General features: G+C 67.0%; 103 protein-coding genes, 2 tRNA genes and 1 pseudogene (2 of these 106 running past the window's edge). 36 read left to right on the forward strand and 70 right to left on the reverse strand.

Going from position 1 to position 113,081, the window contains the following annotated elements:
- Positions 1-247, reverse strand: partial view of a M48 family metallopeptidase gene (locus AC3DE2_RS13620; protein WP_488426648.1) — the beginning only. Its footprint begins 668 nt before the window's first position; 247 of the gene's 915 nt are visible here — the first part of the coding sequence; it begins with the start codon at positions 245-247; its stop codon lies beyond the left edge, outside the window.
- 20 nt (positions 248-267) lie between these two features.
- Complete coding sequence (locus tag AC3DE2_RS13625) at positions 268-2,103, reverse strand: formylglycine-generating enzyme family protein (protein WP_488426649.1); 1,836 nt, start codon at positions 2,101-2,103, stop codon at positions 268-270.
- 87 nt (positions 2,104-2,190) lie between these two features.
- Here AC3DE2_RS13625 and rnd point away from each other — a divergent pair, with 87 nt between their 5' ends.
- Positions 2,191-3,276, forward strand: a complete 1,086-nt coding sequence (gene rnd, locus AC3DE2_RS13630) for a ribonuclease D (protein WP_488426650.1) — start codon at positions 2,191-2,193, stop codon at positions 3,274-3,276.
- A gap of 130 nt (positions 3,277-3,406) precedes the next feature.
- Positions 3,407-3,482: transfer RNA gene (locus AC3DE2_RS13635), tRNA-Ala, on the forward strand.
- Positions 3,483-3,805: 323 nt separating this feature from the next.
- Here AC3DE2_RS13635 and AC3DE2_RS13640 read toward each other — a convergent pair.
- On the reverse strand, positions 3,806-6,559 hold the full coding sequence (locus AC3DE2_RS13640; RefSeq protein WP_488426651.1) for a TonB-dependent receptor: 2,754 nt from the start codon (positions 6,557-6,559) through the stop codon (positions 3,806-3,808).
- A gap of 264 nt (positions 6,560-6,823) precedes the next feature.
- Complete coding sequence (locus AC3DE2_RS13645) at positions 6,824-8,440, reverse strand: alpha-glucosidase (RefSeq protein ID WP_488426652.1); 1,617 nt, start codon at positions 8,438-8,440, stop codon at positions 6,824-6,826.
- 375 nt (positions 8,441-8,815) lie between these two features.
- Here AC3DE2_RS13645 and AC3DE2_RS13650 point away from each other — a divergent pair, with 375 nt between their 5' ends.
- Positions 8,816-10,207, forward strand: coding sequence for an MFS transporter (locus AC3DE2_RS13650; RefSeq protein WP_488426653.1), 1,392 nt, complete (start codon positions 8,816-8,818; stop codon positions 10,205-10,207).
- Positions 10,207-11,880: an alpha-amylase family glycosyl hydrolase gene (locus tag AC3DE2_RS13655; RefSeq protein ID WP_488426654.1), complete on the forward strand. Its 1,674-nt coding sequence runs from the start codon at positions 10,207-10,209 to the stop codon at positions 11,878-11,880. The genes AC3DE2_RS13650 and AC3DE2_RS13655 overlap by 1 nt, the downstream gene beginning before the upstream one ends.
- A gap of 39 nt (positions 11,881-11,919) precedes the next feature.
- On the opposite strand, the gene AC3DE2_RS13660 is transcribed toward AC3DE2_RS13655, so the two are convergent.
- The 8 genes from AC3DE2_RS13660 to AC3DE2_RS13695 all read right to left on the reverse strand — a co-directional run bounded on the left by AC3DE2_RS13660 (position 11,920) and on the right by AC3DE2_RS13695 (position 22,730).
- On the reverse strand, positions 11,920-12,987 hold the full coding sequence (locus AC3DE2_RS13660) for a LacI family DNA-binding transcriptional regulator (RefSeq protein WP_488426655.1): 1,068 nt from the start codon (positions 12,985-12,987) through the stop codon (positions 11,920-11,922).
- A gap of 79 nt (positions 12,988-13,066) precedes the next feature.
- On the reverse strand, positions 13,067-13,546 hold the full coding sequence (locus AC3DE2_RS13665) for an OsmC family protein (protein ID WP_488426656.1): 480 nt from the start codon (positions 13,544-13,546) through the stop codon (positions 13,067-13,069).
- A 20-nt stretch (positions 13,547-13,566) separates the two neighbouring features.
- The gene (locus AC3DE2_RS13670; RefSeq protein ID WP_488426658.1) at positions 13,567-14,280 is read right to left on the reverse strand and encodes a murein L,D-transpeptidase catalytic domain family protein; all 714 of its coding nucleotides are present in this window, start codon (positions 14,278-14,280) and stop codon (positions 13,567-13,569) included.
- 55 nt (positions 14,281-14,335) lie between these two features.
- A complete protein-coding gene (locus tag AC3DE2_RS13675) occupies positions 14,336-15,358 on the reverse strand; it encodes a L,D-transpeptidase (protein ID WP_488426659.1) in 1,023 nt (340 codons plus the stop codon).
- A 5-nt stretch (positions 15,359-15,363) separates the two neighbouring features.
- Positions 15,364-16,659 (reverse strand): threonine synthase, encoded by a 1,296-nt coding sequence (thrC, locus tag AC3DE2_RS13680; RefSeq protein WP_488426660.1) that lies wholly within the window; start codon positions 16,657-16,659, stop codon positions 15,364-15,366.
- A 123-nt stretch (positions 16,660-16,782) separates the two neighbouring features.
- Positions 16,783-17,703 (reverse strand): homoserine kinase, encoded by a 921-nt coding sequence (locus AC3DE2_RS13685; RefSeq protein WP_488426840.1) that lies wholly within the window; start codon positions 17,701-17,703, stop codon positions 16,783-16,785.
- Between the two features lie 26 nt (positions 17,704-17,729).
- Positions 17,730-20,237, reverse strand: a complete 2,508-nt coding sequence (gene thrA, locus AC3DE2_RS13690) for a bifunctional aspartate kinase/homoserine dehydrogenase I (RefSeq protein WP_488426661.1) — start codon at positions 20,235-20,237, stop codon at positions 17,730-17,732.
- A gap of 366 nt (positions 20,238-20,603) precedes the next feature.
- Entirely contained in the window at positions 20,604-22,730 is a 2,127-nt protein-coding gene (locus AC3DE2_RS13695) for a TonB-dependent receptor (RefSeq protein ID WP_488426663.1), read from the reverse strand.
- A gap of 538 nt (positions 22,731-23,268) precedes the next feature.
- On the opposite strand from AC3DE2_RS13695, the gene AC3DE2_RS13700 reads away from it, so the two are divergent.
- The 7 genes from AC3DE2_RS13700 (at position 23,269) to AC3DE2_RS13730 (ending at position 29,513) form a co-directional block, all read left to right on the forward strand.
- Positions 23,269-23,345 (forward strand) — tRNA-Arg (locus AC3DE2_RS13700).
- Positions 23,346-23,701: 356 nt separating this feature from the next.
- Positions 23,702-25,234, forward strand: a complete 1,533-nt coding sequence (amaB, locus tag AC3DE2_RS13705; RefSeq protein ID WP_295379518.1) for an L-piperidine-6-carboxylate dehydrogenase — start codon at positions 23,702-23,704, stop codon at positions 25,232-25,234.
- Positions 25,235-25,259: 25 nt separating this feature from the next.
- The gene (locus AC3DE2_RS13710; RefSeq protein ID WP_295379516.1) at positions 25,260-25,544 is read left to right on the forward strand and encodes a DUF4190 domain-containing protein; all 285 of its coding nucleotides are present in this window, start codon (positions 25,260-25,262) and stop codon (positions 25,542-25,544) included.
- A gap of 10 nt (positions 25,545-25,554) precedes the next feature.
- Positions 25,555-26,325: a class I SAM-dependent methyltransferase gene (locus AC3DE2_RS13715; RefSeq protein WP_488426664.1), complete on the forward strand. Its 771-nt coding sequence runs from the start codon at positions 25,555-25,557 to the stop codon at positions 26,323-26,325.
- The gene (locus AC3DE2_RS13720; protein WP_488426665.1) at positions 26,325-27,380 is read left to right on the forward strand and encodes a quinone-dependent dihydroorotate dehydrogenase; all 1,056 of its coding nucleotides are present in this window, start codon (positions 26,325-26,327) and stop codon (positions 27,378-27,380) included. The genes AC3DE2_RS13715 and AC3DE2_RS13720 overlap by 1 nt, the downstream gene beginning before the upstream one ends.
- Positions 27,377-28,417 (forward strand): UDP-N-acetylmuramate dehydrogenase, encoded by a 1,041-nt coding sequence (gene murB / locus AC3DE2_RS13725; RefSeq protein ID WP_488426666.1) that lies wholly within the window; start codon positions 27,377-27,379, stop codon positions 28,415-28,417. The genes AC3DE2_RS13720 and murB overlap by 4 nt, the downstream gene beginning before the upstream one ends.
- A 187-nt stretch (positions 28,418-28,604) precedes the next feature.
- On the forward strand, positions 28,605-29,513 hold the full coding sequence (locus tag AC3DE2_RS13730; RefSeq protein WP_295374436.1) for a DMT family transporter: 909 nt from the start codon (positions 28,605-28,607) through the stop codon (positions 29,511-29,513).
- A gap of 72 nt (positions 29,514-29,585) precedes the next feature.
- Here AC3DE2_RS13730 and AC3DE2_RS13735 read toward each other — a convergent pair whose 3' ends face one another.
- Complete coding sequence (locus AC3DE2_RS13735; RefSeq protein ID WP_488426667.1) at positions 29,586-32,297, reverse strand: serine/threonine-protein kinase; 2,712 nt, start codon at positions 32,295-32,297, stop codon at positions 29,586-29,588.
- A 98-nt stretch (positions 32,298-32,395) separates the two neighbouring features.
- Between AC3DE2_RS13735 and AC3DE2_RS13740 the strand changes: the two genes are divergently transcribed.
- Positions 32,396-33,283, forward strand: coding sequence for a diguanylate cyclase (locus tag AC3DE2_RS13740; protein ID WP_488426668.1), 888 nt, complete (start codon positions 32,396-32,398; stop codon positions 33,281-33,283).
- Between the two features lie 32 nt (positions 33,284-33,315).
- Here AC3DE2_RS13740 and AC3DE2_RS13745 read toward each other — a convergent pair whose 3' ends face one another.
- On the reverse strand, positions 33,316-34,296 hold the full coding sequence (locus AC3DE2_RS13745) for a DedA family protein/thiosulfate sulfurtransferase GlpE (protein WP_295382805.1): 981 nt from the start codon (positions 34,294-34,296) through the stop codon (positions 33,316-33,318).
- 173 nt (positions 34,297-34,469) lie between these two features.
- On the opposite strand from AC3DE2_RS13745, the gene AC3DE2_RS13750 reads away from it, so the two are divergent.
- Entirely contained in the window at positions 34,470-34,820 is a 351-nt protein-coding gene (locus AC3DE2_RS13750) for a VOC family protein (RefSeq protein ID WP_295382806.1), read from the forward strand.
- Here the strand turns inward: AC3DE2_RS13750 and AC3DE2_RS13755 are convergent.
- Together AC3DE2_RS13755 and ispG are read right to left on the reverse strand one after the other, a co-directional pair.
- Positions 34,805-35,488 (reverse strand): phosphatase PAP2 family protein, encoded by a 684-nt coding sequence (locus tag AC3DE2_RS13755; protein ID WP_488426841.1) that lies wholly within the window; start codon positions 35,486-35,488, stop codon positions 34,805-34,807. The genes AC3DE2_RS13750 and AC3DE2_RS13755 overlap by 16 nt on opposite strands.
- 4 nt (positions 35,489-35,492) lie before the next feature.
- Complete coding sequence (ispG, locus tag AC3DE2_RS13760; protein WP_488426670.1) at positions 35,493-36,758, reverse strand: flavodoxin-dependent (E)-4-hydroxy-3-methylbut-2-enyl-diphosphate synthase; 1,266 nt, start codon at positions 36,756-36,758, stop codon at positions 35,493-35,495.
- A 117-nt stretch (positions 36,759-36,875) separates the two neighbouring features.
- Here ispG and AC3DE2_RS13765 point away from each other — a divergent pair, with 117 nt between their 5' ends.
- From AC3DE2_RS13765 to AC3DE2_RS13780, 4 genes are all read left to right on the forward strand, one after another.
- Complete coding sequence (locus AC3DE2_RS13765; protein ID WP_488426671.1) at positions 36,876-38,099, forward strand: ATP-binding protein; 1,224 nt, start codon at positions 36,876-36,878, stop codon at positions 38,097-38,099.
- Positions 38,096-38,638, forward strand: coding sequence for a response regulator transcription factor (locus AC3DE2_RS13770; RefSeq protein ID WP_488426672.1), 543 nt, complete (start codon positions 38,096-38,098; stop codon positions 38,636-38,638). Before AC3DE2_RS13765 ends, AC3DE2_RS13770 begins: the two co-directional genes overlap by 4 nt.
- Before the next feature lie 711 nt (positions 38,639-39,349).
- Complete coding sequence (gene xseA / locus AC3DE2_RS13775; protein ID WP_488426673.1) at positions 39,350-40,678, forward strand: exodeoxyribonuclease VII large subunit; 1,329 nt, start codon at positions 39,350-39,352, stop codon at positions 40,676-40,678.
- Between the two features lie 78 nt (positions 40,679-40,756).
- Complete coding sequence (locus AC3DE2_RS13780; RefSeq protein WP_488426674.1) at positions 40,757-42,526, forward strand: vWA domain-containing protein; 1,770 nt, start codon at positions 40,757-40,759, stop codon at positions 42,524-42,526.
- Positions 42,527-42,563: 37 nt separating this feature from the next.
- On the opposite strand, the gene AC3DE2_RS13785 is transcribed toward AC3DE2_RS13780, so the two are convergent.
- Positions 42,564-45,473: a bifunctional diguanylate cyclase/phosphodiesterase gene (locus AC3DE2_RS13785; protein ID WP_488426675.1), complete on the reverse strand. Its 2,910-nt coding sequence runs from the start codon at positions 45,471-45,473 to the stop codon at positions 42,564-42,566.
- A gap of 289 nt (positions 45,474-45,762) precedes the next feature.
- Here AC3DE2_RS13785 and AC3DE2_RS13790 point away from each other — a divergent pair, with 289 nt between their 5' ends.
- The 6 genes from AC3DE2_RS13790 to AC3DE2_RS13815 all read left to right on the forward strand — a co-directional run bounded on the left by AC3DE2_RS13790 (position 45,763) and on the right by AC3DE2_RS13815 (position 50,830).
- The gene (locus AC3DE2_RS13790) at positions 45,763-46,281 is read left to right on the forward strand and encodes an RNA polymerase sigma factor (protein WP_447105275.1); all 519 of its coding nucleotides are present in this window, start codon (positions 45,763-45,765) and stop codon (positions 46,279-46,281) included.
- The gene (locus tag AC3DE2_RS13795) at positions 46,278-47,378 is read left to right on the forward strand and encodes a hypothetical protein (protein WP_488426676.1); all 1,101 of its coding nucleotides are present in this window, start codon (positions 46,278-46,280) and stop codon (positions 47,376-47,378) included. Before AC3DE2_RS13790 ends, AC3DE2_RS13795 begins: the two co-directional genes overlap by 4 nt.
- A complete protein-coding gene (locus tag AC3DE2_RS13800; protein ID WP_295374830.1) occupies positions 47,375-47,971 on the forward strand; it encodes an IMPACT family protein in 597 nt (198 codons plus the stop codon). The genes AC3DE2_RS13795 and AC3DE2_RS13800 overlap by 4 nt, the downstream gene beginning before the upstream one ends.
- A 113-nt stretch (positions 47,972-48,084) precedes the next feature.
- Positions 48,085-49,881: an ABC transporter transmembrane domain-containing protein gene (locus AC3DE2_RS13805; RefSeq protein ID WP_488426677.1), complete on the forward strand. Its 1,797-nt coding sequence runs from the start codon at positions 48,085-48,087 to the stop codon at positions 49,879-49,881.
- 67 nt (positions 49,882-49,948) lie between these two features.
- Positions 49,949-50,182 (forward strand): hypothetical protein, encoded by a 234-nt coding sequence (locus AC3DE2_RS13810; RefSeq protein ID WP_295374835.1) that lies wholly within the window; start codon positions 49,949-49,951, stop codon positions 50,180-50,182.
- Positions 50,183-50,233: 51 nt separating this feature from the next.
- The gene (locus AC3DE2_RS13815; RefSeq protein ID WP_488426678.1) at positions 50,234-50,830 is read left to right on the forward strand and encodes an HAD-IB family hydrolase; all 597 of its coding nucleotides are present in this window, start codon (positions 50,234-50,236) and stop codon (positions 50,828-50,830) included.
- 34 nt (positions 50,831-50,864) lie between these two features.
- Here the strand turns inward: AC3DE2_RS13815 and AC3DE2_RS13820 are convergent, their stop codons facing one another.
- Positions 50,865-52,031 (reverse strand): fatty acid desaturase family protein, encoded by a 1,167-nt coding sequence (locus tag AC3DE2_RS13820; RefSeq protein WP_488426680.1) that lies wholly within the window; start codon positions 52,029-52,031, stop codon positions 50,865-50,867.
- Positions 52,031-53,137 (reverse strand): ferredoxin reductase, encoded by a 1,107-nt coding sequence (locus tag AC3DE2_RS13825; RefSeq protein ID WP_488426681.1) that lies wholly within the window; start codon positions 53,135-53,137, stop codon positions 52,031-52,033. The genes AC3DE2_RS13820 and AC3DE2_RS13825 overlap by 1 nt, the downstream gene beginning before the upstream one ends.
- A 107-nt stretch (positions 53,138-53,244) precedes the next feature.
- Here AC3DE2_RS13825 and fabR point away from each other — a divergent pair, with 107 nt between their 5' ends.
- Entirely contained in the window at positions 53,245-53,892 is a 648-nt protein-coding gene (fabR, locus tag AC3DE2_RS13830; RefSeq protein WP_488426682.1) for an HTH-type transcriptional repressor FabR, read from the forward strand.
- A gap of 9 nt (positions 53,893-53,901) precedes the next feature.
- Here the strand turns inward: fabR and AC3DE2_RS13835 are convergent, their stop codons facing one another.
- The 11 genes from AC3DE2_RS13835 to AC3DE2_RS13885 all read right to left on the reverse strand — a co-directional run bounded on the left by AC3DE2_RS13835 (position 53,902) and on the right by AC3DE2_RS13885 (position 65,136).
- Positions 53,902-54,408, reverse strand: a complete 507-nt coding sequence (locus AC3DE2_RS13835) for a L,D-transpeptidase family protein (protein WP_488426683.1) — start codon at positions 54,406-54,408, stop codon at positions 53,902-53,904.
- Positions 54,409-54,598: 190 nt separating this feature from the next.
- Positions 54,599-56,230 carry an acyl-CoA dehydrogenase family protein gene (locus tag AC3DE2_RS13840; protein ID WP_488426684.1) on the reverse strand — a complete coding sequence of 544 codons (1,632 nt, stop codon included), beginning with the start codon at positions 56,228-56,230 and terminating at the stop codon, positions 54,599-54,601.
- Between the two features lie 69 nt (positions 56,231-56,299).
- The gene (locus AC3DE2_RS13845; protein ID WP_295374855.1) at positions 56,300-57,526 is read right to left on the reverse strand and encodes an FAD-dependent oxidoreductase; all 1,227 of its coding nucleotides are present in this window, start codon (positions 57,524-57,526) and stop codon (positions 56,300-56,302) included.
- A 71-nt stretch (positions 57,527-57,597) separates the two neighbouring features.
- Positions 57,598-57,804 carry a cold-shock protein gene (locus AC3DE2_RS13850; RefSeq protein ID WP_141456387.1) on the reverse strand — a complete coding sequence of 69 codons (207 nt, stop codon included), beginning with the start codon at positions 57,802-57,804 and terminating at the stop codon, positions 57,598-57,600.
- A gap of 91 nt (positions 57,805-57,895) precedes the next feature.
- A complete protein-coding gene (locus AC3DE2_RS13855) occupies positions 57,896-58,642 on the reverse strand; it encodes an S-methyl-5'-thioinosine phosphorylase (RefSeq protein ID WP_295374859.1) in 747 nt (248 codons plus the stop codon).
- Positions 58,639-59,214, reverse strand: a complete 576-nt coding sequence (locus AC3DE2_RS13860; RefSeq protein WP_488426686.1) for a hypoxanthine-guanine phosphoribosyltransferase — start codon at positions 59,212-59,214, stop codon at positions 58,639-58,641. The genes AC3DE2_RS13855 and AC3DE2_RS13860 overlap by 4 nt, the downstream gene beginning before the upstream one ends.
- Positions 59,214-60,218 carry a beta-N-acetylhexosaminidase gene (gene nagZ, locus AC3DE2_RS13865; RefSeq protein WP_488426687.1) on the reverse strand — a complete coding sequence of 335 codons (1,005 nt, stop codon included), beginning with the start codon at positions 60,216-60,218 and terminating at the stop codon, positions 59,214-59,216. The genes AC3DE2_RS13860 and nagZ overlap by 1 nt, the downstream gene beginning before the upstream one ends.
- Before the next feature lie 11 nt (positions 60,219-60,229).
- Complete coding sequence (locus AC3DE2_RS13870) at positions 60,230-60,748, reverse strand: CYTH domain-containing protein (RefSeq protein WP_488426688.1); 519 nt, start codon at positions 60,746-60,748, stop codon at positions 60,230-60,232.
- A gap of 119 nt (positions 60,749-60,867) precedes the next feature.
- Complete coding sequence (gene rlmD / locus AC3DE2_RS13875) at positions 60,868-62,232, reverse strand: 23S rRNA (uracil(1939)-C(5))-methyltransferase RlmD (RefSeq protein ID WP_488426689.1); 1,365 nt, start codon at positions 62,230-62,232, stop codon at positions 60,868-60,870.
- A gap of 243 nt (positions 62,233-62,475) precedes the next feature.
- On the reverse strand, positions 62,476-63,108 hold the full coding sequence (locus AC3DE2_RS13880) for a YdbL family probable chaperone protein (protein ID WP_488426691.1): 633 nt from the start codon (positions 63,106-63,108) through the stop codon (positions 62,476-62,478).
- A gap of 18 nt (positions 63,109-63,126) precedes the next feature.
- On the reverse strand, positions 63,127-65,136 hold the full coding sequence (locus tag AC3DE2_RS13885) for a translocation/assembly module TamB domain-containing protein (RefSeq protein WP_488426692.1): 2,010 nt from the start codon (positions 65,134-65,136) through the stop codon (positions 63,127-63,129).
- A gap of 45 nt (positions 65,137-65,181) precedes the next feature.
- On the opposite strand from AC3DE2_RS13885, the gene AC3DE2_RS13890 reads away from it, so the two are divergent.
- Entirely contained in the window at positions 65,182-65,844 is a 663-nt protein-coding gene (locus AC3DE2_RS13890) for a response regulator (protein WP_488426693.1), read from the forward strand.
- 17 nt (positions 65,845-65,861) lie between these two features.
- Here the strand turns inward: AC3DE2_RS13890 and recO are convergent, their stop codons facing one another.
- The 9 genes from recO to rpoE form a co-directional block, all read right to left on the reverse strand.
- Positions 65,862-66,593, reverse strand: coding sequence for a DNA repair protein RecO (recO, locus tag AC3DE2_RS13895; protein WP_488426694.1), 732 nt, complete (start codon positions 66,591-66,593; stop codon positions 65,862-65,864).
- A gap of 88 nt (positions 66,594-66,681) precedes the next feature.
- The gene (gene era / locus AC3DE2_RS13900; protein ID WP_295374883.1) at positions 66,682-67,605 is read right to left on the reverse strand and encodes a GTPase Era; all 924 of its coding nucleotides are present in this window, start codon (positions 67,603-67,605) and stop codon (positions 66,682-66,684) included.
- The gene (gene rnc / locus AC3DE2_RS13905) at positions 67,602-68,279 is read right to left on the reverse strand and encodes a ribonuclease III (RefSeq protein WP_295374886.1); all 678 of its coding nucleotides are present in this window, start codon (positions 68,277-68,279) and stop codon (positions 67,602-67,604) included. The genes era and rnc overlap by 4 nt, the downstream gene beginning before the upstream one ends.
- A gap of 3 nt (positions 68,280-68,282) precedes the next feature.
- The gene (locus AC3DE2_RS13910) at positions 68,283-68,669 is read right to left on the reverse strand and encodes a DUF4845 domain-containing protein (protein ID WP_295374889.1); all 387 of its coding nucleotides are present in this window, start codon (positions 68,667-68,669) and stop codon (positions 68,283-68,285) included.
- 38 nt (positions 68,670-68,707) lie between these two features.
- The gene (gene lepB, locus AC3DE2_RS13915) at positions 68,708-69,502 is read right to left on the reverse strand and encodes a signal peptidase I (RefSeq protein ID WP_295374892.1); all 795 of its coding nucleotides are present in this window, start codon (positions 69,500-69,502) and stop codon (positions 68,708-68,710) included.
- A 103-nt stretch (positions 69,503-69,605) separates the two neighbouring features.
- Positions 69,606-71,414 (reverse strand): translation elongation factor 4, encoded by a 1,809-nt coding sequence (lepA, locus tag AC3DE2_RS13920; protein WP_295374896.1) that lies wholly within the window; start codon positions 71,412-71,414, stop codon positions 69,606-69,608.
- 138 nt (positions 71,415-71,552) lie between these two features.
- A complete protein-coding gene (locus tag AC3DE2_RS13925) occupies positions 71,553-73,073 on the reverse strand; it encodes a DegQ family serine endoprotease (protein ID WP_295374899.1) in 1,521 nt (506 codons plus the stop codon).
- An 89-nt stretch (positions 73,074-73,162) separates the two neighbouring features.
- Positions 73,163-74,083 (reverse strand): sigma-E factor negative regulatory protein, encoded by a 921-nt coding sequence (locus AC3DE2_RS13930; protein WP_488426696.1) that lies wholly within the window; start codon positions 74,081-74,083, stop codon positions 73,163-73,165.
- Entirely contained in the window at positions 74,080-74,700 is a 621-nt protein-coding gene (gene rpoE, locus AC3DE2_RS13935) for an RNA polymerase sigma factor RpoE (RefSeq protein ID WP_295374903.1), read from the reverse strand. Before rpoE ends, AC3DE2_RS13930 begins: the two co-directional genes overlap by 4 nt.
- 329 nt (positions 74,701-75,029) lie before the next feature.
- Between rpoE and AC3DE2_RS13940 the strand changes: the two genes are divergently transcribed.
- Both AC3DE2_RS13940 and AC3DE2_RS13945 read left to right on the forward strand, forming a co-directional pair.
- The gene (locus AC3DE2_RS13940) at positions 75,030-77,093 is read left to right on the forward strand and encodes a 3-hydroxyacyl-CoA dehydrogenase NAD-binding domain-containing protein (protein ID WP_295374906.1); all 2,064 of its coding nucleotides are present in this window, start codon (positions 75,030-75,032) and stop codon (positions 77,091-77,093) included.
- A gap of 202 nt (positions 77,094-77,295) precedes the next feature.
- On the forward strand, positions 77,296-78,114 hold the full coding sequence (locus tag AC3DE2_RS13945) for an aminoglycoside phosphotransferase family protein (RefSeq protein ID WP_488426698.1): 819 nt from the start codon (positions 77,296-77,298) through the stop codon (positions 78,112-78,114).
- Positions 78,115-78,766: 652 nt separating this feature from the next.
- Here the strand turns inward: AC3DE2_RS13945 and AC3DE2_RS13950 are convergent.
- Positions 78,767-79,159: a type II toxin-antitoxin system PemK/MazF family toxin gene (locus AC3DE2_RS13950; protein ID WP_488426699.1), complete on the reverse strand. Its 393-nt coding sequence runs from the start codon at positions 79,157-79,159 to the stop codon at positions 78,767-78,769.
- Between the two features lie 87 nt (positions 79,160-79,246).
- Here AC3DE2_RS13950 and AC3DE2_RS13955 point away from each other — a divergent pair, with 87 nt between their 5' ends.
- Positions 79,247-79,921, forward strand: a complete 675-nt coding sequence (locus tag AC3DE2_RS13955; RefSeq protein ID WP_488426700.1) for a hypothetical protein — start codon at positions 79,247-79,249, stop codon at positions 79,919-79,921.
- A 114-nt stretch (positions 79,922-80,035) separates the two neighbouring features.
- Here AC3DE2_RS13955 and AC3DE2_RS13960 read toward each other — a convergent pair whose 3' ends face one another.
- The 4 genes from AC3DE2_RS13960 to AC3DE2_RS13975 all read right to left on the reverse strand — a co-directional run bounded on the left by AC3DE2_RS13960 (position 80,036) and on the right by AC3DE2_RS13975 (position 83,925).
- Positions 80,036-80,821: a hypothetical protein gene (locus tag AC3DE2_RS13960; protein WP_488426701.1), complete on the reverse strand. Its 786-nt coding sequence runs from the start codon at positions 80,819-80,821 to the stop codon at positions 80,036-80,038.
- Positions 80,822-81,970: 1,149 nt separating this feature from the next.
- Positions 81,971-82,387: a hypothetical protein gene (locus AC3DE2_RS13965; RefSeq protein ID WP_488426702.1), complete on the reverse strand. Its 417-nt coding sequence runs from the start codon at positions 82,385-82,387 to the stop codon at positions 81,971-81,973.
- A 546-nt stretch (positions 82,388-82,933) separates the two neighbouring features.
- Complete coding sequence (locus AC3DE2_RS13970; protein ID WP_488426703.1) at positions 82,934-83,239, reverse strand: DUF6959 family protein; 306 nt, start codon at positions 83,237-83,239, stop codon at positions 82,934-82,936.
- 56 nt (positions 83,240-83,295) lie between these two features.
- The gene (locus tag AC3DE2_RS13975) at positions 83,296-83,925 is read right to left on the reverse strand and encodes a hypothetical protein (RefSeq protein WP_488426704.1); all 630 of its coding nucleotides are present in this window, start codon (positions 83,923-83,925) and stop codon (positions 83,296-83,298) included.
- A 280-nt stretch (positions 83,926-84,205) separates the two neighbouring features.
- Here AC3DE2_RS13975 and AC3DE2_RS13980 point away from each other — a divergent pair, with 280 nt between their 5' ends.
- The 3 genes and pseudogenes from AC3DE2_RS13980 to AC3DE2_RS13990 all read left to right on the forward strand — a co-directional run.
- Positions 84,206-85,384: a two-component system sensor histidine kinase NtrB gene (locus AC3DE2_RS13980; RefSeq protein ID WP_488426705.1), complete on the forward strand. Its 1,179-nt coding sequence runs from the start codon at positions 84,206-84,208 to the stop codon at positions 85,382-85,384.
- Positions 85,385-85,409: 25 nt separating this feature from the next.
- Positions 85,410-85,703 (forward strand): response regulator, encoded by a 294-nt coding sequence (locus AC3DE2_RS13985; protein WP_488426706.1) that lies wholly within the window; start codon positions 85,410-85,412, stop codon positions 85,701-85,703.
- 100 nt (positions 85,704-85,803) lie between these two features.
- Positions 85,804-86,004: pseudogene (locus AC3DE2_RS13990) on the forward strand (Rid family hydrolase); the annotation flags it as partial.
- Between the two features lie 66 nt (positions 86,005-86,070).
- Here AC3DE2_RS13990 and AC3DE2_RS13995 read toward each other — a convergent pair.
- The 7 genes from AC3DE2_RS13995 to AC3DE2_RS14025 form a co-directional block, all read right to left on the reverse strand.
- Entirely contained in the window at positions 86,071-86,568 is a 498-nt protein-coding gene (locus AC3DE2_RS13995; protein ID WP_488426843.1) for an HIT family protein, read from the reverse strand.
- Positions 86,569-86,626: 58 nt separating this feature from the next.
- On the reverse strand, positions 86,627-87,532 hold the full coding sequence (locus AC3DE2_RS14000) for a pepsin/retropepsin-like aspartic protease family protein (protein WP_295379148.1): 906 nt from the start codon (positions 87,530-87,532) through the stop codon (positions 86,627-86,629).
- Between the two features lie 149 nt (positions 87,533-87,681).
- Complete coding sequence (locus AC3DE2_RS14005) at positions 87,682-88,506, reverse strand: S1 family peptidase (RefSeq protein ID WP_488426707.1); 825 nt, start codon at positions 88,504-88,506, stop codon at positions 87,682-87,684.
- Positions 88,507-89,026: 520 nt separating this feature from the next.
- Positions 89,027-89,458 carry an arsenic resistance N-acetyltransferase ArsN2 gene (arsN2, locus tag AC3DE2_RS14010; RefSeq protein ID WP_488426708.1) on the reverse strand — a complete coding sequence of 144 codons (432 nt, stop codon included), beginning with the start codon at positions 89,456-89,458 and terminating at the stop codon, positions 89,027-89,029.
- A gap of 1 nt (position 89,459) precedes the next feature.
- Positions 89,460-90,527, reverse strand: a complete 1,068-nt coding sequence (gene arsB / locus AC3DE2_RS14015) for an ACR3 family arsenite efflux transporter (RefSeq protein WP_488426709.1) — start codon at positions 90,525-90,527, stop codon at positions 89,460-89,462.
- A complete protein-coding gene (locus AC3DE2_RS14020; RefSeq protein WP_295379210.1) occupies positions 90,520-91,038 on the reverse strand; it encodes an arsenate reductase ArsC in 519 nt (172 codons plus the stop codon). Before AC3DE2_RS14020 ends, arsB begins: the two co-directional genes overlap by 8 nt.
- Positions 91,039-91,051: 13 nt before the next feature.
- A complete protein-coding gene (locus AC3DE2_RS14025; RefSeq protein WP_295379157.1) occupies positions 91,052-91,378 on the reverse strand; it encodes an ArsR/SmtB family transcription factor in 327 nt (108 codons plus the stop codon).
- 38 nt (positions 91,379-91,416) lie between these two features.
- Here AC3DE2_RS14025 and arsH point away from each other — a divergent pair, with 38 nt between their 5' ends.
- A complete protein-coding gene (arsH, locus tag AC3DE2_RS14030; protein WP_488426711.1) occupies positions 91,417-92,118 on the forward strand; it encodes an arsenical resistance protein ArsH in 702 nt (233 codons plus the stop codon).
- Positions 92,119-92,294: 176 nt separating this feature from the next.
- On the opposite strand, the gene AC3DE2_RS14035 is transcribed toward arsH, so the two are convergent.
- Entirely contained in the window at positions 92,295-92,984 is a 690-nt protein-coding gene (locus tag AC3DE2_RS14035) for a hypothetical protein (protein WP_488426844.1), read from the reverse strand.
- Positions 92,985-93,146: 162 nt separating this feature from the next.
- Positions 93,147-93,416 (reverse strand): hypothetical protein, encoded by a 270-nt coding sequence (locus tag AC3DE2_RS14040; protein WP_295379163.1) that lies wholly within the window; start codon positions 93,414-93,416, stop codon positions 93,147-93,149.
- Between the two features lie 229 nt (positions 93,417-93,645).
- Here AC3DE2_RS14040 and AC3DE2_RS14045 point away from each other — a divergent pair, with 229 nt between their 5' ends.
- The gene (locus AC3DE2_RS14045; protein ID WP_488426713.1) at positions 93,646-94,524 is read left to right on the forward strand and encodes an alpha/beta fold hydrolase; all 879 of its coding nucleotides are present in this window, start codon (positions 93,646-93,648) and stop codon (positions 94,522-94,524) included.
- Between the two features lie 71 nt (positions 94,525-94,595).
- Here the strand turns inward: AC3DE2_RS14045 and AC3DE2_RS14050 are convergent, their stop codons facing one another.
- Positions 94,596-95,477 (reverse strand): LysR family transcriptional regulator, encoded by an 882-nt coding sequence (locus tag AC3DE2_RS14050; RefSeq protein ID WP_488426715.1) that lies wholly within the window; start codon positions 95,475-95,477, stop codon positions 94,596-94,598.
- Positions 95,478-95,715: 238 nt separating this feature from the next.
- Between AC3DE2_RS14050 and AC3DE2_RS14055 the strand changes: the two genes are divergently transcribed.
- From AC3DE2_RS14055 to AC3DE2_RS14065, 3 genes are all read left to right on the forward strand, one after another.
- Positions 95,716-96,162 carry a RidA family protein gene (locus tag AC3DE2_RS14055; protein WP_488426717.1) on the forward strand — a complete coding sequence of 149 codons (447 nt, stop codon included), beginning with the start codon at positions 95,716-95,718 and terminating at the stop codon, positions 96,160-96,162.
- A 116-nt stretch (positions 96,163-96,278) separates the two neighbouring features.
- The gene (locus tag AC3DE2_RS14060; protein ID WP_488426719.1) at positions 96,279-96,710 is read left to right on the forward strand and encodes a cupin domain-containing protein; all 432 of its coding nucleotides are present in this window, start codon (positions 96,279-96,281) and stop codon (positions 96,708-96,710) included.
- Between the two features lie 156 nt (positions 96,711-96,866).
- Positions 96,867-97,985, forward strand: coding sequence for a serine hydrolase domain-containing protein (locus AC3DE2_RS14065; protein ID WP_488426721.1), 1,119 nt, complete (start codon positions 96,867-96,869; stop codon positions 97,983-97,985).
- A gap of 35 nt (positions 97,986-98,020) precedes the next feature.
- Here the strand turns inward: AC3DE2_RS14065 and AC3DE2_RS14070 are convergent, their stop codons facing one another.
- From AC3DE2_RS14070 to AC3DE2_RS14145, 16 genes are all read right to left on the reverse strand, one after another.
- Complete coding sequence (locus tag AC3DE2_RS14070; protein WP_488426723.1) at positions 98,021-98,737, reverse strand: hypothetical protein; 717 nt, start codon at positions 98,735-98,737, stop codon at positions 98,021-98,023.
- 129 nt (positions 98,738-98,866) lie between these two features.
- Positions 98,867-99,574 carry a hypothetical protein gene (locus tag AC3DE2_RS14075; RefSeq protein WP_488426724.1) on the reverse strand — a complete coding sequence of 236 codons (708 nt, stop codon included), beginning with the start codon at positions 99,572-99,574 and terminating at the stop codon, positions 98,867-98,869.
- Between the two features lie 109 nt (positions 99,575-99,683).
- Positions 99,684-99,944, reverse strand: coding sequence for a hypothetical protein (locus tag AC3DE2_RS14080; RefSeq protein ID WP_488426726.1), 261 nt, complete (start codon positions 99,942-99,944; stop codon positions 99,684-99,686).
- Positions 99,945-100,213: 269 nt separating this feature from the next.
- Positions 100,214-101,800, reverse strand: coding sequence for a reverse transcriptase domain-containing protein (locus tag AC3DE2_RS14085; protein ID WP_488426727.1), 1,587 nt, complete (start codon positions 101,798-101,800; stop codon positions 100,214-100,216).
- Between the two features lie 354 nt (positions 101,801-102,154).
- On the reverse strand, positions 102,155-102,514 hold the full coding sequence (locus AC3DE2_RS14090) for a PilZ domain-containing protein (protein ID WP_488426729.1): 360 nt from the start codon (positions 102,512-102,514) through the stop codon (positions 102,155-102,157).
- A 25-nt stretch (positions 102,515-102,539) separates the two neighbouring features.
- Positions 102,540-103,502 (reverse strand): DNA polymerase III subunit delta', encoded by a 963-nt coding sequence (locus AC3DE2_RS14095; RefSeq protein WP_488426730.1) that lies wholly within the window; start codon positions 103,500-103,502, stop codon positions 102,540-102,542.
- Positions 103,503-103,520: 18 nt separating this feature from the next.
- Positions 103,521-104,177, reverse strand: coding sequence for a dTMP kinase (gene tmk / locus AC3DE2_RS14100; protein WP_488426731.1), 657 nt, complete (start codon positions 104,175-104,177; stop codon positions 103,521-103,523).
- Positions 104,174-105,241: an endolytic transglycosylase MltG gene (gene mltG / locus AC3DE2_RS14105; protein WP_488426732.1), complete on the reverse strand. Its 1,068-nt coding sequence runs from the start codon at positions 105,239-105,241 to the stop codon at positions 104,174-104,176. The genes tmk and mltG overlap by 4 nt, the downstream gene beginning before the upstream one ends.
- Positions 105,242-105,699: 458 nt before the next feature.
- Positions 105,700-107,067 carry an aminodeoxychorismate synthase component I gene (locus AC3DE2_RS14110; protein WP_488426846.1) on the reverse strand — a complete coding sequence of 456 codons (1,368 nt, stop codon included), beginning with the start codon at positions 107,065-107,067 and terminating at the stop codon, positions 105,700-105,702.
- Between the two features lie 465 nt (positions 107,068-107,532).
- Positions 107,533-108,771 (reverse strand): beta-ketoacyl-ACP synthase II, encoded by a 1,239-nt coding sequence (gene fabF, locus AC3DE2_RS14115; protein WP_295379198.1) that lies wholly within the window; start codon positions 108,769-108,771, stop codon positions 107,533-107,535.
- A 119-nt stretch (positions 108,772-108,890) separates the two neighbouring features.
- Entirely contained in the window at positions 108,891-109,130 is a 240-nt protein-coding gene (gene acpP, locus AC3DE2_RS14120) for an acyl carrier protein (protein ID WP_093297108.1), read from the reverse strand.
- Between the two features lie 147 nt (positions 109,131-109,277).
- On the reverse strand, positions 109,278-110,021 hold the full coding sequence (gene fabG, locus AC3DE2_RS14125) for a 3-oxoacyl-ACP reductase FabG (protein WP_183637634.1): 744 nt from the start codon (positions 110,019-110,021) through the stop codon (positions 109,278-109,280).
- A 66-nt stretch (positions 110,022-110,087) separates the two neighbouring features.
- Positions 110,088-111,032 (reverse strand): ACP S-malonyltransferase, encoded by a 945-nt coding sequence (gene fabD / locus AC3DE2_RS14130; protein ID WP_488426733.1) that lies wholly within the window; start codon positions 111,030-111,032, stop codon positions 110,088-110,090.
- A gap of 369 nt (positions 111,033-111,401) precedes the next feature.
- Entirely contained in the window at positions 111,402-112,394 is a 993-nt protein-coding gene (locus tag AC3DE2_RS14135; RefSeq protein ID WP_488426734.1) for a beta-ketoacyl-ACP synthase III, read from the reverse strand.
- A 93-nt stretch (positions 112,395-112,487) separates the two neighbouring features.
- Positions 112,488-112,682 carry a 50S ribosomal protein L32 gene (gene rpmF / locus AC3DE2_RS14140; RefSeq protein WP_488426735.1) on the reverse strand — a complete coding sequence of 65 codons (195 nt, stop codon included), beginning with the start codon at positions 112,680-112,682 and terminating at the stop codon, positions 112,488-112,490.
- 64 nt (positions 112,683-112,746) lie between these two features.
- On the reverse strand, positions 112,747-113,081 hold the 3' portion of the coding sequence (locus AC3DE2_RS14145) for a YceD family protein (RefSeq protein WP_295376571.1). The gene runs 172 nt beyond the window's last position; only the last 335 of its 507 coding nucleotides appear in the window; its start codon lies beyond the right edge, outside the window — the gene reads right to left on this strand; its stop codon occupies positions 112,747-112,749.

Here is a 113,081-nt window from a genome sequence, read left to right on the forward strand (position 1 = left end):
GTTCCTGCGACAGGATTTCCTGGTAGGCCTGCAATCCCAGCGCCTTTTCCTCCTCGACGCTGATCGAACTGTCGATCAGCACTTTCTCGCCGGTATACGGATCGGTCACCCGGTTGGAGAACCAGTAAATCCCTGCATAAATGGCGAATCCCAGCAGGATCAGCCAGCGCACGTTGCCGAACAGGCCGCGCCGGCGCGGCGCGCCGCCCTGCTCGTATCTTCCTTGCCCGAACGGATCGTTCCTCATCGCCTTCTCCCAGTCGCCGGCTAGATGCCACGCACCACGCGGAAGCCCACCCGCGCATTAGTCATATCCGAATCCGAGGACGAACGCCATGCCGCCCGCGCCTGCACCGGCGCGCTGGCCCAGGAGCCGCCCCGCACCACCCGCGAGCGGCAACCGGGGTTGAACCAGGCCGCTCCGTCGGCGGGCGCGCGCCGGTAGCTGGCATGCCAGCAGTCGGCCACCCATTCGCTGGTGTTGCCTCCCAGGTCGTGCAGTCCCCAGGCGTTGGGCGGGAAGCTGGCCACCGGCGCCGGTCCCCAATACCCGTCGCCATAGCCGACGAAGGCATTGTTCCAGTGGCGGCCGCTGGGCGAGGTATCGTTGCCGCCGGTCAGGTTCTCGACCCGGGGCGGCGGCACCCCGTTGCCCCACGGATAGCGTCCCTGCACGCCGGCCCGCAGGGCGTATTCGAACTCCGCCTCGCTGGGCAGGCGATAGCCGTGCCCGGTCTGCTTGGCCAGCCAGTCCGCATAGGCTTCGGCGTCGTACACGCTGACGTGCAGCACCGGCATGTCCGCGCGCGCCGGCATGCCGCTGTAGTCCGATTGCCAATCCACCCCGCTGCGGCGCACGAAGTTGCCGCTGCGCTCGTCGTAGACGATCGAATGCCCGCGCCGGGTCGCGCGCGGGCGGTACTGGGTGGCCTGCACGAAGCGGCGAAACTCGCCGACCGTGACCGCGTTGCGCGCCATCGCGAAGCCGCGATCGAAGCGCACGTAATGGGCAGGCTTCTCGGCGTCGGCGGCGCCAAGTTCGTTCTCGTCCGCGCCCATGAGGAAGCCACCATGCGGCACGATGACCATTTCCGGCCCGCGCCCGCCGTTGCCCAGCGCGTCGGTGAAAGCCTGGCCCGGGCGGAACAGGCCATAGTGGGTCGCCAGTTCGATGCGCTGGCGGAAATCGGCCGCCACCGGATCGCCGGGGGGCGCGATGCGCAGCACTTCCGCCAGTTTTTCACGCGCGGCCTTCAATCCCAGCGGCGACTGCAGGTCCTGCACCCCGGATTCGCGCAGGCCGGCGATGCGTACGGTGCGGATGGCCTCGACCCGCTGGCGCGCGTCGGCCACGGTGGGCGCATTGCTGCGGACCTTGCCGGCGTGATCCAGCCAGACTTTCGCGGACTCGAAATCCCCGGCCTGCGCCACGTCCTCGGCCCGCCGGATGAGTGCACTTTCGACGGCCGCGATGCCCTGCAATGCACGCGCCTGGCCCGGCTTCCACTTCAGGACCTCGCGGAAACCGGCCAGCGCGCCACCGCCCTGCTCGCCCAGCCGTCCCAGGTTGAGCGCCCGCTCGCTGGCCAGGTTGAGCCGGGTCAGCTGTTCAATTTCGTCAACCCGTGACAGGTAGGCCAGCACGGCTTCGTCGTCGGGATCGATGGCGCGCGCCACGGCGGCGATTTCCGCGGCCTCGCGCGCATCCTCGTCACGGTCCTCGGCGGTCTTCACGACCTGTTCGCCGCGCTCCAGCAGGCGGTCCAGGGCCTGGTCCAGGCCGCGGCGCGTGGCCGCGTCGTCCGGTTCCAGCCGCCGGATCGCCAGATACAGCGGAATCGCATCGTCGGCCCCGGCATAAAGGCGTCCGGCAGCCAGGGCTTCCGAGGCCCGCCTGCGTGCTTCCGGGATGTCCTCCCGGGTCAGCACGACCGCCGGCGGCTGCCAGTTGAGTGCGGCATTGACGCTGTCGTCGCCGGTGACGGTGATTCGCGGCATGCGCACTTCACCGGCGTCACGCCCCGAACCGCGCGGCGCCGCGGCCTCGCGCGAGCAACCGCACAGCACCAGACCGGTCAGCACCAGCAGGCCAAATGCGCGCAAAACCGCCCTCCACCCTCACGAAATCCGTCCCGCGACGGTAGGCTATTGTCTCCCGACTCGGCAACCGATGCATTCAGCGGAGATTTCGTGCCCCATTGGATTCAAACCCCCGACGCCCTCGCCGCGTTCTTCACCACGCCGCCCGCCCGCATCGGGCTGGATACGGAGTTCGTCCGCGAACGCACCTTCTGGCCACAGCTGGCGCTGGTCCAGATGGCGATCGGCGAGGAGATCCTGCTCATCGATCCGCTGCAGCCGGGCATGCCGCAGGCGCTCGCGACGATTCTCGCTGACACCCGGATCCTCAAGGTCATGCACAGCGCAAGCGAGGACCTGGTGGCGCTGGGCTACACCTGCGGTGTCGCGCCGCAACCACTGTTCGATACCCAGATCGCCGCCGCCCTGGCCGGCGTCGCCGCCGGCATCGGCTACCAGAAGCTGGTGGAACAGGTCACCGGCGTCGTGCTGGCCAAGGGCGAAACCCGCTCGGACTGGCTGCGTCGGCCGCTCAGCGATTCCCAGCTCAGGTACGCCGCCGAGGACGTGCACTACCTGTTCGCGCTGCATAACGCCCTGGCCTCGCGATTGCAGGAACAGGGACGCACCGGATGGCTGGCGGAGGACTGCCAGCGCCTGCTGGAGAACGCCACCCAGGAAGAAGGCGAGCGCTGGCCGCACCTGGCCATGCGCAGCGCGCAGTTCCTGGACGCGCCCGCCCAGCACCGCCTGCTGCGGTTGCTGCGTTGGCGCGACACCACCGCGCGCCGCAGCGACAAGCCGCGCAGTTGGATCCTGGACAACGAAATGGCGGTCGCGCTGGCGCGCACGCCCCCTGCCGATCGTATCGCGCTCGGACGCTGGCTGGACGCCCAGCCCAAGGCGCCGCGCAAGCTGGCCGACGCCCTGTGGGACAGCCTGTCCACGCCACTGGCGGACGAAGCAGAGGCACCGCTGGCGCACGCGGCCACCGATCGCGACAAGGCTGCCCTGCGCAAATTGCAGGACGCGGTGGCCCGCCGCAGCGCCGAACTGGGCCTGCCCGACGGCGTGCTCGCCTCACGCCGCTATCTCGAGGTCCTGCTGGAATCGGGCCAGTGGCCCACGGCCCTGTCCGGCTGGCGCAAGGCCGAACTCGAGCCACTGCTGGGAAGCGAGGCAACCGCCGCCGTCTGACCACGCGATCTTCGCGAGAACCCCTGCGCCCGGACCGGAAAACGATGCGCTGGCATGCCGGCGGCAACCAGCGCTGAACCCTCCCGGTTGGCAACCGGAGCGCGAGGCGCTAGACTTGTCTCACCCTCGTGGGGGGGTAGCTCAGCTGGGAGAGCGCGTCGTTCGCAATGACGAGGTCGTGGGTTCGATCCCCATCCTCTCCACCAAAAATACCGGAAGGGCCAGACGCGAGTCTGGCCCTTTCTTTTTGCGTGTGTCGCGGCGGGCCACGACAGGATTGTCCCGAGCGACTGTCCATGCCGCGCTTGTCCACAGCCCGTGTGGATGAAATCTGCACAAAGATGTGGATAACCTTCGTTCGCCCAGGCACCGCAAGGCTGTCAAGGTGGTTGGCGAAAATTTCACCAGCCGTCCGGGAACTTCGCCACCCGTCGGATCCCCGCGACGCATCCGCAGCCAAAACAGGACTGCCGGCTTTCGCCGGCAGTCCATGTGTTGCATCACGGCGCGGCAGATGCGCCATGCCGGCTCAGAACCGGTAGTTCACCCCGAACAGGTAGGTGCGACCCCATTCGATGTACTCCAGCGGGCGATCCTTGCTGCCGGCGTAGGTCTGGTACGGCGAGTTGGTCAGGTTGCTGACCTGGAAGAGGATGCTCAGGCCCGACAGGGCGCTGCCGTCGCCGAAGTTGTAGGCGACCTGGGCGTCGGTGATGTCCTCGCCGACCACGTAGCGCAGCGAGCGATCGCCATCGAAGTTGCCGATTTCACCGATGAAGTCGGAACGGCGGCGCTGGCTGACGCGGGCCTCGAAGCCGTTGCGCTCGTAGTACGCGGTCAGGTTGTACACCCGCTTGGACAGGCCCGGCAGCATGATGCTCTGGCTGCCCACGCTGCTCACCGCATTGGGCGGCGGCGGGATGGTGATGTCGCTGTCGTTGAAGCCGGCGCTGGCGATGATGCCGAAGCCCTGCAGCGCATCGCTGAACAGATCCAGCGGCAGCGAGGCGGTCAGCTCCAGGCCCTTCAAGCTGCCACCGGTGCCGTTGTAGGGCGCGGTGAACGGACCGGTGGTCTGGGTCGGCGGTTCGTTCGGACCCGGCACGTAGTCCACCAGGAAGTCGGTGAAGTCGTAGCCGTAGCGCTTCTCGGTGAAGATGTAGGTGCGCAGGTCCTTGTAGAAGAACGCGGCCGAGACATACGCCTTGGTGCCGAAGTACTTCTCGTAGGACAGATCGAACGCATAGGCGCGCCACGGATCCAGGTTCGGATTGCCGCCGCTGGCGCCGGGCTCGCCGGTCGCGGTGTTGACGCCGAATTCCAGCGAGGAGCGCAGCTCGTCCACGCGCGGACGCGCGACCTGCTTGGCCAGGCCCACGCGCAGGGTCTGCTCGTGCGGGAAGGAGAAGGCCAGGTTCAGGCTGGGCAGCACGTCGGTGTAGGTCTTGCCGCCATCCAGCGGCTGGATGTTGCTGCCGGCCGGCTGGGTGCTGTCCCAGTAGCGCGCCTTCGACTGCTGATCGACGTGCTGTACCTGCACGCCGATGTTGCCGCGCACCGGCACGCCGCCCCATTCAGTATCGATGTTGGCGCGGATGAAGCCGGTGGAGATTTCCTCGTCCACGTCCCAGGCCTTCGGGATCAGGTAGGACAGGTTGTCGACCGGATTGAACACCATGTAGCGCGCGACCGCCGCTGGCACGTTCCAGGACGGGATGTAGCCGACGCCGGCGAAGTTCAGGTCCACCAGCCCGTACTGCAGGTCCGAACCGATCGCGGTGATGCCCTGCGCGCCGAGGTTGATGTTGCCTTCCGGCTGGCGCTTGAACTTGTGGCGGTCCGCGTAGTTCAGGCCCACGTCCAGATCGGAGAACCAGCCCCAGGATTCGGGCAGCGGCAGCGACGCCGCCAGCTTGATGGCCTTCAGTTCGTCCTCGACCTTCGGGGTCTTGCCGTAGCCGGAACCGTAGATGGTGTTGGTCAGGAACAGTGCTTCCGGGTTCGAGTAGTCAAGCCCGGGATTGAGCTGGGAAAAGTTGTTCTTGCGGTAGGCCAGCGCAATCGAATCCAGCTGCGGCGCCGGCAACAGCTGGGTGTTGTTCTCCAGGTTGACCTCGTCACGCTTGGTCTTGGAATAGCTGACGTCGGCGACCAGCCGGACCTGGCCGAGGTTGAACTCGTTGTTCCAGCCGAACGCGTTGATTTCGTCTTCGCGGTGGTTGTACATGCCGCGGACCAGCGGGTACACGTTGTTGGCGGTGCCGCCGGTGAAGGTGTTGTTGCCGTTGATGATGGGATTGGTGACGTTCAGGCGCCCGTAGCCGCCGTTGTAGTCGCCGATATGCACTTCGAACTGGTTGGCGGTGTTGACCTGTTCGGCCTCGGAATGAAACAGATCCAGCGTGCTGGTCCAGGCGTTGGAGGGACGGAACTGCAGGGTCGCCATCACGCCATCGCGCTTGGTCTCGCCGGTGCGGCGCAGCGCCTTGATGCCATCCGAGTAAAAGGTGCCGGCCGGTACGCCGGGACGCCAGTTGTCACCCACCGCCTGCCAGGGTTCGTACAGGCCCACCTGGTTTTCCTGGATGGGCGTCTTGGAATGCGAATAACCGACGGCGAAACCAAAGCGGCGGTCCTTGGACTGGGTGATGTAACTGGCGTTGATGCGCTCGCCATATGCGGAGGCATCGGCCGCCTTGCCCAGCGAGTTGCGCTGGCCGCGGAAACCGATCGCGCCGACGGGTTCATCGAAGCTCAGCGGACGCACCGTCTGCATGTCCAGCGTGCCCGACAGGCCCTGCCCGACCAGGCCCGCGTCCGGCGTCTTGTAGACGGTCACGCCGCTCATCAGCTCGGAGGGATACTGATCGAACTCGACGCTACGGTTGTCGCCGGTGCTGACCATCTCGCGACCATTGAGCAAGGTGGTGGAGAAATCGGGCGACAGGCCGCGCACGCTGATCACCTGCGCGCGGCCGGCCACGCGCTGGGCCGCCAGGCCTGGCAGGCGCGCCAGCGATTCGGCGATGCTGATGTCCGGCAGCTTGCCGATGTCCTCGGCGGAGATGGCCTCGACGATCGAGGTGGAATCACGCTTGACCGAAATCGCTTCCTCGATGCCGCGACGGATACCGGTGACGGTGACCGTGTCGAGCTCGGTGGCGTCGGCCTGCGGCTTCTGTTCGGTGGTGGTGCCGGCGGTCTGTGCCTGCACGCCGGTCGCGGCCAGTGCGATGGCCGAGGCCAGCGCCGCGCTCAGCAGATTGCGCTTGTGTTGCAACATGTTCCCCTCTCCAAGGACGTTGTGTGCGATGAACCGGATGCGTCGCGGGCGATCGTCCGGGTCTGGCGCGCCAGGACGATGGACCGCCGCTGGAACGTGAAGCCATGGTAGTGGCCGAAACCACCGCACAAATCGCGCTGCATACGTATTCATCCGCATTTTCCGACGCATGTAACCCGTGTTCCGCGCGCGCCGAGCAGGCACGCGGCAAGCACCGCGCGCGGAGGCGTGGTTATCTGAATCCGCCAGCGAAGAACGCCGGGATCAATCGATGCGCGCGTAGTACACGCTGCGTGCGGGCAACTGCAACTGGCCCGCATCAAGTTCTCCGGAGGCCAGTCCCGGCCCCCCGATGGGCTGTATCGAAAGTCCTTCGGGTATCGGCCAGCGCACCGGGTGGGCGGACAGGTTGAACACCACCAGCCGCGACTCACCCGCGTGATCGCGACGGAACGCCAGGATCGGCTCCGGTGCGTCGAAGAAGGCGATGGCGCCGACCTGCAACGCCGGCTGGGTGCGACGCCAGGCGAGGAAACGGCGCACCTGGGACAGGACGGAGCTGGAATCCTGTTCCTGCATGGCCACGCTCATCGCGCGATGCTCCCCCGGAATCGGCAACCAGGGCCGACCCGCGCTGAAGCCGGCGCGGTCCTGCGTGGTCCACGGCATCGGCGTGCGGCAGCCGTCACGGCCCTTGAAGTTCGGCCAGAAGGTCTTGCCATAGGGATCCTGCAGATCCGCGTAGGGCACGTCGGCCTCGGGCAGTCCGAGTTCCTCGCCCTGATACAGGCAGACCGAGCCGCGCAGCGAACACACCAGCGCCACCAGCTGGGCGGCCAACGCCGCCGAGGGCTCGTTGCGTCCCCATCGGGTGACCGCACGCTGCACGTCGTGGTTGGACACCGCCCAGCACGGCCAGCCTTCGGTCATCGCCGCTTCCAGCCGCTCGACGGTTCCGCGGATGTAGGCCGCGCTGTGATCGTCGGTCAGCAGCTCGAAGCTGTAGCCCATGTGCAGGCGCCGGTCGGTGACGTACTCGGCGGTGGTCGCCAGCGAATCCTCGGAAGAGATCTCGCCCAGCGCGGCCACGTCCGGATAGCGATCCATCAACGTCCGCAGTTCCTCCAGGAACGCCACGTTCTCCGGCTGGGTGTTGTTGTGGTAGTGGTACTGGTAGGCATAGGGATTGTCCGCGCTGAAACCGCGCCCCACCCGCTTCTCCTTCGACTTGGGCGGGTTGTCGCGCAATTGCCGGTCATGGAAGCAGAAATTGATCGCATCCAGGCGCAAGCCGTCCACGCCCCGGTCCAGCCAGAACTTCACGTTGTCCAGGGTCGCCGCGCGGACCTCGGGATTGTGGAAATTGAGATCGGGCTGCGCGGCCAGGAAATTGTGCAGGTAGTACTGCTCGCGCCGCGGCTCCCAGCGCCAGGCCACGCCGCCGAACAGCGACATCCAGTTGTTGGGCGCGGTGCCGTCCTCCTTCGGATCGGCCCACACATACCAATCGGCCTTGGGGTTGTCGCGGCTCTCGCGGCTTTCCTTGAACCAGGGATGTTCGACCGAACAGTGGCTCAGCACCTGGTCGATCATCACCTTGATGCCCAGCGCATGCGCCTTGTCCAGCAGGCGATCGAAATCCGACAGGGTGCCGAACAACGGATCCACGTCGCGGTAGTCGGCGATGTCATAGCCGAAGTCGGCCATCGGCGACTTGAAGAACGGCGAGATCCAGATCGCGTCCACGCCCAGGCTGGCGATGTAGTCCAGCTTGTCGACGATGCCGGGCAGATCGCCCACGCCATCGCCGTCGGTGTCCAGGAAGCTGCGCGGGTAGATCTGGTAGATCACCGCGCCACGCCACCAGTGCTTGTTGTCCATCGCTTCCCCGGATCTCGATTGGGTTCGGCGTGCCGGCAGGTCACGCAATGGGCGCCACTATTCCATGTCCGCGCACCGGCGGAGAGGCGACGAAGCCCCGGGCCGGCATGAATACGTATGCAGGAAATCGATGGGAAGCCGCCCGCGGCTCCCATCGCCTCCTGCGCACTCGAAACCGCGCGAGCTCACTAAACAGCCAAAAACAAGGCGTTTTTCTGTTCATCGCTCGTTGAATCCGGAATTTTTCATGGACGGCGGCCGCAAGAATCCTGTTTGCGGTGCAGCATGGAATCGCCACGCGATCCTGCAAGATTCGACCACACCTAATCGCGCACCTTCCGGCGACGCCCGCATCAACTTCACCCAGGTACCCGCATGACCCCGAAGCCGCGCCTGTCCTTCTGGCAGATCTGGAACATGTCGTTCGGCTTTCTCGGCATCCAGTTCGGATTCGCCCTGCAGGGCGGCTTCATGTCGCGCATCTTCCAGACCCTGGGCGCGGAGAAGGACGCGCTGCCGCTGTTGTGGATCGCCGCGCCGCTGACCGGCCTGCTGGTGCAGCCGGTGATCGGCTATTTCAGCGATCGCACCTGGCACCCGCGGCTGGGCCGGCGTCGCCCGTACTTCCTGGCCGGCGCCATCCTCAGTTCGATCGCGCTGGTGTTCATGCCGCACTCGCCCACCCTGTGGATGGCCGCGGGCCTGCTGTGGGTGCTGGATGCCTCCATCAACATCAGCATGGAGCCGTTCCGCGCCCTGGTCGCGGACAAGCTGCCGGAGAGCCAGCGTTCCTATGGCTTCGTGCTGCAGACCCTGATCATCGGCATCGGTACCTGGCTGGCCAGCAACCTGCCCTGGCTGGTCACCCGCCTCGGCGTTCCCAACGAAGCCGGCCCGGGCGTGGTTCCGCCTTCGGTGAAGATCGCCTTCGCGATCGGCGCGTTCGTGTTCCTGGCCAGCATCCTGGTCACGGTGCTGAGTACGCGCGAGTATCCGCCCGAGGACACCGAACGGTTCCGCGCCGCGCGACGCGCCCAGGGTGGCCTGGTTTCCGAGGTCCTGCATCACGTGATCCACATGCCCGCGCAGATGCGCCGGCTCGGCGTGGTCCAGTTCTTCAGCTGGTTGGCGTTCTTCGCGATGTGGAGCATGGCCACGCCCGGCCTGACCGAGCACGTATTCAAGGCCCCGGCGCCGGATCCCGCCGGCTTCGACATGGCCGTGCCCGCGCAGGCCGCCGCGTTCCAGCGCGCCAACGCGGCCTTCCAGGATGCCGCCGACCTGGTGGGCTCCTACATGGGCTACTACGGACTCTCGTCGATGCTGGTGGCCTTGCTGCTGTCGATCTACGCCGCGCGCCTGCCGTTGAACCGCAAGGCGGTGCACGCGGGCTCGCTGGTACTGGGCGGGCTTGGTTTCCTGTCGATGTGGTTCGTGCCGCAGCCGGGCTGGCTGATCCTGTCCTTCGCCCTGGTCGGGGTGGCCTGGGCCAGCATCCTGTCGATGCCCTACGCATTGCTGTCCAGCCATGTGCCGGCCGATCGCATGGGCATCTACATGGGCATCTTCAACATGTTCATCGTGATCCCGCAGATCGTCGCGGCCACCCTGCTGGGTCCGGTCCTGCGCACGTTCTTCGGCAACCAGCCGATCTTCGCGCTGGTGATCAGCGGCGCCAGCCTGCTGCTGGCCGCCCTGTCGCTGGCGCGGGTGCGCGAGCACGCCGCGCCGTCGGCCACGGCCCCCTTCTCTCCCCAGGTGCATTGATGCAAGCCCCCGTGCGCACGCTGCTGGTCGCCCTGCTGCCCGGCCTCCTGTTCTCCGCGGCGGTCCGGGCCGATGATTTCTACGGCACCACCGAACCGTTCGCCCGCGAGGCGGTGTACTTCGTCCTCACCGATCGCTTCGTCAACGGCGATCCCGGCAACGACCAGCGCCAGCAAGGCGGCGCGCACCGCAGCTTCGATCTGCCCACGCCCGGCGCGCCGGCCGGCGAATCCGACAACGTCGGCTACCTGGGCGGCGACTTCAAGGGCATCGTCGACAATGCCGGCTACCTCCGCGACCTGGGCTTCACCTCGGTCTGGGTGACGCCCATCGTCGACAATCCGGACGAGGCGTTCACCGGCGGCGATCCGGTGACCTGGAATGGCGCCTTCACCGATCGCGGCAAGACCGGCTACCACGGCTACTGGGGCATCAACTTCTACCGCCTCGACGAACACCTGCCCAGTCCCGGACTGGATTTCGCGGGTTTCACCCGTGCGATGAAGGCGCAACAGCTCGACGTGGTGCTGGACATCGTCGCCAACCACGGCTCGCCCGCCTACACCATGCCCGCGCCGCAGGCGCAGTACGGCAAGCTGTGGGACCGCGATGGCCGGCTGGTCGCCGATCACCAGAACCTGCGGCCGGAGCGGCTAGACCCCAAGGGAAATCCGCTGCACGCCTTCTACAACACCGGCGGCGGCCTGGCCCAGTTGTCCGACTTCAACCAGGACAATCCGGCGGTGCTCGACTATCTCGTCGGCGCCTATGAGCAGTGGATGGACCAGGGCGCGGCCGCGTTCCGGATCGATACCATCGCCTGGATGCCGCACGATTTCTGGAAGCGTTTCGCCGATCGCATCCGCGCCAAGCGCCCGGGTTTCTTCATGTTCGGCGAGAATTTCAACTACGACGCTGCCAGCATCGCCGGGCATACCTGGCGCCGCAATGGCGGCTACAGCGTGCTGGACTTCCCGCTCAAGGCGAAGCTGGTGGAGGTGTTCGAGAAGCCCGGCGGCGATTTCGCCGAACTGGGCAAGGCGCTGTACCTGGAGGATGGCCCCTACGCCAATCCGTACGATCTGATGACGTTCTACGACAACCACGACATGGCCCGCATGAACGCCGACGACGACGGCTTCATCGATGCCCACAACTGGCTGTTCACCGCGCGTGGCATCCCGGTGATCTACTACGGTTCGGAAGTCGGCTTCATGCGCGGAAGGGCCGAGCACGCCGGCAACCGCAACTACTTCGGGCAGGAACGCATCGACGCCGCGCCGGCGCATCGCATCCACGTCGCGCTGAAACGCATCGCCCGCCTGCGTCGCGATTCCATCGCCCTGCAGCGCGGCCTGCAGCTGAACGTCAGGCTGCAGGGCGACCAGGCCGCGTTTTACCGGATCTACGACCACGCCGGGCAGCGCCAGGCCGCGCTGGTGCTGCTGAACAAGGCGGACCGGCCGGCGACGATGCGGGTCACCGACCATCTGCAGGCCGGCCCATGGCGCGATGCCTTCGATGACAAACCGGTGCCGGTCACGGACGAATTGCAGGCGGAAGTGCCCGCGCACGGCGTGCGGGTGTTCTTCTTCGATGGCGAGATCACCCGCGCCGATACCCTGGCCCGCTTGCGGGAACTGATGCTGCGCAAGATGCCGAAAGCCGACTGACGCCGGATTCCGAGGCGCCGGCCCGGCGCCTGCGTGCGCTCAGGCGCCGGTGGACCCGCGCAGGATCACCCGGGCCGGAATCGACTGGCTTTCCACGCTTTCGCCGTTGATCAGCCGGAGCAGGCTGTCCACCAGGATCTGCCCCGCCCGCTTGGTGTCCTGCTGCACCGTCGACAATCCGGGGGTGACGAACGCGGCCAGTGGAATATCGTCGAAGCCGGCCACCGCCACGTCGTCGGGAATTTTCCGGCCATGTTCGTGCAGCGCCTTCATCGCCCCGATCGCAATCAGGTCGCTGGCGGCGAAGATGGCGTCGAAGCGGACCTTGCGCTTCAGCAGTTCCTGCACCGCCTCGTAGCCGGACTGTTCACTGGTCACCGCGTCCACCTGCAACGAGGGCTGCGCCGGGCTGCCGGCGTCCTGCAACGCCTGCGCGTAGCCGCGATAGCGCTCGAAGAACTCGGGATAGTGGTTGGAGGCGTGGCCGAGGAAGGCGATGTCGCGGCGACCCTGGCCGATCAGGTGCACGCTGATGTCATGGCCGCCCTGGAAGTTGTCGCAGCCGATCGAGATGCCCGGTTGTCCCGGCAACACCGCGCCCCAGCGCACGAAGTGGGTGCCCTGCTGGACCAGTTGCTCCAGCCGCGACTGCGCTTCCAGGTAATCGCCATAACCCAGCAGGATCAGGCCGTCGGCCTTGTTGCTGTCCTCGTAGTCGGCCTGCCAGTTGGTCGACAGTTGCTGGAACGAAATCAGCAGGTCATAGGACTGCAACGCGCAGGCGCGCGTGATCGAGCCCAGCATCGACAGGAAGAATGGATTGATCTGGGAATCATCCGGGGTCGGATCCTCGAAGAACAGCAGCGCGATCGTGCCCGAATGCTGGCGGCGCAGGTTGGAGGCGTTCTTGTCGACCTTGTAGTTCAGTTCCGCGGCGATCGCCTGGATGCGCCGGCGGGTTTCCTCGTTCACCATCGGGCTGCCGCGCAGCGCGCGCGACACCGTGGGCTGGGACACGCCGGCCAGGTGGGCGATGTCCAGCGACGTGGCCTTGCCTTTGATGGGAGCGATCACGAGGGACGGGGCATGGTCGGCATACCCCCGCATCATGCCATGCGGCCGCGCCGGCGGCATCGTACGCGGATAGCGGGCCGCTCCTCCGGCTGCAACCGCGCCTGGCCGATACTCAGGGGTTGGCGGGAACCTCGATGCTGCCATGCAGTTGCACGCCGTCGGCGTCGCGGACACTGACCGACACGTCCACGCCGTGGCGAACGCTCTCGGTCACCGTGCAGAAGTTCTCGAACTGGGACAGCAACCGTTCCAGCGACTGGTGCGCGGTGGCGGCTTCGGCCAGCTGGATGTCGACCTGGACATGGCCAATCCGCAGCCGGCCCTGCTCGTTGCGCACCAGTTCGGTGGTGGCGGTGGTCACCAACGGACCGGGCTGGTTGCGGAACTTGCGCATCGCGAACAACAGGCTGGCCGACAGGCAATTGGCGATCGCGGTGGTGAGCATCAGCGCCGGACTCGGGCCGGCGCCCTGCCCCAGCGGCTCGGACTCGTCGGTCAGCAGTTCGGGAATGGCGGTGCCGTCGAAGCGGACCCGGAACTGGAAATCCTGCTCCTGGTGCAGGGTGACGGTCAGGCGCGGGTTCTCGCTCATGGATCAGCTCCGGATGGAAATCAGGGTTGGGCGCGCGCGGTGGTCGTACCGGAGGTACCGCCATCGCAGGCTGCGCCAAGCAGTTGAGAATGACGCAGCCAGTCCTGATCCGGATAGTAGGCAAACACGAACGAACCGTTGCGAATCGTGTCGATCAGCGGTCGTGCGACCGCGGTGCGCACCGCCGGGCAGCCCAGGCTGCGTCCGAGCCGGCCCTGCTGGCGGATCAGGATTTCGCTGACATAGGGTGCGCCGTGGATGACGATGGCGCGCTCGCGCGCGCGGTCGTTGATGCCAGGCTCCAGCCCTTCCAGGCGTAGCGAGTAGCCATTGCCGCCGACGTACGCTTCCTGGGTACGGAACGCGCCCAGGCTGGACATGTAGCTGCCGTTCTCGTTGGAGAAGCGGCTGGCCAGGTTCTCGCCGGTGTTGCGGCCGTGCGCCACCCATTCCTCGAACAGCAGCCGTTGCCGTGCCAGATCGAATACCCACAGGCGGGGTTGCGTGGATGGCCGTGAATAGTCGATCACGCTCAGGGTGGGCGGCAGCGTCGAACCGCGCAGCGCGCAGGACATCGCCTGGGTGGCGAGCGACAACACCTTGCGATCCAGTTTCGGCGCGCTGCGCGCGAGCTGGTCGACCAGGCCGGCCGTGTGCGCGTTCTGCGCATGGCCTGGCAGGGCGACGCTGGCGAGCAGGCTGGCGAGGGAGAGCAGGCGGAAACGGGACGGCATACGGAACCACGGGCAACGGAGGAAGAAAGCGAGTGCCGTTCCGCTGGCGGTCGCGTCAGTGCTGGATGGGGCCGCCGGGATCGGATTCCAAGACGGGCTCGGCCGGCTGTTCGGCCGGCGTTGCGCGCACGCCCGGCAGATCCGAGACCAGCACGGTGGTGCCGGGTTGCAGGATGTCATACAGGCGGCGCGAAAACGCTTCCGGCACCCAGAAGGACTTGCCCAGCAACTCCAGCGTGGGCATCGCCGCGCCATCCTCGCCCAGCACCCGGTGGGCAACCCAGCGATGCTGGTGCCGCTGCGGATCCAGCAAACTGGGAATATCCTCCATCTCCGTCGTCATCACGAACAGCACGGTGCCATTCAGTTCCAGATCGCCCACCCGCTGCAACGGGGCCGAACCAATCAGCACGCCATCGCGCAGCACCGACACGCGGCGGTCGTACAGGCTGACCAGGATGCTGACCGGTCCCTGCGGCGCGGCCGCCTCGTCCCAATAGACTTCGAACTCGCCCATCGGCGCGGCCACCGCCTGGCCGCCGCGGGTCACCGGCGCCAGCACGGCCGGATGCACCACGCTGGCCGGGGACGCCTTGGCGTTGGCCACCACCACCGTGTCGCCGCGTTGGGTGATGCCGAACAATTGCTCCGCGAAGTCCTGCGGCAGCCGCACGCAGCCGTGCGAGGCGGGATAACCGGGCAGATGGCCGCCATGCAGGGCGATGCCATCCCAGGTCAGCCGCTGCATGTAGGGCATCGGCGCGTTGTTGTAGAGGTTGGAGCGGTGGTCCTTGTTCTTCTGCAGGATGGTGAACACGCCGGTCGGGGTGTCCTTGCCCGGCTTGCCGGAGCTGATGGTGGACACGCCGATCGCGATGCCGTTGCGATACACGTAGGCGCGCTGCTCGTCCAGGCTGACCACCAGCACCACCGGGCCTTCCGGCGCGACCTGCGGCGCCCAGATGTACTCGCCCGGCTTGAGCCGGCTGGCGTCCTGCGCGGTCTGGGCGGTGGCAACCAGGGCGGACAGGCCCAGGGCGCAGCCCAGGGCCAGGGCGATGGCAAGGGGTTTTCTCATGCCGATCAGGATAGGGCCGCCAGCCGATCGCGCAAGGCGGCGTAGTCCGGCGCCATTGGTTCGGCATGGGCCGGCCGCGCCAGCAGGTCCGTCAGCGCGGGCGGCACCCCGACCGGCCGGCCGATCAGCGGTTCGACCACGCTTTCAAACTTGGCCGGATGCGCGGTCGCGGCCACCGCCCAATGGCCCCCCCCGCCTTCCGCACGCAGTTGTTCCAGCACGTTGACCGCGGTGGCGGTGTGCGGGCAAAACACTTCGCCGAAGTCCGCATGCCGGCGCGCGATGGTCTCGCGGATGGTGGCGTCGTCCACGCTGCGCGCGGTGAACGCGGCACGCAAGGCGGCATCGTCGTTCCGGTACAGCCAGCGCAGCCGTTCGAAATTGCTCGGCGCGCCGACGTCCATCGCGTTGGCGATGGTCGCCACGCTCGCCTGCGCGGCATACGCCTGGCCATCGAAATAGTCCGGCAGGACCCGGTTGGCGTTGGTCGCCAGCACGATCCGTCCCAGCGGAATGCCCAGCGCGCGCGCCAGGATCGCGGCCAGTGCGTTGCCCAGGTTGCCGGTCGGCACCACCAGGTTGAGCGCCTGCCCGGTGGCGGCGTGATGGCGCAGGGCGGCGTCGGCGTAATAGCTCATCTGCGGCAGCAGCCGCCCCAGGCTGATGCTGTTGGCCGAACTGAGCGGCACCCGCGATTGCAGCTCGCCGTCGTTGAGCGCGCGCTTCACCAGCGCCTGGCAGTCGTCGAAGGAACCGGCGACGCGCAGGGCGGTGATGTTGTCGCCGAAACAGCCCAACTGGTGCGCTTGTCGCGGCGAAACCCGTCCATCCGGATACAGCACCACCACCCGCAGTCCCGGCTGGCGATGGAAGGCGGCGGCGACCGCTGCACCGGTGTCGCCCGAGGTCGCCACCAGGATGGTCAAGGGTTGCCCGTCGCCGGCACGCAACCGGGCCAGGCAAGCGGCGAGGAAGCGCGCGCCGAAATCCTTGAAGGCGGCGGTCGGCCCATGGAACAGTTCCAGCACGTGATCATGCGGGGTCGCCAGCGCGCGCAGCGGCGCTGGAAAATCAAAGGCTTCCCGGCAGATCGCTGGCAATGACGGCTCCAGGCCATCGCCGGCGAAGAAAGGCGCCAGCAATCCGGCGGCGGTGTCGGCCAGCGAAGCACCGGCCTGCAGGACGCGCGGCGGCGGGATCTGCGCGGGAACGTACAACCCGCCGTCGGGCGCGAGCCCGGCCGCGATCGCCGCGCTCAGGCCGACGGGAAGTGAAGGATTGCGGGTGGAGATGAAGTTCATCGGTCATCCATCATGGGAGTGCCGGACGTGGGCGGTCCGGCAGGATTTCGGAACAGGAAGGAAGCGAACGACCGCGAGCAAGCACCTGCCGGACCGCGGCGGTGCCATCGCAGGGCAGCGCGCCTACAACAAGCGCGCCGCGGGGGCTGCGATCGGCGATACCCAGGCCTGGCTGTCGAATCCGGCGGACACGAAGGCCGCCTGGATGCCAGGCACCGCGGTTTCCGCCTGCGCGCGCGTCTCGAACCAGGCGAACACGCTGGGTCCGGCGCCGGAAATGCTCGCGCCCATCGCGCCCGCCGCCAACGCCGCCGCCTTGGCCGCGCCGAAACCGCCAATCAGCGGCGCTCGGCGCGGTTCGACCAGCACGTCATTCAACCCTTCACGCACCAACGCGGCGTCGCCGCGCTGGCAACCAGCCAGCAGCAACGCCAGATGCGCACTCTGGGCGACGAATTCCTTCAGCTCGTAGGCGCCGGCCAGCGCCGCGCGGGCGCGCCGGGTTTCCAGCACCGCGTCCGGATGCACCAGCACGCAATGCCAGGCTTCGGGCACCGGAATCGGCACCAGCCGATCAGCCGTCGACAGCACCAGGCCGCCCAGCAGCATCGGGCCGAGGTTGTCGCCGTGACGTCCACCACTGGCCACCGCCTCGCCCACCAGCGCATGCGGATACAGCGCCTCGCGCGACAGCGGCCGCGGCAGCAGCGCGTTGGCCGCCACCAGCGCGGCCACGCACGAGGCGGCCGAACCGCCCATGCCGGATCCCAGCGGAATGCCTTTCTCGATCTCGATTTCGAAACCGAAGCCGGGACGCTCCGCCTCCAGCAGCGAAATCAGCGCCGCGCCAGCGGTATTCCCGGGGGCATCGCGCGGCAAATCCACGGTGGCGCCGCGGATATCGGCGATGCGCACTTCCGGCGCGGCGATGCGCCGCACGTGCACGGTATCGCCCGCGCCTTCGATCACATGGCCCAGGATGTCGAATCCCACGCCCACATTGCCCACCGAGGCCGGCGAGAACGCGCTCGCCGTGTCGACCATTGCCGCTGATTCCACCTTTTCCTCCTTCACAACCTGGCTCCCTGGCCCGCCGCGACCCTCAGCAGATCGGCGAACACGCCGGCCGCGGTGACTTCGGGGCCGGCGCCCGGGCCCTGCACGATCAGCGGATTGTCGCAGTAACGGCGGGTGCTGAACTGCACGATATTGTCGGTCAGGCGCAGATTGGCGAACGCATGTGCGGCCGGCAGCGCGACCAGGCCCACCTTGGCGCGGCCCTCGCCGTCCAGCCGCGCCACGTAGCGCAGCACCTGTCCGGCGGCTTTCGCCTGCGCCAGCCTGTCGGCGAAGTCCGCGTCCACTTCCGGTAGCCGCGCCATGAAGTCCTCGACGCTGGCGTTGCGCAGCGACGCCGGGACCAGGCTCTCCACCTCCACGTCCTCCAGCGCCAGCGCCCGGCCGGCCTCGCGGGCCAGGATCACCAGCTTGCGACCGACATCGGTGCCGGACAGATCGTCGCGGGGGTCCGGCTCGGTGTAGCCCATCGCGCGCGCCTCGGTGACCAGTTGCGAGAACGGCACGCTGCCGTCGTACTTGTTGAACAGCCAGGCCAACGTGCCGGAGAAAATGCCCTCGACCGACACCACGGCGTCGCCGGTATCGAGCAGATCGCGCAGGGTCGAGATCACCGGCAGTCCCGCGCCGACCGTGGCCTCATAGCGGAATCGCGCACCGCTGGTGGCCGCGGCGTCGCGGATGGCCTGGTAGCGCGACAGCGATCCGGCGCCGGCCTGTTTGTTCGGGGTGACCACGTGGATGCCGGCGGCCAGCCAGTCGGCGTAGCGTTCGGCCACGTCCGGACTGGCGCTGCAATCGACGATGACCGCGTGCGGCAGATGCGCCGACAGCAGGTGCGCGGTGAAGCGATCCAGATCCGCCGCTTGCGTGCTGGCCTCGAAGCGCTCGCGCCAGTCCGCGCCGATGCCGCGTTCGTCGAGCAGCATCCGGCGACTGGAGGCAATCGCGCGCAGTCGCAGATCCACATTCGCCTTGCCCAGCAATTGCGGCTGGGCCGCGCGCAGTTGTTCGATCAGGGTGGCGCCGACATTGCCCGGGCCGATCACGCCGACCGAGAAGGTCTGCGGCGACAGCCAGAATCCCGCGTGCGCGGCGCGCAGCGCCTTGGTCGCGTCGGCGCTGTCGATGGCCACCGAGATGTTGCGCTCCGACGAACCCTGCGCGATCGCCAGGATGTTCACCCGCGCCCGCCCCAGCGCTTCGAACAGCCGCGCCGCCACGCCCGGCGTGCCCGCCATGCCGTCGCCGACCGCGGCCAGCACACTGACCCCGTCGGTGCGCTGCACGCGCTGGACCTGGCCGATGGTCAGTTCGTGGGCGAACGCGTTGAGCAGCGCGTTCTGCGCGCGCTGCGCCTCGGCGCTCCTGACCACGCAGCAGATCGAATGTTCGGAGGAGCCCTGCGAGATCATCACCACCGACACCCGCGCGTCGCGCAGCGCGGCGAACACGCGTTCGGCGGTGCCCGGCACGCCGATCAGGCCGGTGCCCTCCAGGTTGAGCACCGCCAGATCCGGACTCAGGGTCAGGCCCTTGACCGGCCCGTGCGCATCGCTGGCCGCGGTGATGCGGGTACCGGGGTGCTCGGGATGGAAGGTGTTGCGGATGACGATCGGCAGGCCGCGCTCGATGGCCGGCGACATGGTCTGCGGGTGCACCACCTTGGCGCCGAAGTAGGCCAGTTCGCAGGCCTCGTCATAGCTGAGCGCGCTGAGTTGCACGGCTTCGGGCACCACCCTCGGGTCCGCCGACAGCACCCCGTCCACGTCGGTCCAGATGTGCAGTTCGTCGGCGTTGAACAGCGCCGCGAAAATCGCGCCGCTGTAGTCGCTGCCATTGCGGCCCAGGGTGGTGATGCGGCCGGAACGATCGCGGGCGACGAATCCGGTGACCACCAGCCGGCGCTGCGGATGGCCGGCGCGCCAGTCCGACAGGCGTTGCGCGCTCTGCAGCCAGTCCACGTCCACGCCCAGGTCGCCGCGGTCCACCACCAGCACGTCGCGCGCGTCCAGCACCGCGCAGTCCTCGCCGCGTGCCATCAGGTACTCGCCCAGCAGGTGCGCGGAAAACACCTCGCCCAGGCCCTGCACCCGATCCAGCACCTCGCGCGGCAGCTCGCCGATCACCGCCAGCGCGGCCAGGATCTCGGCCAGTTCGTCGAAGCGCGCATCCATCCATTCCAGGGTCGGGCCGGCATCCTCGGCCAGCAGCGCCACCGCCGCACCGCGGTGCCGGGCGCGCAGTTCATGCCAGCGATCGCGCCATTCGGCCAGGTTGCCGGACGCCATTTCGGCCAGCGTGATCAGCGCATCGGTGACGCCCTTCATCGCCGAGACCACGGTGATCTGCTGGACCTCCCCGCGCGCCAGCAGCAACTGGGCCACATGACGGTAACGATCGGCATCGGCCACGGACGTGCCGCCGAACTTGTGGACGACCGTAGGGGACTGCAACGTACGGGACGGAAGCTGGGGCGGAGCGGCGACGCTGGACGACATGGGCGGAACCTCGGTAGGAGGCCCGGTACACGGATCAGGCTTTGGGCTCCCCCGCATCCTGATTCGGGTGCGGGGCCGTGGTTTGCGAATTACGCGAACACAACCAGCCGCACCCTGCTAATCGGGGTGGTAATGGTGGTGGTAGTGGTGGCGACCGACGCGGCCCTGGCCCCGGCGAAAGCCGTCGCCGGCAACGGGGCCGGGCGTGCGGAATCGACGGTGGACGGGACGTTCGGGCGCATTCCCGTAGGGGACACGAAGTGCGGGCGGGCTGTCAAGTGCTGCGTTGCATCAATGACGGTGACCCTCCCCCGCCCGTCCCTCCCGGCCTGACCGGGAGGGACGGTTTGCTCAATAACGGTTTGCTCAATAGTTGTAGCGGAACTCGACACCGAAGGTGCGCGGCCTCAGGCGGGTTGCCGCGCCGGTCATGCTGCGGGCATCGGTCGCGCCGTCCTCGTTGGTGAGGTTCTCGCCGAACAGATAGGCCGCCCAGCCGCTGGGCGATTCCAGGCCCACGCGCGCGGCCACCCGGGTAATGGGATCGCCGCCTTCGGTGCCCGCGGTGGCCGACGTCTCGCGCCGCGAGTGGTACATCACGTCGCTGCGGGCGATGCCCTTGAGTGAATCGCCGACCGGCCAGTTGTAGGCCACTCCGCCGCTGAGCGTCGTCTTGGGCACGTTGAACACCGGTGTGCCCTTGTGGAACTGGGTGCCTTCCAGATCCTCCTTGTAGACCGCGTCGATCACGCTGCCGCCGAAGTTGAACGCCCAGGCCTTGTTCGGCATCCAGGTGATCCCCAGTTCCACGCCCCGCTGGGTGGATCCCGCGGAATTGAGGATGCCGCTGTACAGGCCGTCGGCCAGCGACATGTAGACCGGCACGTCCTTCCAGTCGCTGTAGAACACCGCGGTTTCCAACAGCAGGCGACCTTCGTCGAACACCGCCTTGTAGCCCAGCTCGTAGCTCCAGATCGAATCCGGCTTGGTGCCGACCGGCAGGTCGATCCCGTACTGCTCCGCCAGTTCGATCGAGGTGATCGGCTGCAACTGGCCGGAACGATAGCCGCTGGCCGCGCTCGCGTAGAGAGTCGAATCCTCGTTCAAGGCGTAGGACAGGCTGAGCCGCGGGCTGGTGTTGGTGAAGGTCTTCTGCAGCGTGTTGCGCGTGGTTTCGCTGACATCCATCGAGTCGACCTTGTCCTCGAAGTAACGCACGCCGGCGGTCGCCGCCCACTTCTCGTTGATGTGCCAGGTCGCCTCGCCGAACAGCGAGAACGAATCGTTGGTCTGCGAGGAACGGGTTGGCGACAGGCCGGTCATCGCGGACGAATCCCGGCGTATCGCCTTGCGCAGGTAGTAGCCCATCGTCCAGTCCAGCGCGCGTTCGCCGGTGGAGGACCAGCGCAGTTCATGGGTGCGCACGCCGATATCGACCGTACCGGCGTAGGCGGTGGTCGCGTTGATCATGCCGCTCAGGCCGCGCCACAGGCTGCCGTCCGAGAACACGTACAGCAACTGCGAATCCTCGAAGGCATAGCTCGCGGTCAGGCTGCCGGAGTCCCATTCGTTGCGCACGTCGTAGTAGGAATCCACGGTCATGTCGTTATAGGCCGCCTCGAAGCCGCCCGGCGAATGCGCCTTGAATTTCCAGTAGGACAGATCCAGGTTGAAGCGCTCGTTCGGTGCGAACCGCAGTTTGGCGCGTCCGGTCCTGATGCGCTGCTCGTTGATGTTCTCCTCGCCGGTCTGGCGGTTCTTCAGCCAGCCGGACAGCGACTCGTCGGTGACGCCGAAGCGCAAGGCCAGCGTGTCGTCCACCAGTGGCACGTTCACCATCGCCTTGACGCCCCAGCCATCCGTGCCGCCCTGGGTGTCGCTGAAGGAGGTTTCCACCCCCGCGCGGAATTCGTTGAACTCCGGCTTGCGGGTGATCACCCGCACCGTGCCGCCCATGGAGCCCTCGCCGAACAGAGTCCCCTGGGGTCCCTTGAGTATTTCGATGCGCTCGATGTCGAAGGACCGGGTTTCCGGATACCACGGCACCGTCACGCCATTGAACGGCACTTCGTCTAGGTAGTAGCCGTTCTCGTTACTGCCCTGGCGCGCGGACGCACCGCGGATCTGGATGTAGGTGAACGCGCCGCCGGCATCGTAGGCGGCCGCGCCGGGCGAAAACGAAATCGCATCGCCGACGTTGTCGATGCCCATCGCGTCAATCTGTTCGCCGGTGATCGCGGTGACCGCGATCGGCACGTCCAGGCTGCGTTCGTCGCGCTTGCGCGCGGTGACGGTGACCGAGCCCAGGTCCACCGCCTTGTCGTCCACGACCTGGCCGGCCTGATCCGGCGTTTGCGCCGGCCCGGAACCGGCATCCGCGGCCTGGGCCGATGCCGACAAGGGCGCGACCGCGATCGCCAGCGCGACGGCGAGGCAGGTGAGCGCCGGTCCATGGCGAAGCGTTCCTGATGACAGATGGCAAGCTGATACCACGGCGACTCTCTCCTGGAATATCGAATGGAATGAAGCAATGCCGACGCCTGCCAACCGGCGAGGAGGGGGACGGATTGGAAGCGCGTGGCGGGCCTTGCGAGGCGCACTCGTGTGCTTCGCCTCGAGGTCCATCTTGTTTTTCCCGCAGGTCCGCCATCTAGTCGCCGATGACGGTTTTGTGTACGGAATTCGGCACAATTGTTTCGCATCATCCCGCATCCCTCGGGAGGCCGGACACGACGAATCAATCCACGTTTTTCAACGGGATTTCTCTGGATTTACTTCCCGACCCTGGCAAGCTGAACGCCGCGCGCAGGATCGGTGACCAGCGCGGAATTCCGCATGCTTCGGATAGCCAGCGAGCCAGTCCGACCTGGTCACCGGACCGACCCGGCGCCTGCGTTTTCCAGGCGCGTCGACACCAAGACGAACCAGGGCCCCGATCCGGAAATGCCGATGGGGTCGATGGCCAGCCCAAGGCCATGCCCGGCCGGCTGCGGTCGCCCGTCCGTGCCGTTCATGCGAGAATGCGGGCGATGGCCCCGTAGCTCAGCTGGATAGAGCGTCCCCCTCCTAAGGGGAAGGTCGTGCGTTCGAATCGCGCCGGGGCCGCCATTTCCGGACGGGCTCATCGCCCGTTCCGCGATCGGTCGCAACTCGATCCACTGCGAAACATCGCCCCCCGCCCGTGTCCGGGCCGTGCCTCCCGCATCCGCGAGGGCGACGCCGTCGGATGCCGTCCTGGCCTCGACCCCGGCCCTTCCCTTCCGGCCATCCGCCAATGCAACCCTCGGCGGATCGACGAAACGCCGTGCGCATCGTGGCCGCGTTCTCGGCGAATCGAACAGGCGGCTCAGCACATCCACGGAAGCCCCCGATCCGGCCGGGCCGGCGGGATCGCTCTGCTAAAATCGGCGTTCCGCCGGCGCACGTCGCGCCGCGCCTTCATCTGATCTTTCCTGGAGCACCGCATGTCCGCAGACATCCTCAAGGCACTCGGCCTTGGCCAGACCAATTCCGGCACCTACCTGGGCCGTGGCGAATGGTCCAAGACCACCGACGCCGGCCTGTTGCAGTCGATCAATCCGACCACCAACGAGGCGATTGCCGAGGTCCATGCCAGCAGCCAGGCCGACTACGAAACCGTGGTCGCGCGCGCGCAGGAAGCCTTCAAGGTCTGGCGCACCACCCCGGCCCCGCGCCGCGGCGAAGCCGTGCGCCTGTGCGGCGAGGCGCTGCGCAAGCACAAGGATGCGCTGGGTTCGCTGGTCGCGCTGGAAATGGGCAAGAGCAAGCCCGAAGGCGACGGCGAAGTGCAGGAAATGATCGACATCGCCGACTTCGCGGTCGGCCAGAGCCGCATGCTGTACGGCTACACCATGCACTCCGAGCGCCCGGGCCACCGGATGTACGAGCAGTACCAGCCGCTGGGCCTGGTCGGCATCATCAGCGCGTTCAACTTCCCGGTCGCGGTGTGGGCGTGGAACTCGTTCCTGGCCGCCATCTGCGGCGACGTGTGCATCTGGAAGCCATCCAACAAGACCCCGCTGACCGCGATCGCGTCGATGAAGATCTGCAACGAGGCCCTGAAGGCCGGCGGCTTCCCGGACATCTTCTTCCTGATCAACGACGCCGGCGTCGAGCTGGCCCAGCAGTTCGTCGACGACAAGCGCATCCCGCTGATCAGCTTCACCGGTTCGACCCAGGTCGGCCGCACCGTCGGCGAGCGCGTCGCCCGCCGCATGGGCCGCAGCCTGCTGGAACTCGGCGGCAACAACGCGATCATCCTGGACGAAACCGCCGACCTGAAGCTGGCGATCCCGGGCATCGTGTTCGGCGCGGTCGGCACCGCCGGCCAGCGCTGCACCACCACCCGCCGCCTGATCGTGCACGAATCCATCTACGACACCGTGCTGTCCACCCTGGTCAAGGCGTACAAGCAGGTCGAGGGCAAGATCGGCGATCCCACCGATCCGGCCAACCTGATGGGCCCGCTCAACAGCCAGGGCGCGGTGCAGCAGTTCCTCGCCTCCATCGAGAAGGCCAAGGCCAGCGGCGGCACCATCGAGACCGGCGGCACCGCGATCGATCGCCCCGGCAACTTCGTCCTGCCGGCCATCGTCACCGGCCTGAAGAACACCGATGAAGTGGTCCAGCACGAGACCTTCGCGCCGATCCTGTACGTGATGAAGTACAAGACCCTGGACGAGGCCATCGACATGCAGAACGGCGTGCCGCAGGGCCTGTCCTCGTCGATCTTCACCCAGAACCTGAAGGCGGCCGAGCAGTTCCTGTCGGCGGCCGGCTCGGACTGCGGCATCGCCAACGTCAACATCGGCACCAGCGGCGCGGAGATCGGCGGCGCGTTCGGCGGCGAGAAGGAAACCGGCGGCGGCCGCGAATCCGGTTCGGATGCGTGGAAGGTCTACATGCGCCGGCAGACCAACACCATCAACTATTCCGACTCGCTGCCGTTGGCGCAGGGTATAAAGTTCGACCTCTGAGCCCCGAGAAAGGAAAAGGACGCCAATGAACGTACCCGCACGCCAGACCAGCACCCTGGCCATCATCAGCCTGATTGCCGGCATCCTCGGCTGGACCCTGCTGCCCTTCCTGGGCAGCATCGGCGCGATCATCACCGGCCACATGGCCCGCGCCGAAATCCGCCGCGAGCCGCAGCGCCTGGATGGCGACGGCTTCGCCGTGGCCGGGCTGATCCTGGGCTGGGTGTCGGCCGCACTGTGGATCATCGGCATCCTGGTGTTCGTGCTGTTCTTCGGCGGGCTGGTCTGGCTGGGCGCGATGAGCCAGTGAGCCGGACGCGGTGACGGACGCCAGCGACAGCGCGGGGCGCTTCAGCAACCGGGTTGCCGACTACGTCCGCTATCGACCCGGCTACCCCGACGCCCTGTTCGACTGGCTGCACGATGGGCAGGGCGTGCCGCAGGGCGCGCTCGTCGCCGACATCGGGGCTGGAACCGGCATCGCCACGCAGGCGTGGCTGCGCCGCGGCCATCCGGTGATCGCGGTGGAGCCCAACGCGGCCATGCGCGAAGCGCTGGTGGCCGGGCTGGCCGGCGAGCCCGGCCTGCAGGTGGCCGATGGCAGTGCCGAGGCCACCGGCCTGGCGGCCGCCAGTGTCGATCTGGTCGCCAGCGCGCAGGCCTTCCACTGGTTCGACCCGGTCGCGACGCGGCGGGAATGGGCGCGCATCCTGCGTCCCGGCGGCCCGGTCATCGTGTTCTGGAACAGCCGCATGGCCGCCGCCTCGCCGTTCCTGCACGACTACGAAGCCCTGTTGCACGCCTACGGCGAGGACTATGCGCGGGTCGCCGAGCGCCACCCGGACGATGACGCCATGCGGGCCTGGTTCGGCCCGGGTTTCCGCGCCATGGCGCGGTTCGCGCATGCCCAGCCGCTGGACTTCGACGCGCTGTACGGCCGCCTGCGCTCCTCCTCCTCCACGCCGCCGCCGGACGATCCCCGGCATGCGCCGATGCGCGCCGAACTGCGCCGGGTATTCGATAAGCACGCCGAACAGGGCATGATCCGCTTCGACTACCTGACCCGCGTGTTCGTCGGCACCCTGCACTGATGTACAAACTCGCTCGCCCCTTCCTGTTCGGTTTCGATGCCGAGCGCGCCCATGGCCTGGGACTCAAGGCCATCGAGACCGCCTACCGGACCGGCACGATCCCGCTGCTGGCGCGGCCGCCACAGCCATTGCCGACCAAGCTGCTGGGCCTGACCTTCCCCAACCCGGTCGGCCTGGCCGCGGGCCTGGACAAGAACGGCGCCCACGTCGAGGCGCTGTTCGGACTGGGTTTCGGCTTCGTCGAAGTGGGCACGGTCACTCCCCGCCCGCAGCCCGGCAACCCCAAACCGCGGATGTTCCGGCTGCCGGCCCACCAGGCGGTGATCAACCGGCTGGGCTTCAACAACGAAGGCGTCGACGTGCTGGTGCGGAACATCGAGCGGCTCCGCCGCCGTACCGGCGTGCTCGGCATCAACATCGGCAAGAACAAGGACACCTCCAACGAGCGGGCCGCCTCGGACTACCTGTTCTGCCTGGAGCGGGTCTATCCGCTGGCCGACTACATCACCGTCAACATTTCCTCGCCCAACACCGCCGGCCTGCGCGAACTGCAGGAGGAACAGGCGCTGCGCCAGCTCATCGGCACCCTGCGCGAGGCGCAGGAGGATCTGGCGGCGCAGCACGGCAGGCGGGTGCCGATGCTGGTCAAGCTGGCGCCGGATCTGTCCGACGACGACATCGACGCGGTCGCCCGCGTGCTGGGGGACCTGGGCGTGGACGGGGTCATCGCCACCAACACCACGGTCTCGCGCATCAGCGTGCAGGACGATCCGCTCGCGCACGAAACCGGCGGCCTGTCCGGCGCGCCGCTGATGGGCCAGTCGACCCTGGTGCTGCGCCGCCTGCGCACGCGCCTGCCCGACCGGATTCCGCTGATTGGCGTGGGCGGCATCCTCTCCGGCGCCGACGCGGTGGCCAAGATGGCCGCCGGCGCCTCGCTGGTGCAGGTCTATTCCGGACTGGTCTATCGCGGGCCCGAACTGATTGGCGAATGCGTCGACGCCATCCGCCGCCGCCGCGAGGCGCCCAGCCGCGGCGCGGTGGCCCCGGAATGAGTCTTCCCTATCGTTTGACCCGCGACGCCTCGCTGCGCAACCGCAACACCTTCGGGGTGGAGGCGCGCGCGCCCTGGCTGCTGGAACTGGACGATGCCGCCGCGCTGCCGGAATTGCTGGCGCGGCCGGAACTGGCCGGGGCACCGCTGTTCGTGCTGGGCGGAGGCAGCAACCTGCTGTTCGCCGGCGACGCCGAGGGCCCGGTGTTGGCGCTGGCCAATGCGGCCACCCGGGTGCTGGCGCAGGACGCCACCCATGCCCGCGTACGCGCAGAGGCCGGCATGCCCTGGCATGCGCTGGTGATGTGGTCGCTGCAGCAGGGCCTGTGCGGACTGGAGAACCTGGCGCTGATTCCCGGCACCGCCGGCGCCGCGCCGATCCAGAACATCGGCGCCTACGGGGTGGAAGTGGGCGAGTTCGTGCACGCGGTGGAAGCCTGGGATCGCGATGAGGGCGTCCTGCGCCGGCTGGACCGCGCCGCCTGCGCGTTCGGCTACCGCGACAGCGTGTTCAAGCACGCGCCGGATCGCTACATCGTCACCGCGGTGGAACTGGATCTGCTGCGCACGCCCGCGCCGCGCCTGGACTACGCCGGCATCGGCGAGGAACTGGCGGCGATGGGCATCGCCCAACCGGACGCGAGCGATGTCGCCGAGGCGGTGATCGCCATCCGTCGCCGCAAGCTTCCGGATCCGGCGGTGATCGGCAACGCCGGCAGTTTCTTCAAGAATCCGATCGTGCCGGCGACGCTGGCCGAATCCCTGCAGGCCACGCACCCGGGCCTGCCGGTGTTCCGCGGCGACGCGGCGGACACCCGCAAGATCTCCGCCGCCTGGATGATCGAGGCCTGTGGCTGGAAAGGCCATCGCGATGGCGACGCCGGCGTGGCCGCCTCGCACGCGCTGGTGCTGGTGAACCATGGCAACGCCACCGGCCTGCAGTTGCTGGCGCTGGCCCGGCGCATCGCCGAATCGGTGGAACACCGCTTCGGCGTCGCCATCGAACCCGAACCACGCATCGTCGGCGGCCGCTGGTAGCCATGTTCCCATGCGCTTCCGCCCCGCGCCGTTCCCGCCCGCCCCTCCGGTGCGCGCGGGCCGGAGGGTGGGACGGAAGCCGGTCCGGGCATCGTCGCGCCCGGCGGTCCGCGCGGATGCGCCACCTTCATTCTCTTCCCGGCATGCTGGCGCCCGCGCTGGCGCGCCTGCCTGTCGTGGAATCCTGATGCCCACCATTCCCGTCCACTTCCGCGCCGCCGCGCTGATGCTGGCCAGCACCATGTTCTTCGCCCTGATGGTGGTCGCCATCCGACTGGCCTCGGCCAGCCTGCACACCTTCGAGATCGCGTTCTTCCGCAACTTCTTCGGCCTGCTGGCGGCCCTGCCGCTGCTGATCAAGCACGGTCCCGGACTGCTGAGGACCCAGCACTTCCCGCGCTACCTGTTCCGCTGCGTGATCGGCATCTGCTCGATGCTGGCCGGCTTCTGGGCCATCGGCCACCTGCCGCTGGCGCAGGCGGTGTCGCTGTCCTACTCCACCCCTTTGTTCGTCACCCTGGCCGCGGCCGCGATGCTCAATGAAAAAGTGCGCGCGCGCCGCTGGACCGCGGTGGTACTGGGCTTCCTGGGCGTGCTGATCATCGTTCGCCCCGGCACCGCGGAATTCAGCATGGACGCCATGATCGCGGTGCTGGCGGCGGTGATGAGCGCGCTGGTGGCGATCCAGATCAAGCAGCTGTCGCAGACCGAACCGGCCGATCGGATCGTCCTCTACACCACCCTGCTGTGGGTGCCGATGTCGCTGGTGCCGGCGCTGAGCGTGTGGGAATGGCCGCAGGGCATCACCTGGCTGTGGGTGATCGCCGCCGGCGTGATGGGCACCGGCGGACACATGCTGTGGACCCGCGCGTTGAAACTGGGCGAGGTCTCGGCGCTGACGCCGATCAGCTTCATGCAGTTGCCGGTGGTGGCGGTGTTCGGCTGGGTGCTGTTCGATGAAAGCCTGGATCGCTGGACCCTGCTGGGGGCGGCGATCATTTTCGGCGCCAACGCCTACATCGCCCATCGCGAGGCGGTGCTTTCACGCAGGGCCGCCTCCGAGGCGGCCAGCTCGGCGGCTAAGCCGGGCGAATAGATGGCCATCGCGGATCCCGCGCGATGATCCGCGATCCGGAAAGACGCCCGATGGCGGGCCGCTTGATACGACCTACTTGAATCCCGTCGGCGGGCGCCCTTCGCGGATGGCGTCAGCCAGCGCGGCCAGCGGCTCGCTCAGCGTATCGGGCCTGGCCGCCAGCAATGGCTCCAGGTATTGCCGGCGCAACGCCTGCGCCTGCGCCGCGTGGCCAAAACCCGCCTCCGCAGTGGCCAGCGTCCAGATCGCGTGCAGGGTTTCCGGGTGCTGTTCGCCCAGCAGGCGGCTGCGCGCCTCGACCACCTCGCGATAGGACGCCAGCGCCAAAGTCGCATCCCCCAGGGTACGCGCGGCGTCGCCCCGGATCAGCAGCGCCCGCTGGGTCTGCGGATGCTTCAGGCCCAGCACGTCGCGCGCCAGCGGCAGGCCGTCGCGCAGCAGCGCCAGGCTCTGCTGCGGATGTCCGTCGCGCAGCAGTGTGCCGGCGTGGTTGATCAGGATCGAGAGCGTGTCCGGATGATTGGCGCCCAGCAGCCGGGTCCGCTGCTCCAGCACCTGCTGCTCCAGCGGCAACGCCGCGGCGTAGTCGTCCAGCCGCGCGTAGGTGGTCGCCAGGTTCAGTCGCGCGCGGATGGTCTGCGGATGCAGCGGACCAAGCACGCGTTCACGCCCGGCCAGCACCGCCTTCATCATCGGCAGGGCTTCCCCGGCGGCATTGGAATCGGCCAGCATGCTCGCCAGCGTGCCGCGTGCGTGCAGGGTCAGCGGATGGTCGTTGCCGAGCCGGCGGATCTGGGTCGCCACCAGTTCCCGCTGCAGCTTGACCGCGCCCTCCTTTTCCCCGGTGAGCATGCGCATCACCGCCAGGTTGCTGGTCGCGGCCAGGGTGTCCTTGTGCTCCGCGCCCTGCACCGCCACCCGCAGTGGCAGCAGTTTCTCCATGTTGGCGCGCGCCTCGGCCATCTCGCCGACGGCGCGCTGCATGTCCGCCAGCGCGTTCAGGGCATCCATCGATGCGGAATCCCGATCGCCCGCCTGCTTCGCCAGCCACTCATGCAGCGATTGCAGCAGGGTCTTGGCGCGTTCGCGCTCGCCACGCGCGGACAACACGCTCGCCTGCGCAATCTCCAGTCCCGCGCGGGTGGGATCATTCAGCGGCAACGGCTGCGCCAGCGGCCGCGCGCGCTCAATGATGGCGGCGGCGGCGTCCACTTCGGCGGCTCCCAGCAGGGCGTCGGCCTGGGCCAGGCGCGCGGCCAGCGTCGTCGGCGCCGCCTCGCCCGCCTGGCCGGCGCGGTAGTCGGCGACCTCGCCGAACTCCCGCGCCGCCTGCGGGCTCATGCCCAGCGCCGCGTACACGCGCGCGACCGATTCGCGCAGATTGGCCGCCAGCGCCGGCTGGCCGGCGAAGTCGCGATCGATGGCGGCTTCGGCGTTGGCGAGCAGATCGCGATCAATCATGCCGCGCGCCAGATCCGCGGTGTTCACCTGGGCCAGCAGCGGTTCCAGCGAGGCGCGGCTGGCCGGATCGCCTTCGGCGATCTGCCCACGCAGGCCCGTGGCCAGGCCGCTGCCCATGGCCTCGATGTCGATGTCCTCCAGCATCGATTGCTGGAAGCCCGCCATCTTTTCCAGCTCCACGCTGCGCAGTTCGGCGATGGCGCGCTGCTGCCGCGCCTGCATCAATCCATAGACGGATACCGCCAGTCCCCCCAGCAGTGCCAGGCCGACCAACGCCGCGGCGACCAGCGCGGTGCGATGGCGGGCGAAGAACCGCGACCAGCGATAGCGCCGGGTCGGCGGCACCGCCGCCAGTGGCGCGCCATCCAGGAATCGCTGCAGGTCCGCGGCCAGTTCCGCGACCGATGCGTAGCGTCCATCGCGGTCGTGGCACATCGCCTTGGCCACCACCCAGTCCAGTTCCTCGCGCAGGGCGCGCCGCAGGTGTCGTCCATCGTGCGCGATTCCGGCCGGCGCGGCCGCGGTCCGCCGGGTGGCGAGTTGCTCGGAGGGCAGTTGCAACACGCTGTCCCCGGCGGTTCCGCCCTCGCGCACGCCGGGGCGCGCGCCGGTCAGCAGTTCGTGCAGCAGCACGCCCAGCGAGTACACGTCGCTGCGGGTGTCCAGGGTGGCGAGATCGCCTTCGGCCTGCTCCGGGCTCATGTAGTCCGGCGTGCCGGCACGCTCCTGCACCCCGGCCAGCGCACGCGAGGTGGCGGTGGCGATGCCGAAGTCGATGATCTTGGGTGATGCGCGCCCGTCGATGCGATCGACCAGGATGTTGCCCGGCTTCAGATCACGATGGATCACGCCCTTGTGGTGGGCGTGCTGGACGCCTTCGCAGATGCGGATGAACAGCGCCAGGCGCTCGCGCAGGTCCAGGCCTTCCTCCGCGCAGAAGCGCGTGACCGGCCTGCCCTCGCTGTACTCCATGGCGAAGAACGGCACGCCGTCTTCGGTGGCGCCCGCGTCATAGATCTGGGCGATGGCCGGATGCCGCATCTGCGCCAGCAACTGCCGTTCGATCTCGAAGTAGGCCAGGTGGCGCGCTTCCACGCGGTGCCCGCGCAACAGTTTGAGGGCGACGGTGCGGCGCACCGGTTCCAACTGTTCGGCGCGATAGACCTCGCCCATGCCGCCGCGTCCGAGCAGTACTTCCAGCCGGTAGCGGCCCAGCCGTGCGCCGGGCGGGAACGCCTCGCCGTCGGCAGGCATCTGTCCGGACAACCGCGTCACCAGAAGCTCGGTGGCTTCCGGGTCCGCCGATGGCGGTACTGGATTCATGGCACGTCCCCCTGGAGTACCGCCATGTTAGCGGAAGCACCGGCAGGCGCGGCACGGAACCGCTACACTCGGCAGCCTCCCTCCCCGCGGCCGGATGCATGGCCCCCGAACACGAGACCACCCAGCGCACGATTCTCAGCGATGGACCGCGTCCTTCCCGCTCGCGCTCTGCCTGCGTGGTGGTGATCCAGGGCGAAGGCTTGGGCCGACGCGCGGACATCGATGCGCAGCCGGTGGTGGTCGGGCGCTCGCGCGAGGCCGATCTGCACATCCCGCACCGGAGCGTGTCGCGCCTGCACTGCCAGGTCTGGCGCGACGGCGATCAGTACCGCGTGCGCGACCTCGATGCGACCAATCCCACCCGCCTCAATGATCGCCCGATCCAGGAAGCGGTGCTGGCCGACGGCGATCACCTGACCCTGGGCGAGTGCATCCTCAAATTCATCAGCCACGCCAGCGTGGAAGCGCACTACCACGAGGAGATCTACCAGCTCGCCACCCACGACGCGCTGACCGATCTCTACAATCGCCGCCATTTCATCGAGGCGGTCGATCGCGAAATCGCCCGCGCCATGCGCCATCAGCGGCCGCTGGCGATGTGCATCATCGACGTCGATCTGTTCAAGCCGATCAACGACCGCTACGGCCACATCTCCGGCGACAACGTGCTGCGCCAGATCGCCGGCATCCTGCGCCGGCACATCCGCAACGATGACTCCGCCGCCCGCATCGGCGGCGAGGAATTCGCGGTGCTGTTGCCCGAATGCGACGACGACGCCGCGTTCGGTTTCGCCGAGCGCCTGCGCCAGGCGGTGGCGGACGCGGTGTTCAAGCCCGGCGGCGACGCGCAGTCGATCACCGTCAGCATCGGCATCGCCGCGCTGATGCCCCACCGCGACACCTGCAGCCGGATGATGGCGGCGGCCGACGCCGCGCTGTACCGCGCCAAGAGCGAAGGCCGCAACCGGGTCTGCATCGAATACTGAGACGGGCACGACACGGCCACGCCCGGTGTCCCTCAGCGTCCGGCCGCAAGCGCTCCGTCCGCGACCTCCGCGGTTCCACCGATGGCCTCGACCGGCAGGCCCGCCGCCCGCCACGCATCGATGCCGCCGCGCAGCGGCAGCACATCGCCGTATCCGCGCAGGCGCAGCTGGCGCGCCAGCCAGGCCGCGGAAACCTCGTCCGGGCATGCGCAGTAGATGACAATCTTGCGCTCGCGCGGAAATCTCGAAGTGATCTCCTCCAGCCGGCGCTCGTCGGCAAACACCGCGCCGGGGATGACGAAGGGATCGATGTCGCGGAAGCCGGGCGCGCGGATGTCCAGCACGGCGGGCGCCACCTCCGTCCGCATCAGCGCGTCCAGGGTGGGCGGATCGATGCGCGCGGACTCCAGCATCCGGAACAGCGCGCGCCGCCGCCACCAGCGGTAACCGACATACAGCGCCAGTCCCGCCAGCACCAGCAGCCCTGCGCCAACCCCCAACTGCGACAGCGCCACCAGCAATCCTTCCACCTGGCGGGCGAAGATCACGCCCAGCGCCAGCCCCACCGTCGCCCACAGCGCCGCGCCAAGGCCGTCATAGCGCAGGAAGCGCGGCAGGCCCGCCTGCATCGCACCGGACAGCGGCACCGCCACCATCGACAGGCCCGGCACGAACTTGGCCACCGCCAGCACCCGGATGCCGAAGCGGCCATAGACGCGCTCGGTCTGTTTCATGCAACTGTCGCGCGACAGCGACAACCGGCACAGGGATTGCAGGGTGCGGCCGCCATAGCGGCGGCCGGCGTAGAACCATGCGGTATCGCCGAGAAGGCTGGCCGACACCGACACGGCCAGCACGCCGAACAGCGCCGGCCAGGCGGGATCCGCGTGCAGGGCGATGCCCGCGCCGACCAGGATCAGGGTCGGCATCGCCGGCACCGGCAGGCCAAGCGACAACGCCAGCACGTTGACGAACACCAGCGCCACGCCGTACCGCTCAATCAGATCCTGCATGTCCTCGCCCATGCGCAGCCGGTGCGCCGCATCTTCACAGGAAGCGATCCTCCCGCCGCCGGCCGGCAATCACAAGCGGGCCGGTTCGCAACAATCCGTTACGTTTGCACGCGGCGCCCTTGCGACGCCTGCCGCGCTTCTCCTACGCTGGGAGCGCAGCAGGAGGAACGCCGATGTCCAGCCGATTCGCCAGCGTGACGCCGATGGTGCCCGCCGGCCCCTCCTTGGCCGAAGCGCTGGATTTGTATGTCGGCCGGATGGGCTTCCGGGCGCTCTGGCAGGAAGGCGACATGGCCGGCATCGAGCGCGACGGTGTCGGCTTCCACCTGGTCCGCAACAGCGAACCGCTGTGGGCGCGGAACGCCAGCTTCAGCATCGGCGTGGCGGGACTGGACACGCTCTACGCGGAGTACCGCAACCTGCCCGCCCAGGTCGGGCCACTGGAAATGAAGTCCTGGGGCCGGCGCGAGTTCCACCTGATCGTGCCGCCGGGCGTGTGCTTCCAGTTCTACGAGTTCGCCTGAAGGCGCGCCTTCCAGGGGCGACCGCTGCGATACAGCGCCGCGTACACGCCCACAACCCAGGCCATGCCGGCCGCCCAGCCGCCGAGGATGTCCGACGGGTAATGCACGCCCAGGTACACCCGCGACAGGCCAACCAACAGGACGAAGGCCAGCGCCGCCAGCGCCGCCGGCCAACGCCAGCGGGTCCGCCAGGCCAGCAGGAACACCACCATCGCCAGGGTCATCGAGCCCATCGCGTGGCCGCTGGGAAAGCTGAAGGTGTGTTCGGGCGCGACCGAATCCCAGAGCGAGGGACGATCGCGCTGGAAGAACTGCTTGGTGGCCAGGTTCAGCAGCGCCGAGCCGATGAACGAGGACGCCGCGAACAGCGCTTCGCGCCAGCGCCGCCAGGCCAGCAGCGCCAGCACGAGGGCGATGTCCACCGGGATAACCCCGTACTGGTAGCCGGCCGCCGACACCCCGACGAAGAACCGATCCAGCGCCGGCGACGCCAGCGCATGCATCCGCCACAGCAATGGATCGTCGAAGAAGAAGTCCTCCAGTTCGTGGACCTCGTCGGCCAGCGTCACGAACAGCCACAGCGGTGCCAGCAATCCGGCGAACAGCAGCAGCATCCGCCAGCCGCGCTCGCGCAACAGTTTGAGCAGGGCGTTCAGCCCCTGGGCCAGGACCTCAGACGGCGCCACGCGTGTACTTGCGTTCGACGTAGCCGTCGATCAGGGCGATGAATTCCTGGGCGATGTTCTCGCCGCGCAGGGTCACCGCCTTCTCGCCGTCGATGAACACGGGCGCCGCCGGCGCCTCGCCGGTACCCGGCAGGGAAATGCCGATGTTGGCGTGGCGCGACTCGCCCGGACCGTTCACCACGCAGCCCATCACCGCCAGGGTCATGTTCTCCGCGCCCGGATGGCTGATCTTCCATTCCGGCATCCGCCCGCGGACATGGTTCTGCACGACCTTGGCGAGCTCCTGGAAGAACTCGGAGGTGGTGCGGCCGCAGCCCGGGCAGGCGGTGACCATCGGCGTGAACGCGCGCTGGCCGGTGGTCTGCAGCAGTTCCTGCGCCACGATCACTTCCTGGGTGCGCGGTTGCCCCGGTTCGGGCGTGAGCGAAATACGGATGGTGTCGCCGATGCCTTCCTGCAACAGCACCGACAGTGCCGCGGCCGAGGCGACGATGCCCTTGCTGCCGATGCCCGCCTCGGTCAGGCCCAGGTGCAGGGCGAACTCGGAGCGCAGCGCCATGTCGCGATAGACCGCGATCAGTTCCTGCACGCCGCTGACCTTGGCCGACAGCACGATGCGATCCCGCGCCAGGCCCAGTTCCACCGCGCGTTCGGCCGAGTCGACCGCCGAACGGATCAGCGCCTCGCGCAACACCCGTCCGGCATCCCAAGGCTGCTCGCGCTGGTGGTTCTCGTCCATCAGCTGCGCCGCCAGCGACTGGTCCAGCGAGCCCCAGTTGGCGCCGATGCGCACCGGCTTGCCGTAGCGGATGGCGAATTCAATCAACTGGGCGAACTGGGTGTCCTTCTTCTTGCCGAAGCCCACGTTGCCCGGATTGATGCGGTACTTGGCCAGCGCCTCGGCGCAGGCCGGCTCGCCGGCCAGCAGTTGATGGCCGTTGTAGTGGAAATCGCCGATCAGCGGCACCGCGACGCCCATCATGTCCAGCTTTTCGCGGATGCGCGGGATGGCGGCGGCGGACTCGGGATTGTTGACCGTCAGCCGGACCATCTCGGAACCGGCCCGCCAGAGTTCCGCCACTTGGCGGACGCTGCCGGCGATGTCGGCGGTGTCGGTGTTGGTCATCGACTGCACCACCACCGGCTGCCCGCCACCGACCTTCACGCCGCCGATGTCGACGGTGTGGGTGATGCGGCGGGGCCAGGCGGCGGCGTTGGCGGGGGGCGTGGGGCGGCTGACGGCGTCGTGCATGGCGCCTATTTTAGACCGGGAAACCGGCCAGGCCGTGGGGGCCGGCGCCGCGTCCATTCACCCGCCGGTGCGATCCCCCTCCACGGCCGGGCTTGCGGCATCGTCTAGCATGTACGCATGCCCATCTCTTCCCCCAGTTTCCTGCGGACCCTGTGCAACCTGCGCTGGGTCGCCATCATCGGCCAGGCGGTCGCCGTGCTGGTCGCCACCGAGCTGATGCACATCCGGCTGCCGCTGGCGCCGCTGTGGGGCGGCATCGGCCTGCTGGCCGCGTTCAACCTCTACGCCACCTGGCGCAGCCACCGGCTGGCGCCGGATTCGGCCGGCGTGGCGTTCCTGCACATGCTGGTCGACGTGGCCGTGCTGGCCTGGCTGGTGGGCTGGAGCGGCGGCATCACCAATCCGTTCAGCCCGATGTTCCTGCTGCTGATCGCGGTGGCCGCGCTGGCGCTGCCGCTGCGCTGGGTGCTGGCCACCGCCGGGGCCTCGCTGGTGGGCTACACCCTGATGGCGGTGTTCGGCCGTCCCCTGCCCGCCTTCCACGGCAACGCCTTCAACCTGCACCTGTGGGGCATGGCGGTGAACTTCCTGCTGTCGGTCGGCGTGGTGCTGTACTTCTCCACCCGGCTGGTGGCGGCCTTGCGCCAGCGCGAACGTGAACTGGCGGTGCTGCGCGAACGCTTCGCCCGCAACGAGGGCATCGTCGCCCTGGCCACCCATGCCGCCGCGGTCGCGCACGAGCTCAACACGCCGCTGGCGACGATGACCCTGCTGAGCGAGGAGATCGCCGAGCAGTGCGACGACGACGCCATCCGCGAGGACGCCGACACCCTGCGCGAACTGGTGGACATCTGCCGCGACCGGGTGCGCGAACTCGCCGCCTCGGCCGAGATGGGCCGCAATACCGGCGTCGATCTGGAACGGGTCATCCATCGCTGGCAGCTGGTGCGCCCGACCATCGAACTGCAACGCGAAGGCGAACTGCCGGCACGGCTGCGGGTGGATCCCTCGATCGGGCACCTGCTGCAGGCCCTGCTCAACAACGCCGCCGACGCCAGCCAGCAGGCCGGCTCCCCCCGGGTCGAACTGCGACTGCGTTGCGACGGCGGCGAGCTGATCGGCGAAGTCCGCGACGAGGGCGACGGTTTCCAGGACACCCTGCGCTTCCATTCCGATACCCTGTTCCGCAGCAGCAAGCCCGATGGCATGGGCGTGGGCCTGGCACTGTCGCACGCGACGGTCGAGCGCCTCGGCGGCTCGCTGACCCTGCAGACCGCGTTGCCACGCGGCGTGCGGGTCAGGTTCCGCCTGCCGCTGCGTGGCGCCAAGGATTTCCCATGAACGGCCTGTTGATCGACGACGACGAACTGTATGCCCGCACCCTCCAGCGCAGCCTGGCCCGGCGCGGCATCGAAACCCGGATCGCGCTGGACGGCGGCAGCGCCCTGCGCCTGGCGCGTGAGCAACCGCCGGATTTCGCGCTGGTCGATCTGAAACTCGGCGAGTCCTCCGGCCTGACCCTGATCGAACCCCTGCGCGCGCTGCGCCCGGACATGCGGATCCTGCTGGTGACCGGCTACGCGAGCGTGGCCACGGCGGTGGAGTCGATCAAGCGCGGCGCCGACGACTACCTGCCCAAGCCGGCGACGCTGTCCACGATCCTGCGAGCGCTGGGCATCGAGCAGAAGAGCGAGCCGCTGGAGCCGGAAGAGACCATGACGCCGCTGCATCGGCTGGAGTGGGAGCACATCCAACAGGCGTTGGCGGAGACGGATGGCAACATTTCCGCCGCCGCCCGGTTGCTGGGTATGCATCGTCGCTCCCTGCAACGCAAGCTGTTGAAGCGTCCTGGTCCCGAGCGCCGGCAAGTGGACGAGTAGTTCCCATTTGCTTTGAGTTTTTCGCTTGGTGGTTGTGGGACTGCTGGGCGCTGGCGCGCGTTGTTGTTATCGGTGGCTTCAGATGGCGCGCTCGCCGCGGGGCGTCCCTTTCTTTGCTTGTGCAAAGAAAGTAACCAAAGAAAGCACACCCCGGTCCTCGCGCCCCAACGGCTACGCCGTCGGGGTTCGTGTCGCCCGCGGGAATTTTGGGACGGCACATCCCTGTGCCGACCCAAAACGCCGCGCGTCCTGCGCGGCGCCCTGACGGGTTTGCCCACCGGCGCCACCGCTGCGGATGGGGCCCCAAAAAAAGCAGAAGCCGACCTCCGGATAGCCGCCGTTGTTGTTGCTGTTGTTCTTGATTCTGCTCTACGAGCCCCCGTTAAAGGCGTGGCAAGCGGGCCGGGTAAAACCCGCAGGGCGGCGCACAAGGATGTGCGCCGTTTCCGGCAGGGGCAGGATGCCCCTTCCGGAAATTCCCGGGCCGATTGCGAACCCTGCGCGCACAGCGCGCAGGGCACGCCGCCAGGGGTGTGTTTCTTTGCCTACTTTCTTTGCACAAGCAAAGAAAGTAGGGCCCCGCGGCGAGCGCGCCATGGTTAAGAACCGCTAGCAATAACGCGCGTCAGCGCCCTACATACATTCCGGTACAGATAGTCCAGTCCAACCCGGTTTCTTTATGAAACCGCCCCACTGCGCTACGGTACCCCCATGCAAGACCCCACCCGCGACGTCCTCACCCCCAGCCAGCTCAACACCCTGGCCCGCGACCTCCTCGAAGGCGCGTTCCCCCTGATCTGGGTGGAAGGCGAACTCGGCAACGTCACCCGCCCCGCCTCCGGCCACCTGTACTTCACCCTCAAGGACGCCCGCGCGCAGGTCCGCTGCGCCATGTTCAAGCCCAAGAGCCAATGGCTGCGCTTCGTCCCGCGCGAAGGCCTGCGCGTACTCGCGCGTGGCCGCCTGACCTTGTACGAAGCGCGTGGCGACTACCAGCTGGTCATCGATCACCTGGAGGAAGCCGGCGAAGGCGCCCTTCGGCGCGCATTCGAGGCGCTGAAAGCCAAGCTTGCCGCCGAAGGCCTGTTCGATGAAGGACGCAAGCGCGCCCTGCCCGCGCACCCGCGCCGGCTGGCGCTCATCACCTCGCCCAGCGGCGCCGCCGTGCGCGACGTGCTGAGCGTGCTGGGACGGCGTTTTCCCCTGCTGGACGTCGATATCCTGCCGGTGCAGGTCCAGGGCGAAGCCGCCCCGGCCCAGATCGTGTCGATGCTCCGCCGCGCCGCCGACAGCGGCCGGTATGACGTGGTCCTGGTGACCCGCGGTGGGGGTTCGCTGGAGGATCTGTGGGCCTTCAACGACGAACAACTGGCGCGCGCGATCGCGGCGTCCCCGGTGCCGGTGGTGTCCGCGGTCGGCCACGAGACCGACTTCACCCTCGCCGATTTCGCCGCGGACCTGCGCGCGCCCACGCCGTCGGTGGCCGCCGAGTTGCTGGTGCCGGACACGCGTGATCTAGCCACCCGCCTGCGCACGCTGGATCGGCGCGTGCATGATCTTCAGCGTCACCGGTTGCGCCAGGCCATGCAACGCGCCGATCGCGCCGCCCTGCGTCTGAATGCACTGCGTCCGCAGGCGCGCCTGGCCCTGATCCGCCGCCGCCAGGACGACGCCATGCGACGCCTGCTGGCGCTGTGGCGCGAAAAATCGGAACAGCGGCGCGCGCGCCTGCGCCATGCCGCGGCCATCCTGCGTGCGGCGCAGCCGCAGCGCCGGCTCGCGCAATTGCAGGCGCGGCTGGACGCGCTGCGCGCGCGTCCCCAGGCCGCCGTGGCCCGCCAACTCCAGCGCGAAGCCCTGAAACTGCGCGGACTGGCACGTTCGCTGGAAGCGGTCAGCCCCCTGGCGACGGTGGCCCGCGGCTACGCCATCGTCACCCGCGCCGATGGCGCGCTGGTGCGTTCGGTGGACCAGGTCGCCCCTGGCGACGCCGTACAGGCAAGGCTCGCCGACGGCGAACTGAAGCTGCGGGTCGAATAGCGAACGGCGGACGACCCGCCTTCAACCCCGTTTTCCCGGCCTGCGCGTTTGCCCTTCCGACCTCTCGGGAGAACCGCCATGCGCCACGCACGCCCCTGCCTCACCCTGCTCGCCATCGCCCTGCTCGCTGCCTGCCAGTCGCAGCCGGTGTCCGAATCATCCGCCGCGCAGGACGCCGCGGCCGTCGCCGCCACCGATGCGGCCGACGCCGCGGCGACCAGCGCCACCCTCGATTCGATCCAGGTCCGACGCGAGGCCGAAACCAGGACCCGTACCCAGTACGGCCGCGCCATGCCCACCGCGGCGCCCGCGCCGCCGCCGCCCGCAGCCATGAAGGTGACGGCCGGTTACGTGGCGATGCAGAGCCCGGGGCTCGTTTCCATACCGGCCGAACCGGCCAATACCGAACGCTATGCCGCGCGCGACGACAATCCGGTCCACCGCACCCGCGAACAATCCGTGTCGACCTTTTCCATCGACGTGGACACCGGCAGCTACAGCAACGTGCGCCGGATGCTGCGCGACGGCGTGCGACCACCGGCCGACGCGGTGCGCGCGGAGGAGTTCATCAACTACTTCGACTACCGGCATCCGGCACCGGTGAATCGCGATGTCCCGTTCCGGGTCACCACCGAACTCGCGCCCGCGCCATGGAACAGCGCGCGCCAGGTATTGATGATCGGCATCAAGGGCTATGACGTGGCGAAGGCGACGCTGCCACCGGCCAACCTGGTGTTCCTGATCGACACCTCCGGTTCGATGGATTCGCCGGACAAGCTGCCGTTGCTGAAGCAGGCCTTCGCCCAACTGGTGCCGCAGCTGCGCGCGCAGGATCGGGTCTCCATCGTGGTTTATGCCGGCTCGGCCGGATTGGTGCTGCCGCCGACGCCGGGCGACCGCCACGACGAGATCCTGGAGGCGCTGGACCGCCTGCAAGCGGGCGGCTCCACCAATGGTGGCGACGGTATCCGGCTCGCGTACTCGATGGCGAAGCAGGCCTTCGTGAAGGACGGCGTCAACCGGGTGATCCTGGCGACCGATGGTGATTTCAACGTCGGCACCATCGACCAGGGCGCGCTGGAAACGCTGGTCGGCGACCAGCGCAAGTCCGGCGTCGCCCTGACCACGCTGGGCTTCGGCCAGGGCAACTACAACGACGCCATGGCCGAACGCCTGGCCGACGTCGGCGACGGCAACCACGCCTATATCGATACGCCGCAGGAAGCGCGCAAGGTGCTGGTGGAGGAAATGCAGTCGACCCTGCTGACCATCGCCCGCGACGTGAAGATCCAGATCGAATTCAACCCGGTCTACGTCTCCGAGTACCGCCTGATCGGCTACGAGAACCGCGTGCTCAAGCGCGAGGACTTCGCCAACGACAAGGTGGACGCGGGTGACATCGGCGCCGGCCACCAGGTCACCGCGCTATACGAGATCACCCCTGCCGGTTCCGGCGTCGATCGGCTGCCGCCGCTGCGCTACGCGCAGGCCGGCGCCACCAGCGAACCCGGCGCCAGGAACGGCGAGATCGCCCACCTCGCGCTGCGCTACAAGGTACCCGGCCAGGAACGCAGCCGCCTGATCGAAAGTCCGGTCAAGGCCGACACGTTCACCCGCACGCCGGGCGAAGGTTTCCGCTTCGCGACCGCGGTGGCCGCCTATGCCGATCTGTTGCGTGGCGGCCAGCACATCGATGGCTGGGGCTGGCGCGATGTGGCGGCCGCGGCGCGCGGCGCCCGGGGCGATGATCGTTTCGGCTTGCGCCGCGAGTTCAGCGATCTGGTGGAGCAGGCTCGCCAATTGACGTCGCGGGAGCGGGAGACGCCGGCCATCGCGCGCGGCCAATGACGCCCGGGTGGACGGCGGCGACGCCGTCCACTCTTTTTCAGCGACCGCCCATCTGCGCGCCCGGCCGACCCAGCAGGTAGCCCTGGCCGAAATTGCAGCCCAGTTCGAGCAGTGCGCTGCGCTGCGCTTCGGTCTCGATGCCCTCGGCAATCGTGTCGATGCCCAGGGTGCCGGCCAGCGCCAGGATGGCGCGCACCAACCCCGGGCTTTCCGGACGGCTGTCATCGCCAATGCCGGCCACGAAGCTGCGATCGATCTTCAGCACCGAAATCGGGAAGCGGTGCAGGTACGACAACGCCGAGAAGCCCGTGCCGAAATCGTCGAGCTGGGCCAGGATGCCATGCTGCCGCAGCGTGCTCAGGATGCGCAGGGTCCGCGGCGCATCGTCCAGCAGCGCCACCTCGGTGATCTCCACCCGCAGCCGCGCCGGATCCGCGCCCAGTGACTCGAACAGCGCCAACAGGCGGTCCGCGAAGTCAGGTGAACGGAAATGCCGCGGCGAGACGTTCACCGATACATAGCCCTCGCCCCCGCGCGCGATCTGGCGCACCACCTGCTCGTAGATCAGCCAGTCGATCTGCTCGATCAACCCGCTGTCCTCGCCCAGGCCGATGAACTCCGCCGGGGCCAGCAGGCCGCGGCGTTCGTGCTGCCAGCGCAGCAGCGCCTCGTAACCGACCACCTCGCCATCATCCAGGCGCAGGATGGGCTGGTAGTACGGCACGAAGTCGCGATTGTTGATCGCCCGCCGCAGGTCGGCCTGCAGATCCAGGCTGTGCATCGCCGCCTCGCGCATGGCCTCGTCGAACGTGGCGCAGCGGTCGCGACCCTGTTCCTTGGCCCGGTACATCGCCGCGTCGGCGTCGCGCAGCAGTTCCTCGCCATTGCGATAGCGCGGATGCCAGACCGCGATGCCGAGACTGGCGGAGGGATACAGTTCGCGGCCGGCCACCCACATCGGCCGGCTCAGCACCGCGAGCAGGCGCTGCGCCAGCTCGCGGATGTTCTCTTCGCCGTCGGCGTATTCCATCAGGATGGCGAACTCGTCGCCGCCCAGTCGCGAGACCACGTCGTTGCCGCGCACCGTCATGGTGATGCGGCGCGCCACCTCGATCAGCAGTTCGTCGCCGGCGGCATGGCCGATGCTGTCGTTGACCAGTTTGAAGCGGTCCAGATCCAGGAACAGCACCGCGAACGCCTGGCCGTCGCCGTGGCGCGCGCGTTCGATGGCCGCGGACAGCCGATCCAGCAGGTGCGGCCGGTTCGGCAGGCCGGTCAGGGCATCATGGGTGGCCTGGTAGGTCAGGCGCTGCTCGGCGCGCAGGCGCTCGTTGATCTGCGCGCGCAGCTGGGTGTTGGCATCGGCCAGCTCACGGGTGCGTTCGTCCACCCGCCGCTCCAGCTCGGCATGGGCGGCACGCAGGTTTTCCTGCGCGCGCTGCCGGGCCAAGCCGTTGCCGATGTTGTGCGCCACGAAGTTCAGCAGGCTCTGATCGTGCGGGGTGAACTTCACCTCGGGAGAATAGCTCTGCACCACCACCACGCCCTGCACCTCGTCGCCCTGGAACAACGGCACGCCCAGCCAACTGTGGGCGGGCGGCCCGTGCTGGACCACCTTGCCCTCGTCGCTGAGCTGGGAGATGACGGTGCGATCGGCCAGCAGCGGCTTTCCCGTCTCTATGACGTACTCGGTCAGGCCGTTACCAATCCTGCGCGAGCGCCGCAGCGGATCGCGCTCGTCGATCGAGTACGGGAAGGTCAGGGTCTGCCGATCCTCGCTGCACAGTGCGATGTAGAAATTGCGCGCATCGATGAGTTCGTCCACCACTGCGTGGAGATCCGCGTAGAAGCGCTCCAGGCTTTCGGAAGTGATCGCCAGGTCGGCGATCCGGAACAACGCGCCCTGCAGTTTCTCGGCGCGCTTGCGCTCGATGATTTCCGCTTGCAGCTCGCGGTTCGCCCGCTGCAGTTCGTGGGTGCGTGCTTCCACCCGGTGTTCGAGATCCGCGTGCGCATGCTTGCGATCCAGGGCGGTGAGGATGTGCTGGGCCACGTAGCCGAGCAGCGCGCGGTCCTCGTCCGCGTAGCTGGCCGGCGTGTCATAGCTCTGCACCACGATCGCCCCGCACACCCGATCGTCGCGGCGCATCGGCACGCCCAGCCAGTCCAGGCTGTCCGGGCCATGGCTGGGATCGCGGATCACGCCCAGCTTCTGGCGGATGACCGTGGAGGGGCCACGCAGCGGCTGGCCGTGGCGCAGCAGCGCGAAGGTCATGCTGTTGACCATCTCCTCTTCGGTGAACTCCCGTTCCGGTTCGGCGACGTAGGGATCCTTCTGGTCGGCGAAGTACAGGAAACGGATGGTCCGGCGCTGATCGTCGTAGGAGACGATGTAGCAGTTCTCCGCGTACATCAGCGAATTCACCACCGCATGGATGCGGCGGAGCATCTCGCTCATCTCCAGTCCGGTGCCGGCCAGATCGGCGATTTCGTACAGGGCCTGTTGCAGTCGCTTGGATTTTTCCAGCGACACGATCCGGGCATGCGCGCGCGCGGTATCCAGGGTCGCCCCGATCATCGCCCTGGCGAGCCGGCACCAGGCGTCGCGGCGGGCTTCCGGGACCGCCTGCGGCAGCGTCACCGCCAGCGCCATCCGCGCGTTGCCGTCGACGTTCTCCCAGGCCAGCAGCCAGCCCTCGTCGGTATCGGCCAGCGTGGCTTCGGCCAGCGCATGTTCGGCACGGCGGCGCAGCGCGGGGGACGCATCCGGCGAGGCGATGCCGCCCGCGCCCAGGGCCCAGTCGCGCCACGCGATCGCCAGTTCCGAACCCGGTGGCAGCCCATCCAGCAGGATGCTCAGGATCCGCTCGGGCGCCGCCACCTCTCCTTCCCCGGGCAAGGTGCCGACACGTTCGCTCTGGCTGGGCACCCCGGTTCCGGACAGCATTGGCTTCTGATGAAAGTTCCCCGTGCCGAGCATAACGCCATTGCGGTCCATGAACGGCAACCCGCGCCACAAACCCGGCGCGTTCCCGCGCAAACCCCTTCCCGGTCGCCCATCCGTTTGTCCGGTCATGCATTTCGCACCGGCCACCGCCCCGGTTTCCGCAGCCGTCCCTCCGGGGCGGCGCGCATTTTCGTTCAGCAACCTGACGGCCGCCCGCTTCCCGGAAAAGCGCGAAGCCCTTACGCTGATCGCAGTGAACGATGCCGCCGAACCCGCCGATGAAACGTTGATGCTGGCCTATGCCGCCGGCGATGCATCGGCTTTCGAGCGGCTCTATGCCCGCCACCGGGGTCCCCTGTACCGCTTCCTGCTGCGCAATCTGCGCGACGGCGCGCTGGCCGACGAGTTCTTCCAGGACGTCTGGCAGCGGGTCATCACCGCGCGCCAGGGCTGGAAGCCGGAAGCGGCCTTCACCACCTGGCTGTTCCGGATCGCCCACAATCGCCTGAACGACCACTGGCGGGCCGCCCGCCATCGTCCGCCGGCGCCCGAGGATGCGGACGAACGCACCGCGAAGGTGCCGGATCCGGATACGCCGGAGCGGCAACTGTCGGAATTCGAGCAGCGCCGCCGCCTGCAGTTGGCGTTGGCCGAATTGCCGGAGGAGCAGCGGCAGGTGGTGCAGTTGCGGCTGGAACAGGAACTGAGCCTGGAGGAAATCGGCGACATCACCGGCGTGGGTCGGGAAACCGTCAAATCGCGGCTGCGTTACGCGATGGACAAGTTGCGCGCGAGACTGAACGAATGAACCGCCGTCCCCCCGAACCGCTGGATTCCGAGGAACGCCTGCTGGCCGATCAGCTGGCGCGGCTGGGGCCGCACGGCGAGCCTTCCTCCGCCCTGGACGCCCGCATCCTGGCCGCCGCGCATGACGCCGTGGCCGCGCGTCCCGCGGCCCGGCGCAAACCGCGCTGGCCGGTGGCCATGGGCCTGGCCGCCAGTGCCCTGCTGGCGGTGGGCATCGCCTGGCAGTTGCGTCCGGTGGACGAAATGCGCTCCGCCGAGCAGGCCGCCGTCGCCGTGCCGGAAGCGCGCATGGTCGTGGTCGAGGACACGCCGGCCGCGGCGGATTCGGCCGCCGCCGTTGTCGAACAGGAAATCGCCACCGCTGTCACGCAGGCCGCGCCGCCGACACCAGCCAGGGTGGCCAAGCCTATCACGACGCCCCGGCAGGCACCGGCCGAACGCGCGGCAGCGCGGGATCGCGTTCCCCCGACCCGACGCCAGGCCCCGGCCGCCGAAGTCGCGTCGGTGGCCGAACCCGCGCCCGTCGAGGAGTACACCCGCGCGGCAGCGCCACCTCCACCCGCTCCGCCGCCGCCCACAGCCAGCAGCGCACGCGGCGATGCCACCACCCTGGACAGCATCGCGATACCGGCCGGTTCCGCGCAGGCCTATGGCATCGCCGGCGACCGCCCGGGCTTCGTCGCCGACCCGGAAACCACCGCGGCCATCGCCGCCAAGCGCGAGAAAGCGCGCGCCGAACAGGCCCGCGATGCGGCGGACGCGGCCGAAGCCGCCCGCGGTGGCGCCGAGACGCGGGCGCGTAGTACCGCTTCCCCCAAGGCCACTGCGCAGTCCGCGTCGCCTCCGCCCGCGCTCACCACCTCGGCTCCGGTCGCGCCGGCGCCGGCCAGCGCGACCCGCAACGCGCTCAAGCGCACCGACCTGCAGTTGCCGGTCAGCGAAGACACCAAGCTGCCGCCTGAGGATTGGCTGGAACGCATCCGCCTGCGCCGGGATCTCGGCGATCGCGCCAGCGCCGCCGACAGCCTGGTGCGATTCAAGCAGAACCATCCGTTCCAGAAGATTCCGGACGATCTGAAGGAACTGCTGGGCGAATGAGCCACACCTTGGCCGCCCAGGCCTCGCATCTGCTGGAGGTCAAGCACAGCCGGTTCCTGGTCGCGGCCGCGCCAACGACCGGTCCCGAGGAAGCGCTGGCGTTCCTGGCCCGGGTCGCCGACCCTGCCGCCACCCACAACTGCTGGGCCTACCGGATCGGCGCCGAATACCGCTCCAGCGACGACGGCGAGCCCGCGGGCACCGCCGGCCGCCCAATCCTGGCCGCCATCGACGGCCAGGGCTACGACCAGGTGATGGTGGTGGTCACCCGCTGGTATGGCGGCATCAAGCTCGGCGCGGGCGGGCTGGTGCGCGCCTATGGCGGGGCCGCCGCCGAATGCCTGCGGTTGGCCGAACGCAGGGCCCTAATCGTGATGCAGGTGCTGGAACTGGCGGCGCCGTTCGAGGACCTGGGGAGCGTGCACGCCGCCCTGTCCGGATTCGGCGCCGAGAAACTGGACGAGTCCTTCGACGAACACGGCGCCCGTCTGCGCCTGCGCCTGCCGGCCGAACATGGCGATGCCTTGAAAATCCACCTGCGCGACGCCACCCGTAATCGGGTGCGCTGGTCCGGGGCGGACCCGGTCGGCTGATTTCGGAAAGGCCTGCTCCCTCGGGACGCTGATCCAGGGGAGGCCCATTGCGGAAGAACTGTGGAAGCGGCCCGGCGCCGGACCGCTTCCACAGCATTTCCGATGGAATCCTCATGACCGCTGCCCAAGCGCCGGCCGATGCCGGCACCGACGACGCCCGCGCGCCCCGTCCCAAGGCAAAGCTGGGCAGCCTGCGCGCGCTGTGGCCCTTCATCCGCCAGCATTCCGGGCTGTTCACCGCCTGGCTGGTCGCCCTGGCAATCGCTTCGGCCGCGACCCTGAGCCTGCCTACCGCCTTCAAGCAGATGATCGACCAGGGCTTCGGCGCTGGCGGCGCCGGCATCAACCAGGCCTTCGGCGCGATGTTCGTGGTGGTGGTGGTGCTGGCCCTGGCCAGCGCCGCGCGCTTCTATTTCGTTTCGCTGCTGGGCGAGAAAGTGGTCGCGGACCTGCGCCAGCGGCTGTACGCGCACCTGATCGGCCTGGACGCCGAATTCCACGATCGCAACCGCAGCGGCGAACTGGTGTCGCGCCTGTCCGCGGACAGCGAATTGCTGCGCAGCGTGGTCGCCAGCAGCATGTCGGTGGCCCTGCGCAGCAGCGTGACCGTGATCGGCAGCCTGGCGATGCTGTTCGTCACCAGCCCGCGCCTGGCCGCGTTCGCGCTGCTGGGCATCCCGCTGGCGGTGCTGCCGATCGTGCTCGGCTCGCGCAAGCTGGGCAAGGCATCCCGCGCCAGCCAGGATCGGGTGGCCGACGCCAACTCGCTCGCCAGTGAAACCCTGGGCGCCGTGCGCACCGTGCAGTCGCATGCCCGCGAAGGCTACGAAACCGGCCGCTTCGACACCGCGGTGGCGGTGGCGGTGGACACCTCGCGCCGGCGCATCCGCGCGCAGGCATGGGTGACGGCCGCGGCCATCACCCTGATCTTCGGCACCATCGTGGCGGTGCTGTGGATGGGCGCGCATGACGTGGTGGAAGGTTCGATGACCGCCGGCACGCTGGCGCAGTTCGTCCTCTATGCATTGATTGGTGGCGGCTCGGTCGGCGCGCTGGCGGAAGTCTGGAACGAACTGCAGCGCGCGGCGGGCGGCATGGGCCGCATCGCCGAACTGCTGGAGGAATCACCGCGGGTCACCTCGCCCGCGCATCCGCGCGCCCTGCCCTCGCCGCTGCACGGCGAAATCCGGTTCGAACAGGTCGCCTTCCACTATCCCTCGCGCCCGGATCTGCCTGCGCTCGATGGATTCGATCTGACCGTCCAGCCGGGCGAGACCGTCGCCTTGGTCGGTCCGTCCGGCGCCGGCAAGAGCACCGTGTTCTCGATGCTGCTGCGTTTCCACGACGTGCAGGCCGGCGCCATCCGCCTGGATGGCGTCGACGTGCGCCAACTGGATCCGACCGCACTGCGCGAACAGATCGCGCTGGTCCCGCAGCAACCGACCCTCTTCGCCACCACCGCCGCCGACAACATCCGCTACGGCCGCCTGGATGCCACGGACGAGGAGGTGCGCGCAGCAGCAACCGCGGCCGAGGCGGACGATTTCCTGGACGAGTTGCCGCAGGGGTTCGACAGCCAGTTGGGCGAACGCGGCGCACGCCTGTCCGGCGGCCAGCAGCAGCGCATCGTCATCGCCCGCGCACTGCTCAAGGACGCGCCGGTCCTGTTGCTCGACGAAGCCACCAGCGCGCTGGACGCGCAGAGCGAACGGGCGGTGCAGCATGCGCTGGAACGCCTGATGCAAGGCCGCACCACCCTGGTCATCGCCCACCGCCTGGCGACCGTGCTCAAGGCCGACCGCATCGTGGTGATGGATCGCGGCCGCATCGTCGCCCAGGGCACACACGAGGAACTGCTGGCGCAGGATGGCCTGTACGCGGAGTTGGCGCGGTTGCAGTTCCTCGACTGAGGATGTCATTGCCGGCACGCGCCGGTTAACATCCGGCTTCCACCAATCTCATCGCGAAGGAACTGCCATGACCGATTGCAGCTGCGAACATCCCCTCAACGATTCCCAGTACATGCAGCGCGGCGGGCTGGCGCTCAAGAGTTGTCCGCGCTGCTCGGTGCAGGCGGGTCGCCACCTCTTCCATGCACTGTCCAGCTTCGGCATGCGGACCATGGCCGATGGCCAGGAAATCGTGCAGTCGTGGTGCCCGGCCTGCCGCTCCAACAGCACGCCCGACAAACCCGCCTACGCCTGCCGCTGAACCTGCGCCGATTGCCGCGGGCGGCATGATCCTTTCCGCCACGGTGCGACCGTGAATCTCGCGCTGTTCGACTTCGACGGCACCCTCACCGTCCGGGAAATGATGCCCGGTTTCATGCATGCCGCGGTCGCGCCGGCACGCCTGGCGATCGGCAAGGTCGTGCTGGCGCCATTGGTGTTCGGCTATCGCGCCGGCTGGGTGTCCGGCAACCGGGTGCGCGCGGGCATCGTGGACTTCGGCTTCCGTGGTGTTCCCGAAGCCCGCCTGCGGGCCGCGGGCGTGGCGTTCGCGAACGACGTGCTGCCCGGCGCGCTGCGTGAAGACGCGATGGCCCGCGCGCGCTGGCATCGCGAACGCGGCGACACGGTGGTGGTGGTGTCCGGCGGACTGGAAACCTACCTGTCGCACTGGTGCCGATCACACGATCTGGAACTGCTCTGCTCGCGCCTGGAAGTCCGCGAAGGACGCATGACCGGGCGCTACCACGGTGCGCAGTGCGTGGGCGAGGAGAAGGTGCGCCGCATCCGCGAACGCTACGACCTGTCGCGCTATGCGCGCATCCACGCCTACGGCGACACCCACGAGGATCACGCGATGCTCGGGCTGGCGCACGAGGCCTGGTACCGGGGCCAACCCTGGCAGCGTTGATCGGTCCGCGCGCCCTGTCCGGGCGCGCGCATCCTCACGCCGCTTCCGGCGCGGGTTCGGGTTCCGGCAGCACCAGCGGCACCTTGATGCGCGCGCGACTCGGGAACGCATGCCGCAGGATGCGACAGGCCACCTGGCCGAACTGGCGCGGCAGCGATCCGGTGTTGTAATGCTGGCCGTAGCGGGCGCAGATCTCCCGCACCTCCGCCGCCATCTCCGCGTAGCGGTTGGCCGGGATGTCCGGATAGAAATGGTGCTCGATCTGGTGGCTCAGGTTGCCGGACATCACGTCCATCCACTTGCCGCCGCCGATGTTGGACGAACCGCGCAGCTGGCGCAGGTACCAGTGGCCACGTGATTCGTTCTTGATGCACTCCTTGGGAAAGGTCTCGGCATCGGCGGTGAAGTGCCCGCAGAAGATGATCACGTAGGTCCACACGTTGCGCAGACCGTTGGCGACCAGATTGCCCAGCAGCACCGGCAGGAAGAACGGGCCGGCCAGCAGCGGGAACACCACGTAGTCCTTGATCAGCTGGCGTGCCATCTTGCCCAGCACCGGCCGCGCCTTGCGGCGCAGCTGGGCGGAGGTCATCTTGCCGTGCCACCAGCGGCCCAGCTTGAGATCCTGGATGGCCACGCCCCACTGGAAATAAAGGGCGAAGAACACCGCGACAATGGGCTGCACCAGGTAGAACGGTTTCCACTTCTGTTCCGGGAAGATCCGCAGCAGGCCGTAGCCGATGTCGTCGTCCAGGCCGCGGATGTTGGTATAGGTGTGGTGGCGGAAATTGTGGGTGTGCCGCCAGTTCTCGCTGGTGGCGACAATGTCCCACTCGTAGGACTGGCCATTGATCTGCGGGTCGCCCATCCAGTCGTACTGCCCGTGGATGACGTTGTGGCCCAGCTCCATGTTCTCCAGGATCTTGGCGCCTCCCAGCAGCAGCGCGCCCAGGATCCAGACCGGCCAGAACAGCCACGCCCAGGCCTGCCCGGCCACGAGCAGGCCGCCCAGCAGCGCGGAGGCGAACAGCAGCGTGCGCGCGATCACTTCGATATAGCGGACCGCCGCGATGACGCGGCGGATGTAGCGCGCGTCGCGCTCGCCGACCGTCGCCACGGTGCGTGCGCGCAGCGCATCCAGCTCTTCGCCGAAGCGATCCAGTTCGGCGGGCGTCAGCGCCCGGTTGCGTGAAGCGCTCATCAGAGATCCAGTTCCAGATCGGTCATGGCGCTGTTGATGCACAGCTTCAGCGCCTGGGTGGGTTCGTGCGCCAGCGCGCCGCTGGGCAGGTGGCGGGTGCTGCCGGCGGCCTTGCCGCAGGCGCAGGTATTGCAGATGCCCATGCGGCAGCCGGACGCGGGCTTCAGTCCCGCGTCTTCCAGGGCAACCAGCAGCGATTGCCCGCGCGCCACCTGCAGGCGGCGGCCGCTGCGGGCCAGATGGACTTCGACTTCGCCGCTATCTTCGACCGCGTGCGGCGCCGGGCTGAAGGCTTCGGCCCGGAAGTCCGCCACGCGTCCGTCCAGCAGGTGGCGCGCGGCCTCGACGAAGCCGCCCGGACCGCAGGCCATGACCCGGCGATCGGCCAGCACGGGGATCCGCGCGGCCAGCCAGTCGGCGTCGATGCGGCCGCTGCGCTCCCCGGCTTCCCGCGCGGCCTCGCCGGTCAGGCCGACATGCAGGCGGAAGCGCGGATGGCGCACGGCCAGCGCGCGCAGTTCGTCCAGGAAACACAGTTCTTCGCGGGTACGCGCCCAGTACGCCAGGTCCAGTTCGACCGGCATCCCGTCGGCCGCCAATTGACGGGTCAGCGCCATCAGCGGGGTGATGCCACTGCCCGCGGCCAGGAACAGCCAGGCGCCCTGCGGACGCGCCGGCAAGCACAGTTCGCCGAACGCCGGGCCGAGCTCGAACACCTCGCCAGCACGGGCCGGCCCGTGCAGGTATTGGCTCACCTTGCCGGCCTCGACCGCCTTGACCGTGATCGCCAGCAGACCGTCCGCGCGCGGCGGTTCGGTCAGGCTGTAGCTGCGGGTATGGCGGACGCCGCCGATTTCCACGCCCAGGTTGACGTGCTGGCCGGGGCGGAAGCCGGCCCAGTGCCGATTGGGCTTCAACCACAGCGTGACCGCGCCGCGGGCGGCTTCCTCGCGCGCCACCAGACGGGCGCGCGGGCGCTCCCAGGTCCAGTTCCGGTTGAGCCGGCCGGCCCAGAAATCAAAGACATCGGCGGTGACCAGCGGGCTGATCAACCGGCGCAGCGTACCGGCGGGCCGGCGCGAGGCGGGAAGGACGCGAGCATTCATGGGGGCACTATACCGATATCAGTACAGTCGTGTATACAACCGTATATTAATTCTTCCCGCTATGATGCGGGCGAGTCTTCCGCCATTCAGCCCCGTACGCTCCATTCATGTCCACGACCGCCCTTCCCCACCACGACGACCACGGCCCCGGCCGCAAGGCGACGATTTCCCGGGAGGATCTGCTGGCCGCGGCATTGAAGCTGCTGGGACCGCATCGCGGCGTCTCCACACTCAGCCTGCGCGAGGTCGCGCGCGAAGCCGGCATCGCGCCCAACAGTTTCTATCGCCAGTTCCGCGACATGGACGAACTGGCGGTGGCGCTGATCGACGTGGCCGGCAGCTCGTTGCGCAAGATCATCGGTGAGGCCCGCCAACGCGCCGCCAGCAGCGATCGCAGCGTGGTACGCAGTTCGGTGGAGGCGTTCATCGAACAGCTGCGCGCCGACGACAAGCTGCTGCACGTGCTGTTGCGGGAAGGCACCGTCGGCTCCGACGCCTTCAAGCAGGCGGTGGATCGCGAACTGGAATTCTTCGAGGAAGAGCTGCGCATCGACCTGATCCGCCTGGCGGTACGCGACAACGCGCCGCTGCACGAGCCGGCGCTGGTCTCCAAGGCCATCACCCGGCTGGTGTTCGCGATGGGTGCGACCGCGATGGATCTGCCGCCGGAGAAGGATCCGGAGCTCATCGATCAGATGTCGCAGATGGTGCGCATGATCATCACCGGCTCGCGCGCGCTCGCGGCCGGGCGCTGAGCCGCCCGCTCAAGGCATGATCCGGATCGGCGTGCCCACCGGCACCCGCCGCCAGATCTCTTCCATCTCCAGGTTGGTCACCGCGATGCAGCCATCGGTCCAGTCGCCGCGATACCCCGGCGGCGTGGCGCCGTGGATCATGATGTCGCCGCCCGGATCCACGCCGCGGGCCCGCGCCTGCCGCCGGTCCGCTTCATCGGGATAGGAAATGCGCAGCGACAGGTAGAATCGGCTGCGCGCGTTACGATAGGTGATGCGGTAGTCGCCTTCCGGGGTTTTCTCGTCACCCTGCTGGCGCTTGTGCCCGACCGGCGCATCGCCCAGTGCGATCCGGTAGGTCGAGATGACCCGTCCGCCGCGCAGCAGCTCCATCCGGCGCTGCGCCTTGTACACCCGGATAGCATCGGCTTGCTGTGCGGCGGGCAGCAGGCCGGGCGGTTCGCCTGCCATCGTGCTTGCGGGCAACACGAGAAACAGCCCGAGAAATCCCAGCACGTACCCGCGATACCGGGTCATGCGCTCCCTTGTTCGAGACAGTGCATCCATCGGAGCCATGCTAGCGCAGCGCGCCGCCCCGGGCCCGCCATCACCCGAATCATCCGCTTTGCCCGCCATGCGGCATGGCCTGGATACGATGGTTTTCGTGTTCTCCGCCGGTCGGCGCAAAGCCCGCGGCGACAAGGCGCTCCCGTCACGCGGACGCGGGTCACCCGGGCAAGGCGCGGGCCAGGATGACGCCGGCGTCCTCGTTTCCCGACAAGCTGCCGAATGCCCATTCGTGTCCCGGCGCCAGCCGCTGACGAACGAACACATCGGCCATCGGGCTGCCGGCACGCAGCAGCGCGGCGGCCTGCAGGGCCCGCGCGAGCCGTTCCGTCACTGCGCGCGCGCCGGCTTCGCCGATGCCGGCGCCCTCGATCTCGGCGATCAATCGGGTAGCGAACGCGTCGAACGCCGGCGTCCTGCCGCTGGCCGATTCCAGTTCCGCCTGCAAGGCCACCCGCGTTTCCGGCTCGCGCGCCAGCGCCCGCAATACGTCCAGGCACTGGACGTTGCCGCTGCCTTCCCAGATCGAGTTCAGCGGCGCCTGCCGGTACAGGCGCGGCAGGATGGATTCCTCCACGTAGCCCGCGCCGCCCAGGCATTCCTGCGCTTCGTTGACGAAGGCCGGCGTGCGCTTGCAGATCCAGTACTTGCCGAGGGCGGTGGCGATGCGCGCGAACGCGGCTTCGCCGGCATCGTACGGCGCGCGATCGACCCCGCGCGCCACCCGCAGCGCGAACGTGGTCGCGGCCTCGGATTCGATCGCCAGGTCCGCCAGCACGTTCGCCATCAGCGGATGGTCCACCAGTCGCTTGCCGAACGTGCGCCGATGGCGCGCATGGTGCAGCGCGTGCGCCAGCGCCATCCGCATCTCCGCCGCCGAGCCGAGCATGCAGTCCAGCCGGGTCAGCATCACCATCTCGATGATGGTCGCCACGCCGCGCCCTTCCTCGCCCACCCGCCAGGCCAGCGCGTCGCGGAACTCGACCTCGCTGGAAGCATTGGACCAATCGCCCAGCTTGTCCTTCAGGCGCACCAGCGCGAACCGGTTGCGTTCGCCATCGGGCAGGCGGCGCGGCATCAGCAGGCAGGTCAGTCCACCCGGCGCCTGCGCCAGCACCAGGAAACCGTCGCACATGGGCGCGGAGAAGAACCATTTGTGCCCGACCAACCGGTAAGCCTCGCCGTCCGGCGTCGCCGTGGTGGTGTTGGCGCGCACGTCCGAACCACCCTGCTTCTCGGTCATGCCCATGCCCAGGGTGATGCCGGCCTTGTCGGCCAGGGGCAGATCGCGCGGATCGTACAGGGGCGCGGCGGCCCGCCCGGCCCATGCGCCCAGCGACGGTTCGCGCCGCAGTACCGGCACGGCCGCGTGGGTCATGGTCAGCGGACAGCTGGTGCCCGCATCGGCCTGGTGGTGCAGATAGCTCAACGCCGCCCGCGCGACGTGCGCGCCCGGCTCCGGTTCGTGCCAGGACAAGCCGGCCACCCCATGGGTCTTGGCCGCCTCCATCAGGCGGTGGTAGGCCGGGTGGAATTCCACCGTGTCGATGCGATGGCCGAAGCGATCATGCGTGCGCAGGCGCGGGCGATCCCGGTTGGCGTCGAAGCCGATGCGGTACAGCTCATCGCCAGCCAACGCGCCGTATCCGGCCAGTCGCGGTGCGAAGCGGTCGGCGCCTTCGCGGGACACCGCCTCGCGCAACGCGGCATCATCCCGCCACAGGTCACGTGGCTCGAACGGCGGCGGCTGGTTCTCGACCCGATGGGTTTCGAAGGGTGGCAGTCCATTCATCGTGGGGCTTCCGTCGTCGGCTATCCACCGATTCTCGCGCAAAGCGGCGCCGGTGTGGCCGCGCCCACTTCAACCGCGCGTCGTCAGCGCGGCGAGAAAATCCGGATTGAGCGCCAACCGGCCCATTACGCCGTGCTGGGTACCGCTGAGCACCCGCAGCATGTGCCGGCTTCCCCATGGCAGCCGCCCCATCGGCAGGAAGGCGATGTCGCGCATGCGCGCGATCCAGTCGTGGTCGGACTGGAATACCGGCGTCAGCCAGCGGCTCCAGAACTGGTAGATGCGCACGTGCGCCTCGCGCTGGCGCTGGTAGCGCGCCAGCGCCGCCTCCAGCCCGTGCTCGCTGCGCAGTGCATCGCGCAACGCCAGCGCATCCATCAACGCCATGTTGACGCCCTGCCCCAATTGCGGACTCATCGCATGCGCGGCGTCGCCGGCCAGTACCAGCCGGCCCCGCGACCAGCGACGCAGGGCGGCATCGCGATAACCTGCGCGCGCCAGCTGCGCCGGTTCCCGCAACCCGGCCAGTTGCGGCTCGATCGCGGGCCAGATGGTCGCCACCTCGCGTTTCCAGCCGTCGATGCCCGCACCGTGCCACTGTTCGAAGCTGGCCGCCGGCAGGCTCCAGAAAAAACTCAGCCGTGGCGTATCGTCGTCCGGTCGCGTGCCCACCGGCAGCATCCCGATCATCTTGCGCGCCGCGACATAGCGCTGGCGCAGTTCGTCAGCGAACGGCCAGTCGCCCTCTGGCACCAGGCACCACAGCGCCCCCCACGGATACGGAGCGTCCAGCTTCACCGCGCCGGTGTGCCGGCGCAGTTTCGAGGCGGCGCCGTCCGCGGCGATCACCAGATCGTAGGGACCGTGGCGCGCGCCCCGCTCATCCACGAGCCAGCCGGTGTCCTCTTCCACCGAGGCGATGGACACGCCCTGTCGCACGTCGGTCCGCCCCGGCCAGGCATCGGCCAGCAGGGTGAACAAGGCGCCGCGTTGCATGCCCAGGCCGAACAGGCCGGCGTCCAGCCGCGCGTAGCGCATGTCCATCACCGCGCGACCGCACGGGGTCTCCCCGTACAGCCGGCGCACCCGCCGGCCATGCGCCAGCGCGGCGTCCAGCAATCCCAGCTCCCAAAGCACCTGCAATCCGGTCGGCTGCAGCAGGAATCCCGCACCGACCGGCCCCAGTTGCGGCGCGCGTTCGAACACTTCCACCGCGTGCCCGTCGCGCGAAAGCAGCAAGGCCAATGCCTGGCCGGCGGTGCCGTATCCGACGATGGCGATATGTCTTTTCCGCATCCGTGTGGCGTCCCCCGTGCTCATAAAAAACCCCGCCGAAGCGGGGTTCGAGAAATCTCGCAGCGTTGCAATCAGTCGGACGGCGTGACGCTGCCGGCCTGAGCGCCCTTCGGGCCCTGGGTCACTTCATAGGTCACTCGCTGGCCTTCTTTCAGGCTGCGGAAGCCCTTGGAGTTGATCGCGGAGTGATGCACGAAGACATCGGCGCTGCCATCTTCTGGCGCGATGAATCCGAAGCCCTTGGCATCGTTGAACCATTTCACGGTACCGTACGGCATAGCGCTTGCGTTTCCTTTGTAAGGTGCGGGTGGTTAACGTGCGGCGGCAACCGCACCCGCGGAGTATGCAAAGGCTTTGCCGTGTTGACAATCACCCGCGCGCGAGTTCGCCAATCAGTTCCGGCAATCCCGCCGAGGCCGCTTCGACGTTGGCCAGTACCTCGGCCATGGTGATCTCCTCGCCGGTACCGCAGCCGGCCGCCCAGTTGGCGACGATGGCGAGGCAGGCGTAATCCAGCCCCAGTTCGCGCGCCAAGCCGGCTTCGGGCATCCCGGTCATGCCCACCAGATCGCAACCGTCGCGGCGCATGCGCGCGATCTCGGCCTTGGTTTCCAGGCGCGGGCCCTGGGTGGCGCCATAGCAGCCACCGTCCACAAGTTTGACGCCGGTCACGCGCGCAGCCGCGACGATCTTGTGCCGCAGCAAAGGCGTATAGGGATCGCCGAAGTCCACGTGCAGCACTTCGCTGCCCGGCTCCTCGCAGATCGTGGAGATGCGTCCCCACGTGTAATCGATGATCTGATCCGGGCAGGCCAGCACGCGCGGACCGAACCGTTCGGTAATGCCACCCACCGTATTGAGCGCCAGCACCCGGGTGGCGCCGATGTCCTTCAGCGCGGCCAGGTTGGCGCGGTAATTCACCTGGTGCGGTGGCACCGAATGGCCTTCGCCATGCCGGGCCAGGAACGCGACCTTCTGGCCCAGCAGATGGCCGATGCGGATCGGACCGGACGGCTTGCCGAAGCGGGTATCGACTTCGCGCGTCTCGACATCGGCCAGCGCGGCCAGCCGGTAGACGCCGGTGCCGCCGATCACCGCCAGCGCGATGCCGCTCATGCGCCTTCCTTCAGCGCATAGATGGCCGGCAGGTTGCGGCCCTGCTCGTAGTAGTCCATGCCGAAACCGAACACGTAGCGGTCGGCCACTTCCACGCCCATGTAGTCGGCCTGCACGCCTTCGACGCAGCGGTCATGGCGCTTGACGCTGAGCGCGGCGATGCGCACGTCGGTGGCGCCCTGCTCCAGGCACCACTGGCGCACGGCCAACAGGGTGTGGCCCTCGTCGAGGATGTCGTCGACCAGCAGCACGCGGCGGCCGTACAGCGCGGTGGCCGGGCGGTGCTTCCACACCAGTTCGCCCCCGGAGGTCTCGCCGCGATAACGGGTGGCGTGCAGGTAGTCGAATTCCAGATCCAGGCCGCGCGCGCCCAGTTCCAGCGCCAATTGGCCGGAGAACGGCAGCGCGCCGTGCATGATGGTCAGGTAGACCGGCACTTCGCCCGCGTAGTCGCGGGCAATCGATTCGGCCATGCGCGCAATCGCATGGTCCAGGGTGGCGCGTTCCACCAGCAGATCGGCATTGGCCAGCGCATCGGCCAGCGCAGGACGCGTCGTTCCCAGTTTGCTCATCACACCACTCCTGTATTGCCGAGCACGCGCGCCTGCGCCTGCCCATAACGTTGATCGGCCAGCAGGCCGTCCCAGCCCAGCGCGCCGCGGCCAATCAGGCCCACCAGCGCCGCGGTGTTCAGGGCGCGCCCTTCCACCGCCTTGAGCGACTCTTCCACCAGCTTCGGCGAACACACCAGCACCACGTCGCAGCCGGCGTCCAGATGCAGTTCGATGCGCGCCTTCACCCCGCCGGCGGAGAACGCCGCGGCCATGCCGATGTCGTCGGAGAACACCACGCCGCGGAAGCCCATCTCCGCGCGCAGGATGTCCTGGATCCAGCGCGGCGAATAGCCGGCCGGTTCCGGCGCCACCGCCGGATACTTCACGTGCGCCATCATCACCGCATCCGCGCCGGCCTCGATGCCCGCAACGAACGGCAGCAGATCCTGTCCGCGCAGTTCCTCCAGCGTGCGCGGATCGGCCGCATCGTCGAAGTGGGTGTCTTCCAGCACCGTGCCATGGCCGGGGAAATGCTTGAGCGTGGCCGGCATCCCCACGCTGTGCATGCCCTGCACGTAGGCGCAGGTGAACGCGGCCACCACCTGCGGATCCGCGTCGAACGCGCGATCGCCGATGGCGCGGTTGCCGCGCGCCAGGTCCACCACCGGGGCGAAGCTCAGGTCGATGCCGCTGGCCTGAATCTCGCTGGCCATGAGCCAGGCATGTTCCTGCGCCAGTTGCAGCGCGCTTTGCGGGTCCTGGGCGTAGCGCTTGCCGAAGCCCTCCAGCGGCGGCAGCGCGCTGTAGCCCTCGCGGAAGCGCTGCACCCGCCCGCCTTCCTGGTCCACGCAGATCAACTGCGGGCGGGGCGCGGCTTCGCGGATGGCGGCCGACAGTTCGGTCACCTGTGCGCGCGAGGCGAAGTTGCGGGTGAACAGGATGACGCCGGCGACCGCGTCGTACTGCAGCCAATCGCGCTCCTGGGCGCTGAGTTCGGTGCCGGCAATGCCGATGACGAGCATGGGGGTGGTCCTCAGGGAATGTCGTTGGCGTCGCGTTCGTCCGCCGACCATTGGACGTACGGGCGCGAGGCCAGGGCCAGATTGTAATAGCGGGCGCTGTCGGTGACCTGCCTGCCGATCCAGGCCGGTTTCACGAAGGCTTCATCGGCGCCGCCCAGCTCGATTTCCGCCACCACCAGTCCGGCGTTCTCGCCCAGGAACTCGTCCACCTCCCACAGGTGCCCGGCGTGGCGGACGTAATGGCGACGCTTGTCGATCAGCCCGCCCACGCACAGGTCCAGCAGCGCGCGCGCCTCCTCCACCGGAATCGGGTAGTCGAATTCCTGCCGGGTATGGCCGAGCTCGCGCGACTTGAGGTTGAGGTAGGCCACCTCGCCCTGGATGCGCACCCGCACCGAAGCCTTCTGCCGCCCCTCGTCCATCGCCGCCATGTCGTTGAGATAACCCTGCGCCATCGGCACCACCTCGTGCGCCGCCTCGCGCCAGCCCTCACCGGTGACCAGGAATTTGCGTTCGATTTCCAAAGGCATGGGGGCGTACTGGGGATTTGGGATTTGGGATTGGGGATTGGGGATTCGGGATTGGCGAAGGCGCGCGTTCGGGAGGTTGGGGAAAGGGCTCTGGCAAATCCCGAATCCCCAATCCCGAATCACCGTTTCCGCTCAAACAACGCAATCGATTCGACGTGGGCGGTGTGCGGGAACATGTCCATCACCCCGGCCGCTTTCAGTTCATAGCCCTGTTCGTTGACCAGGAAACCGGCGTCGCGCGCCAGCGAACCGGGGTGGCAGCTGACATAGACGATACGCTTGAACTGTTTCAACGGCAGTTGCTTCAGCACCTCGATCGCGCCCGAGCGCGGCGGGTCGAGCAGCAGCTTGTCGAAACCCTGGCGCATCCAGCCCGTGCCGCGCTGGTCCTCGGTCAGGTCGGCGGCATGGAACCGGGCATTGGTCAGGCCATTGCGCTGCGCGTTCTCGCGCGCTCGCGCCACCAGTCCGGCGTCGCCTTCCACGCCCACCACCTCGCCCACCAGCCGCGCCATCGGCAGGGTGAAGTTGCCCAGCCCGCAGAACAGATCCAGCACCCGGTCCTGTGGTTGAGGGTCCAGTAGTTCGAAGGTCCGCGCGATCATCTTCTGGTTCAGCCCGGCATTGACCTGGATGAAGTCCAGCGGCCGGAACGCCAGTTCGACGTCCCACTGCGGCAGGCGGAAGGCCAGCGCGGGCGCCTCCGGCCACAGCGGGTGCACGCTGTCCACGCCGCCGGGTTGCAGGAAGATGGCGAACCCGTGTGCCTGGCCGAACGCGATCAGGGCAGCGCGGTCCGCGTCGTCCAGCGGCTTCAGGTGCCGGAACACCAGTGCGATGCCACTGAACGCATCGGTGGCGTCGCCGGCGATGAATTCGATCTGGGGAATGTCGGCGCGCGCGTGCAGCCCATCCACCAGCGCGGCAAGCGCGGCGATGCGCTCGCCGATCTCCGGAATGACGGTATGGCATTCAGACAGGTCGGCGACGAAGCGCGGATCCTGTTCGCGGAAACCGACCAGGGTCTTGTCCTTCTTGTCGACCCGGCGTACCGAGAAACGGCCCTTCCGGCGATATCCCCAACTGGCGTCCACCTGCGGCGCCAGCACGGTGGCCGGGGCGACATGGCCGATGCGCTCCAGGTTTTCCATCAGCACCCGCTGCTTGGCGTGGATCTGCTTGTCCTCGTCCAGGTGCTGGAGCACGCAGCCACCGCAGGTGCCGAAATGGGCGCAGCGCGGCGCGACCCGGTCCGGCGAGGCCTGCAGCACTTCGACCGTGCGCGCCTCGTCGAAGTGACGGTTCTTTGCGGTCTGCTCGGCCATTACCCGCTCGCCCGGCAATGCGCCGGACACGAACACGGCCTTGCCGCTCTCGCCGGGCGTGGCGGCACGGCGGGCCACGCCCCGGCCATCGTGGGTCAGGTCGAGGATCTCGGCTTCAAAGGGGGTCTTGTCGATGCGGGGGGAACGGCTACGGGCCACGTGGCGAAAGCTGCGTGCGGATTACGGGGCGCTATTGTCGCATGAGCGGGAGGTTCGCCTTCCTCGCCGCCCCGCAAAGCGCAAATCCCCCGACGCCCGCCTCCTTTTTCCGAGGGGGGGCCACCAGCCTGCCGTCGACGTGTTGGCCTCCCCTGGCGGCACTCTTCGACAGGTGGATGGCGCGCCAAGGGGAACCGAGACGGACTTGCCACCAGGCATGCAGCCCGCGACGGCCATCGATTCCTACTTCTGCTTCCAGCCACCCGCATCCTGGTACCACCAGCCACCGCGGGCGCTGGCGATCCACTGCTGGGCGAAGGTCTGGCGGATCTGCGCCTCCCATTCCGGATGCCCGTTGGCGACCGCGATCTCGCGATAGACCGCCTTGCGGTCGCGGTTGTCGTCGGCCACCGCCTGGGTGATCGCCACGCGATCCTTCAGCGCCAGCTTGCCGGCGTCGCGCACTTCGATCATGCCGTCACGGGTCAGGCCCAGCGCGCCGGCGTCGAAACCGGCCTGCAACTGGCTGCGGAAACGCTCGGCCATGCGGCCCTGGATGGCCTGGATGGCGGGTGTCTTGATGTTGATGTCGGCCTTTTCCTGCGCGTGCGCGCTGGCGATGCCGATCAGCGAGAGCCAGTCGAAGCCGCGGCGCGAGACCGGCGTCAGCGAGGCACTCCCGCCCGGTGTGGCCGGCACGCTGGAATCGGGCTTGCGTTCCGGTTGGGCCGGGGTCTTCGCGTCGTCGCCGATGACCTTCTCGACGAACTCGCGCGCGGCCTCCTTGGCTTCGGCTGCGGGGAAGTAGACGTTGATGGTGACGCACGCGGTCAACAGCAGCGCGGCGGCGACGGAGGTTCCCAACCAACGGTGCATGTGTCTGTCTCCTGAGGACTACTGGAATACCGGTTTGCTTTCGCCACGGGTCACGTCACCCAGGCGCTTGACCAGGGTCGGCCAGTCGACCCGGCGGTTGAAGCCCACCACGGTCAGGCGCGGCAGGCCCTTGCCTTCCACAATGATAAAGCCGGCACCGGCTGAACCCAGCCCGTCCATCCGGCAGACCTCTTCCGCGAGGTGGCAGCGGATGCCGATGCGCCGGTAACCGAAATCATCGAACAACTTGAGCGCCTGCGCCTGCAGGCTGCTGCCCAGTCCCTGTCCGCCGCCGACGCTGGACAGATCCTGCACGGCGCGCTGGCTGATCCGCTGGCGCCCCCGCCATTGCGGGTCGGTATGCAGGTCCGCGTCGAATCCCTGTGGACTCCAGTCCACCAGCCGCAGATCACGGATGTGCCCGTCCAGCGCACCGGTGATCTCGCCGAAACCGAATACCCCGGTCAGTGCCTGCAGATCCAGATCATCCAGCGCGATGTCCGCCGACAGGGTGGGCGCGGTGCCGAACGGCCGCTCCATCGACAGGCCGGATACCTCCACGCTGCCATCGAAGATGTGCGCGGTCAGGGTGCCATCGAAATCGAGGCGATCCTCGGCGTAGCGCACGCGCGGAATGCGGCCACTGAGATTGCCCTGGAACGCCGGCCAATGCATCGCCGCCGCCAGTTGGCCGATATCCAGGTTTTCCACGCTCAGGCCGAAGTCAAACGCCAATCCGTGTTCCTGTTGCGGCGGGCGCAGGTTCAGCGCTTCGAAAGTCAGGCCGCCGCCGAGTGCCGGCACGGTGACCGGCCGACTCAACGCGATCGCCCCGTCCTCGCTGCGCAGCGGCAACGCGGCCTTGCCAAAAGGCAATCCGTGCAGCGCCCCTCCGTGCCAGCCCAGGCTGCTGTCGCGCCGGACATCCCCTGACAGCACCGGGTGCCCGCTGACGCCGAGCAACTGGAACCGATCCCGGCCATCGCGCAGATCCACCCCGCGCAATTCCATCCCCGCTTCATGCAACGCGCCGGCGCGCATCTCCAGGTGCGCCGACGCGGCACCGGCCATGCGCAGATCGGCCAGGCCGGCCAGGCCCAGCCAGCCGGACAGATAGCGGGCCTGCAGGGGTGCCAGATCATCGCTGCGCAACTGCAGCGACGCATCGCGCAGCTCGAGCGTGGAATCCAGACCCAGCGCGCCACGCACCTGCAGCGCGCTGCCATCGTTCCAGGCCAGTTCCGGCAGCTCCCAGGTACCATCGGGCCAGCGCCGCGCCGCCAGATCCAGTCCCACCGGCGTGTCCGGCAACGCGATGTAGGCATTGCCGGCGAGCATTTCGCCACCACGCAGTTCTCCCCCCAGGGTGATGAAGGTCTGGCGCGGGAACTGCCGGTAGTCGATTCGCATCGCGGCCGACACGCCTTCGGCGGCGATGCGGCCATCGGCGGTATCCAGCGAGAGGCCATCCAGTCGCAGCGGACCGGAAACCTGCAGGGGGCCATGCTCCGGCACGCGCAGATCCAGCCGGCCGTCCAGCCGCCCGCCTTTCAGGCGCGCGTCGGTCCAGGCCTGCGCCACCAGCGCCTGCGCCCATTGCACCGGTACCTGCACCAGATCCACCCGGGTCAGATCGGGGGCTGCCGCGTTGCGCGCCAGCGACAACGACGAGTGCCCTGTCGCCAGCCGGGCTTCCGTGTGCGCGACATCGATGGCGACCGCCAGCCGCACCGGTGCGGCACCGGCCTGGCTCAGCCGACCCTCGCACTGCCAGCGCCCCTGCCCGCCACGTTGCAGCGGACAGGTCCAGCGCAGGTCGCGCCAGCGATAGCCCAGGTCATCCGCGCGCACCCGGCCGGCACGCAGGGACAGTTCGCCGGCTGATGCGCCGACGGGCCAGTCCAGGCGGACGTCCACGTCTTCCAGCACCGCCACCGGCGTGCTCACCTGGGCAATGTGCGCACTGGCGACGCGCGCATGCGCGGGGACAACCGGTGTCAACCCGATCAGCACCAGCAGCGTTAACATGCGCACGCACATGGAGGCAGCATAACGATGTCCCGGGACGAAGGAATGAAGCCACGCCTGCTGCTGGTCGAGGACGACCCGATCAGCCACGCCTTCATGCTGGCCGCGCTGGAGGCACTGCCCGCCCGGGTCGACAGCGCCGCCTCGGTCTCCCAGGCGCTGCGCGCCGAAGACCGCCACGATCTCTGGCTCATCGATGCCAACCTGCCCGACGGCAGTGGCGCGCAACTGCTGGCCGGCCTGCGGCGCCTGCAGGCCCGGACGCCGGCGCTCGCGCACACCGCCGATCCCTCGCCGGACCCGCACCGCGTCCTGGCGGACGCCGGCTTTGCCGCGGTACTGGTGAAACCGCTGTCCGCAGCCGATCTGCAATCGGCGGTGCGCGCCCATTTGCCGGCGCATGCGGGCAGCGCCGGCGATTGGGACGAGAGCGCAGCGCTCAAGGCCCTCAACGGCAGCCGGGAACACGTGGAAACCTTGCGTCGCCTGTTTCTTGAAGAACTTCCCGGGAGCATCGATGCGGTTGAGCGATCATTCCGGGCCGGTGATCAGGAGGCGTTGCGCGCGGTGCTGCACAAGCTTCGCGCCAGCTGCGGTTTCGTCGGCGCCAGCCGGTTGGCGACGGCGGCGCAACAGCTGCACCAGGCACCCGCCTCGCTGGAAGCCCTGATGGATTTCCGCGCCGCGGCCGACGGGCTCCGGGGCTGATTCGTCCGCGCCTCGGCTCAGGTGCGCGGCTTCAGCCGTCCCAACTCGCCGATCAGTTCCCACGATTTCAGGCCACGCGGGCCGAGGTGATGCGCCAGCACGCCGCGCAAGGCCAGCCGCAGGCTGGCCAGGTCCTCGGAGGGCGGTGGCTGGTGGGCGGCCAGCGCCAGCAGCGCGCGACCGGTCGCGGCCGCACTGCGTTCGGCATGTCCGCGATCGCTGAGCAGGCGGCGCGGGCCCTGCTCCGGATCCAGTTGGTAGCGCGCCGCCGGATCGATCGGGCGGCCGTCGCTGTCGTGATCCAGTGCGAACCCGAACCCCAGCGCCTCCAGCAGGTCCCGCTCGAAACGGCGCAATGTCCACGCCAGCGCTTCGCCATGGCGGAATCGTTCGCGCGCGGCGGCGTAGGCATGGAACAGGTCCGGCGACGGGTCGTGCCGCGGCGCCAGCCGCAGCACCAATTCGTTGAGGTAGAAACCGGCCAGCATCGCATCGCCGCCCAACCGGGGCGCCGTGTCCAGCGCTTCGGCCGAGAGCAGCCGCGCCAGTTCGCCGCGGGGTTCCGCGTCCAGCCGGATGTACTGCAACGGCTGCAACGCCGCGCGCAGGGCCTGCTTCTTCGGCGTCGTCACCCCGCGCGCCACCAGGCCGAGCCGGCCATGATCCTCGCTCAGCACTTCCACCAGCAGACTGGTCTCGCGCCAGGGCCGCGCATGCAGGACGAACGCGTGTTCGCCGGTGATGCGCATTCAGGGGCCGGGATTGGGGATTGGAGATTGGGGATTCGCAAAAACAGGAATACGCGAAACCGGGAATGCCTGTGCGGGATGCGCCGGTTTACTCATAACCGAAGGCCTTGAGGGCGGTTTCGTCGTCGGACCAGCCTTCACGCACGCGCACCCAGGTTTCCAGGAAGACCTTGCGGCCGAACAGGTGTTCCATCTGCATGCGCGCCTTGCTGCCGATTTCCTTCAGCCGCGCGCCGCCCTTGCCGATGACGATCGCCTTCTGGCTTTCACGCTCGACCCACACCACCGCGCCGATGCGCAGCAGTTCGCCCTGCTTGGGCGAGACTTCCTCGGTGAAGCGTTCGATTTCCACCGTGGTCGCATACGGCAGCTCCGCGCCAAGCTGGCGCATCAGCTGCTCGCGGATCAGCTCGCCGGCCAGGAAGCGTTCGCTGCGGTCGGTGATCTCGTCCTCGCCGAACATGGGCGGCGCTTCCGGCAACAGCGCCAGCACGTCCTTCACCAGCGCGTCCAGGCCATTGCGCTTGAGCGCGGAAATCGGATGCACGGCGGCGAACGTCCGGCCTTCGGACACCTGCGCCAGGAATGGCAGCAGCGCGCTCTTCTCGCGCAACCGGTCAACCTTGTTGATCACCAGTACCACCGGGATGCCCGCATCGCTGAGTACGTTGTAGGCCAGGGTGTCCTCGTCTTCCCAGCGCCCCGCCTCGATCACCAGCAGGCCGGCATCCACGCCTTCCAGCGCGCCGCGCGCCGCGCGGTTCATCACCCGGCTCATCGCCGAGGCGGAAAACTTCCCCTGCTGCTTGTGCAGCCCAGGCGTATCGACCAGCACGATCTGTCCGCCCGGGAACGTCGCGATGCCCAGCAGGCGATGGCGGGTGGTCTGCGGGCGGCTGGACACGATGCTGACCTTGGCCCCGACCAGGGCGTTGGTCAGGGTCGATTTGCCCACGTTGGGGCGGCCGATCACGGCAACGCTGCCGCTGTGCATCTGGAGGGTATCGCTCATTCGACGGTATTCCGTTTGGTTTCTGCCAACCGGTCCAGTACCGCGGCGGCCGCGGCCTGTTCGGCGATGCGACGGGACGTGCCCTCGCCCTCGGCCGACACCGGCGGCTCCTGGATGCTGCAACGGGCCAGGAACTGCTTGGCGTGATCATCGCCGCTCTCGGACACCAGCTCGTACAGCGGCAATGGACGCTGGCGTGCCTGCAGCCATTCCTGCAGGCGGGTCTTGGCATCCTTTTCCGGTTTGCCGACCGGCAGCGCGGCCAGCGATTCCTCGAACCAGGGCAGCACCACTTCGCGACAGGCCTCGAAGCCGGCATCCAGATAGATGGCCGCCACCAGCGCCTCAAGCGCATCGGCGAGGATCGAGTCCCGGCGATGGCCGCCGGATTTCATTTCGCCCGGTCCCATCGTCAACTGCGCGCCCAGATCCAGGCGACGCGCGATGGTGGCCAGCGAGGCCTCACGCACCAGTTCGGCGCGCGCGCGGGTCAATGCGCCTTCATCGGCCTTGGGCCAGCGCTGGAACAACGCCTCGGCGACCATCAGGTTGACGATGCCGTCGCCAAGGAATTCCAGTCGTTCGTTGTGCGGCGCTCCAGCACTGCGATGGGTCAGGGCCTGCCCCAGCAAACCCTGATTGACGAACGCATGCGTGAGCCGGAGCGCGCTCAAACCTTATTCCGTGCTGCCACCGCGACGGGTCAGCTCCTGGGTGTTGTCGAAACGGCCGACCACGTCCAGATTGCCCACCAGCGGACGGCGCACTTCGTAGCTCACCCGCATCAGCCAGCCACCATCGGTGCGCTCGAACTTCACGTTGTTCGGCTTCACATTCTCGGAGTAGTTGATGTACAGGCGCCGGAAGAACAGGTCCTGGATCTTGGACGGATCCATGTCACCGACACCCGGCTCGCTTTCCAGGCCCTTCATCGAACTCTTGACCGAGTAGTACTCCTGGTACATCGGGAACAGCTTCATGCCGATGAAGGCCGCGAAGCCGACCACGCCCAGCACGATCAGGAAACTGATCAAGGTAATGCCGCCCTGACGCTTGTGATTCATTGCCATTCCCCCGTTGAACGACCTGGATGATGTTGCCGTCACTGGATGCGGTTGCCGATCCGGGACGGTTCGAAACTCCCCTTGCAGAACCAGTCCTCGCAGTTCAGCCAGATCAGGAAGGCCTTGCCGCGCAGGTTCTCCTCCGGCAGGAAGTGGGTCTGGGTCCACAGCCGGCCGTCCTCGCTATTATCACGATTGTCGCCCATCACGAAATAGTGGCCCGGCGGCACGATCCATTCGCCCTCCCCGGTCGCCCGATCCAGCACTTCCAGCACCTTGTGCGGACGACCCGGCAGTTGCTCCTCCAGCAGGGTCGCGCTCTCGGCGCCCATCGGCAGGCCGCGCCCGGCATAGGTGCCCAGGGTCTGGTAGGCCAGCGGCTGGCCATTGATGGAAACCGTGTTGCCCTGGAAGCCGATGCGATCGCCCGGCAGGCCGATGACGCGCTTGATCCAGTTGTTCTCCGGATCGTGCGGTGGCTTGAACACCACCACGTCGCCACGCTTGGGCTCGCCGATGGCGACGAACTTGCGGTTGTTGATCGGCAGGCGCAGGCCGTAGGCGAACTTGTTGACCAGGATGAAGTCGCCAATCAGCAGGTTCGGCATCATCGAACTGGACGGAATCTTGTAGGGCTCGGCGACGAAGCTGCGCAGCACCAGCACGATGGCCAGCACCGGGAAGAACGCCCGCGAGTAGTCCACCAGCACCGGCTCCTCGTCCAGCAGGCCGCCGCGTGCATTGCGGCGCTTGGCGAAGAACAGCTTGTCCAGCAGCCAGATGACACCGGTAAGCAGCGTCAACACGACCAGGATAGTTTCGAACCAGACCATCTAGTGTTCCTTCTGTTCCTTCGGAACGGGATTGGGAATCCGGGAGCCGGGATTCGCCATGGAAGCCGCTACGGTCCCCATCGCCTCGTCCCCTGCGCCCAGCTTACTTGTTGTCGACCTGCAGCACCGCCAGGAAGGCCTCCTGCGGAATTTCCACCCGGCCGACCTGCTTCATCCGCTTCTTGCCTTCCTTCTGCTTCTCCAGCAACTTCTTCTTGCGGGTGATGTCGCCACCATAGCACTTGGCCAGCACGTTCTTGCGCATCGCCTTGACCGTGCTGCGGGCGATGATCTGCGAGCCCACCGCAGCCTGGATGGCCACGTCGAACATCTGCCGGGGAATCAGTTCGCGCATCTTCTCGGTCAACTCGCGACCGCGGCGGTCGGCCTGGCCACGGTGGACGATCAGCGACAGCGCGTCGACCTTGTCGCCGTTGATCAGCGTGTCCACGCGCACGAAGGGACCGGCCTGGAAGCGCAGGAAGTGATAGTCCAGCGAAGCGTAACCGCGACTCACCGACTTGAGCCTGTCGAAGAAGTCCAGCACCACCTCGGCCATCGGCAGTTCGTAGCTGATCTGCACCTGGCTGCCCATGTAGGTAATGCCGATCTGGCTGCCGCGCTTCTCCTCGCACAGGGTAATCACGTTGCCCACGTAATCCGGCGGGGTCAGGATGTTGGCGCGGATGATCGGTTCACGGATCTCCTGTATCTGGTTCACCGGCGGCAGCTTGGCCGGGTTGTCCAGCGGCATCACCGTGTCGTCGGTTTTCAGCACCTCGTACACCACCGTCGGCGCGGTGCTGATCAGGTTCAGGTCGTACTCGCGCTCCAGGCGCTCCTGCACGATCTCCATGTGCAACATGCCCAGGAAGCCGCAGCGGAAACCGAAGCCCATGGCTTCCGAGCTTTCCGGCTCGAAACGCAGTGCGGCATCGTTGAGCCGCAGTTTTTCCAGCGCCTCGCGCAACGCCGGGTAGTCCTCGGCATCCACCGGGAACAGGCCGGCGAACACGCGCGGCTGCATTTCCTGGAAGCCCGGCAGCGGCTTGGGCGCGGGGTCTCCCGCCAGGGTCAGGGTGTCGCCGACCGGCGCGCCGTGCACGTCCTTGATCGACGCGGTGATCCAGCCCACCTCGCCGGCGCCCAGCTTGGGCAGTACCTTGCGCTTGGGCGTGAACACGCCGACGTTGTCGACCTGATGGGTGCGACCGGTCGACATCACCAGGATCTTGCTGCCCGGAACGATGTCGCCCTGCATGACCCGCACCAGCGAGACCACGCCCAGGTAGTTGTCGAACCAGGAGTCGATGATCAGCGCCTGCAGCTTGTCGGTATCGCGCGGCTGCGGCGGCGGAATCCGCTGGACGATGGCTTCCAGCACCAGATCCACGTTCAGGCCGGTCTTGGCGCTGACCGGAACCGCATCCTCGGCATCGATGCCGATGACGGCCTCGATTTCGCTCTTGGCGCGTTCGATGTCGGCGGTGGGCAGGTCGATCTTGTTCAGCACCGGCACCACTTCCAGGCCCTGCTCCACCGCGGTGTAGCAGTTGGCGACGGACTGCGCTTCCACGCCTTGGGCGGCGTCGACCACCAGCAGCGCGCCCTCGCAGGCGGCCAGCGAGCGCGAGACTTCATAGCTGAAATCCACGTGGCCGGGGGTGTCGATGAAGTTCAGGTGGTATACCTGCCCGTCCCGCGCCTTGTACGGCAGGGACACGGACTGGGCCTTGATGGTGATGCCGCGCTCGCGCTCGATCGGATTGGAGTCGAGCACCTGTGCTTCCATCTCGCGGGCCTCGAGGCCGCCGCAAAGCTGGATGATGCGATCGGCCAGGGTCGACTTGCCGTGGTCGACGTGCGCGATGATGGAGAAATTGCGGATGTTCCGCATGGAATCAGAGGACATGTGGGGCGGCGGCCGCGGCCGTCGTCAGGATAACGGGGCATTATCGCATGCCCGGGCGCGATCCGACCCCGGATGCCACAAACATGAACGCCCACCGGGGACTCCGGCGGGCGTCCGAAAGCGCGGGTGGCAGCGGGCTTAGGGCTTGCCGTCGCCCGCGGTGACCGCCAGGAACCGGGTCACGCCGCCCTGCCGGACCAGCAGCATCACGGTCTGGCCGGGCTTGACGTCCTTGAGCTGGCCATTGAGCGCGGACGCCGAACCGACCGGCGTGCGCCCGACCTGCAGCACCACCATGCCAGGCGCCAGGCCGGCCTCGCGGGCGGCGTTGCCGTTGATGCGCGAAATCAGCACGCCCTCGCCCGCCTTCAGGCCCATCTGCTTGCGGGCATTGGCGTCCAGGTCCTGGCCGACGATGCCCAGCGGGTTGCTGCCGGCGGTCTGCGCCGGCTTGCCCGGCACCGCCGGCAAACCGCCCGCCGAGGCGGATTCCTCGTTGAGCTCGGTGAGGGTCACGCTGAGATCGCGCGGCTTGCCGTCACGCAGGACGGTGATGGTGGCCTTGGTACCCGGGGTGAGCGCGCCCACCAGCGGCGGCAGATCCGGCGAATCGTTGATGGGCGTGCCGTTGAAGCCGGTGATGATGTCGCCGGGGACCACGCCGGCCTTCGCCGCCGGGCTGTCTTCCAGCACCTGGTTGACCAGTGCGCCACGCGCGTCGGCGGCGCCCATGCCGCGCGCCTTTTCCGTCGTCAGCGGCTCGACCACCACGCCCAGCTGGCCGCGGCTGACCTTGCCGGTGGCCTTCAACTGGTCCACCGCGCCCATCGCCAGGTCGATCGGGATCGCGAAGCTGATGCCCATGTAGCCGCCGGAAGCGGAGAAGATCTGGGAATTGATGCCGACCACTTCGCCGCGCGTGTTGAGCAGCGGGCCGCCGGAGTTGCCCTGGTTGATCGCCACGTCGGTCTGGATGAAGGGCACGTAGCGCTGTTCCTGGCCGCCGGTGCTGCGACCGACCGCGCTGACCACGCCGGCGGTGACCGAGTGATCCAGGCCGAACGGCGAACCGATCGCCACCACCCACTGGCCCGGCTTGAGCGTCCTGGAGTCGCCCAGGCGCACGGTCGGCAGGCCCTTGGCCTCGATCTTGAGCAGCGCCACGTCGTATTGCTGATCGCTGCCGACCACCTTGGCGGTGAACTCGCGGCGATCCGGCAGCTTCACTTTCACCTCATCGGCGCCGTCGATCACGTGGTGGTTGGTCAGCACGTAGCCGTCGCCGGAAATGATGAAGCCCGAACCGGCGGAAACGCCGCGCGGGCCACGGCCGCGATCGCCGGGGCCGGGCATCTGGAAGCCAGGCGGCAGCATGCGGCGGAAGAACTCGGGAATCTCCTGCTCGTCCATGCCGTCGGCGCTGGACGCCGGGCGGCTGCCGATCTTGGCCTCGATGTTGACCACGCCGGGACCGACCTGTTCGACCAGGTGGGTGAAGTCCGGCAGGCCGCTGACCAGTTGCGGCGCGGAGGACTGCGCCACCGCGGGCACCGCCGCGACGGGCGCCGCCGGTGCTGGCTCGGCCGGACGCGCGCAGGCGGCCAGCGGCGCAGTGAGGATCAACAGGGACAACACGTTGGAACGGGCACTCAGGCTCATCGAATGCGGGCCTCGATTACGGGTGGTGAAGGAGGTGGGTGAGAAACCCGGCGCGGTATCGCGCCGGGGAATGACGGTGCGACCGCCGCTCAGCGCTGCGGCGCGTGGGCCGGCTCGACCGGCGGCGAGGCGGGCGAAGGCGACGGTTCGAACGGATAGAACGTGCGCGTGCCCGAATCGCTGGAGAAGCCGGCATTGAAGACGCCGCTGGCCGGATACTGCGATAGCGTCGAACGCGGCCATGGCCGCGCCTGCGGCGTGATCACCGGCGCCTGCGAGAACGGATCGGCGTTGCGGGCGAGCACGGTGGCCGGCGGGTTCGCGGATGCGGTGACCGCCGATGGAACCGAAACCGGCGGCCTGGCACTGGCCACTGCCCGGACCGGTTCACGCGTCACCCGCGCCGCGGCACTGCGGGCCGCCTGCTGGGTACGGGTGGCGCTGCGGCGGGAAGCCGCATCGGCACGGCGCGGCACGCTGGCCACCGCCACCGCGGCGGTCGCGGCCGAGGCCAAAGTTGTTTCTGCGGCCCCGGCGCTGTCGGCCAAGGTGCCGGTGTCGGCCGTGGCGGGAACGCCGGTGCCTTCAACCGGTGCCCTCGGCACCGCGGCCACGGCCGGCGCCGTGGACGCCGCGTCATCCTGCGGCGCCTGCTGGCGGGCCATGAACAAGGCGACCAGCGCGACCGAAGCGGCCAGCGCGCCACCGCCCCAGCGGGCCAGGCGACCGCGCGAGGCGTGCGCCGAATCCTGGTTGGCCGCCGGCTGGCGGGCCTCGGCCGCCACTGCCAGCGCCACCTTCGCGGCGAAACCCTCCGGCGCCGGGGCCTGGGCCTGGCCGCGCAGCACGTCGCCGCACAGCTGCCAGCGTTCCCAGCAGGCGTTCAGTTCGTCGTCGTGCTGCAGGCGGCGCAGCAGGAAACGGGCTTCGTCGGGCGACAACTCACCGTCCATCAACGCCGAGAGTTGCTGGCGGTTGTGGATGTCCAGTTTGTCGTGTTCTACGGTCATGGGCGGCTACGCTCCCGGGTGGCACTGTCTGTATCGAGCAAGGGTCGCAACTCGGCGTCGATGGCTTCACGCGCACGGAAAATGCGGGAACGCACGGTGCCGATGGGGCAATCCATCTTCTGCGCGATTTCCTCGTAACTCAGGCCGTCCACCTCGCGCAGGGTGATGGCGGTCCGCAATTCCTCGGGCAATGCATCCACGGCCTTCATCACCGTGCGTTCCAGTTCCTGCCGCATCAGTTCGCGTTCGGGGGTATCCGTATCGCGAAGGCGGCTACCGGCGTCGTACTGTTCGGCGTCGGCGGCGTCGACGTCATCCGTCGGCGGCCTGCGGTTGTGGGCTACGAGGTGGTTCTTGGCGGTATTCACTGCAATCCGATGAAGCCACGTATAGAACTGGGCATCGCCCCGGAAGTTCCCCAGCGCGCGGTAAGCGCGCAGGAAGGTTTCCTGGGCCACGTCCTGGCATTCGCTCCAGTCGTGGATGTAGCGACCGATCAGGGCCACCACCCGATGCTGGTACTTGCGCACCAGCAGATCGAAGGCCGCGCTGTCGCCGCGCTGCACCCGCTTGACCAGTTCGAGGTCCAACTCCTGTGTTGAATCGGTTCCGGCCATGCCGGGCTGCACTCCTGTGAGCTCGGCCATCAGCCGGGCAATGTGACCGCATCCGCGGAAAAAAGTTCACGGGTGGGTCGCGGGCCCGACCGGCCCCGTTTCCCATCCCGCCACCTTGCCCGGCTGGCCGCTCGCGCGATTCCGGGCAAGGTGACCGGAACCTGCTCGCCAGCCGGGGAAAACCGGCGGAATATCAAGAATTTAACCGTCGGCGCGGGATCATTTTCCCGGCCGTCGATCAACCCCTGTCCCGGATATGCGGATTTGACGCGGGTTAAACAACCTCGGGATGATAGCGGTCTTGTCCATACGTAAACGGATGGTCCGACATGGCCGCAAACTTCGATGGGCTTCGATTCAGTCACTGGCAGACCGAACTGCGCAGCGACGGCATCGTCGTCCTCAGCTTCGACCGCCAGGGTGCCAGCGTCAACGCGTTCTCCCAGGACGCCCTGATCGAGCTGTCCGACCTGCTCGAACGCCTCGCCATCGATCCGCCCAGGGGCGTGGTGCTGCGCTCGGCCAAGGCCTCGGGTTTCATCGCCGGCGCCGACCTGAAGGAGTTCCAGGAGTTCGATCGCCGCGGCACCGTCAACGACGCCATCCGCCGCGGCCAGAGCGTGTTCCAGAAGCTGGCCGAACTGCCCTGCCCGACCGTCTCGGCCATCCACGGGTTCTGCATGGGCGGCGGCACCGAAATCTCGCTGGCCTGCCGCTACCGCGTGGCTTCCAGCGACGCATCCACCCGCATCGGCCTGCCCGAGATCAAGCTGGGCATCTTCCCCGGCTGGGGCGGCAGCGCGCGCCTGCCGCGGCTGGTCGGCTCGCCCAAGGCGATGGACATGATGCTCACCGGCCGCACCCTCTCGGCCAGCGCCGCGCGCGCGATGGGCCTGGTCGACAAGGTGGTGGAACCGGCCGTGCTGCTGGACACCGCCGTGGGCCTCATCCAGAGCGGCGTGCAACGTCCCTTCCAGCAGCGCTTCCTGGGCTGGATCAGCAACACCTGGATCGCCCGCAGGATCCTCGCGCCGCAGATGACCAAGCAGGTCGCGCGCAAGGCCCCCCGCGCGCATTACCCCGCCCCCTATGCGCTCATCAACACCTGGCTGCAGTCCGGTGGCAAGGGCATCCAGGGCCGCCTGGACGCCGAACGCAAGGCGGTGGTCAAGCTGGCGTCCACCCCGACCGCGCGCAACCTGGTGCGGATTTTCTTCCTGACCGAGCGGCTCAAGGGCCTGGGCGGCAAGGACCACGGCATCCAGCGCGTGCACGTGGTCGGCGCCGGCGTGATGGGCGGCGACATCGCCGCGTGGTCGGCCTACAAGGGCTTCGAGGTCACCCTGCAGGATCGCGAACAGCGCTTCATCGACGGTGCGCAGGCGCGCGCGCAGGAGCTGTTCGCCAAGCGGGTGAAGGACGAGGCCAAGCGCCCGGCGGTGGCGGCCCGGCTGAAAAGCGACCTGGCCGGCGATGGCGTGCCGGAGGCGGATCTGGTGATCGAAGCCATCATCGAGAATCCGGAAGCCAAGCGCGAGCTGTACCAGTCGGTCGAACCGCGCCTGAAACCCGATGCGCTGCTGACCACCAACACCTCTTCGATTCCGCTGACCGAGCTGCGCGAACACATCCAGCGCCCCGCGCTGTTCGCCGGCCTGCATTACTTCAATCCGGTCGCGCTGATGCCGCTGGTGGAAATCATCCGCCACGATGCGATGGCGCCGGAAACCGAGAAGCGCCTGGCCGCGTTCTGCAAGGCGCTGGACAAGCTGCCGGTGCCGGTCGCGGGCACGCCGGGCTTCCTGGTCAACCGGGTGCTGTTCCCGTACATGCTGGAAGCGGCGAACGCCTATGCCGAAGGCATCCCCGGCCCGGTCATCGACAAGGCGGCGGTGAAGTTCGGCATGCCGATGGGACCGATCGAACTGATCGACACGGTGGGCCTGGATGTCGCCGCCGGTGTCGGCCATGAGCTCGCCCCGTTCCTGGGCCTGACCGTGCCGGCGGCGCTCGGCAACGTGGAGAACGGCAAGCGCGGCAAGAAGGACGGCCAGGGCCTGTACAAGTGGGAGAACGGCAAGCCGGTCAAACCGGACGTGCCGCAGGACTACAAGGCACCGGAGGATCTGGAAGACCGCCTGATCCTGCCACTGCTCAACGAAGCGGTGGCCTGCCTGCACGATGGCGTGGTGGCCGACGGCGACCTGCTGGACGCCGGCGTGATCTTCGGCACCGGTTTCGCCCCGTTCCGCGGTGGCCCCATCCAGTACATCCGCAGTGCCGGCGCCGATGCGCTGCTGGCCCGGCTCAAGGCTCTGCAATCGCGCCACGGCGATCGCTTCGCCCCGCGCCCGGGCTGGGACTCGGAAGCATTGCGGCAACCAGCCGCATGAGTCGAAAGAAAAAGGCCGTGATGCGGCCTTTTTCTTTTCAACCTTCACACATCCTTGTACGTGCGACATAGGTCGCGACCGCTTGCTCTCAGGATGGCGGCCATCGAATCCAAAACCGCTTCGGTCCCCGCTTGGGATCGTCGGGTCGCGACTTACGTCGCTCCTACAAGCGTGCTTGTGACCGCGGCTATGATCCGGCCGCATGAACCTCTCCTCCTTTCATTGGCAACCCTTGCTCGATCGCTGGCAACTCACCCGCGATGGCGCCCCCTTCGCCACGCCGGGGAGCGAACTGTTGCCAGTGCGCTGGCAAGGCCATCCCGCCATGCTCAAGCGGGCGCTGGCGCCGGAGGAGAAATCCGGCGGCGTGCTGCTGCACTGGTGGGACGGCGACGGGGCCGCGCAGGTCTACGCGCATGACGAGGACACCGTGCTGATGGAGCGCGCCACCGGCAGCGGCGATCTGTTCACGATGGTGCTGGAGGGACAGGACGACGAAGCCAGCCGCATCCTGTGCGCCGCCCTCGCCCGCCTGCACGCACCGCGCAACGCACCACCGCCTGCGCATCTGGTGCCGCTGCGCCCCTGGTTCCGCTCGCTGGCAGCGGCGGCCGGTGAAGATTCGCGCTTCACCCGCTCCTGGGCCACCGCGCAGGCACTGCTGGACGACCCGCGGGATCCGGTGGTCCTGCATGGCGACATGCACCATCGCAACGTGCTGGATTTCGGCGAGCGCGGCTGGCTGGCGATCGATCCCAAATGCGTCACCGGCGAGCGTGGTTTCGACTATGCCAACCTGCTCACCAATCCGGACCTTCCGATCGTGATCCGTTCGGGACGTTTCCGTCGCCAGGTCGAGGTGATTGCCGAGGCCGCGCAGTTGGACACCCGCCGCCTGCTGCGCTGGGTGGTCGCGTTTGCCGGATTGTCGGCCGCCTGGTTCCGGGAAGACGAGGACGACGACGGTATCGCCTCGGATTTTGCCGTGGCGGATCTGGCATGGGCGATGCTGGAAGGTTGAAGGGTTTTCTTGCCGCGAATGATGCTGGATGGATGCCGGCATCGTTCGCCGGATTGCGCTTCCGTTCCCCCATCGTGCCGCGTGCCCTATCCGGGCGCGCTCCACGCTTCCACTTCCCGTCATCCCGGCAAAAGCGGGAAGCCCTTTTGCGGGAGAGTGAACCATTCGATGCCTTGCACCGTGCCGGGATGATCCCGGAGTTGGCCGGGCTGCCCCGTGAATTCGGGTGATGGCGTGAAAAGCACCCCCACCCGCCCTTCGGGCACCTTCCCCCGCGTGCGGGGGAAGGGACTGCCGGCACCGTCGGCGAAGGCGTCGCGGAGCAGGCATCCGGCATCGATTCGCCCCCCCCGGGTGAAGCCATTCGGCGTGCAGGGGGGCTATCGGAAGTAGGACGCCTGCAGGAATCGCATGCCCGCCAGCACCTAATCCACCCGCGCTGGTGGAAGCATGCCGATGCGTTGATGATCCCTGAGTTGGCCGGGCTGCCCCGTGAATTCGGGTGATGGCGTGAAAAGCACCCCACCCGCCCTTCGGGCACCTTCCCCCGCGTGCGGGGGAAGGAACTGCCGGCATCGTCGGCGGAGGCGTCGCGGAGCGGGCATCCGGCATCGATTCGCCCCCGGGTGAGGCCATTCGGCGTGCAGGGAGGCTATCGGAAGTAGGACGCCTGCAGGAACCGCATGCCCGCCAGCACCTGATCCACCCGCGCTGGTGGAAGCATGCCGATGCGTTCACCCAGGCGGGTCTTGTAGAAACTGGCGACCTGCGAGACCACCAATACGCTCGGCTTCTCCAGCCCACCTTCGCCGGCTTCCAGCAGGACGTTGCCCGGTTCGCTGGCGCGGCGGAGGTTGCTGGTCACGCCGCAGACCACGACCGTGGCGATGCGCGAATGGTTGAACACGTCGTCCTGGATGATCAGGTGCGGGTGCGGTTGTCCCGGCATCGAGCCACGCGTCGGGTCGGGTTCCACCCAGTAGAGTTCGCCCCGGTGGATGCGTCCGGCGTGGGCGATGAGGCGGGGGTCGACGGTCCTGTCCATCCGCACAGTTTACGGGCCCGCCCCGCATCTCTCCGGTTCGGGTACGCTGTGCCGCGCCGAGTCGTTCCTGCCCTTCCGGGAGTCCGCATGTTCGATACCGCCAGGCACCGCCACATCGCCGCCGTCGTCGCGCTGGTCTACGTCGCGGTGCAATCATTCCAGTGGTACGTGTTCGGGCAGTTGCCGGAAGCGGGCGAACCGGCGCAGCAGCTGTTGCAGGGGCCGCATCCCCTCAATATCGCGCGGGCGGCCAGCATGCTGCTCTCGTTCTTCGGCCTGGCCTATCTGTTCCTCGTATCCTGCGGCATCGCCTGGCGACGCAACCCGACACTGGCGGCATTGGCGTTCCTTGGCTTCTTCGTCTTCTGCCTGCTGGAAGTCCAGTTGCGCGCGGTGGAACTGTTCCATGTCTACCTGGCGCTGCCCGATCAGTACCAGGCCACCACCGACCCCGCCGAACAGGCGCGCATCCTCGCCGCACAGGCCAGCTTCCAGTCCATCCAGTACGCGCTGTATTTCCCGCTGGGCCTGTCCTGGCTGCTGGGCAGCGTATTGATCTGCGTCGCGCTGGGGAAGGAACGCATCCACTGGCTCGCTCTATGGGCGTTCGGCCTGAATGCCGTGCGGTTGTTCCTGCGGATGATCGATACCTATCTCATTGGCCCGAAATTCGATGCGCTCTACGGCACGCTCTACCTGCCGCTGGTCTATCTGAGCTTCGTGCCACTGGCGATCTGGTTGTGGCGCACCAGGAGATCCTAGTCCCCGCAAGCGGGCTTTGACCCACCATTAGCCTGTATCCGCGATCCCGGACGGTCGCAAACCCGCCAATCCAACCTACCAGATCAGTTGGCGGGCCATCTTGAACAGCACGCTCTACTTCGCACGGCTGGCGGTACCTTTGAACGAAGCGTAGTAGACCATGACCGATTCAGCATCCATGCCAGGATGCCAGGCCATGAAGTCACTTCGAAATTCATCCGCGCGCGGGTCGCCCAATTCCTTTGCAAGCTGAAACGCACCCGCCATCGCTTCCGGTCGATTGCCTTGCGTTCCCGCGGAGAATACTCGGCCGGCCAGATAAGCGGCGAATGGGCTCTGTGTTTCCCGCAACAGACTCTCCGCCATCTGCGTGGCATCGGTAAAAAGACGAAACAGTTCCTTGTCCTCGGGCGTATCCCGCAGTCCGCGTTCAGCCAATACGGGAGCCATTCGTTCGCTGACACGATCGACCTGGAACATGCGCGCCTTCGTGTTCCCGGCCTTGGCCAATCGTTCCAGTTCGGCATCCGTCGTGTCGCGGGCCGCCAGCCACTCTTCGGGCATGGGGAAGCCCTGCGCGATCAATCGCTGTTGCTGTTCCGCACTGTCAAAGCTGATGGAATCGTAGTACCTGTCGTTCATTGCATTCAGGTAGCTCTGATCCCGCCCGGAAAACTTCGCCAGGCGGGTCTCCCAAGAAGAAGAACGCTCTACGCTGACCAGCCCCCGAAATCGGAGATTCTGTGGAATTTCGATCCAGCCCGTGACATCACCCGCGTTCTCGCGGCTATCCGGATGTCCCGATTGGGTGGGCACCGCGGACGCGGTATCACCGCTCCGCGGCGGCTCGCTTTCCACGGCCGGCGTGCAGGCAACGACACCCGTCGCGAACAGGCCCAACAAGGCAAATCGTATCCGTTCAGCCCTCACAGCCATTCTCCTTCATGCTGTTTGCCCAGACCGCGCACTTCCGGTTCCCGGTCGACGAATCATAGGCATTGTTCGCGCCATCCGTGGTGGATACCGCACCGTGATAGAGACTTGCGAAACCACTGCAACCCGCAATGCTTCCCGCATCCCCCAGTTGGCCACACGCAGCGTTCATGCTGTCCCGAAAATTCATGTCGCATTGTGCCCTGCCCTTTCCCTCCGCCCAACATTGGTCATGGCTGTCGCAGGCACCACGAAAACTCACCCCCGAATAGGGCATATCCAGTTGGCCGGAGTATGCAGTCCCCGCGATGCGCTCGAGGACAAAATCCTGGAACCAGCCTCCGACCCCACCCGTTCCGCATCCATTGGGCGCCCATGGGGCTTTGCCGGGAACCACGATCCCAGGTGATGCCGGAGGGTTGGAGAAACTACAACCAGATGGTTTGCCTCCCTTCAACTTCGAACAGAAGAGAGCCTGCTCCAACAGGATGGAATCAGGCGCCGGCGGCGGCAATTGCGCTTGCACGTACTGCCGAATCCGGTCCTGTCGCATGGCCGCAATCACACCCGCGCAGGCACTATCACGACAAACGATCGTTCCTCCTCCCACCCGTGGCGCGGTGACGGTCACGGGCGGCAGCGTCGGAGGTGGCGGTGGCGCCGTCACGATGACGGGCGGCAAGGTCTGAGCTGCTGTCATGAATCCGGCACCTACTATCACCAGGAATACGAGCACCCTCCATTTCATGTTGCCCCCTTCGATACACCGCATCCTGCGGCAGGGCAACCTTCACCTCATCCTGTTTTTTGTGTCAATCCACGCGCCCGACCGAAACGCGCCTGCGCTGCGGCATGGGAAGCACGCTTCGAACCCGTCCTGAACAGTGGACCAGTCACCCTGCCGATTTCGGCTTTGAATCTGGTGAATTCGGCCGCTACTGCTTATGGCTTCCCAATAGTTTCATTCGCTCGCGCCTCCTTCCACCCGACTCGATTCCCCTGGCGTTGTCCGTCCATTTTCTTGGACAAGCGTCAGCCTCATGAAAATGCTGTCCAGCAGCAGACATCTGCGCGGCATCGACAGGATTGCGGTCGCACAAGGTGGACCCAAGCGCGCTACCGCCTGAAGACAAGACGCCCGGCGAGGAAGAACATCAGCACCGCCAGCAGCCAGGGCCCCAGCGATTCCCAGGGGTGCCGCAGGCGAAGTGCCGCGGGTTGGTTCACATGCGGATTGGAAGGCAGATAGAGGATGCGCAGGTGGCCGGTGGCTTGCGCCTCGGCAAAGGCCAGTTCCGGCACCTGTACCCAGGCCGGGATGAACAGCCAGCGGCCGGTGTAGTGATAGGTCGGTTGCTCCGCCTCCACGTCGAAGCGGTAACGGATCTGATCGGGGTGGCGGATGTCGACGACGGCGGCGTCCGCTTCCATCGCACCATGACGCAGGGTTTCGTTGCGATAGGCATCCACGCCCGCGGACCAGAGGAATCCCAGCCCGAACAGGCCGAGGATAACCGCACCGCATATACGCATCACTCTCCGCATGGCTGATCCTGTAGCGTGACCCTCGAGTCACCATCACTGTTCCATCATGCCACGTGGCTCTGGACGCATCGATGTTCCCGGCCATTGCGAGCGGGTGTAAAAGCCAGGTCCCGTCTATAAGCGGGTGCGCCGCAGCCTTTTGGCTGGGCGCTCCAGTCGTGCTTTCATTCAATCGTGCGTGTTTCCACGAACCACCATGGCGTAGACCAAGCCACCGCAGATCGCGCCAACTACCGGCGCAACAAACATTCCGACACCCAAGGCAACATAGACCGGCGCGTCGCAGGGCGCCTGACAGTCGCCTCGTGGTGTAAAGATACGCACGAGGACAAACAGGGTCCCGAGAGCGGCCAGTGCAAAAGTCAGGGCGCCCGCAAGCAAGGCCAGCCCCACTCTCGCGAACCTGCTCACTGCCCTTCTCGGATGCCGGTTGGATCAGGCGCAGCCACGGCAATCCGGTTTTTGTCCCGGTACTCCATGGCAAGCGCAAGCAAAGAAGAGACTACCCGCATGTGACTGCCCCGATACCCGCCCTCATAAAAACATATCCTGTGCGGACGCCGCGGACGACTTGTTGAACGGCAATCCCATGCCGTGTTCGCCCAGCACCGTCCGGTAGTGGTCCAGATAGGCCAGCAGGGTGTCGCGCAGATCGGTCAGTACATCGTGGGCGTCGGCCGGCAGCGCGCCGCGTGCGACTTCGCAGGCAGCGTCCGCGCGTTGAAACAGGGCGAACAACGCATCGCCCTGCACGAGCACGCCGGGATGCTTGCGCCCATGATGGCGCAGCACGACCGCATTGGTGCGGTCGGAATAGATTTCCACTTGTGTTTCGTACATTCCCCCTCCCCGGGTCCTGCGTCCCTGAGGCCGTGCGCCGTCCAGGGCGCATGCGCTCAACATCCCATCGGCACTTCAAACACCAGCAACGTCACCGGCACCCAACGGCCGCCGACGCGTTCTTCCACCTGGACGCGAATCTCGCTGATGGTGGAATACATCGGCGATTCGGCGGGTGACTTGATGTCCTTGATGAGACCCAGCCAGTGTTCCACCTGCTCCGGCGCGTCGGACCAGCCGGCCAACGCCTTGCGGGTGGCGGCGCGGATTTCGCCCATCGTGCCCTGCGGAATGCAGCTGGCTTCCTCCTCGGTGGGCGTCGCCAAGGTGAAGCTGCGACCATCACCACTTTCGGCCACGTGCCAGTCCGAGACGCAATGGCGGAAGTCGATCAGATCCACATGCGGGCCCTCGCCGCTGATACCCAGGCTGGTTTCAAACTGCACCCGCACGCGGTACTCGCCGTCTTGCCCCGGCCTGGGGCTCAGGCGCAGCGTGCCGCCGTAGATGGCGTCACCCAGGTCCAGGCTTTCTTCGATGCGGGCGGCGGGTGCGTCCCAGCGGTAGCCGCCGGCAGACAGTTCCGCGGCGTCGAGGGTGATGCGCTCCAGTGACTGCGCCGACGCCAGGCCGCACCAACCGGCCAGCGGCAGCCAGCACCATCCGATGATCTTCCTGCCTTTCATCCCTGTCCCAGGCTCCCCCGTACGCGAAACTCTAGCCCAGGCTACGGTGGCGGACAATCGGCGCCCGCCGGCGATCAGGGGCGGCCCAGATCCCTTTCAATCCCGCCCTGGAGCATTCAAGTCCAGACCACATCGTGCACAGTGTGTGCATCGGCTCCAATTCACATTGGCCGGAACGTCGAACGCGGCATCACTCTTCATGCGGAGGCGCGCCCATCGACATCACCTAGATTTAACAAATGGAATCCTAGTTTTGGCAGCCGGAAAAAAGGGGGGGAACGTGCTGAGGCTGAGTCAGCCAAAAACGCTGGAAGACGAATCCCGGCAGTTGGCGCTGCTGATCAAGAGCGTCACGGACAGTGCCATCTACATGCTCGATCCGGATGGCTACATCTGTTCCTGGAACCCTGGCGGGGAGCGCATCAAGGGCTATACCGCGCAGGAGATCGTCGGCGAACATTTCGCGCGCTTCTATACCCCCGAGGACATTGCCGCCGATGTTCCCCGCCATAATCTCCGCGTGGCCGCCGAACAGGGCGGCCTGGCGGCCGAAGGCTGGCGGGTGCGCAAGGACGGCAGCCGGTTCCTCGCAAGCGTGGTCATCGAACCCATCTGGGAAAGCGGCGACCTGATCGGATTCGCCAAGGTCACCCGCGACGTCACCGAGCGCCATGCCTCGCAGAAGCGCCTCGAGGAAGCCCGCGATGCCCTGCTCCAGGCGCAGAAAATGGAAGCCATCGGCAAACTCACCCTGGGCCTGGCGCACGACTTCAACAACCTGCTCACGGTGATCCTCAACAGCCTGGACGTGATTGCCGCCCGCAACGCGGGCAACGACAACATCGCCTCCCCGCTGAACGCCGCCGTCCGCGCGTGCGATCGCGGCGCCCTGCTCACCCGCCAACTGCTGACCTTCGGGCGCGGACAGAGTCTGTTGCCACAGCCGACCCATCTCAGCGAGCTCTTGCGCAAGTCCGGCGATCTGTTCGAGCGCGCCTGCGCGGACCAGGTTTCCCTGCGCCTGGAACTGGCCGACGACCTGCCGCGCGTCCAGGTGGACCGGGCGCAACTGGAGGCTGCCGTCCTCAACCTGGTCTGCAACAGCCGCGACGCCATGTCCGGAAGCGGCAACATCGTCGTCCGCACCGGCATGGCCGTGATCAAGAATCCACTGCAACCCGAGGCGGACGCATGCCTGCATGTCTGCGCGGAAGTCAGCGACGACGGGCCCGGCATCCCGGCCGAAATCCACGCCAAGGTATTCGACCCGTTCTTCACGACCAAGGAAGTAGGAAAGGGGAGCGGCCTCGGACTCAGCCAGGTGTTCGGCCTGGCGACCCAGTCGGGGGGATTCGTCCAGCTTTCGAGCACCCCGGGTGAGGGCGCCATGTTCCGCATCTGGCTGCCCGCAGTGATGGAGAAAAATGGTGGGGAACCTTCGCAGGATACTTTTCGTTGAAGATGAGCGGGACATCGCGGAAGTGGTGGCGGACGCCCTGTCCTCCGAAGGCTACGAGGTCTGCGTGGCCGCCAACGGCCGCGACGCGCTGGATCTGCTGCGCACCGGCATCCCGTTCGATTCGATAATCACCGACGTCAGCATGCCGGACGGCGTATCGGGCATCGACGTGGCCCATGAGGCCGCGCGGCTCAATCCGGCCGCGAGAATCATCATCGCCTCGGGCCACCAACTCGGTCATCTGCCGCAGATTCCGGAGCGTTTCCAGTTCATCCCCAAGCCGTATCGGCTGTCGGGACTGTTGAACGCGATCGGCTGAGGGAAGGCGTGCGGCATCCGCTCAGGCCGGTGCCGGTGCCGGCGCCCGCGGCGGCTGGATCGCCGGCGCCTGCTGCGCCATCAACGCCACTACCCAATCGATGAATACGCGCCGCGAAGACGGTTCTCCCGAACCGGATTTCGAGGAGCAGGTGCGCCAAGCCTTTCGCAACCCCAACGCCATCCTGGCCGAAGCCGGCTGCACCATCGACGACATCGTGGATGTGACCGTCTTCCTTGTGGATCCGGAGCAGCATTTCGAACGGGCCTGGAAGAGCGTGCCCGAGTTCTGGGGCGAAGCACAGCGGCATCCCGTGGCAACGCGTGCTCCGGGCCGAGCCCGACAGACGTCGGTATCCGCCCCTGCCCTACTTTGGAAGATTCGAACGGATCAGGCGTGCGGTTTCAGCCAACTGCCCGGCCGGCACCCGGACCCGTGCCAGGCGCTGGGCGTCGTCGGCCGGATCGTGGGGCGTTCCCCTTTGCCGCCCGGCGCCATCGAATGTCGCCAACTGCGGCGGACCGATGCCCCAATCGCTTCCTCTCTGCCGGGGCACGACATGGAAATGGAAATGGGGGGTTTCCTGTCCGCTGTAGACCCCGTTGTTCTGGAACGTCAGTATCCCGAGCGGCTGGTAGGCCTTGACCAGCGCCTCAGCGACGCGCTTGGCCGAAGCCATGATCTCCTCGCATTCGCCGGGAGAAAGATCCAGCAGCGTGGCGACGTGCCGGCGCGTGACCACGCAACACTGGCCGACCTCGAACTGCCAGGGATTGATCAGGGTGAGCGTGTGTTCGCTTTCATCGATGACCGCCCATCTGTCTTCACGGCTTGACGTTTCGCAGATATCGCAGGGATCTCTCACGGGAAGTTCAATCAATTCTCGTCTCCAATTGCGCCTGACCAAGGGATGGCAAGCCGCCTCATTGACCGGCAGCCACGCTTCCGGAAACGCGCTGGTTCGGCTTCAGGTAGAGGTAGCCGCCCTTCAGGTCCATGATCACGTTGAAGTGGTGGATGAAATCACTTCCGACAATGCCATCGCCCTGGGAGGCATCCTCGTCTATCGTCAATGAAATTTTCGGCTGTTTCAGATCAACGCCAGCGACGCCCGCCGACTGGATGCGCACATCAACCGCGCGAATCTTCTTTCCGGCGCTGCCGCTGTACTGCGACGTTCCCACCACCTGGGTGAACTTTTCCTTCAGCTTGTGGCGGGAGGCGAATGCGTACGACAGATCGATTGAACCATTGCTGCCGGTGTCGAAGAACAACCACGGCCTGACCGTGGACGTTCCATCGACCAGGCTCAGCCGGACGACCGGCGTATCGTCGACCATCTTGACCTTCGCTTTCGCATAACCCGCAAGATCCGGCATCCGCTCATGCACGACAAGCCGGCTTCGGTCATAGTTGATTTCGACAATCCGGTCCTGGAAGAACCGATGCCCCAGCACGGCATCGAAAGGACGGTTGCGGTACTCCACCAGCACGGCTCCCATGCGCGCCTCCATGCCGCCAGCCCGGACCAGGTTGCCGGAACTGTAATCGAGCGCGCTGACACCATCGCTGCCGGTGTTCTCGGCAGTATCGTCGATGACCAGGGATGCCTCGTCCTTGAGGGCGCGATTTACCGCCATTTCGTTGGCGCCAGTGTCGAACAGTAACCGCAGGGGCCGCGAGTCATTGATGGTCCCCTGCACGAAGATCCGATGATCCTTGCCTTCCTCGAAGGGAATCTCGACCGGCTTCGCAATGGCGGACTGGCCCACGAACTGCGTTGCCAACAAGAGCAAAACAACAGGCGCGATCCCAGCATGACTATGCATCCAGCATCTCCGTGAACGAATCAGGCAATCCAAAGACCATGACAAGGCACCGATGACGCGCCTTCCGTGGTTGCCTGTCCGGGGCCGCAATGATCCATGGGATTGGGCGCCGGGACCAGCGTCTCGCGAATCGGATTGAGTTGAATGAATCACCGGTCCTCGCCCGGCTGCTCGGCAATCACCTGCTCGATCCACCCCACGTAATGACTGATGCGGACATTGCATGCGGTTTGCCCGTAACGTCCGGGCCTGGCCGTCACGACATGGCCCTGGACGACTTTCCACGAGGCCAGTCCGGCCAGCGATGGTCGACCGTCGACCTGGACGAGCACGGGGCCGCCACTGTCGCCATTGCCCAGCATGCCTTCCAGCGGCAGGGCCGCCGGTGGCTCGTCGAATACGTAGCAGAGCCAGCGATCATGGGCGCTGGTGACCGTGTTGTCGGCGCGGCGAAGTTCCGTCCGGTTGGGACCTGCCGGGTCATGTCCCAAGGCACCCGTACCGGTCGCGCCCTTGCCCACGATGCTGACAATCCGGCCCGCCTCATCACCCTGGCGGTAGAGGGCGACCGGCGCGATATCCGTCACGGGCTGTTTCAACTTGATCAACGCGATGTCGTCGGACGAGGCCAGAAACACCACGATCAGCGTGGCCTCCCCACTGGCCATGGCTTGGTCGACGAGTTCCTTTGGCAGCGTCTTGTATCCCGGATGCCGGACCACGTGCTCGACATCCCGGGATACGCCGTTGATCGCGACCTGCTTGAGCACAGCGTTCCCGGGAAGGGTGTGGGCCGCCGTGATGGCCCATAGCGGCGCAATCAGCACGCCGTGACCCTCCCCCGGCATGTCGACCAGGGCGGGAAACCCGGACGCCGGAATCCGGTACTTCGCGTCGTCGACATCGGCGCGGATGACGACGGCACCTACGGTGGACGACGCTGCGAGGAGGGCCAACAGGAGGAAACGTGTCATGCGGGATACCTGGATGGGGAGATGGCACGGATGCCGGCTGGCATCGCAAGGGAGGCTTGAATCAATTATCAGCTGCCAGGCTGACGATGGGTTGCATCCGCGGCAATGCGCGCGCATCCACGCAGGGTCCGGTCAGACCGGCGACCGGCGCGTCGCGGGCCATCCCCTTGACGCAGCCCGCCAAACATACTGTTTTTCGTCTGCCGAGCCAGCGGCCCAGTATGCTCGGACTGGCCAGCCCCCATCCAGGCTCGGGGTGGCCGGGCTCCGCCTGTTCGGAAAGCAGCGCTGTCGCGGGCATCGGCCCCGCCAGCTCTCGCTTATTGCAAACAGGGGTTTCTTCAATGACCCGGTCCGCCTACCGGGGAAAGGCGGAGCGGTCCCGCTGTCTACCTGGCGGCCGGGAGATTTCAGGCATCGTTCCAGCAGGTACGAATCGACCCGCCAGCCTTCATGGCATCGTCCGCCGGATGTTCTCCGCGTGCGTTGCAGGCGAGGGAATGGTGCATGTGCGCACGCCCTAGCTCAGCTCCTTGACCATCAAGGTGGATGAGGCTGGGCACAGGGTTGAGAACTGGGATGTCGTCTGGATGGAGGCAGGTGCGTTGGTCCTGTCCACCCTTCCATAGCCACGGCCAGCGAAGAAACCCGAGGCATCGGTCGTCAAAAGGTAGATCTTCTGGAAACCCTCGGCTTTCGCTTGCTCCTCGGCACGGCTGACCAATGCCTTTCCGAGGCCACCGCCACGGTATGGCCCGGCGACCGCCAAGGAGCGCAGGAGCAACAGGTCCTGGCAGCGCTGCAGCGCAACGCACCCTTGCAGCGCGCCCCGATCGCCCGCGCCCAGGAAGGCGACATCCAGTCCCGACTCAAGATCACGGGTGGGGAGCCCGCTCTCGCGCAGCAACCTGATGATCGAGTCGTCAAGACCCATGGGGTGGATGATGGGCATTTCAGTTGACCTCGGAGACATGGCTTGCTCCTGTGCAGTACCACGCCCTTGAGCGGTTCACGATGGCAACCACGGAGAGCATGACGGGAACCTCAATCAGCACGCCGACAACCGTGGCCAATGCCGCGCCCGAGTGTATGCCGAACAGGCCGACCGCAGTGGCCACCGCCAGCTCAAAGAAGTTGCTGGCGCCAATCAGGGCCGAAGGACCGGCGACGCTGTGGGCCACGCCCAAGCGACGATTCAGCAGATACGCCAGCCCGGAATTGAAGTAGACCTGGATGAGGATGGGAACCGCCAGGATGGCAATCACCATCGGTTGCGCGAGGATCTGCTTGCCCTGGAATCCGAAGAGCAAGACCAGCGTCAGGAGCAAGGCGCCCAGCGAATAGGGCCCCAGCTTGCGCAACACGTGTTCCAGGCCCTGCTCTCCTCTCCGCCGCATCAGCCAGCGACGCATCACCACGGCGAGCGCCACGGGGACGATGATGTAGAGACCCACCGAAATCATCAGCGTATTCCAGGGGACGGTGATGGCGGAAAGACCCAGCAACAACGCCACCAACGGGGCGAATGCCACGACCATGATGGCGTCATTCAGCGCCACCTGGCCCAGCGTGAAATTCGCATCGCCGCGGCACAGGTTGCTCCAGACAAAGACCATCGCCGTACAGGGCGCCGCCGCAAGCAGGATCAGGCCGGCCATGTACGAATCAATCTGCCCGGCGGGCAGCGAGTCCGCGAACACGTGACGCAGGAAGAACCAGCCCAGCAACGCCATCGAGAAGGGCTTGACGGCCCAGTTGATGAACAACGTGACGCCGATGCCGCGCCAATGGCGTCCAACCGTTTTCATCGCGCCGAAATCCACTTTCAGCAACATCGGGATGATCATCATCCAGACGAGCGCGGCAACCGGCAGGTTGACCTGGGCGACTTCCATCGCACCCAGCCGTGCGAAGGTCGCGGGAAAGACGTGCCCCAGCCCGGTGCCGACCACGATGCACAGCGCCACCCAGGCCGTCAGGTAACGCTCGAAGAAGCCGATTCGCGGGGCCGCCTCAGTCATGCGGGACCGCCTCGTCTTCGGGTTCCACGAAGCCGATTTTGTCCAGCGCGTGCTTGAGTGCCGCTCGGTCGTTCCAGGCCTCGGCCGGCAACGCCAGGAACGCCAGCAGCCTGGCCTTGATGATGCGATGCGCTTGCCGGAAGGCTTCGCGCTTTTCCTCCTCACTGCCCTGCACCGCCGCCGGATCGGGCAGTCCCCAGTGAACGCGCAGGAAATCGCCGAACACGACCGGGCAGGTTTCCGCGGCGGCCGAGTCGCAGACCGTGACGACCAGGTCCATGGGCGTCGCCCCTTCCGCGGCGAATTCGTCCCAGGACTTGCTCCGCAGTCCGGCGGTGGAAATACCCTCGGTCGTCAACTGGGACAGCGCATGCGGATTCACCTTGCCCGCGGGCTGGCTGCCGGCGCTGAACACTTCAAACCGGTTGCCGGCCCAAGCCCGCAATGTGGCCTCGGCCAGTACGCTGCGCGCCGAATTGCCGGTGCAAAGAAAGAGAACACGACGTTTCATGGAGCCTCTGGCGTCAGCAATCGCAGTCGGGAGCAGGTGCGCACGCATCGTCATTCGAACCGGCGCAGCAGTTGTGGGTGAGATAGGCCACCAGTCCGTTCATGGCTTCGAAGTTGGCCCGGTAGCAGACATTCCGGCCCCGGTTCTCGCTTTCCGCCAGGCCCGCCAGGACCAGTTCCTTCAGGTGGAAAGACAGCGTGGCGTTTGGAATCGCCAGCGCTTCCGCGATCTCCCCGGCCATGCGCCCGGCCGGCCCCGCTTCCACGAGCAGGCGGTAGGCGGCCAGGCGGGAGGCGTGGCCCAGCGCGGTCAGGGCGACTATTGCGTCTTTCGTTTCCATGTTTCTAGAATAATCGAACAATTGTGACAAAACAAACCATGACTTCCGAAATTCCACACGTGGCTTCCCACCTCCTGCCCCTGCCCCATCCCGCGTCCCTCGGGGCGGCCGACAGCCATCCGCCCCGCATCCTGCTGCTCTACGGCTCCCTGCGGCCGCAGTCCTTCAGCCGGAAACTGGCCCTGGAGGCCGAGCGGATCCTGCGCCACCTCGGCGCCGAGACCCGCGTTTTCGACCCCCACGATCTACCCCTGCTCGACAGCGTATCCAAGGACCACCCCAAGGTGAGGGAACTGCGCGAGCTGTCCCGATGGTCGGAAGGACAGGTCTGGGTCTCGCCCGAGCGCCACGGCACGATCACCGGCGTGTTCAAGAACCAGATTGACTGGTTGCCCCTGGAGGACGGCAGTGTGCGCCCCACGCAGGGCCGGACCCTGGCGGTCATGCAGGTCTGCGGAGGCTCGCAGTCCTTCAACGTCGTCAACACGCTGAGGGTGCTGGGACGCTGGATGCGCATGGTGACCATCCCCAACCAATCCTCGGTGGCCAAGGCATGGCAGGAGTTCGATGACGACGGCCGGATGAAGCCATCGCCGTTCTACGACCGCGTCGTGGACGTCATGGAAGAACTGATGAAGTTCACCCTGCTGGTCAGGGACCGCAGCGACTATCTGGTCGACCGCTACAGCGAACGCAAGAGCGCCATGCCCGCGGTGCGGGAAATCAATCGGAACCTGTAGCCTTGCCGTTGCCCGTTGCGAAGACAACGACGTTCCCGGGGTTTGATGGAGGGCCCCGTGGATCACCCATCGGGCACCGCCACCCTGTTCTGCGGATGCGCGGCGTTGGCCTCTGGGCCGCGCGCTGCCATGCGCGGCGTCATTCGCCCCGCGGCTGGGCACGCACTGGCACTACTTCACCGACGGGCGGACCGCGTGCGTTTTCCGCCGCGTTGCGAAGTCACGCGGCTTTGCGCGAACTCCGGGAAGGTGTCCGCCAGAGAATCCTCGTCCGGCAGGATGTAGAACACTCCGCCCCGCTCGAACGTCGGACGGATGATCTGCTCGTAAAACTCGGGCGAGACGTTGATGCAGCCGTGGGTGACGCGGTTGTCGTCCGGCGTCGCCGAGGCAAGGCGCTCGACGCGTTTTTCGGCCGGGACGCCCGTCGCGGTCGGATGGATGGAGACCGCGGACTCATAGTCCACCCACAGCACGCGCCCGGCGTCGATGGACGGACCGTAACCACCCACGAAGCGACCCGCCGGGGTCGTGCGATCCCGGCCCGGAATCTCGCGCAGCGCCAGGCCCGCGACGCCGGGGGCCGTATGATCGCCGACCGCCGAGCCGAACAGCCCCGGCGCGGCGCCGCGCAGCCGTCCATCGCCGCCAAACACCAGGATTTGTGCGGAGGCCTTGTCGATGACCGCGAACGGATAGCCCTGGCTGTCCTTGGACGCCACCACCCAGCCCGCAAGCTCAATCACCGTGCTGGAGACATCCTGTCCTTCCGGCAGCAGATCGACGGCGGCAACCGGTTGTTCGGCGGCACGCTCGGCCGCGCGCTCGGCGCTGCTTGCGTCGAAGCTCGGGAACGCCAGCGCCAGCGCTAGCACCAACGGACCATAAGCGGCCCGGACTACGGGGTGAGTGCACGTACGGATGGGACTATTCCTTGAAACGAGAACAAGTGACGACGAAAGGCCGGTGGCCAGCAAAGGCCACCGGTGCCGATTCAGGCGGTTCGTCGCGGGTGATGCAGGAAACGATTAACCGCGCGGCGAGCGGCGCGGGGCCGTTTCGAGCTGCTGCACGCGCTGTTCCATTTGATCCAGGCGCTGGTTGGCCTGCTGCGCGGACTGGTTGGCCGATTCCGCACTCTGGGCAGCACTCTGCACCTTCGTGTCGAGCTGATCGAGGCGCGAGTTGATGCCCGCGAACTCGTCGTCATAGGTGGCGCAGCCGGCAAGGCCCGCGGTGGCGACGAGCGCCACGCCGAGCGTACGCACCATCGCGAATTTTTGCTTGGTCAGGAACATTCAATTTCTCCTTCGTCTGGGGAGTCGGAAATATAACGGTGTTTTTGCCGGAGTCATCAGCAGCCGTTAGTTAACGTTTGTGTACGTGGATGTGGTGTGAAGATGTGTCCGCTTCCCGGTTAAAAGCGGGCGTGGGGACAATTCCCACGCACGCACGCCGCCGTCACCGGTCAGCCATGCAGCGCCGCCTAGACTTCCGTCCCACTGCAAGGCGCATGGGACCGTCCACATGCACACACAGGCCGTGCGGCACCACCGCATCCAGGCGGGAGGTCGTGACCTTTTTCTTCGCGAGGCCGGGCCGGCGAACGCGCCGGTGCTGCTTCTGCCGCATGGCTATCCCTGCTCGTCCTTCCAGTTCCGGCGGCTGATGCCTGCGCTGGCCGATCGCTGGCGGACCGTGGCGTTCGACTGGCCGGGTTTCGGATACAGCGATACGCCGGATCCGGCCCAGTTCGCTTACGACTTCGACGCCTATGAAAATGTGCTGACGGCGGTCGCCGATACGCTTGGCCTCGATCGCTATGCGCTGTGGCTGCATGACTATGGCTCGCAGATCGGCCTGCGCCATGCGATGGCGCATCCCGATCGCATAGCGGCGCTGCTCATCCAGAACGGGGATATCTACGAGGACGTGCTGGGCCCGAAGTACAAGGCAATCCAGAAGTATTGGAAGCACAAGACGCCGCAGACGCATCGGCCACTGGAGGACGCAGTCAGCGAGGACGGCTTCCGGCATGAGTTCGTCGGTGAAGTGGACGATGACGTGGCCGCGCGGGTGCCGCCGGATCTGTGGAAACTGCATTGGCCGCTGATGGATACGCCGGTGCGTCGCCAGATCGCCGTCGGCCTGATGGAAAAACTGGAGGCCAACCTGGCCTGGTTTCCGCGCTACCAGGCCTACCTGCGCGAACACCAGCCCCCCACCCTGATTGTCTGGGGACCGGAGGATGGCTACATGCCCGCCGCATCGGCGCGCGCCTATCTGCGCGATCTGCCGCGAGCCGAACTGCATCTCATCGAAGGGGCGGGCCACTGGCTGCTGGAAACGCATTTCGAGCGGGCGCTGCCGCTGATCCGCGATTTTCTTGCGCGGCACCTTGCCTGACGGTCGCACCGATGGCGCGTCGTTGCTTTGCCGAGGGCGCATCGTCTTCGGCAGCCTTGCGCACACGACGGTTACATTCGCCGGTCAGGAAACGCCTCCACCAGATAGGACAGGAATGCGGACACCTTGGGGGTGACCAGGCGGCGCGAAGCGTGCAGCGCCCACACTTCCACGGGTGCTTCGGCATTGTCGTTCCAGACCACCAGCCTGCCCGCTTCGATGGCGTCGCGGACGAGTGAGTGCGGCAGGCAGGCCGCGCCCGCGCCGGCCAGCACCGCGTCGCGCACCATCCACAGGGAGGACAGCCTGAGCTTGAACTCCGGCGCCACCTGCCAGTTGCGGCCCTCGCGCTCCACCTGCCAGAGCGCAGGGCGTGCGGCGCCCAGCATCGTCACCGCCGTGATCGAGGGTGGGCCACCGTCCGCGACCGGTGGCGGTGGCGGCAGACCGGGAGCGGCCACCAGCAGCATCCGGTCGTGGGCGAAGCACCGGCCCACCAGTTCGCAGTCGAGCGTGGGGTTGATGCGGATGGCGATGTCGTAGCCGTCATCCACCAGACCCACGTAGCGGTCCTCGCCCACCAGTTCCAGTTGCACCTGCGGGTGGCGCAGGAAAAAGCCGGCGGCAAGCCTGCCGCCCAAGGTGGTGGCGAACAACACCGGCGCGCTCACGCGCAGCACGCCACGCGGAGCGGTGTTGCCGGACGCCAGTTCCTGGCCGACCTCGTCGATTTCCCGGACCAGCTTGCGGGTGCGCTCGAACAGGGTGCAGCCGTCCTCGGTCAGCCGGAATGTCTGGTGGCCGCGTTCCAGCAGGCGCAGGCCCAGGGACTGCTCCAGTGCCCGCACCCGTCGCGACAGCGTGGCCTTCGGGGTTCCGGTGTCACGGCTGGCGCGGCCGAAGCTGCCGGCTTCGACGACGTAATGGAAGTCAACGAGCGCTGAGAGGTCCATGTGGATCATTTTTGAGACAGGGTGTCCACATCATAGGTCTATCGAACCAGATTCGGGACGCACAAGCTGTGCCGTCCCCGCCACCGACGTCGAGTTCGCAAGTCACGGACCGTTCGTGCGACTCCGGCCGCCCCGAATCGATTCGCCCTCTCCCGTCGAGCGCCGGACCTTGCTTGATCCCGGGCCTGCCACCGTCGACGGCTGCGGCCCCCTCCCTCCACACCAGGAATCGCAACGCATGAAAATCGAGAAGGAAGCAAAAGGAAGCGGCATGCCGTGGGAAGCCGAGTACGGCTACGCCCAGGCGGTCAAGGTCGGCGACACGATCTATCTCTCCGGCCAGGTCAGCAACGACGCCGAAGGCAATATCGTCGGCGCCGCGCCGCTGGATGACCAGGACCGGATCCTCGACCACGGCAACATGGCCATCCAGATGAAGCAGACCTACGAGAACGCCCGGCATCTGCTCCAGCGGTACGGCGCCGACCTGGACAACGTCGTCGATGAAGTCCTGTACGTCACCGACATGGACGCGGCTTTCGAGGCCGCCGGCCCGGTGAGGAAGAAAGCCTACGGTGCCGAGATGCCCGCCGTGGCCAGCACCCTGGTGGTCACCCCGCGCCTGGCGCTGCCTTCCCTGCTGGTCGAGATCAAGTTCGTCGCGAAAGTCCCGCAGCAGGCATGAGCCCATGGGCGATGGACCCGCAATGACCCTGCGGGTCCACCGGCCCGCTTGGCGAAAACAAGCCTCCCTCTACATCACCCCCAGGAATCAAAATGCCGGAGTCCTCCGCTTTTGTAGTGCGCGAACAAGACGTTGAAACTCTCGAAAGCCCCACCCGCAAGCTCTGGCTGATCGCCGACGCCAGCGATTGCTGCGGGGCGCTCGGCGCCAATCGCCTGCGCCTGGAGACCGGCGCCGCCGGCGCGAAACTCCACTACCACGAAAAATCCAGCGAGGCGTTCTACGTGCTGGACGGCCGCCTGGACATGGTCATCGGCAATGAAAAACAGGTCGTGGAGAAAGGCGGCTTCGTGGTGATTCCGCCCCGCATGCCACATGCGTTCTCCGCGGCGCCCGAATCGGTCGCGGACGTGCTGGTCATCCTGGTGCCCGGCGTCGATCGGTTCGGCTATTTCCGCAGTCTCCCCAGGTTGCTGCGCGGTGATATGGATCCGGCGGAGCGGGAACAGATCGCCGCACGCTACGACGTCCATGTCGTGGGTGATTGAGTACGGCGTGGCCACCTGACGGTTGAAACGCGGCGTCGGACTGGCTTGCGGCTTGCCTGCCTTTCCGGCGCCGATTCAGCGAAGTTCGTCGACAGGGCATTAAACCCTCGGGCCCGTCGCGGCATCCAATGCCAGTCTTCCCCACTTGCCGCGACCATGCCCTCGTCCACCCTCGGTGTTCCGGTCCGCGCGCTGACCGGTTTCGCGGTTGCCCTGCTCACCTTGCTCCTGCCCGGCCAGGTCCGCGCCGACTGCGGGAAATGCAGGGAAATCGCGGAGAAGTTCGCGCGCGAGGAGGGTTTCAACGGCACCGTGCTGGTCACGCGGGACGGCCGCGGAATCTACAGCGGCGCCTTTGGCACGGCGGATGCGGAAGCCGGAATATCGATGACGCCGCAAACACGCTTCGAAGCCGGTTCGATTTCCAAGTGGATCGCGGCCATCGTGACGCTGCGGCTGGCGGAACAGGGCCGCCTGGCGCTGGACGAACCGATTACCACCTATCTGCCGGACTACCGGCCCGATACCGGCCGCAAGCTCACGCTGCGCTGGCTGATGAGCCATTCCAGCGGCGTGCCCAACCAGTGGGACGCCGCGGCCAAAGTCGACCCTTCGCTCAAGCAGCAGTCGCTGGACAACGCCACAGCCGTACGCACCTACGCCAGCGGCGACCTGGCCTTCGAACCGGGGACCGACTGGGACTACTCGCACTCGAACTGGTTGATCGTCAAGGCGATCGTCGAGCGCGTCAGCGGACAACCCTATGCCGCGCTGGTGCGAACCCTGCTGACCGTGCCGTTGGGGCTGCGCGACAGCGGCACCTTCTCCGGCGACTCGGTCCATGTCACCGGCATGGCCGTGGGCTATGCGGCGTTGCAGCCGGTCGTGACACCCCGACCCAATCCGGTGCCCGATTTCATGATGCTGGCCGGCGGCTATTACACCAGCGTGGGCGATCTGCAGCGGTTGATGGATGCGGTCTTCAACCATCGCGTCCTGTCTGCTGCCGGCGTCACCGCCTTGATGGAAGTAATACGCCCGGCGCAGAGCTACGCGCTGGGTGGCCGGGTCAAGATGCTGCCGGTGGCGGGAAAGCCACGCAAGGTGGCCTGGGAATACGGTTCCAACGGCGCGTTCCGTTTACTCGCCTGGCGCGTGCTGGAAGACGGCCACAGCGTGATCCTGGCCAACAACACCAGCTTCGACCATATGCGCATCGGCGACCTGGCGACCGCGCTGCTGGATGCCAGTTACGAGGAACCGGCGTCGCCGTGATCGAACCTTGAGACGGGCTGGACCAGACCTGCCCATCAGGGGCGTGGATAGTTGCGTCCATGCCCGAAGATCTTGAAAAGCCGGAATGCTTCCTTGTCGGCACTCAAGTTCTCCGGTGGCGTCAGGATTTCAAACTGGTAGGCATAACGATCTGCCGCACGCGAATCTCCAGCCAGATACGCCGCACGCAGGTAGGCCGCGCTGGTAGTCAGGTTACCCAATTCCTCGGTGCGCCGATAAATGTCGGACAGCAGATGAAATGCGTAGACGTTTCCTTGGCCCGCCCCCGTTGAAAGCAGGCCAATCGCCGTTCTGGCCTCGCCATTCAAGGCAAGGCTCATTGCATAGAGAGACTGGGCCACTTTGCTACCTGTCCGCTCGTACTCCTCCCGATAGTCTGCGGTGGATCGCGTGCGGAGATCTTGAATCTGCTTCGTCGTGGGGTAGCCGTGTGTCAATAGCCATTGGGCTTCCTCAGGGGTCGAAGCCACATTGGGGTTACGCTCGCAGTCTTCCGCTCCTGGCGGACATTGATAATGCTGCAAGAGATTGGAAGACACCGCAGGCCTCGCCGCGTTCGCGGCCAGAGGCAAGGGTTCCAATGGCATGGCCCCTTCCGGGGCCAGTTCACTCTCAAGCGGAGAGTCAACGTGCCCCGTTTTCTCGTTGTCTCCAAGCAGGAACAACCAGCAACCCGCTCCGATGAGCAAGGCCGTCACCACCAGCATCGCGATTTTCTTATTGGCAGCCATTCCTGATCACCTCGACATTCCCGCCTCGATCATCGGCATTCGTTCGGAACGCTGGCGGTAGGTACGAAGTGGGCCCTCCGGAGGAGGCGCTCACTATAGGAATCTTCTGAAACGTCAGGGGATCTGCATCTAATCTTGCAATGATTCCAACGCAATGCGCAGGCTCGCGACGGCCTGCGCGCGCGTGTCATCCTGCGAACTGTGCGCGATCTGCCTGAGTGCCAGCGCGGCCTCAACCACCTTCATGGCCTGGCTATTGTCTTTCGGCGTCAACGTTTCACCGCACTGGCCAGACGCAGTAAAGAACAGGAAGCCCGCCCCATCCGTTTCGCGGGCAGGTCTCGCGCGAGCGTTATGGATGTCTTCGGTAATCTCCCGGACGGTATCGGCCAGCAGGTCGGGAGCGAGCGTGGCCGTGCGCGGGAATTCTTCTGCCGATCGCGCCGCCTGATGCGAGGCCAAGCTGTCCTCCTCGCCAGGATCGGAAGCAGGCGACGAAACAAACAGTTGTCGGGAAGTCCTTCCCAACTCCAGAACGTGCACGGCATTTCCTGAAACCGCAACAAATTCCCATCGCCGGGGTGGTGGGGGAATAACCAGCACCAAGAGATCCGGTGGTGCTCCCGCCATTCGCCGATACTCATCAAACATCTCGTCCAGCGACCCGCACAACCAGAGGCCATCTCTATACTTCGCCTCCAAACGAACTCGTTGATGCTTCTCGTAGGCATCGCGCTCCAGGTTGTAGCCGAGCATCAGCAACGGCACCAAAGCGCCGATGCCGGCCAGCGTCATGATGCGTTTCCAGCGAAGTTTTCCGCGACGTTCCATGTCCATGGGATGCCGGCACCGGGGATGGGCGGGACTCTAGCCAAGCCTTGTCCGGGGAGCAATCGCCGGGGCGGACTGACCGGCCCACGCGTTGGCGCGGTCAGTCCGGGGGCGGTCAGCGCTTCTTCTTGTCCAGGAAGACGTGGTGGGCGGTGTTGAGGATGCGGCGCAGGTGGCGGGCGTGGTCGTAGAGGAGTTCGGTGACCGGGAGGATGTGGACGGGGATCTGGAGGGTGTCGTCCTGGATCCTGCGGGGGGCGATGAGGACGGCGGCCAGTTGGACCTGTTCGGCCATGCGCCGGAGGTGGCGGTGGCTGTCCTCGGTGATCAGGTAGCCGCGATCGGGCCGGGGGGCGGCGGGCTTCTTTTCCTTCATGCAAACACTCCTTCTGCTCTCCACGCACGGGATGTGCGTGGTTGTCGGGAGGTTCAAAGCCGCTTAGAGACGGTGGGCGTATTTCCCTGACGGGTGTTGTATTAGCCACCCTCCCGACGCAGAGCTTGCGCCGGTCCGTATTGTGACACGCAATACGGAAAAGCCACCGTGTTTCGGTGGTGGCTTCCGCTCTAAGAGGAGCTTTGAAACTCCGGGGAAGGAGTCTGCTACAGGGTGGGGGTGGAGTCGACTAACATTGAACCAAGGCTCTATTTACGAGCATACCCCTCAACCGTATCCACGATCTCTCGTAGAACGTCGAAACTTGGCGAGAACCCGGAGAAGTCAATTCCTGCGAACGGCTCTGCATTGCTTGCAACATATTTTGCGAAGTCCATTTTCGACAGAAGTATAGAGATTGAGTCGTCATCAACACTAGTCACTTTATCTGAAACAATGATCGCGCTCTTTTTCGGGTATTCCCGCTTGAACTTTCCGGAAATATGCAGTCCATCTTCATTGAACTCGTCCTTAAAGAACAGCCTTCTTCCTTCTGCCGTCACGCGAATTGCCTGCTCTCTTTTATAAAGCGACTCTATGCAAAAATTTCCCGACAGCTCATCACTAGGCGCCAAACACATTGCAAAAACTCTTTGAGCAAACTGGACCACGCCCCCCGGAACTAACTTTGATTTTTTAATGAAATCTGGATTGTCGTAGTCAAAAATTGCGACGGTTAGCTCATGGACATCTACCTTTCCGATTCTTCGAATCGTTTCCCAGAGCTCGGAATCGCCCGTCTCTCCCAAAAAATTCTCAAATCTTGGTTTAAGCTCCAAATGTTTACCAGCACCCCAAAAACTTGAAAGGGCTGCGCGTAAATGAATGAGATCGGTTTCTCCCTCCGCCATAATCCGCATCGGGAATCCCAACTCCATTCGCGGCATTAGCCATCGGGAACCTGCATAGCCTCTATAGAGAGAGTTTACAAACCTACGTCCCGTCACCTTATCCATATGGCGAGCGTATGACAGCCTACCCCGAATAACTCTTTCAAGCGACTGTCCCTTTCCCTGCCGGGACCAGTCACCCTTCCATGTCGAGACAATCTTTGTTCCCTCTTCGTCTCCGTATTTCTCGCGGACATGAAGCATGCTGCGAAGCCTTCTTCGCCATCGTCTCGGCAAAGAAACCCCATTATTAACAACGAGCCCAGTGATCAAACGCTGCTCACTACTGGTCCTGACGTGAAATTTCTTATCGTTTAACGTGAACCCGCAAGATTCAACCACGCTTTTCAATCCCAGCGCGGGCACGTATCCATGCCCGCTGGAGAATTCTGCCAACGAGGAGGAAACCTGCCTCATGTTTGAAGAAAAACAGATGTCATCTGCGTAACGCGTAACCGTGCAACGTATAGTTTTTGAAAACTCCAGTAGCTTCCTATCAAGCTGCTTGCACACAATGTTTGACAAAACCGCAGATGTTGGAGCTCCTTGTGGGAGAACCCCATTCTTGCAACAGATCTGAGCTAGGCATGTGGAAACCTGCTCAGGGAGAGAGAAAGGATAAGCCAAGAAAATTCCGCGCACTCGACCAAAATTGATCGAAGGGAAAAAATCCTTGAGGTCAGCGGTTACCACCCATCGACGGGAGCGATGTGGCTTAGCGTGATTAATAATATTTCTCCCCTTCACATATCCCTTAGCGATTCCGCTAACCGGATATATCTCAGAAAGAATTTCGCTGAGCTTCTTCTGAATCGACTTTAGTGCTGGTGCCGGCGCACTTATTAAGCGTGAACCGCCATTCTTTTTCTTTATTGAGAAGTCAGTGTAGCTCTGATCGGTTTTCAAACGATATAACAAGAACCTCAGGCGCTTATCTGTTACTCCCAACCACCGAGCAAGGTCTTTTCTGCTGACTAGCGACAAAAACTCTTTTGCACGCTCAGAGTGCGAATTTAGTGAGGACCCCATAGAGCATCAACTTACCGCTACGTATATATGACGATACATATAGAACTGCTGAGAGTTAACCTTGTAGGGCTGAAAGGCGATGCTCTTGAACCGCCAAGTCCACTACCGCCGACGGATACATCGGCGAACAACATGCTCTAGGGGTCCCCGCCGCTAAGCTAGCACACACCGAAGTAACTTGTTCTGTTTCAGGCATAGAAAACGCGCAGCGGTCGAACCTAAGGGCATTTCCTACATCGTATGCGTCGGCTTATCCGCGCTCAGCGTGCCGGCGAGTATCGTCTCGATGCGGTTCTTGATGGCTTCGCCATCACTGTTTTCCGGGAACTGCACGCCGATGCCGGCGGTGCGGGCGCCCTGGGCGCCGGCGGGGGTCACCCACACCACTTTGCCGGCGACGGGCAGGCGTTCGGTGGATTCGGGGAGGGTGAGCAGGAGGAAGACTTCGTCGCCCAGGAAGTAGCGCTTGGGCGTGGGGACGAAGATGCCGCCGCCCTTCATGAAGGGCATGTAGGCGTTGTAGAGGGCGGCCTTGTCCTTGACGGCCAGCGACAAGATGCCCTGGCGACCGGTGGCGGCGGGTGTGTTCATCGGTGTCCCCTTGCTCCTTGTGACGTCAGCCGCGTGCGGCGCGGGTGGGGCGCGGTTCGCCCATCTGTCGCGTCCACAGCAGCAGCAGTTCGGCCACCGCCAGATCCCCCCGGACGGTGGTACGCAGCAGATCCCGTGTCCGGTTGGCGGCGTCGAACCACGCGGCCAGCTTGGTCAATCGGGCGGTGTCGGTCAAGCCGGCGGCGCTGGCCTGGGCCAGGGCCAGATCGGCGGCGTGGCGCAGGCGGGCGTCGGCCAGGTCGTCGTTGGCCCACTTCTGCGCGGTTTCCACCACGCCTAGCTGGCCGCGGGCGAGCTTGTCCAGGTCGCTGGCGATCTGCTTGCGCAGGGCCAGGCCGTCCTCGCGCAGCCACTGGTCGGCCAAGCCGGGATGGCCGCGGGCGGCGTCCAGGGCTTCCTGGGCGGCGGCGGGCGCGTGGCCCTGCCCTTGCAGCCACGCCAATGCCTCGGCGCGCGGTGGCAGGCGGAATTCCAGCCGCTGGCAGCGGCTGCGGATGGTGGCCGGCAGGCGCGCGGGCTGGGCGCTGAGCAGCCACAGGTAGCGGCCGGGCGCGGGTTCTTCCAGGGTCTTGAGCAGGGCGTTGCAGGCCGAGCGGTTGATGGCGTCGGCCGGGTCGATGAGGGCGACCTGGGCGGCGCCGTATTGCGGAGTGAGCGCGAGCTTGCCGGAGAGGTCGCGAATCTGGTCGATGACAATCTCGGTGCGCAGCTTGCTGCCGTCCTTGGTCAAGCCGAAGGACACCACGTGCAAATCCGGATGGGTGCCGGCGGCCATCAGCGCGGCGCTGCGTTGGGCGTGGGCGGCGTCGCCGCCGGACAACACGTGCAAGGCCAGCCGCTCGGCGACGGCGCGCTTGCCCAGCCCTGCCGGTCCGCAGATGAGCAGGCCGTGGCCCATGCGGCCACCGTCCAATGCGGCGACGGCGTGGTCGTAGGCGCGTTGCTGCCAGGGGGAAAACTCGGTCATGCCGGGGTCACTTCCACATCATTCCAGGGTTTCGAGGGTTTCCAGCCACTGCCAGAGGGCGTCGCGCACGGCGGCGCCGACCTGGGCCGGGGTCTGGCTGGCGTCGATCAGGCGGAAGCGCTGCGGTTCCTCGGCGGCGCGCTGGCGGAAGCCGTGGCGCACGCGCTCGAAGAAGTCGTCCTGCTCGCTCTCGATGCGGTCGGGCCAGAGGTCGCGGCCGGCGGCGCGGGCGCGGCCTTCACGCACGTCCAGATCCAGCAGCAGGGTCAGGCCGGGCTTGATGCCCACGGCCTGGCGTTCCAGTTCGGCAATCCAGCGCGCGTCCAGGCCGCGACCGGCGCCTTGGTAGGCGTAGCTGGAATCGGTGAAGCGATCACTGACGACAAACGCGCCGCGTTGCAGCGCCGGTCGGATGACCTGGCGCACGTGCTGGGCGCGGGCGGCGAACACGAGCAGCAGTTCGGTGTCGGCGTGCAGCGGTTCGTCCTGCGGGTTGAGGACGAGTTCGCGGATGCGCTCGGCCAGCGGGGTGCCGCCGGGTTCGCGGGTGAGCACGACTTCGTGGCCGCGCGCCTGCAGCAGATCGCGCAGGGCGGTGATGGCGCTGGTCTTGCCGGCGCCCTCGCCGCCTTCCAGGCTGATGAAGTGCGGGTGGCTGAGGACGGACTGGGTCATGGCTGCGCGGCCTTGTCCAGGGTCTCCCGGCGGGTGACCAGGTAACGGGCGACGGCGGCGTTGTGCTGGTCCAGCGAGGCGGAGAACACGTGCCTGCCGCTGCCGTCGCCGACGGCGACGAAGTACAGCGCGTCGCCGGCCTCGGGCTTGACCGCCGCGCGCAGGGCGTCGATGCCGGGCATGGCGATGGGCGTGGGCGGCAGGCCGGCGCGGGTGTAGGTGTTGTAGGGCGTGTCGGCCAGCAGGTCGCGCTTGCGGATGTTGCCGTCGTAGCCGCTGCCCAGGCCGTAGATGACGGTGGGATCGGTCTGCAGGCGCATGCCGATTTTCAGGCGGCGGGCGAACACGCCGGCGATGGCCGGACGCTCGGAGGCGATGCCGGTTTCCTTTTCGACGATGGAGGCGAGGATGAGCGCTTCCTCGGCCGAGGCCAGCGGCGCTTGCGGGTCGCGTTCGGCCCAGGCGCTGGCGAGCGCCTTGTCCATGGCATCGTAGGCGCGCTTGAGCACGTCCAGGTCGGTTTCGCGGCGGGTGTAGACGTAGGTCTCGGGCAGGAAGCGGCCTTCCGGATGCTGGCCGGGGTGGCCGAGCGCCTTCATCAGGGCGGCATCGTCGAGCTGGGCGGTTTCCTGCTTGAGCGGGGTGGCGGCCTTGAGCGCGTTGCGCAGCTGGCGGATGTTCCAGCCCTCCACGATGGTGAAGCGGTACTGCACGGTCTTGCCGTCGCGCATGCGGGTGATGAGGTCGCGCGGCGTGGTGCCGGGTTGCAGGGCGTATTCGCCGACCTTGAGTTTGCCGGCGGCGTCGAGTTCACGCGCGAGCAGTTGCCATTCGATGTCCTGGCCGTCGTTCACGCCCTGGGCGCGCAGTTTGCGCAGGACGGTGCCGAAGCCGTCGCCGCTGGCGACTTCGATGACCTGGTCGCCCTTCAGGCCGGTGAGCGGCTGGTCGGCGAAGCCGTGGTAGCGCTGGTACAGCCAGGCGCCGCCGGCGGCCGCGGCCAGCAACAGCAGAACCAGGACGATGACGATGTTGCGGCAGCCGCGTTTGCAACCTGAAGCCACGTAGGTCTCGGAGTGGGACGGAAGCTGGGGAGGATAACCGCTCGGTGTTAAGGGGGCGATGGGTTGACAGGGGGGTGTCGGAACGTTGGGAAAAGCGCCCCCATCCGCCCCGTTGGGGCACCTTCCCCCGCGTTGCAGGGGAAGGGACTTCGTTGAGGCGGTGATGCGGGGCCGGGGCGCATGGACTCGTCATTCCGGCGTAGGCCGGAATCCATTTTGGCGGGGTGTGTGGGTGGGTCGCGGGAGGCGCCCCCATCCGCCCTTCGGGCACCTTCCCCCGCGTTGCGGGGGAAGGGACTTCGTTGGGGCGGTGATGCGGACCCGGGGCGCATGGACTCGTCATTCCGGCGTAGGCCGGAATCCATTTTGGCAGGGTGTGTGGGTGGGTCGCGGAAAGCGCCCCCATCCGCCCTTCGGGCACCTTCCCCCGCTTTGCGGGGGAAGGGACTTTTTCCGGGTCAGGCTTCGAGGGCTTTGAGGAGGCCGCGGGCCTTGGCGCGGGTTTCGTCGAGTTCGCGGTCGGGGATGGAGTCGGCGACGATGCCGGCGCCGGTGCGGAAGCGGACTTCGGTGCCGCCTTCGCGCGGGAGGACTTCGGCGCTGCGGATGAGGATGTTGAGGTCCAGGTCGCCGTCGCGGTTGAGCCAGCCGAAGGCGCCGGTGTAGGCGCCGCGGGCGACCTGTTCCAGTTCGGCGATGATCTGCATGCAGCGCACCTTGGGGCAGCCGGTGATGGTGCCGCCGGGGAAGGTGGCACGGATGACCTGGCCGGGCGTGGCGTCGAGTTTGAGGCGGCCGCGCACGTTGCTGACGATGTGGTGGACGTGGGCGTAGCTTTCGACGGTCATCAGTTCGTCGACCTGCACGCTGCCGGGCAGGCAGACGCGGCCCAGGTCGTTGCGTTCCAGATCGATGAGCATGACGTGTTCGGCGCGTTCCTTGGGATGGCCGACCAGTTCGCGGATGCGCGCGGCGTCATCGTCACCGGGAAAGCGCGGACGGGTGCCTGCGATGGGCCGGGTTTCGACCACGTCGCCACGCACGGACACCAATCGTTCCGGCGAGGAACTGACCACGGCCCAGCCCTGCCCCGCGAACAGGCCGGCGAACGGCGCGGGATTGGCGGTGCGCAGGCGGGCGTACAGCGCGGATGGTTCCAAGGTGCCGTCGAACCAGGCTTTCCAGGCGCGCGAGAGGTTGACCTGGAAGACATCGCCGGCGGCGAGGTAGTCGAGGATGCGGACGACGCCGTCGGTGAAGCGTCCGGGCGCGTCTTCGTCGATGCGCAGCGGCGGATGCCAGGCGGGCAGTCCCGCTGCGGGCGGCGAGGCGAGATCGGCGGTGACGCGATCCAGCAGCGCGGCGTGGCCCTGTTCGGCAATCGCCACGCAATCGCCGGTGCCGCGATCACGCAGGATGGCGGCGGGGCAACGCAGGGCGACGGCGATCGGTATGCGCGCGTCATCGTCGCGTGGCGGCAGATGCAGGACGGGTTCGACTTCGCCGGCCAGTTCGTAGGCCAGCAGCAGCGCCCAGCCGCCCCGGAACGGCCAGCGCGGTTCTTCGCGATCGATGCGCGCGGCCTGCCAGTGGGCGTCGAGGGTGTCGAGGAAGTTGGCATCCCGCGACGTGCCGTGCAGGTCGCGCACGCTGCCATCGTGATGCAGGGTGAAGCCTTCGCCTTCGTCCGCCATCAGCAGCATGTCCCAGCGTCCCTGCACGGTGCCGGAGGCGACCGATTCCAGCAGCACCGGATAGCGCGCGGGATCGCGTCGATGCAGGGTCAGCAGATCGGTATCGGGGGACAGCGCGCGGGTTTCGATCATCGTCATGCGGGGCGCGGCGGGAGCAATGCGCATTGTGCCGGATGTGGTGGGGATTCAGGCATCGCGGGTTTGCCCCCATCCGCCCTTCGGGCACCTTCCCCCGCTATGCGGGGGAAGGGACTTTTCGTTTGGGCTCGGAGGAACGGATGGATGGCTCGTCCTCCACCTGCACCGAGAGAACGGTCGCCGAGTTCATTGAAACCGATTCGTCGCCCTTCCCCCGCCTGCGGGGGAAGATGCCCCGCAGGGGCGGATGGGGGCGCTCTTGGCGACGGCCCCCTATTCCGTCATCCCGGCGAACGCCGGGATCCCTCTTCGCGGGAAGGTGAATTGGTTCAGCCGGCTACGCATTGCGCGGAGAATGGATTCCAGCGTTCGCTGGAATGACGGCAATAATTCATGGCGAAAAACAAAACCCCTCGCATTGCGGCGAGGGGTTTTGCGTGTGCGTGATGTCGCCGAACCTCAGATCCGCTTGAACACCAGCGTGCCGTTGGTGCCGCCGAAGCCGAAGCCGTTGGAGACGGCGATGTCGATCTGCTTCTGGCGCGCGGTGTTCGGCACGTAGTCCAGGTCGCAGCCTTCGCCCGGGTTGTCCAGGTTGATGGTCGGCGGAATGATGCCGTCGCGGATCGCGAGCACGGAGAAGATCGCTTCCGCGCCGCCAGCCGCGCCCAGCAAGTGGCCGGTCATCGACTTGGTGGAGCTGACCATGATCTTGTACGCGTGGTCGCCCAGCGCGCGCTTGATGGCCAGGGTTTCGGCCAGGTCGCCCTGCGGGGTGGAGGTGCCATGCGCGTTGAGGTATTCGACCTGCTCGATGGAGAGGCCGGCGTCCTTGATGGCGGCCAGCAGGCAGCGGGCCGGGCCTTCGCCGTTTTCGCTGGGGGCGGTCATGTGATGCGCGTCGGAGCTGGCGCCGAAGCCGGCCAGTTCCGCGTAGATGCGCGCGCCGCGCGCCTTGGCGTGTTCGTACTCTTCCAGGATCAGCACGCCGGCGCCGTCGCCCAGCACGAAGCCGTCGCGATCGCGGTCCCACGGGCGCGAGGCGCGGGTGGGATCATCGTTGCGGGTGGACATGGCCTTCATGGTGCAGAAGCCGGCCATGGAGGTCGGCGAGGAGCCGAGTTCGGCGCCGCCGGCCACCATCACGTCGGCGTCGCCGTACTGGATGGTGCGCATGGCCACGCCGATGGAGTGGTTGGAGGTGGCGCAGGCCGAGACCACCGAGAAGCTGGGACCCTTGATGTTCTTCAGGATCGACAGCTGGCCCGGCAGCATGTTGATGATGGTGCTGGGCACGTAGAACGGCGAGACCTTGCGCGGGCCGCCTTCGTGCAGCTTGATGGTCTGTTCCTCGATGCCGTGGATGCCGCCGATGCCGGAGCCGACGATGGCGCCGATGCGCTCGGCGTTGGCTTCGGTGATTTCCAGTCCGGAATCGTCCAGCGCCATGAACGAGGCGGCGATGCCGTAGTGGATGAACGGATCCATCTTCTTCGCGTCCTTGGGGGAGACGAAGGCGGTGGGATCGAAGTTGCGGATTTCACCCGCGATCTGGGTGGTGTAGGCCGAAGCATCGAACGAGGTGACCATGCCGATGCCGGACCGTCCATTGACGATGCCGTCCCAGCTGGTGGCCATGTCGTTGCCCAGCGGCGACACCAAACCCATTCCCGTAACGACGACGCGACGCCGGCTCATAACACGCTCCTCAAATGCATTTGTTTCGGTACGCCCGTTTTGCTGGCCGGGCGGTGCGACCCCGGACACGCGCGGGGCCGCATGCGCGGCCCCGACACGAAGACTTCAGAACGCCGGGCTTACGCCTTGACGTGGGCCTTGACGTAGTCGATGGCCTGCTGCACCGAAGTGATCTTCTCGGCTTCCTCGTCCGGAATCTCGCACTCGAACTCTTCTTCCAGCGCCATCACCAGTTCAACGGTGTCCAGCGAGTCGGCGCCCAGGTCATCGACGAACGATGCGCTGTTGGTGACTTCTTCTTCCTTCACGCCGAGTTGTTCGACGACGATTTTCTTGACGCGTTCTTCGATGCTGCTCATTGGATATCGCTCCAGACGGAGATTGGGTGACTAGTTGATTTTGCCACGCGGGGCGATGGCAAACCGGGGGATAGTGTAGTGGAAACCGGCGGCGGCGGGCAGATGCCCGGATTCGCCACCGAATCAACCACTTACGGCTATTTTTTGTTACGGCATGTACATGCCGCCGTTGACGTGCAAGGTCTCGCCGGTGATGTAGCCGGCCGAAGGGCCGGCCAGGAACGCGACCGCGCGGGCGATGTCGGCCGGTTCGCCGAAGCGTCCGAGCGCGATCTGGCCGAGCATGGCGTTCTTGGCGTCTTCCGGCAGCGACTTGGTCATGTCGGTATCGATGAAGCCGGGCGCGACCACATTGACGGTGACGCCGCGGCTGCCGATTTCCTTGGCCAGCGACTTGGAGAAGGCGATGATGCCGGCCTTGGCGGCGGCGTAGTTGGCCTGCCCGGCGTTGCCGGTGACGCCGATGACCGAGGCGATGTTGACGATGCGGCCCTTGCGCGCCTTCATCATGCCGCGCATCACCGCCTTGGAGGTGCGATAGACGCTGGTGAGGTTGGTATCGAGGATGGCCTGCCAGTCCTCGTCCTTCATGCGCATGAGCAGGTTGTCGCGGGTGATGCCGGCGTTGTTGACCAGGATCGAAACCGGACCGAACTGCTTGGCGATGTCCTCGATCAGCGCCTCGACGGCGGCCGCATCGGTGACATTGAGTTCGCGGCCGTGGCCGCCACGCTCGGCCAGGCGCTCGCCGATGGCCTGCGCGCCGCCGGCGGTGGTGGCGGTGCCGATGACGGTCGCGCCCTGGGCGGCGAGCTCATCGGCGATGGCCGCGCCGATGCCGCGGCTGGCACCGGTGACGAGGGCGATTTCGCCTTGCAGGGGTTTGCTCATTGCGGGGTCCTCGGAATCAAGGGCACGCGCGGGGCGTGCGCCGGAAGGATGGAAGGGGCGGCGGGCTCAGGCGGCCCAGTCCGCCAGCGCGCCCTGGAAGTCGCCGACGCCGCCGATGGCGCGGGCGTCCAGCGCCTTGTCGATGCGCTTGACCAGACCGGTCAGCACCTTGCCGGGGCCGCATTCGGCCACCCGGGTGACGCCCTGCCCGGCCAGCGCCTGGACGCATTCGGTCCAGCGCACCGGCAGGTACAGCTGGCGCACCAGCGCATCGCGCAGGCCGTCCAGATCCGCATGCACCTGCGCATCGACATTCTGCACCACCGGCAGCGCCGGGGCATGCCAGTTCAGGCCCACCATCACTTCGGCAAGGCGGTTGGCGGCTTCGCGCATCAGCGGGGTGTGCGAGGGCACGCTGACGGCCAGCTTGACCACCTTGCGCACGCCGCGCTCGCCCAGCAGGGCGATGGCGCGATCCACGGCTTCGGTATCGCCGCCGATCACGATCTGGCCGGGCGAGTTGTAGTTGGCCGGCACGACCACGCGCGAGTTGGAGGCCTGTTCGCAGACTTCGGCGACTAGGGCATCCTCGGCGCCGAGCACGGCGGCCATCGCGCCGACGCCCTCGGGCGCGGCTTCCTGCATCAGCTGGCCGCGCAGGCGCACCAGGTGCGCGCCATCGCGCAGCGACAGTGCGCCGGCGGCGACCAGCGCGGTGTATTCACCCAGGCTGTGGCCGGCGAGCACGGCCGGCGCGGCGCCGCCCTGCTGCCGCCACGCGCGCCACACCGCCACGCCCGCCGCCAGCAGGGCCGGCTGGGTGTATTCGGTGCGGTTGAGCATTTCCTCCGGACCGCCCTGCGAGAGCGCCCACAGATCCACGCCGGCGCCGTCGGAGGCCTCGGCGAACGCTTCGCGCACGATCGGATGCAGCTCCGACAGTTCGGCCAGCATGCCGAGCGACTGCGAGCCCTGGCCGGGGAAGACGAATGCGAGCGGGGTGGAGGTCACGCGCGGGTCCGGTGAAAAAAAGCGAGCGGGGATGATACGTGCGAAAGCGCCGGATTGTCTGTACCCAGGCGTATTGCGCGCCCTGCCCCGCGGCGCCGCAACCATCACCACCCACACCTCTTTCCTGTGGGAGCGACGTCAATCGCGCGCTTTCAGCGCAAACCCTCCGCACTCCGATGACGCCGCTCATGACGGCTTTGTCGCCTTGCTGCCCATGACGAATCCGCCGATGCGCCACACGCACCGCAGGGTGCACGACGACGCAGCGTTTCCATCAATGGCGAGCCGCATCCCTTCGCCGCCCCAAAAGCAAAAGGCGCTCCCAAGAGCGCCCTTTGCGATATCAGGGATGAAGAACGTCGCCTGCGTTCAATAACGCAGCAGCGCCGAGCCCCAGGTGAAACCGCCACCGAAGGCTTCCAGCAGCACCAGTTGTCCGCGCTGCACGCGGCCGGAGCGGATGGCTTCGTCCAGCGCCAGCGGCACCGAGCCGGAAGAGGTGTTGCCGTGCTTGTCGACGGTGACGATGACGTTGTCCATCGACATCTCGAGGCGACGCGCGGTCGCCTCGATGATGCGCAGGTTGGCCTGGTGCGGAATCAGCCAGTCCAGATCGTGCTTGTCCAGGCCGTTGGCTTCCAGGGTTTCGTCCACGACCGAGTCCAGCGCCTTGACGGCGTACTTGAACACGTCGTTGCCCTTCATGTGGATGCGGATGCCGTTGTTGGGCGCGGTCTCGTCGAAGCCGGCGGACACGCCGACCGGGTTCCACAACAGTTCCTTCTTGCTGCCGTCGGCATGCAGGTGGGTGCTGAGGATGCCGGTCTCGGTGTCGGCCTTGAGCACGGCCGCGCCGGCACCATCGCCGAACAGCACGCAGGTGGTGCGCTCGGTCCAGTCGACGATGCGGCTGAGGGTTTCGGTGCCGATGACCAGGGCGGTCTTGACGTCACCGGAACGGATGAACTTGTCGGCCACGCTCAGGGCGTACAGGAAGCCCGAGCAGGCGGCGTTGACGTCCATCGCGGCGCAGCCTTCGGCGCCCAGGCGGGCCTGGATGAGGCAGGCGGTGGACGGGAAGATCAGATCGGGGGTGGTGGTGCCCACCACGATCATGTCGATTTCGGAGGCGTCGACGCCGGCGGCTTCCAGCGCGCGCAGGGCGGCCTGATAGCCGAGATCACCCGCGGTCTGGCCTTCCGCGGCGATGTGGCGCTCGCGGATGCCGGTGCGGCTTTGAATCCATTCGTCGCTGGTGTCGACCAGCTTGGCCAGGTCGTCGTTGGTCAGGACCTTCTCCGGCAGGTAGCTACCGGTTCCGGCGATACGCGCGTAAATCCGCCCGTTAGACTGCTGGCTCATGCCCGCTCCCGTTGCTGGCCCGCAACGGGGCCCTGGATACCACGACGATGATGGCGGGCGCGTCCGCGGCGAAGCGGACGCGCCGGGTGCGCATCAATCTTCTTCGACGACCGAGGTCTTGGTCGCGATGACCTTCTTGCCACGGTAGTAGCCGTCGGCGGTCACGTGGTGACGCAGGTGGATTTCACCGGAAGTCGGATCGGTGGACAGCTGCTTGGCGGTCAGGGCGTCGTGCGAACGGCGCTGACCACGGCGGGACGGGGTGACTCGGGATTTCTGCACAGCCATGGGATTGCTCCAGCTATAAACTTGAAATGAATCTGCGATTCGTATTGCCAGACCGCCGAAGCGGCTAGTTCTTTTTCAGCGAGGCCAGCGCCGCGAACGGGTTGGCCTTTGCCAATTCTTCCTCTTGCGCCGGCCAGTCACGCTCCACCGCGTCCGATTCCGGATTGACCGGAACCACCGGAACGGCGAGGACCAGTTCGTCCTCCACCAGATCCGCCGGGTGCAACATGCCGTCCTCCGGCACCAGCAACGCTTCGTAGTCCGGCGGCAACGCGGCCTCGTCGGCCTCGTCGCGCACCAGACCCAGCCGCTGCACGAGACTGACCGGAAGCAGGAATCGCTGCAGGCTGCGCTGGCACACCAGCGGCAACTGCGCCTCGATCCTCAACTCCACGTACG

The sequence above is a fragment of the Pseudoxanthomonas sp. 68-E7 genome (assembly GCF_057773145.1).

What these genes read in the sequence shown, in the direction of transcription:
- AC3DE2_RS13640 (WP_488426651.1), bottom strand. Translation starts at nt 6,559, where the DNA reads ATGTTGCAACACAAGCGCAATCTGCTGAGCGCGGCGCTGGCCTCGGCC.
- AC3DE2_RS13645 (WP_488426652.1), bottom strand. Translation starts at nt 8,440, where the DNA reads ATGGACAACAAGCACTGGTGGCGTGGCGCGGTGATCTACCAGATCTAC.
- AC3DE2_RS13650 (WP_488426653.1), top strand. Translation starts at nt 8,816, where the DNA reads ATGACCCCGAAGCCGCGCCTGTCCTTCTGGCAGATCTGGAACATGTCG.
- AC3DE2_RS13655 (WP_488426654.1), top strand. Translation starts at nt 10,207, where the DNA reads ATGCAAGCCCCCGTGCGCACGCTGCTGGTCGCCCTGCTGCCCGGCCTC.
- AC3DE2_RS13660 (WP_488426655.1), bottom strand. Translation starts at nt 12,987, where the DNA reads ATGCGGGGGTATGCCGACCATGCCCCGTCCCTCGTGATCGCTCCCATC.
- AC3DE2_RS13665 (WP_488426656.1), bottom strand. Translation starts at nt 13,546, where the DNA reads ATGAGCGAGAACCCGCGCCTGACCGTCACCCTGCACCAGGAGCAGGAT.
- AC3DE2_RS13670 (WP_488426658.1), bottom strand. Translation starts at nt 14,280, where the DNA reads ATGCCGTCCCGTTTCCGCCTGCTCTCCCTCGCCAGCCTGCTCGCCAGC.
- AC3DE2_RS13675 (WP_488426659.1), bottom strand. Translation starts at nt 15,358, where the DNA reads ATGAGAAAACCCCTTGCCATCGCCCTGGCCCTGGGCTGCGCCCTGGGC.
- thrC (WP_488426660.1), bottom strand. Translation starts at nt 16,659, where the DNA reads ATGAACTTCATCTCCACCCGCAATCCTTCACTTCCCGTCGGCCTGAGC.
- AC3DE2_RS13685 (WP_488426840.1), bottom strand. Translation starts at nt 17,703, where the DNA reads ATGGTCGACACGGCGAGCGCGTTCTCGCCGGCCTCGGTGGGCAATGTG.
- thrA (WP_488426661.1), bottom strand. Translation starts at nt 20,237, where the DNA reads ATGTCGTCCAGCGTCGCCGCTCCGCCCCAGCTTCCGTCCCGTACGTTG.
- amaB (WP_295379518.1), top strand. Translation starts at nt 23,702, where the DNA reads ATGTCCGCAGACATCCTCAAGGCACTCGGCCTTGGCCAGACCAATTCC.
- AC3DE2_RS13710 (WP_295379516.1), top strand. Translation starts at nt 25,260, where the DNA reads ATGAACGTACCCGCACGCCAGACCAGCACCCTGGCCATCATCAGCCTG.
- AC3DE2_RS13720 (WP_488426665.1), top strand. Translation starts at nt 26,325, where the DNA reads ATGTACAAACTCGCTCGCCCCTTCCTGTTCGGTTTCGATGCCGAGCGC.
- murB (WP_488426666.1), top strand. Translation starts at nt 27,377, where the DNA reads ATGAGTCTTCCCTATCGTTTGACCCGCGACGCCTCGCTGCGCAACCGC.
- AC3DE2_RS13730 (WP_295374436.1), top strand. Translation starts at nt 28,605, where the DNA reads ATGCCCACCATTCCCGTCCACTTCCGCGCCGCCGCGCTGATGCTGGCC.
- AC3DE2_RS13735 (WP_488426667.1), bottom strand. Translation starts at nt 32,297, where the DNA reads ATGAATCCAGTACCGCCATCGGCGGACCCGGAAGCCACCGAGCTTCTG.
- AC3DE2_RS13740 (WP_488426668.1), top strand. Translation starts at nt 32,396, where the DNA reads ATGGCCCCCGAACACGAGACCACCCAGCGCACGATTCTCAGCGATGGA.
- AC3DE2_RS13745 (WP_295382805.1), bottom strand. Translation starts at nt 34,296, where the DNA reads ATGCAGGATCTGATTGAGCGGTACGGCGTGGCGCTGGTGTTCGTCAAC.
- AC3DE2_RS13750 (WP_295382806.1), top strand. Translation starts at nt 34,470, where the DNA reads ATGTCCAGCCGATTCGCCAGCGTGACGCCGATGGTGCCCGCCGGCCCC.
- ispG (WP_488426670.1), bottom strand. Translation starts at nt 36,758, where the DNA reads ATGCACGACGCCGTCAGCCGCCCCACGCCCCCCGCCAACGCCGCCGCC.
- AC3DE2_RS13765 (WP_488426671.1), top strand. Translation starts at nt 36,876, where the DNA reads ATGCCCATCTCTTCCCCCAGTTTCCTGCGGACCCTGTGCAACCTGCGC.
- AC3DE2_RS13770 (WP_488426672.1), top strand. Translation starts at nt 38,096, where the DNA reads ATGAACGGCCTGTTGATCGACGACGACGAACTGTATGCCCGCACCCTC.
- xseA (WP_488426673.1), top strand. Translation starts at nt 39,350, where the DNA reads ATGCAAGACCCCACCCGCGACGTCCTCACCCCCAGCCAGCTCAACACC.
- AC3DE2_RS13780 (WP_488426674.1), top strand. Translation starts at nt 40,757, where the DNA reads ATGCGCCACGCACGCCCCTGCCTCACCCTGCTCGCCATCGCCCTGCTC.
- AC3DE2_RS13785 (WP_488426675.1), bottom strand. Translation starts at nt 45,473, where the DNA reads ATGCTGTCCGGAACCGGGGTGCCCAGCCAGAGCGAACGTGTCGGCACC.
- AC3DE2_RS13790 (WP_447105275.1), top strand. Translation starts at nt 45,763, where the DNA reads ATGCTGGCCTATGCCGCCGGCGATGCATCGGCTTTCGAGCGGCTCTAT.
- AC3DE2_RS13795 (WP_488426676.1), top strand. Translation starts at nt 46,278, where the DNA reads ATGAACCGCCGTCCCCCCGAACCGCTGGATTCCGAGGAACGCCTGCTG.
- AC3DE2_RS13800 (WP_295374830.1), top strand. Translation starts at nt 47,375, where the DNA reads ATGAGCCACACCTTGGCCGCCCAGGCCTCGCATCTGCTGGAGGTCAAG.
- AC3DE2_RS13805 (WP_488426677.1), top strand. Translation starts at nt 48,085, where the DNA reads ATGACCGCTGCCCAAGCGCCGGCCGATGCCGGCACCGACGACGCCCGC.
- AC3DE2_RS13810 (WP_295374835.1), top strand. Translation starts at nt 49,949, where the DNA reads ATGACCGATTGCAGCTGCGAACATCCCCTCAACGATTCCCAGTACATG.
- AC3DE2_RS13820 (WP_488426680.1), bottom strand. Translation starts at nt 52,031, where the DNA reads ATGAGCGCTTCACGCAACCGGGCGCTGACGCCCGCCGAACTGGATCGC.
- AC3DE2_RS13825 (WP_488426681.1), bottom strand. Translation starts at nt 53,137, where the DNA reads ATGAATGCTCGCGTCCTTCCCGCCTCGCGCCGGCCCGCCGGTACGCTG.
- fabR (WP_488426682.1), top strand. Translation starts at nt 53,245, where the DNA reads ATGTCCACGACCGCCCTTCCCCACCACGACGACCACGGCCCCGGCCGC.
- AC3DE2_RS13835 (WP_488426683.1), bottom strand. Translation starts at nt 54,408, where the DNA reads ATGACCCGGTATCGCGGGTACGTGCTGGGATTTCTCGGGCTGTTTCTC.
- AC3DE2_RS13840 (WP_488426684.1), bottom strand. Translation starts at nt 56,230, where the DNA reads ATGAATGGACTGCCACCCTTCGAAACCCATCGGGTCGAGAACCAGCCG.
- AC3DE2_RS13845 (WP_295374855.1), bottom strand. Translation starts at nt 57,526, where the DNA reads ATGCGGAAAAGACATATCGCCATCGTCGGATACGGCACCGCCGGCCAG.
- AC3DE2_RS13850 (WP_141456387.1), bottom strand. Translation starts at nt 57,804, where the DNA reads ATGCCGTACGGTACCGTGAAATGGTTCAACGATGCCAAGGGCTTCGGA.
- AC3DE2_RS13855 (WP_295374859.1), bottom strand. Translation starts at nt 58,642, where the DNA reads ATGAGCGGCATCGCGCTGGCGGTGATCGGCGGCACCGGCGTCTACCGG.
- AC3DE2_RS13860 (WP_488426686.1), bottom strand. Translation starts at nt 59,214, where the DNA reads ATGAGCAAACTGGGAACGACGCGTCCTGCGCTGGCCGATGCGCTGGCC.
- nagZ (WP_488426687.1), bottom strand. Translation starts at nt 60,218, where the DNA reads ATGCTCGTCATCGGCATTGCCGGCACCGAACTCAGCGCCCAGGAGCGC.
- AC3DE2_RS13870 (WP_488426688.1), bottom strand. Translation starts at nt 60,748, where the DNA reads ATGCCTTTGGAAATCGAACGCAAATTCCTGGTCACCGGTGAGGGCTGG.
- AC3DE2_RS13880 (WP_488426691.1), bottom strand. Translation starts at nt 63,108, where the DNA reads ATGCACCGTTGGTTGGGAACCTCCGTCGCCGCCGCGCTGCTGTTGACC.
- AC3DE2_RS13885 (WP_488426692.1), bottom strand. Translation starts at nt 65,136, where the DNA reads ATGTTAACGCTGCTGGTGCTGATCGGGTTGACACCGGTTGTCCCCGCG.
- AC3DE2_RS13890 (WP_488426693.1), top strand. Translation starts at nt 65,182, where the DNA reads ATGAAGCCACGCCTGCTGCTGGTCGAGGACGACCCGATCAGCCACGCC.
- recO (WP_488426694.1), bottom strand. Translation starts at nt 66,593, where the DNA reads ATGCGCATCACCGGCGAACACGCGTTCGTCCTGCATGCGCGGCCCTGG.
- era (WP_295374883.1), bottom strand. Translation starts at nt 67,605, where the DNA reads ATGAGCGATACCCTCCAGATGCACAGCGGCAGCGTTGCCGTGATCGGC.
- AC3DE2_RS13910 (WP_295374889.1), bottom strand. Translation starts at nt 68,669, where the DNA reads ATGAATCACAAGCGTCAGGGCGGCATTACCTTGATCAGTTTCCTGATC.
- lepB (WP_295374892.1), bottom strand. Translation starts at nt 69,502, where the DNA reads ATGGTCTGGTTCGAAACTATCCTGGTCGTGTTGACGCTGCTTACCGGT.
- lepA (WP_295374896.1), bottom strand. Translation starts at nt 71,414, where the DNA reads ATGTCCTCTGATTCCATGCGGAACATCCGCAATTTCTCCATCATCGCG.
- AC3DE2_RS13925 (WP_295374899.1), bottom strand. Translation starts at nt 73,073, where the DNA reads ATGAGCCTGAGTGCCCGTTCCAACGTGTTGTCCCTGTTGATCCTCACT.
- AC3DE2_RS13930 (WP_488426696.1), bottom strand. Translation starts at nt 74,083, where the DNA reads ATGACCGTAGAACACGACAAACTGGACATCCACAACCGCCAGCAACTC.
- rpoE (WP_295374903.1), bottom strand. Translation starts at nt 74,700, where the DNA reads ATGGCCGGAACCGATTCAACACAGGAGTTGGACCTCGAACTGGTCAAG.
- AC3DE2_RS13940 (WP_295374906.1), top strand. Translation starts at nt 75,030, where the DNA reads ATGGCCGCAAACTTCGATGGGCTTCGATTCAGTCACTGGCAGACCGAA.
- AC3DE2_RS13945 (WP_488426698.1), top strand. Translation starts at nt 77,296, where the DNA reads ATGAACCTCTCCTCCTTTCATTGGCAACCCTTGCTCGATCGCTGGCAA.
- AC3DE2_RS13950 (WP_488426699.1), bottom strand. Translation starts at nt 79,159, where the DNA reads ATGGACAGGACCGTCGACCCCCGCCTCATCGCCCACGCCGGACGCATC.
- AC3DE2_RS13955 (WP_488426700.1), top strand. Translation starts at nt 79,247, where the DNA reads ATGTTCGATACCGCCAGGCACCGCCACATCGCCGCCGTCGTCGCGCTG.
- AC3DE2_RS13965 (WP_488426702.1), bottom strand. Translation starts at nt 82,387, where the DNA reads ATGCGTATATGCGGTGCGGTTATCCTCGGCCTGTTCGGGCTGGGATTC.
- AC3DE2_RS13970 (WP_488426703.1), bottom strand. Translation starts at nt 83,239, where the DNA reads ATGTACGAAACACAAGTGGAAATCTATTCCGACCGCACCAATGCGGTC.
- AC3DE2_RS13975 (WP_488426704.1), bottom strand. Translation starts at nt 83,925, where the DNA reads ATGAAAGGCAGGAAGATCATCGGATGGTGCTGGCTGCCGCTGGCCGGT.
- AC3DE2_RS14000 (WP_295379148.1), bottom strand. Translation starts at nt 87,532, where the DNA reads ATGCATAGTCATGCTGGGATCGCGCCTGTTGTTTTGCTCTTGTTGGCA.
- AC3DE2_RS14005 (WP_488426707.1), bottom strand. Translation starts at nt 88,506, where the DNA reads ATGACACGTTTCCTCCTGTTGGCCCTCCTCGCAGCGTCGTCCACCGTA.
- arsN2 (WP_488426708.1), bottom strand. Translation starts at nt 89,458, where the DNA reads ATGCCCATCATCCACCCCATGGGTCTTGACGACTCGATCATCAGGTTG.
- arsB (WP_488426709.1), bottom strand. Translation starts at nt 90,527, where the DNA reads ATGACTGAGGCGGCCCCGCGAATCGGCTTCTTCGAGCGTTACCTGACG.
- AC3DE2_RS14020 (WP_295379210.1), bottom strand. Translation starts at nt 91,038, where the DNA reads ATGAAACGTCGTGTTCTCTTTCTTTGCACCGGCAATTCGGCGCGCAGC.
- AC3DE2_RS14025 (WP_295379157.1), bottom strand. Translation starts at nt 91,378, where the DNA reads ATGGAAACGAAAGACGCAATAGTCGCCCTGACCGCGCTGGGCCACGCC.
- arsH (WP_488426711.1), top strand. Translation starts at nt 91,417, where the DNA reads ATGACTTCCGAAATTCCACACGTGGCTTCCCACCTCCTGCCCCTGCCC.
- AC3DE2_RS14040 (WP_295379163.1), bottom strand. Translation starts at nt 93,416, where the DNA reads ATGTTCCTGACCAAGCAAAAATTCGCGATGGTGCGTACGCTCGGCGTG.
- AC3DE2_RS14045 (WP_488426713.1), top strand. Translation starts at nt 93,646, where the DNA reads ATGCACACACAGGCCGTGCGGCACCACCGCATCCAGGCGGGAGGTCGT.
- AC3DE2_RS14050 (WP_488426715.1), bottom strand. Translation starts at nt 95,477, where the DNA reads ATGGACCTCTCAGCGCTCGTTGACTTCCATTACGTCGTCGAAGCCGGC.
- AC3DE2_RS14055 (WP_488426717.1), top strand. Translation starts at nt 95,716, where the DNA reads ATGAAAATCGAGAAGGAAGCAAAAGGAAGCGGCATGCCGTGGGAAGCC.
- AC3DE2_RS14065 (WP_488426721.1), top strand. Translation starts at nt 96,867, where the DNA reads ATGCCCTCGTCCACCCTCGGTGTTCCGGTCCGCGCGCTGACCGGTTTC.
- AC3DE2_RS14070 (WP_488426723.1), bottom strand. Translation starts at nt 98,737, where the DNA reads ATGGCTGCCAATAAGAAAATCGCGATGCTGGTGGTGACGGCCTTGCTC.
- AC3DE2_RS14075 (WP_488426724.1), bottom strand. Translation starts at nt 99,574, where the DNA reads ATGGACATGGAACGTCGCGGAAAACTTCGCTGGAAACGCATCATGACG.
- AC3DE2_RS14080 (WP_488426726.1), bottom strand. Translation starts at nt 99,944, where the DNA reads ATGAAGGAAAAGAAGCCCGCCGCCCCCCGGCCCGATCGCGGCTACCTG.
- AC3DE2_RS14090 (WP_488426729.1), bottom strand. Translation starts at nt 102,514, where the DNA reads ATGAACACACCCGCCGCCACCGGTCGCCAGGGCATCTTGTCGCTGGCC.
- AC3DE2_RS14095 (WP_488426730.1), bottom strand. Translation starts at nt 103,502, where the DNA reads ATGACCGAGTTTTCCCCCTGGCAGCAACGCGCCTACGACCACGCCGTC.
- tmk (WP_488426731.1), bottom strand. Translation starts at nt 104,177, where the DNA reads ATGACCCAGTCCGTCCTCAGCCACCCGCACTTCATCAGCCTGGAAGGC.
- AC3DE2_RS14110 (WP_488426846.1), bottom strand. Translation starts at nt 107,067, where the DNA reads ATGATCGAAACCCGCGCGCTGTCCCCCGATACCGATCTGCTGACCCTG.
- fabF (WP_295379198.1), bottom strand. Translation starts at nt 108,771, where the DNA reads ATGAGCCGGCGTCGCGTCGTCGTTACGGGAATGGGTTTGGTGTCGCCG.
- acpP (WP_093297108.1), bottom strand. Translation starts at nt 109,130, where the DNA reads ATGAGCAGCATCGAAGAACGCGTCAAGAAAATCGTCGTCGAACAACTC.
- fabG (WP_183637634.1), bottom strand. Translation starts at nt 110,021, where the DNA reads ATGAGCAAACCCCTGCAAGGCGAAATCGCCCTCGTCACCGGTGCCAGC.
- AC3DE2_RS14135 (WP_488426734.1), bottom strand. Translation starts at nt 112,394, where the DNA reads ATGAGCCAGCAGTCTAACGGGCGGATTTACGCGCGTATCGCCGGAACC.
- rpmF (WP_488426735.1), bottom strand. Translation starts at nt 112,682, where the DNA reads ATGGCTGTGCAGAAATCCCGAGTCACCCCGTCCCGCCGTGGTCAGCGC.